Consider the following 114,162-nt stretch of genomic DNA (forward strand, 5'->3'; position numbering starts at 1 on the left):
TTTGATGAACTCGACGGCGGGGTCCTTGCGTCCGGATTGGCCATTCAGCGCCATGGCATGGGAGATGGCGCATGAAATCGCTGCCTTGTCCCGCACGTAGGGAGCTGTCGACCATTTGCCGACGATGCGCGAGGTCTCCGGATTGGACAGGGTGGCGAAGGCGCCCGGCCAATCGAAAGTGGCATAGACCGTGCCGGACGAGAATTCGGTCGAGTTCTCGTTCCATTGATAACCAACGGCATCGGACGGCACGATTTTGTGCTTCTGGATCAGATCGCGGTAGAAGGTGAGCGCCTTGATGCCGGCTTCGGAATTGAATGCCGGCTTGTTCGCCTGGTCGACCCAGTCGCCGCCAGCCTGCCAAAGCAGGTCGCTGAAAGTGCGCTGGGCGGGATCGCCCTGCCCCGGCACGACAAGGCCATAGTGACCGTTGCCGGTGAGTTTCAGGCCGACATCGACGAGTTCTTCCCAGGTCTCGGCCGGCTTCAAGCCTTTCTCCTGGTAGATGTCGCTGCGGTAATACTGAACGCGCGCATCCATGTTGCGCGGAATCGCCGCCAGATTTCCCGTCTTGGGATCGCGCAAATATTTGACCGCGACCGGATAGAAATCCGCCAGTTCGGCGTCGCTGAAATAGCTGTTCAGCGGCGCGAAATGGTTGAAATAGGAATCGATCTGCGCCGTGTGGGTGCTGTAGACGTCGTACTGGCTCGAGCGCGCCGCGCTCAACGTGACCACCTTCGCCGTCAGGGGCGTGAATTCCAGAAGGTCGTAGCGAACCTTGATGCCGGTCTTGGCGGTGAAGTCCTGAACGATCTTCTCCCAGTATTTGGGATAGAGCGGGCCGCCCGTGATCAGCAATGCGGTGATCTCTTTGGCGTCTGCCCTGGCAACCCACGGCGCGGCAAGCGAGCCGGCCGTCACTGCCGCGCTCGCGGCCAGGAATTTGCGTCTCGATAAGTTTCCGGACATCACAATCTCCTCCTTGGTTTGACTGGTCGGTCCATCCAGGGACGGCCGACGACTTTCAGCCTCGGCAGCCAGCGGCGTGCTCCTCCCGCCGCTAGGCTGCGTGGATTGGTCCCGAACGACGCTTGCAACGTCCGGGCGATCGGCACTTGCGCTCCAACACGCCTCGCTCGGTTGCGCAGGCGTATCGATCGTGATCTCGGACGGCGGCGACAGAGAATGGCGGCTCGACACCGCCTCGATCCCTTTCCGCAGGCCGTGTTATAGGCTAGTGAGCGTTTTTATGAGATAAGTTGACTGCATATCTAGCTATCAGCCTATAAGCTTATCAGACAAGTGGATGTTAGTGATGGATACCGTCGAGGTCAAGCTTCAAACTTTGCCCAAGCAAGTGGCGGGCGTGCTTGCGCGTCGCATCGCCAGCGGCGGTGTCGCGGGCGGGCAGGGACCGTCGGAACAGCAGATCCTCCAGGAATTCGGGGTCTCGCGTGCGGTCGCGCGAGAGGCGCTGAAGATCCTGGCGTCGCTCGATATGATCGAGATCGCTCAAGGGCGGCGCGTGGTGCTGCGCCCAGCCGAGGAATGGGACTATCTCAGCCCATTGCTCATCGACTGGCTGCCGCCCGAGCAGATGCGCGAGATCCTGGCCGAAGCGCATGCGACGCGGATAATCATCGAACCGGCCATCGCCGCCATCGCGGCCAAGCATATGACCAAGGAAAAGCTCGAGCGTCTTGGCACCTTGCTGGCGGCGATGTCGGCAAGCGAGGACAATCCGGACGCCTATCTGAAGCTCGACCTCGATTTCCACATGGAGATTTGCCGGGCGGCGCAGAACAGGATTCTCGACCGTTTCATGTATTCGTCCCGGTGGTGGCAGATGGCGAGCAGGCGCATCAGCAATCAGATGCCCCATGCGCTTCCCTCCGCAACTGAAATGCACCGGGCGATCTACGAGGCGCTCGTGGCGCGCGACGAAAAGCGGGCCGAGGAAGCGATGCGCCGGCACCTCAAGAAGACCACCGCGGTCGGCCTGCCTCGCTGAAGAAGCGGCGCAGCCAGCATTTGCGCTGGCTGCGCCGCAGCGTGCCGGGAGGACACGTGAGCAATCCCGCAGAAGTGAGCTAGGCCCTCTTCGCTTGTTGTTCCTGGCGCTGGCGTGCGCGGAAACCGAACATGTCGCCCTTGTCCTTGATTTCCGCCCAGACGGGCGCGGTGATCCTGTCGATCGCGGCGATGTCCGCATCGGAAATCGTCCAGCCGGCGCTCTCGACGTTCTCCTCCAGCTCCTTGACGGTGCGAGCGCCGACCAGCGGCGAGCTGACGCCTGGTCGGCTGGTGAGCCACTGTATCGCAAGCTGCGGAACCGTCTTGCCGTAGCGTGCCGCGATCGGCTTGAGGAGGTCGACGGCGTTCACAGCCCGCTCATAGGTGCCTGGCTGGAACAGCACCGTCGTGCGCCGCTCATCGCCCTCGACGAATTTAGTGTCCGGTGACAGCGTGCCGGTGAGCAGTCCTTGGGCGAGACCGCTGTAAGGCATGACGCCGATATTGTGCTTGCGGCAATAGGGCAGCGTCTCAGCCTCAACCTCGCGCCATAGCATGTTGTAGGGCGGCTGGAGCACGTCGATGACGCCATGCTGACGGGCGCTGTCCATGTCGGCGACGCTGAAATTCGAGACGCCGACTGCCTTGATGCGCCCTGACGCGCGCAGCCGCTCCATCATCTCCATGGTCGGGCCGATCGGAAAATCCGAGTTCGGCCAGTGGACGAAATAGACGTCGACATAGTCCGTCCGCATGCGCTTCAACGAACCGTCGAGCGCCGCCTCGATCGCAGCGGGTTCGAGATGATTGGGCGCGACCTTGGTCGCGATGACTGCCTTGTCGCGGCGACCGGCCAGCGCCTCGCCGACGACCTCCTCGGCATGGCCGTGTCCGTAGGCCTCGGCCGTATCGATCAGCGTGGTGCCAAGCTCCAGGGCGCGTCTGATCACCCGGATCGATTCCTTGTCGTCGGCCGCGCCCCAAAAGGCGCCGGACATACCCCAGGTCCCCAGGCCGATCTCCGATACCTTCACCGGCGACGATCCCAGCTGTCGCTGTTGCATTCTTTTCCTCCCGGTTGGCGGCGTGAATGGGTCAAGCCCTGCGTTCATCGAATTTATACGCTTATATACTCGTCTAACAAGTGCCTTTCTGGAGAATCGCGATTCCTGATCGAGGGTCATGAATTCATCAAATAATTCAATGCTAGTGAGCGCCATCAAAGGTCCGCCGCGCAAAACCTTTCAAAGGGGGTTTACGTCTCAATATTCAATCTTGTATGCTTATTAGACAAGTTAGATTCTAGGCGAAATTTTGCGCCCTGCAAGCGCGGCGCCATGACGGGGAGAGGATCCGATGAAGATCGTGGACATCAAGACGGCGGTCGTCGCCTATCACGGCAGGGCAACCCTGATCCGGATCGATACGGACGCCGGCATCTCCGGCTATGGCGAAGCCAATCCCGATGCGGGCGCGGCCGCAATCGTCGGGCTGATCTCGGAGCTGAAGTCGGAGCTGATCGGCGAGGACCCGCGCAATGTCGAATATTGCTGGGACAAGATCCGCCGCGATCACGTGTTTTCCGGCGCGCAGGCCGGCGTCTTTCTCATCGCCCTCACCGGGCTCGAAATGGCGCTATGGGACGTGGCTGCGAAAGCCGCCGGCCAGCCGCTCTACCGCATGTTTGGCGGCAAGTTCCGCGACCGGATAAGGCTCTACGCCGATTGCGGCGACGGCGATGACGAATCGGGATCGCCGCAAGGATGTACGGCCCGCGCCCGCCGCATGGTTGAGGAGGGCTTCACCGCTCTGAAGTTCGACATCGACAATCTGCACCATCCAACAAAATTCGACCGGATGAACCACACCATCAACGGCGCGGAACTCCGCTTCATGGTGGAGCGTGTGGCGGCGGTGCGCGAAGCGGTCGGCCCCGACATCGATCTCTGCATCGACCTGCATGCGCGCTATGACGTGCTCAGCGCCAGCCGCATCGCCGCCGAGATGGAGCGCTTCAATCTTCTGTGGCTTGAAGAGCCGATCCCGGCGGAAAATGTCGAGGCCCTGAAGCAGATCAGAATGCGTACGAAAACGCCGATCTGCGTCGGCGAAAACCTCTACCTGCGCTGGGGCTTCCGCGAGCTGTTCCAGAATTACGGCGCCGACGTCGTCATGCCCGACGTGCCGAAATGCGGCGGCCTGGCGGAAAGCCGCAAGATCGCGAACCTCGCCGAGATGTACTACGTGCCCTTCGCGCCGCATCTGGTGTCGACGCCGCTGGGCACGATGGCGACATGCCATGTCTGCGCCAGCGTGCCGAACTTCCTGGTTCTGGAATGGCACGCGCTCGAGGAGCGGGAAGCATGGGACAGCTATGTCCGCTTGCCGAACGGCGCGAGGTCCATCGTCGAGGACGGGCATATCGCCGTGTCCGACGTGCCCGGCATCGGCATCGAGCTCAACATGGATGGCGTCCATAAACACGCCGTGCCCGGCTTCGGCATTTTTGAATAACGGATCGTCCGGCCTGCAGGCCGGATGCCGTTGTTCGATCGGATGAACCCGTTGTGAGGAAGCCATGGGCAAACGGATCGTTTTCACCGGCGGCAGCGGCAAGATCGGCCGCCACGTCATACCCTATCTGCTGAAACGCGGGCATCAGGTCCTGAACCTCGACCTGACGCCGCTCGATGTGCCGGGTGTCGACACCGTCATCACCGACCTTGCGGACGCCGGCGAAACCTACAATGCGCTGACGCTGCATTTCGGGTTCAGCGAGTATTTCGGCGGCAAGGGCCGCCGCCCGGTCGACGCCGTCGTCCATTTCGCGGCGCTGCCGCGCATATTCCTGCGGCCGGACAACGCCATGTTCGCGGCCAATGTGCAGTCGACCTACAACGTGATCGAGGCCGCCACCAAGCTCGGCGTCCGCAAGATCGTCACGGCTTCCAGCGAAACGGTCTACGGCGTCTGTTTTGCCGAAGGCGAACGCGACTTCTCATCGTTTCCGGTGGATGAGGATTACGACGTCGATCCGACCGACAGTTACGGCCTTTCCAAGCTGCTGGGCGAGAGGATCGCGCGGTCTTTCGCCTCCCGCACGGGAGCCGACATCTATGCGCTGCGGATCGGCGGCGTCGTCGAACCGCATGACTATGCCCGCTTTCCGGAATTCCTGGCCGATCCCTCGAAGCGGCGGCGCGACGCCTGGACCTATATGGACGCGCGCGATCTCGGCCAGATCGTCCACCTGTGCATCGAGAAGGACAGCCTGGGGTTCCAGATATTCAACGCCGTCAACGACAACATCGTGTCTGAATTGCCGACGGCGGAGTTTCTCAAGAAGCATGCGCCCAACATACCGGTCACCCGCGCCATGGACGTATTCGAAGGACCGATCTCGAACCGGAAGTTGCGCGACGTCCTCGGGTTCCGGCAAGAGCATGACTGGCGGACACAGTGAACTGATCGGCGACCTCACAGTCGCCGCAGTCCCCGGCACCCAAAGGCCGGGTTGCCAGGAAGCTCAGTCGAAGAAGCCTGCATCCTCTTCGTTGAGATATTTCCGTGCTGCTTCGGCGTCGATATCGAGGCCCAGCCCCGGCGCTTCCAGCAGATCCACCATGCTGTCCTTCACGATCTGCTTCGGCAGACCGATTACGAGGTCCTCCCACCAAGGGTCGGAGGCGCTGGGATATTCGAAGGCGATATAGTTCGCGGGCAAGGTGGCGCAGACATTGATCAGCGCGCCGAGGCCGAGCAGGCCGTTGGCGGTGCCGTGCGGCGCCATCAGGATCGAGTGCATATAGGCGTGCTCGGCGACCCATTTGAGCTCGGCAATGCCGCCTATGTCGGCCGGATCGGGGCCGATGACGCGCACGGCCTGGGTCTCGATCAGTTCCTTGAAATTGTGCCGCAGGTAGATCTGCTCGCCGGTATGGATCGGCGTCGAGGTTGAGGTGGTCAGCTCCCGATAGGCCTGGGGATTGACCCACGGCACATAATCGCCGGTCAGCATGTCCTCGAGCCACATCAGATTGTACTTCTCGACCGCCCTGGCGAACCTGATCGCATCGGGCAGCATCCAGCCCGGCCCGCAGTCGAGCGCCAGGCTCACCTTGTCGCCCAGCACTTCCTTCATCGCGATCACGCAGTCGAGCATGTGATTGAAACCGCGCTCGCTGATCACGCCCTGATCCATCGCGCCGTGATAGCCAGCCTTCTTCTGCGTCACGCCGTAGTGGAAACCCTCGACGCTGTCCTTCATGTTGGAGTGGAACGAGATGCCCTGCTTGACCATGAAGAAGTTCTGCGGCTGCTCCATCATCCATTTGACGTCGGCCGCGTAGTCCTCCGGCCGGTCGCCCGTACGCTTGCGGCGGATCGAGCCGTTATAGACGCRCACCTTGTCGCGCACCTTGCCGCCGAGCAGCTTGTAGACCGGCACACCCGCGGCCTTGCCGGCGATGTCCCACAGCGCGTGCTCGATGGCGCTGACCGCCGCGCCATAGGGCTTGAATGAGCCGCGCTGGCGGATCTTCAGCATCACCCGCTCGACGTCGGTCGGATCCTCGCCGATCAGCGCCTCGCGGAAATGCAGCACGAAGGGCTTGAGGTAGGTCTTGGTGAACTCGACCTCGCCAAGGCCATAGAGACCCTCGTCGGTGACGACGCGGACGATGGGGTGCTTGCCGATGACGGCGCAGCGCAGGTCGGTGATCTTCATGGCGCAGTCCTACTTCACAGACGAGAAAGCTGTCGGCGTGAGCAGCTGGCTGCTGATATTGGCAACGATCTGCCCGTCGCGCTCAGACTCGTCCTTGGCCCTGTGCCATACCGGATCGGTGACGAAAGCCGTCCATTTCGCCTCACGCTCGGCCAGCGATTCCCAGGCGAGGAAATAGGTGAGGCGATTGCTGTTCTCGCCGATCGCGGTGGTGAAAAACCCGGCCTGGCGGATGCCATGCCTCTCCCAGATGGCCAGCGTCTGTTCGGAAAAGCGCTTGAGCAAAGCCGGCAGCCTGCCCGGCAGGCAGTCATAGATACGCAGTTCGTAGATCATGGTTTCGTCCGTTTCTTTCTTCGCCTCTCCCTTGGGAGAGGTCGACGCGAATGGTCGGTCGGTGGCCCTGTGAGCCTGGGGGAATGAGGGCAAGGGGGCTGGGCTAACTCCAGGTCCGGTCCCAGCTATATTCATTGTCCCAATGCCCGGTGGATTGCCATATCCCCGTGACACCAGGCTGCAGATGCTGGCTGATCACCTCGTCGACCACATCGTCGATCCCCAGGCCCGGCTTGTCCGGAACGGTGATGAAGCCGTCCTCCACAAGCGGCTTGGGGAGGCCGGTGACGATGTCGTCCCACCAGTCGACATCGGCGGAATGGTATTCGAGCGCCATGAAGTTCTCGGTCGCGGTCGCGACATGCGCCGCGGCCATCGCGGCGATCGGGCTTTCGGCCATGTGGATGGCCATGGCGACGCCGTGGTCCTGCGCCATGTCGCCGATCTTCTTGGTCTCGAGGATGCCGCCGCTGGTGAGCAGGTCCGGATGGATGATGGAGACGCCGCCGCTCGCAAGCAAAGGCTCGAAGCCTTCCTTCAGGTAGATGTCCTCGCCGGTGCAGATCGGCACCGAGGTCGCCTGCTGCAGCTGCCGGTATTGCTCGGTGTATTGCCAGGGAATGACGTCCTCGAGCCATGCGGGGACATATTTCTCGATGCGGCGCGACAGGCGGATGCCGTCCTGCAGCGAGATGTGGCCGACATGGTCGATGGCCAAGGGGATCTCGTAGCCGATGACCTCGCGAACCTCGTGAATATACTGCTCGAGCAGGTCGATGCCCTTTTCCGTAAAATGCAGGCCCGTGAATGGGTGTTGCACGTTCTGCGCGTCATAGGCGAGATTGCGGGCCTTGCGTTCCTCGATCGTGCCGCCGCGGCCGCGCGGATTGGCGTGAAACCCTTCGAGCGCGCCGGCGGGCGCTGTCACAGCGCCCGGAATGTGGGCGATCTGCATCAAGCCCAGGTCCATCTTGAGGAAGGTGAAGCCGCGCTCCATGCGCGCCTTGAGGCGCTTGCCGGTCTCGGTGCCGCTCGGCTTCTCGGCATCCGTATCGCAATAGACGCGCACCTGGTCGCGAAACTTGCCGCCGAGCATCTGGTAGATCGGCACGCCATAGGCCTTGCCGGCGAGGTCCCAGAGCGCGATCTCGACCGCCGATACGCCGCCGCCCTGCCGCCCATGGCCGCCGAACTGCTTGATGCGTCGGAACAGGCGGTCGACATCGCAGGGGTTTTCGCCGAGCAGCCGGCTCTTCAGCATCAGCGCATAGGTGGCGCTGGCGCCGTCGCGCACCTCGCCAAGCCCGACAATCCCCTGGTTGGTGTAGATCTTCAGCAGCGCCGAGGTGAATGGCGCGCCGACGATCTCGGCCACCCGCATGTCGGTGATGCGCAGGTCGGACGGCTTGGAATTCGTGTTGACCTTATTGAGGGCCGCGTCGGCTCCATCCGTTTTTGGCATGGCCTATCCTCGTTCTGCTTGGCGGGGTTTGTCACCCGCATGCTGGGCCGGGTTGCTAGGCCAGCTCGATCTCGTGGGCCTGCAGGTAGTCGCGGTTCATCTCGACACCGAGACCCGGCTTCGTCGTCAGCCTGAGGTGGCCGTTCGAAACGTCGAGCGGCTTGTCGATGAGGTGGTCGTACTTGCCCAGGTTCCACTCCGAGGTCTCGAGCTTGTAGAAGTTGGGAACCGTCATCATCACCTGCGCTCCCGCGACCACGTTGATCGGTCCGGCGGCGTCATGCGGCGACACGGGGACGTAGTAGGCTTCGCACAGAGCGGAAATCTTCTTGAGCTCGGTGATGCCGCCGGTCCAGGTGACGTCGGGCATGATGTAGTCGGCGAGCTTGCCCTCGAGCACCGGCACGAAATCCCATTTCGTATGGCCGCGCTCGCCCCAGGAGATGGCGGCGCTGACCTTCTCGCGCACTTGCTTGAGGGCGTTGAGGCTCTCGGGCGGGCACGGCTCCTCGAACCAGTCGATCTGGCCGGCCTCCTCGAGGCTGCGGCAGAGACGAATGGCGGTCGGAACATCGAAGCGCCCATGCGCGTCGATGAGGATGTCGACATCGGGGCCCGCCGTCTCGCGGATGAGAGCGGTGAGCTCGGCGGCTTCGCGCTCGTCCTTGCGGGTCATGCTACCGTCGAGATAGCCGTCCCGCCTTTCGCGGGCCACGCCATCGACGCTGGGGCCCTGGTGGGGGAACGGATCGAATTTGAGCCCGGTGTGGCCGGACTCCACGATGTCGCGAATTTCGCGGACCACCGCCTCCTTGCTGGTGAATTTGGCCTGGTTGGGATGGGTGTATAGTGCGATTTCATCGCGCACCGGTCCGCCCAGCAGCTCGTAGATCGGCTTGCCGAGAACTTTGCCGCGGATATCCCAGAGCGCGATGTCGATGGCGCTCACACATTCCACGGCGGCGCCGCGGCTGCCCATGTAGGTGAAGCTGCGGAAGACCTTGTGCCATAGATGCTCGATGCGCGCCGGATCCTCGCCTGTCACGGCGGCGCCGATCTGCCGCAGGATCGTGCAGAGCGCGCGGTTGGCGAGCTTTGTCGTGGTGGTGATCTCGCCCCAGCCACTCACTCCCTCGTCGGTCGTCACTTCGACGAACAGGTACTCTCCCCAGTAGGAAGCGTCGGACTTGATCAGCCATGGCCGAATGCTCGTGATTTTCATCTGAACTATCCTCTCTGAAATGGCCAGGCTCACGACGTTGCGGATCCGCTACCCTGCCCGGGCAGCGCTGCGCGCGCGCATGTGTTCGAGAACATGCCGGCCGGAGCCCTCGACATGGCGAGCAATGAGTTCGGCCGCCTTGTCGGCTTCTCCCGATTTTACCAACGCGATGAGCTCGCGATGCTCGCGGATGATCGCGGCGCGACGGGCAAGCGTGAAATTGAAACGGCGGCTCACGGCCCGCAGCACTTCGCGGTGCTTCCACCAGAGCTCGGCTGCGTGGCGGTTGTAGTGCCGCTGGTACATCACGGTGTGGAAGGCGGTATCCAGTTCGCTGTGCCTGAACGTGTCGGCGAAGTTGTTCTCTTCGATCAGGCCCTGGAGCCGTTCGAGTTCGGCGATGTCCTCCTCGGTCGCCATCCCGACAAACCACCGCGTCAGGGCGGGCTCGATGAGAACGCCGATCTCGTAGATATCGCGGACAAAATCCTGATCTATAGGCCGGACGCGCGCGCCCCGGTTKGGAATGAAGGTGACGAAGCCCTCGCCGCGCAACAGCTGCAGCGCCTCGCGCACGGGATTGGTCGATGTGCCGTGGCGGCGGGCGAGATCGGTGACCACGAGCCGCTCGTTGGCAGCCAGCCGTCCCTCGATGATGTCTTCCCGTATCTGCTCGTAAAGCGAGGCGCCCTCGCTTGATGCCCCGAGAGCGTCAATCCCCTCGGGTGGCTCTGCTTTGAAATCGCTCGTTTCCGCCAAGGCCAGTCCCCCTTAGTCCAATACACGATCCGATCGATATCATGCACATCTTCGACAAACAATGTACGATTTGTTGCGTTGACAGCTATTCTGCGATCTGAAAACGTATGAAGTGATCGAAGGGATACATTAGGGCGGAGAAATATCCCCGGGATCGAACGACCAAGGACCGCTTGCCTCGACGCAGAGCGGCATGGGAGAAGCTGGAGGAGACCTATGAGGAGGATCACACGCGGCGGTGCCGTTCTGCGCGGCGCTGTTTCCACTGCTTTGACGATATCGCTGATGTCCGCTTCGGCACTGGCGGCGCCGCCGGTCGACCTGAGCAAGTGGTCGCCCGAATATGTGCGCTCGATTGCCGGCACGCAGGATTTTGACACGGCCGGCGATTGYGCCAAGGTCACGCCGCTCGACTACAAGGGGCGACTGACATTCTGGTATCAGGGCGTGTTCGAGGGCGACCCCGACCTGCTGCGCCAATACTACAAGGATTTCTTCGCAACCTTCCGCAAGACCTACCCGAACATTCAGCTCGAGGAACAGGCCCTCACCTACAACGACCTGCTCGACAAGTTCCGCACCGCGCTCCTTGGCAATGCCGCGCCGATGGCGGTCCGCCTGCAGATCCTGGGTGGTACCGAATTCGCGTCGAAGGGCTATCTGCAGCCGCTCAAGCCCGAGGACGTCGGCTATTCGACCGAGGATTTCTGGCCCGGCGCCATGAAGGCGGTGACCTGGGACGGCGTGACCTACGGCATTCCAACCAACAACGAGACGATGGCTTTCATCTGGAATGCCGATATCTTCAAGCGCGCGGGTCTCGATCCGGACAAGCCTCCGGCAACCTGGGACGACGTCGTCAAATATTCGAAGCAGATCCACGACAAGCTCGGCATTGCCGGCTACGGCCTCGTTGCGCGCAAGAATGCCGGCAACACGCCGTACCGCTTCATGCCGCAGCTATGGGCCTACGGCGGYGGCGTCTTCGACGAAGCGGCAGCGAACCCGACCTACAAGGACATCGAGCTCAACAGCCCGCAGAGCAAGGCGGCGCTGCAAGCTTCCTACGACATGTATGTCCGCGACAAATCGGTGCCGGTTTCGGCGCTCACCAACCAGCAGGCCGACAACCAGCCCCTGTTCCTCGCCGGCCAGCTCGGCATGATGATCTCGCATCCGTCCGACTACAACGTCATGCTCGACCTGCAGAAGAAGGCGACGGGCACCGACAAGGAGAAGGCCCAGACCGTCATCGACAATATGCGTTACGGCCTCATTCCGACCGGTCCCGACGGCAAGCGCGCCGTGGTGTTCGGCGGTTCGAACATCCACATCCTGAAGCCTGAATATGTCGAGGGCGGCAAGGTGGATGAGCCGGCGGCAAAGGCCATCATCTGCATGTGGACCAGCCCTGAATGGTCGTTGAAGATGGCCTATGCCGGCTCGAACCCGGGCAACCTCAACGGCTTCAAGACCAAATGGATGAAGGAGCGTCTGGACAGCATCAAGTTCCTCGATGTCACGACGTCGATGCTGCCCTACGGCATCCCCTTCCCGGCGCTGCCGCAGTCGCCTGAGATCATGAACATCATCGTCCCGGATATGCTGCAGAATGCCCTGACCGGAGCGATGACCGTCGACCAGGCGGCGGACGACGCGGCCAAGAAGGTGAAGGACCTGATGGGCGGCGGACTCTAGAGCATGACGCCGAAAAGCGTGAAGCGGTTTTCCGACGACATCATGCTCTGCTTCTTTGACTTGGAAGTCTGACCTGCGATCTCACCGGCTGCGCCGACAACACAGCCGGTTCGTTCCGATGAACAAGGGCACGCCAAAGTGACGATCGTGAGCGGCAAGGCCGAGGCTCGCAGACCATTGCAATCCGGCAGGTCCGATGTGCTCCGCAAGATGTGGGAGCATCGCRCCGACTATGCCTATGTGCTTCCGGCGATTGCCGTGATGCTCGTCGTCATAGCCTATCCGATCTACTACACGATCGAATTGTCGTTCTTCAACACGCCGCCCGGCCTGCAACTGCGTGACAAGATCTTCGTCGGTTTCAACAATTATACGGCCATCCTGACCAGCGGGGTGTTCTGGCAAGTCACCTTCAACACCCTGATCTGGACAGCCGCATCCACTTTCTTTTCCTTCGTCCTGGGGTTTGCCGCCGCGCTGGCGTTGCACCGCGACTTCATCGGTCGCGGCGTCCTGCGCGCCATCCTCATCATTCCCTGGGTCATCAGCGCCGTCGCTGCCTCCTATATCTGGAAGTGGATCTACCATTCGGATTTCGGCATCATCGGCGCGGTGCTGGTCGAGCTCGGATGGGCCGAGCGGCCACCCAATTTCATCGACAGCGTCTCAACGGTGCTGCCCTCGCTTATCGTCGTCAACATCTGGCGCGAGTTCCCTTTCGCCATGATCATGATGACGGCCGGTCTGCAGACGGTTCCCGAACAGTTGCTACGCGCGGCGAAAGTCGATGGGGCGAATGCCTGGCAGCGCTTCTGGCACGTCACCTTCCCGCATTTGCGCAATGTCTCGACGGTGACGATCCTGCTGCTCGCAGTCGCCAACTTCAACTCCTTCATCATCCCCTGGATCATGACCGGCGGCGGTCCGTCCAACGCTTCGCATATCTGGATCACCCACATCTATGAACTCGCCTTCGGCCGGCAGCGCTGGGGGGTGGCGGCGGCCTACTCCGTGCTCCTGTTCCTCATCCTGATGACGCTTGGCTATTTCTATGTCCGCGCGTTGAGCAGCAATGAGCGGAAGGAGGGGAACGCATGAGCACCATTGCCGAGACGGCCTCTCGAGACCAGATCCGTCGCCGCCAGCGTGTCGATGGGTGGCGATGGGCGGGGCGCCTCTTCCTCGTGTTCATGCTGCTCTACACGGCCCTGCCCATGGTCTGGATGCTGAGCACCTCGATCAAGTCCGGATTCGCGGCGATGCAATTCCCGCCGCAATTATGGCCCGACCAGCCTACCCTTGCCAGCTACCAGAAGCTGCTCGATCCGCAGAACAGCGTCGGCCAGGATTTCCTCCGCTTCTTCTGGAACAGTCTCATCGTCTCGACCGCCACGACCATCCTTTCAGTGATCGTGGCGGTTCCCGCGGCCTACGCGTTCTCACGCTTCACCTTCCCGGGTCGAAACTTCCTGTTCTTCGCCGTCCTGCTGCGCAACATGTTCCCGGCGGTGATCTTCCTGGTGCCGCTCTTCATCCTGATGCGGGCGATCGGACTGGTGAACACGCATGGCTCGCTTGTCCTCACCTACCTCACCTTCGGCCTGCCGCYGGCCATCTGGCTCTTGAAAGGCTTCTACGACAACATCCCGGTGCAGCTCGAACAGGCGGCGCGCATCGACGGCGCAACGCGGTTCCAGGCGTTCATGCTGATCGTGATGCCGCTCTCGACGCCGGGCATCATCGCCACCGCGATCTATTCCTTCATCGGCGCCTGGAACGAGTACATCTACGCCTACACCTTCCTCTCCAAGAACGAGCAGCTGACGCTGCCTGTGGGCATCCAGCGCTTCTTCTCAGAGAACACGACGGACTTTCCTGGCCTGATGGCGGCCAGCTTCATGATGAGCGTGCCCGTCGTGGTGCTGTTCCTCCTCCTGCAACGATACTTCGTGCGCGCCCTGACCGAGGGCGCGGTCAAGCACTAAGGAGCTGCCCGCATGGCCCACGTGGTCCTCAAAGATCTCGTCAAGACCTATGGCGGCTTCAAAGCCGTCAACGAGGTTTCGCTGACGGTCAATGACGGCGAGTTCGTCGCGCTCGTCGGTCCTTCGGGCTGCGGTAAGACGACCACGCTCAATCTCGTTGCGGGCCTGACATCGGTCACGTCCGGCGACATCGTCATCGGCGACCGGGTGGTCAACGACCTCGACCCCAAGGACCGGGACATCGCCATGGTGTTCCAGAACTACGCGCTCTATCCGCAGAAGTCGGTCTACATGAACCTCGCCTTCCCGCTGCAGATGCGCAAGCTGCCCCGGGACGAGATCGACAAGAAGGTCAGGGAAGCGGCGCGCGTGCTCGACATGACGCAGCTGCTCGAGCGCAAGCCGCGCGAGCTTTCGGGCGGACAACAGCAGCGCGTGGCCCTCGGTCGCGCTCTCGTTCGCGACCCGGCGGTGTTCCTGATGGACGAACCGCTCTCCAATCTGGACGCAAAGCTGCGCGTGCAGATGCGGTCCGAGATCAAGCGGTTCCATCAGGACCTGAAGGCGACCATCATCTATGTGACGCACGACCAGCTGGAGGCCGTCACCATGGCGGACAGGATGGCGGTGATGAATGGCGGCTACCTTCAGCAATACGATTCGCCCGCGCAGGTCTTCGCCCATCCCGTGAACATGTTCGTCGCAAGCTTCGTGGGCAGCCCGGCGATGAGCCTCATTCCGCTGGAGGCATCCACCGCAAACGGCGATGCCGTTCTGATCAGCGCGGAGGGCTGGTCCCTCGCGCTGTCGCAAGCCAACGCGCGCAAGATCCAGGGAGCGACCACCAGGAAGATCGTGCTCGGCGCACGCCATTCGACGATCAAGCTGCACAAGAGCGCGGTCGCCGGCGCCATTCCGGCCAAGGCCTATACGGTGGAGCCGACCGGAGACGTCACCTTCGTGCAGGCCTTCCTCTCCGGCGCCATCGTCAACATCAGCGTGCCGCCCAACATCGCCGTGGCGCCTGACGAACAGATCTGGCTCGAGTTCGACCAGGAGCGCATGCACCTGTTCGACGGCGAAACGGAAATGGCCCTCAGGGCCAACTGACGCGGGCAACAGGCGTGGAACGTGGGCTTGGATGAGATGAGGATCACCGCGGTCAAGCCCTATCCGGCGTGGGTGGGAACGCGCAACCAGATGCTGGTCAAGGTCGAGACCGACCAGGGCATCTCCGGCTGGGGCGAGAGCGGCTTGAGCGGTCGCGAGAAGGCCGTGGCCGGCGCGATCGAGCATTATCGCGAGTTTCTCGTCGGCCGCGAAGCCATGCAGATCGGACGGATCTGGCAGGAACTTTATCGCAGCCAGTATTTCGAAGGCGGGCGCGTTCTGCAGGCGGCGATCTCCGCCATCGACATTGCCCTTCACGACATCAAGGGCAAGGCGCTGGGCGTGCCGGTCTATGAGCTTCTGGGCGGCAAGCAGCGCGACCGCATCCCGACCTTCGCCTCGACCGGAGACGAGGCCGAAGGCGACGTCGCCATCGAACGCGCCCGCGAACTGCGCGCGCAAGGTTGGCAGGCGATCCGCTTCTTCCCCGCCGGGCAAAGCAGCAAGGACATTTTCGAGCCGCGCGAGTCGATCGGCGCCACCGCTGCCATGCTGAACAAGGCGCGCGAAGCGCTGGGCGACGACGTGGTGCTCGGCATCGACTACCATCATCGGCTGTCGGTGGCCGAGGCGGCGAGCTTCTGCAACAAGCTTGGCCGCGGCGTGCTCGATTTCCTCGAGGAACCGATCCGCGACGAGACGCCGGAGGCCTACGAATCCCTGCGCAGGATGACCGACATCCCCTTCGCCATCGGCGAGGAATTCGCCAGCAAGTGGCAGTTCCTGCCCTATATCGAGCGCGGCATCCACCAGTTCAACCGGCTCGATGTCTGCAATGTCGGCGGGCTCACCGAGGCGATGAAGGTCGCCGGCTGGAGCGAGGCGCATTATGTCGACCTGATGCCGCACAATCCGCTTGGCCCGGTGTGCACCGCCGCGACCGTGCATCTCGGCGCCGCGGTGCCCAACTTCGCCTGGCTCGAAACCAGGGTGCCGGAAAGGAAGCTGGGCTTCGACAATTCCGAGTTCTTTCCCGTGCAACCGCGGCTGGACGGCACCCATTATCCGGTCAGCGATCTGCCGGGACTGGGCGTCGAGGTCAACGAGGCGGCGATCAAGGCGCAGAGTTTCCGTTTCTGGGAGGCGCCTCACCTCACGCGCCGCGACGGTTCCGTCACCAACTGGTAGTTCAATTCCAACCGGAGTCCGACAATGACGCATACTCCTGACATCACGCGGCCGCCCAAGGATCTGATCGACGCCCTGAAGGAGATCGGCRCCGCGACGGTCGCCGGCACGCTCGGCCACATGGGCTTCCGCAAGCCGCACATGGTCGGCCCGGTGGCGCAGAACCACGGCAAGTCRATCGTCGGGCCGGCGCTGACGCTGCAATTCCTGCCGCAGCGGCCGGACCTGTTCGACGAGGGAGAATATACCGATCCGGAAACGCAACTGCACCGGCACGTGCTCTATCACGCGCAGGAGGGCGACGTGGTGGTGGTCGACGCGCGCGGCGACATGAGTTCCGGCGTCTTCGGCGATATGATGTCCACCTATTTCAAGGGCAGAGGCGGCGCGGGCATCGTCATCGACGGATGCATGCGCGACCGGCCCAATGTCGAAAAGCTCGACCTGCCGCTATGGCTGCGCGGCTGGACGCCCAACTATCATGTGCAGACCAGCATCTATCCCAATGCGGTCAACGTCCCGATCGCCTGCGGCGGCGTCACCGTGATCCCCGGCGACATCATCGTCGCCGACGACGACGGCGCGGTGGTGGTTCCCGTCTCGATGGCGGCCATGGTGATCGAGGAGGCCCGGAAGCATCATGACTGGGAAGAGTTTTCCCGGGAGAAGCTCATGCAGGGCGCACCCCTGCAGCGCTATTATCCGCTGCACGACGATGCTCGTGGCGAGTATGAGGCGTGGCGCAACGCAAGGCGTTAACCGCCTGACGAAAGTCGCGATTTGTGTACTTGGAGCGGCACGAACTCACCCGCTCCAAGTACCTCCTGCGCACCAAACCTAGCCGTGCCGGATTTCCGTGCCGAGCACTTTCAGGCATTCCCGGATGAAGGCCGCAAGCGCGGTCCAGCCCTTGGCCGAAACCATCGTGCCGTCGACATAGGCCTCGGTCGGCGACAGGTCGATATAGGTGCCGCCGGCGAGCGTCACCTCCGGCTCGCAGGCCCCCAACGCCCCGACCTTCTTGCCGCGCACGACGCCGTCGWCCGCGACCAGGATCTGCACGCCGTGGCAGATGGTGAAGATCGGCTTCTTCGTTTCATGGAAGTGCCGCACCATCGCCTGAACGCGCTTGTCGGTGCGGATATATTCCGGCCCGCGGCCGCCGGCGCAATAGACCGCGTCGTACTGGTCGAGCTGCTTCTCCGCATCGGAAAAGGTCTTGTTGATCAACGCATAATGGCCGAGCTTCTCGGTATAGGTCTGGTCGCCCTCGAAGTCGTGCAATGACGTCTTGATCACATCGCCGGCCTTCTTGTCGGGGCAGACCACATGAACCGTGTGGCCGACGGCCTCCATGGCCTGTTGATAGACGAAGATTTCATATTCCTCGGTGAACTCACCGGTCAGCATCAGGATTTTCTTGGCTGGCATGATTTGTCCTCTTTGATTGGGGGCGGCGAGGCGCGAACACGCCTCGCCCATGATTGTGGATGGCGGCTCTCAGAACGGAGAATCCGGGAAGTAATATTCCTTGGCGTTGGCCTGGGTGATCAGCGGCGCGTCGAGCTTGACGTGGCCGCGAACCGGAGCCTGGCCGATCAAATTGGCCACAGTCATGTAGATGGCCGTCTTGATCATCGAAGGCGGATAAGGCGTTTCGACCGGGGTGACGGAATCGCCGTCGATCACCTTCTTGACGATGTCCTTCATGCCGTTGCCGCCGAGCGCCAGCTTGATATCGGTGCGGCCCGACTGCTTGACCGCCTCCAGCACGCCGAGAAGCATGTCGTCGTCATTGGCCCAGACCGCATCGATATGCGGATATTTGGCGAGATAGTCCTGCATCAGCTTGAACGCCTCGTCGCTGTTCCAATGGGCGTATTGGATGTCGAGCACCTTGATGCCGGTGCCCTTGATCGTGTCCTGGAAGCCCTTGATGCGCTCGTCATCGATGACCGTCGGGATTCCGCGCAGCACGACGATGTCCCCTTTGCCGCCGAGCTTGTCGATCATGAACTTGGCCGTGTTGGCGCCGACCGCGATGTTGTCGCCGGCAAGGTAGAGGTCCTGGATAGAGGCGTCGGTCAGGCCGCGATCGACAACCGTGATGAAGGTGCCCATGTCCTTGATGGCCTTGACCGGCTGGGTCAGCTCTTCGGAGGTGTAGGGCAGGATGACCAGGGCATCGAGCTTGCGGCTTGCGGAAAGGTCCTCCAGCGCGCTGACCTGATCGGCAGCGGAGGGCGAGGTTTTCACCACCACCTCGACGTCCGGGAAGGCGGCGTTGATCTCTTTCGCGGCCGCCTGCGCATGATAGACGACACCCGCCGTCCAGCCATGGTCCGCCGCCGGGATTGACACGGCGACCACCTTCTTGTCGGCCGCCAGCGCCTGGCCGGCGACCATCAGGGCGCCGACAGCGGCTGCCGCAACCCATTTTCTACTAAACATAACAACCTCCCAGAGATGTGGACCAATCGAACACAGGCACCCGCCCGGTCCCGAGACGGGTTATTTGGAGAAGCGCTGCACGAGCATGGCGATGATGATGATGACGCCCTGAACCGCGGCGACGAGGTATTCGGAGACGAAGTCTGACAGCACCATCAGGTTGGCGATCAGCTCGAGGATCACCGCACCGGCAATCGTCCCCCAGATCCGCCCCTTGCCGCCGCGAAGCGCGGTTCCGCCGATGACGACCGCAGTGATGACCTGCAGCTCCCAAAGCTGCCCCGTCGTGGGCGTGGCGGCGCCAAGCCGCGGCACGTAGCAGATGGCCGCAACGGCGACGCATACCCCTTGGATGACATAGGCGACGGTGCGCGTCTTGATCACCGAAATGCCGGAGTAGCGAGCCACGTCCTCGTTTGCGCCCACGGCGGCGCACTTGCGGCCGTATTTGGTCTTGTAGAGAACGAAGGCGCCGAGCACCGCGACGATTGCGGAAATCAGGATGGGGATTGGAATCCCGCCCAGAGTTCCGAAATAAACTGGCCGGTATGCCTCGCGCAGCGACCTGTCGATCGGGATGGTGCCGCCATTGGTCATGTAGGTGATCAGCGCCCGGAAGATGCCCATCGTGCCGAGCGTGGCGATGAACGGCTCTATCTTGCCCACGGTGACGATGACGCCATTTGCCAGGCCGCAAAGCAGCCCCGTCACGACCGCGATCGCCATACCCGCCGGAATGGCCCAGAGGCCGAGGCTTGGCGCCATCATGTTCATGAACATGATGGTGATGCCGGCAATGAAGGCAACCATCGAGCCCACGGACAAGTCCAGGCCGCCCGACGAGATCACGAACGTGGCCCCGACCGCGATAATGGCGACATAGGCGCTGCGCGTGATCACGTTGCTGAGGTTTGTCGCGGAGAGGAAGTCGGGATTGACCAGGAAGCCCAGCGCAAGCAGCGCCGCAAGAGCAAGGAACGGCCCTGCATCAGCCCAAGAGAACTGGTACCGCCGCTCGTGTCGCGCCGGCACGGACTGGGTAAGCGCTGTCACTTTATTCCTCCCTGGGGGACGTGCGCTCGCTCGCTGGTCGCGAGCAGCGCTATCTGGCTCTCGGTCATCGTTTCGCCCGAGACTTCGCCGCTGATCCTGCCCTCTCGCATGACGATGATGCGGTCGCAGATACCCACCAGTTCCTGCATTTCCGAGGATATTACGATGCAGGCTTTGCCCTGTCTGACGAGGTCCTGGATGAAGCCGTAGATCTGCGCCTTGTTGGCGATGTCGATGCCACGGGTCGGCTCGTCGATGATGACGACGGACGGGTCGGTCAGAAGAACCTTGGCGAGCAGAAGCTTCTGCTGGTTGCCACCGGAGAGTTGTCCGGCGCGCGCGCCGAGGCTCTTCAGCCGGATGTCGTAGGTGGAGACCGCCTGCCCCAGGGCCTCGGCCTCGCGGGCCCGTTTCACGACGAGGCCGGGATGGAAGCTGGCGAGTGCCGACAGGGTGAGGTTCGGGCCAAGCCGCTCCTGCAGCAGCAGTCCCTTGCCCTTGCGATCCTCGGTCAGATAGGCGATGCCGGCGTCCAACGCTTCGCGCTGGGAGCGTATTCGTATCGGAGCGCCGTTGAGCTCCACCGTGGCGGTTCCGGGTCGAAGTCCCAGGATCCCTTCGAACAGCTCCGTCCGTCCGGCGCCGATCATCCCGGCGAAGCCCAGAATCTCCCCTTTGTGCGCGCTGAAGGACACATCCCGGACAAATCCCGGAACCATCGCATTCAGCACGCTCAGCATTGGCTGATTTGTCCGCGTCGCCTGCTTTTGAGGGTAAAGGGCGGCAAGCTCGCGCCCCACCATGAGCCGCGCCATGTCGATCTGGCTCAGCGTGTGGCCCGGATAGGTGCCGACCATCTTGCCATCGCGCAGCACGGTCACCTTGTCGGCGAGCCGCTGCACCTCGTCGAGCCGGTGGCTGATGTAAAGGACGGCGATGCCCCGCGCCTTGAGCTCGAAGATGATGGCGAGCAGGCGCTCGACCTCGCCGCCCGTCAGCACGGCTGTCGGCTCGTCGAAGATGACCACACGATGCTCGTCGAGCAGCGCGCGGGCTATCTGCACCATCTGGCGATCGGCCAGCGAAATGTCGCGCACGAGAGCCGTCGCCGGGACCTCGCAGCCCAGCTCGGCGAGCTTTGCCGCAGCGAGCCGGCGCATTCGGGCATCGTCGACCATGCCGCCCTTGGTGAGCTCACGGCCGAGAAAAAGGTTGTCGGTGACGGTCAGCGCTTCCGCCAGCAGGATCTCCTGATGAACCAGCGCAATGCCGGCAGCTTGAGCCTGGTCCGGCCTGGTGAAGCGCACCCGCTGTCCGGCCATGGACAACGCGCCTTGCGTCGGCTCGATGTAGCCGGAAAGCAGCCGCATGAACGTCGACTTGCCGGCCCCGTTCTCGCCGATGACCGCATGGATCTCGCCGGGCAGGATATCGAGCGTGACGTCCGACAACACGGTGACGGTGCCGTACTGCTTGGACACGCCTTCGGCGCGCAGAACAGGTGCGACCGGCAGCGCGTCGCTTGGCGCGGCAAAGCGATCTGTGTCGATGCGGGCGGCGATGGACATGGGACGCGTCACTCGAAGGCAGGCAGGAGCCGGTCCCGCGAATTCTCGATGTGAACGCGCATCGCGTCCGCTGCGCCGCTCGCGTCGCCGGCGGCGAATGCGGCGAGGATCGCCTCGTGCTCATCCAAGGCTTCTTCAGTGACCCGCGAGTGGTACATCAGGCGGAAGATATGGAAGTGGGTATGCTGATGGTTCAGCGTCTCGCGAATGAGCTCGTTCTGCGCGAGCTCCATGATCTTGTCGTGAAAGATCGCGTCCTGCCGCGCGAAGTTGGAATAGCGCAGGCGCTCGTCCTTCCCCACCCGCCGGGCCATGACGCCCGCCGCTTCCTGCAAGACCGCGAGGCGCTCTTCATCCAGTGCCGCCGTAGCCTTGGCGGCGGCAGCGGGCTCCAACAGAAGGCGAAGCTCATAAAGCTCATCGAACCGGCGTCGCGTGATTTGCGGGGCCGCGCGATAGCCGATCAAATGGGTCTTCACGACCAAGCCCTCGCCTTCCAGCCGCCCGAGCGCTTCGCGGATAGGCGTGTGCGAGACGTCGAATTCCCTGACAAGATTATCGACGGTAATGCGTGATCCCGGCGGAATCTTCAGCGACATCAATTGCGCGAAGATTGCTTCGTAGACATCGCCCGCCAAGCTGTTGGCGCGCTGGATGCGGCCGCTCGAGCGGGCTTCGGTTTCAACCGTCAGGTCGGGATTTTCCATCGGTTACCTCTTGACAGGAGCAAGCCCTAACATGATGCTCCGGCCAATTCAATAGGATATCCTATACGATTTTATAGAGGATACGAACGGATGGGCTAGAAACCCTGTCGCCCGCATTCAACGACGCGGGCACCAAAGCCGACAAAGCACCGGCCTCCGAACTGAAGACGGCCCACCGATGAACACGACACTTTTCCATCAGTCTCTTTCGAAAGATCTCAGTCCATGACCCTTTTTGCAGCCGCGCGCCTGCCGCGCGAAATTCTCTTCGGCAAAGGTCAGCGCCATGCGCTGCCCGCCATTGCCGGCCGATATGGCCGGCGCGCGTCCATCTGCACCGACGAACGGCTCGCCGGCACGCCTGAGTTCATCGAGATGCTCGATGGGCTGAAGGCTGCCGGGATCGACACGCTCGTCTATGATCGCACCTTGCCGGACGTGCCGCGCGACAGCGTCGGCGCGTGCATCGCCGAGACGAAGGGATTCAGGCCGGACATGGTGATCGGCGTTGGCGGCGGCAGTTGCCTCGATATGGCCAAATGCGCCGGGCTGCTCATCAGCCATGGCGGCAAGCTCCAGGATTACTATGGCGAGTTCAGGGTGCCGGGCCCTACCCTTCCCCTTATCGCGGTGCCGACCACGGCCGGCACCGGCTCCGAAGTCACTCCCGTAGCGGTGATCTCGGATCCGGAGCGGACGCTCAAGGTCGGCATCTCCAGCCCGCATCTCATCGCCGCGGTTGCGCTCTGCGACCCGGACCTGACAGCGAGTTGTCCCCCATCACTGACCGCCATCGCCGGCGCCGACGCGCTGACCCATGYGATCGAAGCTTTCACCGCCGCAAAACGCGGTGCGGATGCCGATCTGCCGCAACGCCATGTTTTCGTCGGCAAGAGCGCGCTGACCGATCATTTCGCCCTTCTGGCGATCAGGCTCCTGGGCCGCAGCCTCGAAGCAGCATATCGCGACGGGTCGAACGAGGACGCACGCGCGGATGTCATGATGGGAGCGTTGGCCGCCGGCTGCGCCTTCGGCACAGCGGGAACGGCGGCCGCGCATGCCGTGCAGTATCCGGTCGGCGCGCTCACCCACACGCCGCATGGTCTGGGCGTCGCGACGATGCTTCCCTATGTGATGCGCTACAATCTGCCCGCGGCAACCTCCGAGATCGCGGAAATCGGCATTGCGCTTGGCCTGCCGCGCCATGACCGCGATGCCGATCAGCTGGCCGATGCCACGATCGCGGAAGTCGCGCGACTGTTCAACGCCATCGGCATCACGCGAACGCTGGCTGACCTCGGTCTTCCCGAAGACAAGATCGACTGGACCGCTGAACAGGCGCTCGGCATCGACCGGCTGATCAAGAACAATCCCCGCTCCTTCGACCTGCCCGCGATGCAGCGCCTGGTCAGGGCTGCTCATAGCGGCGACATGTCGGTCGCGACGATGTGAGGAAGGAGCCCGATTCCAGTGAACGTTTCCCACCTAACAGTCGATCAGGATTCCGACATGTCCGAATACATCCCGTTCTCGCAAGGCCTTTACATCGGCGGGAAGTGGCGACCCTCCTCCGACGGCCGCGTCATCGAAGTGGTCGACCCATCGACGGAGGCTGTGATCGCCGCGGTTCCGGACGCGACGCTCGCAGACGCCGCGGCGGCGGTGGAGGCGGCCGCAGCGGCAGCATCGGGCTGGCGTGAAACACCGCCACGCAAGCGATCGGAGATCCTGAGGCGCTGCTTCGAGCTGATGAGCGAACGTGCCGAGACCTTGGCCGCGTTGATTTCGCTGGAGAACGGCAAGGCCCTGCGCGACGCGCGCGGCGAAGTCGCCTACGCGGCCGAGTTCTTCCGTTGGAACGCGGAGGAAGCGGTTCGCATCAGCGGCGAGTTCGGCCTTGCCCCGTCGGGCACGAACCGGATCGTGGTCGACTACCAGCCCATCGGCATTTGCGTTCTGATAACGCCGTGGAATTTCCCGGCGGCGATGGCCACGCGCAAGATCGCGCCGGCGCTTGCCGCGGGGTGCACCGTCATTCTGAAGCCGGCCAGCGAAACGCCGCTGACAGCCTATGCGCTTGCCGCCCTCTATGAGGAAGCCGGCGTGCCGCCCGGCGTCGTCAACGTCATCACCACCTCGAACCCGGGGCCGGTAACAGCAGCCATGCTGGCCGATCCGCGAGTGCGGAAGTTGTCCTTCACCGGCTCGACCGGCGTTGGTCGCACGCTTCTCGCCGAGGCGGCGAAACACGTCATTTCCTGCTCGATGGAACTTGGCGGCAACGCGCCGTTCATCGTGCTCGACGATGCCCATCTTGAGGCGGCGCTCGACGGCGCGATGATCGCCAAGATGCGCAACGCCGGCGAAGCCTGCACGGCGGCGAACAGGCTCTACGCGCAGGCAGGCATTCATGATGCGTTCGTCGAAGGCCTGCGCAAGCGCATGGCGGCGCTGACCGTCGGCCCGGGCACTGACACGGAGACCGAATGCGGGCCGATGATTACCAGAAAGGCTGTGGACAAGATCGACCGGCTGGTTCAGGACGCGGTTGCCCGTGGCGCGAAGATCCTGTGCGGCGGCACGATCGCTGAAGGCAGGGGATTTTTCTACCCGCCAACGGTGTTGAGCGACGTGCCGGCCGACGCTGCCATGGCTCACGAGGAGATATTCGGCCCCGTGGCACCGGTGAGCCGCTTCGAAGAAGAGGCCGAGGTCATCGCAAAGGCGAACGATACCGAGTATGGCCTTGCCGCCTATATCTACACCCGCGACCTCGCGAAGGGCATGCGCATGGCATCGAAGATCGAGTCCGGCATGATTGCGCTCAACCGCGGTCTGATGTCCGACCCTGCCGCGCCGTTCGGCGGGGTCAAGCAGAGCGGGCTCGGGCGCGAGGGCGGCCAGAAGCACGGCATAGCCGAGTTCATGGAAGCGAAATACATCGCCGTGACGATCTGATGAGTGAGTTGGCAAAAGATCCATTCCGCACCCGCGACCACGTCCCCGAGTTCGACGACATAGTGGACGAGATCCGCCGCAGAAGCGCGGAGACGAGGGCGAAAATCCCGATGGTCGCCGATGTGGCTTATGGAGCCGACCGCAGCGAAACCCTTGACTTGTTTTTCCCGGAAGGCGGACGCGATCGGCTGCCGGTGCATATCTTCATTCACGGCGGTTACTGGCGCATGTTCTCGAAAAGCGACTATTCCTATGTCGCCGAGACTGTAACCAACGCAGGGGCGATTGCGGTCCTGCTGGGCTACGCGCTGATGCCGGCGGTGAGGATGGCAACTATCGTCGACCAAGTTCGCCGCGCCAGGCGATGGGTTGATGAACACATCGCGAGCCACGGCGGCGACCCCGGCAAGTTGACCGTTAGCGGCCATTCGGCCGGCGCGCATCTCGCGACGATGCTCTTCGACGACGACAGCCGGCCATCGGGCATCAAAGGCGCGCTCCTGTTGGGCGGTATTTACGATTTGAAGCCGTTACAGACTTCGTTTCTCGCCAATGAGATCGCGATTACCGACGAAGAGGTTAGGCGATACTCACCAATCAATCATCGCTTCGATCCCTCTGTGCTGGTCGAGGTCGCGGTCGGGGCCGACGAAACTCTGCCATTCCATCACGGGGCCGCGACCTTCACAGATAGTCTAAAACAGCAAGGACTAAGCGCTTCCCAAACCAACCTTGTTGCGGCCAATCACATGAGCAGCATCCGAGACATTGGCTTGGCCGGAACCCAGGCGGCGGCGCTGCTGACCAAGACTGTGGGGCGCGGGCGAGGTCTGGACCAACCACTGTAGCGCGGCCATACATCGAGCCTTCGCCTTCGATCTCGACGAAGATCCGCCATTTGTCGGCGGATCGGTTCAGCTGGCACGTCGGAAACATCGTGTGGCGATGCCAGCGCTTTCCGGAAGAGACGGCCGCGGCGATCTCGTCGAGCAGCACGCGGGCGGCGGCCGCGAGATCGCCGGCCGACGTTCCTTTGTCCGAAAACGCATCAGCTCCGGGAGCTCCGCGCAGCAGGGCCAACAGTTCCTTGTTCAAGGTCGATGGTACCGTTGGCTGGGATCGCAAGGCGGCCATCTAAACTGCAACCTTGTGCTGGGGTTGGGTGGCGCTGGACGGCTGTGTGGGGGTGCGGTTCACCACAGCGTGGCGCTTGTCCTACCGGGCAGCAGTCGTCCGGCTCCGTCCCCCTGCCTTGGCCCTCGATCCGAGCAAATTGACTCGAAGCTGACTTTTTTTGGGTGTATCGTCTTAAGGTCGTCCCGTTCCGAACAGAGGCTGGAATGTTAGGGCACGGTGTAGCGGAACCCGCAGAGGTCGCAATCCTTTCCAAGGCTGTGAGCGATTACTGCACAAAGCATAAGATCGCGCGCTCGGACGAGCGCGAACAGATAGCTGTCAAGGTGATGAACCTTTTCAGGCGCGGCATGATCGACCCTGATCAGATATCGATAGAGCTTGAAAGGGTGGGTCGGGATAAACCTGGCCTTGCTGGGTAGTCCGGCCCTCAAATCCTGTGTCACCATGATAAGCGGGCCGGCTACTCATCATCCTGCACTGCCAAGATGGCGCGCGCTTAGGCAGCTTTCGTTTGCGATGCCTTTTCCAGCAGTCGCTCCAAAATGCTTGTGGTGCAACTCCTGGGTGCGTTCGAGCAGGTCCAGAAAATCGCACACTAGCTCGGTCGAAATGTGAAGAAGCTGCAACTCAATGATGCGCCGTCGTCGCTCGGCAATGTGCCGCTCGCCCAGTCGGACGCGTTGCCACACCGTTTGAATGTCGTCCACAAGCGCCATCATCCTAACGGTGTGGCGGGCTAAAGCGTTCCCCTAGTCCTTGGCCTCTTGGTCGTCTCTTGGCGGAGGGAGGGCCGAAGATGGCCTCTTTGTAGTGGAGGCTTGGCCAGCGGTCGTCCGGATTTGTCCGCTAGCCGGACCGGAATTTCCGGCTTGCGGATCGTAATGACCGCCGGCGCGTTCATCCGCAGGGCTGGTACAACCACCCGTTTCATCGACCAGCGCGAGAAAGCCGGATGCTCATCCAACCGATCGACTATTTCCTCGTTGCCTGGTTTGTGCTGGCGGCGGGTTCGACGCTCTATGTCGGCTTCGACCAGTACCGCAACAATCCCGAGCCGGTGGTGATGAAATGGGGCTTCATCCTGGTGACGCTCTATATGGGGCCGCTCGGCCTGCTGCTTTATGTACTCGGCGACAAGGAACCGCGCCCTGGCCAGCACGAGGCCTTCACCAGCCCGCTCTGGAAGCAGGGCGTCGGCTCGACCATCCACTGCGTCGCGGGCGATGCGACCGGGATCATCCTTGCCGCGGTCGTCACCGCCACGCTCGGCCTGCCGATGTGGCTCGACCTCATCGTTGAATACCTCGCCGGCTTTGCCTTCGGCCTGTTCATCTTCCAATCGCTGTTCATGAAATCGATGATGGGCGGCAGCTATTGGGAGAATGTGAAGAAGAGCTTCCTGCCCGAGTTCATCTCCATGAACTTCATGATGGCCGGCATGGCGCCGGTCATGAGCTTCCTGATGATGGGCCGCGACATGCGCGCCATGGAGCCCAGCGAGCTTCTGTTCTGGGGCGTGATGTCGCTCGGCGTCATCGCCGGCTTCGTGCTAGCCTATCCCGCCAATGTCTGGCTGGTCGCGCGCGGCCTCAAGCATGGGCTGATGACCGAGCGCCTGCAGCCGGCAGGAGCGAGCGAGCACGGCCATCGCCGGCAGGGCCATGGACCGCCGGGCGAACAGCGCGCTGCCGGCCATCACATGCGCTCGGACGCGACCTCAGCGCAAATCGTGGCGCTCGGCGCGGTGTCGGCGCTGGCCTTGGCGCTCGGCATGGTGGCGCCTGCGAACTGGCTGAACCTCAGCCTCTCGGCCCGCGATGTCGGCGGCGTGATCATGCCGCAAGGCATGATCATGGACCGTGACACGCCGGCCGACGCCATGCGCGACATGGCGGCGGCCGATCCGCGCCTCGTAACCGCATCCTATGGCCTTTCGGCCAGGGGGGACCAAGACCTGCCGTTCCGGATGGAGAACGGCGTGAAGGTGTTCGAGCTGAGGCCGTCGGTGGTTCGCTGGCAGATCCTGCCGGACGTAGCGGTCGATGCCTATGCCTATAACGGCCAGATTCCGGGCCCGCGCATCCATATCCGTCAGGGCGACCGGGTGCGCATCAACGTCACCAATGGACTGCCGGAGGCAACGACGGTGCATTGGCATGGCCTGATCCTACCCAACCAGATGGACGGTCCGGCCGAGATAACCCAGGCGCCGATCGAGCCGGGACAGACCTATTCCTACGAGTTCACCGCCACCCAGCACGGTACTTACTTCTATCATCCGCACGCCAAGCCCGACCGCACCCAGGCACTCGGCCTCTATGGCGCGCTGATCATCGATCCGGCCAACCCGGCCGACGAGGTCGCCGCCGACCACGACTATGTCATCGAGTTGCAGGAATGGCTGGCGCGCGAAGGCCTGACCTATCCATCGATGCCGATGGACGGCGGCATGCCGAACTTCTTCACCATCAACGGCAGGGCCTATCCGTCGACCGACACGATCCGTATGAAGGTCGGCGAAACGCTAAAAGTCCGCTTCATCGGCACCAACAACGGCTTCATACACCCGATGCACATCCATGGCGGCCCGTTCGAAGTGGTCGCGCGCGACGGCGAGACGATTCCCGCCGCCGCACGCTTCCAGGCCGATACGATCAATGTCGGGCCGGGCCAGCGATATGATGTCGTCTGGACGGCGAGGCGTCCCGGCAAATGGCTGATCCACTGTCACATCCCGCATCACACCACGAACAACAATGCCGAGGAGAAGGGCGGCGGCGGGCTGATGATGGTTATCGATGTGAGCTGATGCGGGACCGGGAGTTGTGCTGCTGCAAGCTAACCGTTCCTCAGATCTTCGAGATAGCGGGTGCAGAGTTCCTTTGACGGTGATCGCTTCGCGATCGAACTTGCGTTCCTGGGCAGGGTTGCCGCCTCGTGCGACCTGGCCAAGCAGAACCTTAGCCTCGCGCCTCAGGAGTCCAGACGCCGTGCAGCCCGATCGTGTAGCGATGCGACCGGCCTGCGGCACGGTATTGCACGACGTAGCTTTTCTTCCCCGAAGCGAAGACGCGCAACCCGAAACCGGGCAACTCCTCGTCCCAAATGACGTAGTCCGCGGAACGAATTTCAGTGGTATCAACGGTTCGTTTGGTCAGCTTCGCCATGCTCGAACGCCCCCTTGAAAGATTCCGCGCGTAAGCACGGCAGGGCAAGGTTTCGGCCGCCCTGTCGTAGCGTCGACGCTTATCGAATTCAAATTTGTTTTGTGATTTCAGCGATATAGCGCGAAGTCGGATAGAAATGGATAGTTTCGGCGGAAGCCATTATCCATTCTCCGAAGGCAGAGGTCGTGAGCTCGAATCTCGCCGGGTGCGCTAAATCTTCGATTGTTGCCAGGCACGCGCCGAAGATTGCCGCCGACTCGCGATGGGGGCCGGATCTTGTCCTGAGGCTACCCGGGAACCGGCACCTTCCCTGGCCGTTATTTGAGGAACTCCGAAGTCAATCGCGTGGCCAAGATGACGTACGGCCGCCTGGCAAAGTAGCCGCAGTGCTCCGCCACTCCACCGAGTAAGCTCTGAAACTCGTGCTGGACGAATTGTTTTCACGCTCATGACGAAACACATCAAAACGCCGCATCTCAATCTCACTTATGAAGAGGCGGGTAATCCTCAGGGGGACCCGATCGTTTTGGTCCATGGCTGGCCGGACGATGTGCGCTGCTGGGATAAGGTCGTGCCCGAGCTTGCCAAGCTCAATTGTCGAATTCTCGCCCCTTACTCGCGCGGCTCCACCCCAACGACCTTCCGATCGGAGCAGACTCTGAGAAGCGGCGCTATAGCAGCGCTGGGCCAGGACTTGGCGGATTTCATCGATGCTCTCGATCTGCGCGACGTTTTCGTGGTGGGCTATGATTGGGGTGCGCGAGCCGGCTACGTCGTCGGCGCGCTGTTTTCCGAGCGCGTGCGGGCGCTCCTCGCGATGTCCGCTGGCTACGCCACTTCAAAGCCCGTCCGCGACATGTCCTACGATCTGGCGAAGGCCTATTGGTACGAATGGCTGGTGGCGACCAAGCAGGGTCGCGAGGCGATAGACAAGGATAGGCGGCGCCTCTGCCGCTATCTCTGGCAGACATGGTCGCCCGGCTGGACATTTGACGACGCGGAGTTTGAGGCCACGGCCTCATCCTGGGAGAATGGCGACTGGGCGCCGATCAGCATTCACGCCTATCTGCAGCGCTGGGGTGAGGCCGCAGGCGCGCCAGAGCATGAGGAACTCGAAAAGCGACTGCTCGAAAATCCACCCATCCGAGTTCCCACCGTTATGTTGCAAGGCGCCGACGACGCCGACAATTTTCCGGAGACCTCCGAGGGAAAAGAGCGATTCTTTCTTAGCTCGTATGAGAGGCGCGTCCTGCCGGGCGTCGGGCATTTCATTCCGCGGGAGGCACCCGATGAGGTCTTGGCTGCCATTCGACAATTGTTGACGGGCACGGCGGCAAGCGATGTCGGGTGAGGCTGAGGTAACCGCATTCGGCTTGCAGCAGACGGGGCGGCTGACGGGCCTGGAGAAGGGGTTGCCTGGCCCTGGTTACGACGGGCCTGACCTTTCATCCGTTGCACGAGCCAATTGGAATCTGCTGCGCGGCGACCTTCCGCTTCCCGTATGCACTCTCGGCCAGAAAGCACTTGAGCATAACAGCAAGCGGATGCTTCGCTTTCTCCAAGCCTTTGCCCCCAACATCGTTCTTTGCCCTCACGGCAAGACAACGATGAGCCCCCAATTGTTCCAGCGGCAGCTTGCCGACGGCTGCTGGGGTATCAGTCTTGCGACCTTTCATCAGGTCCGCGCCGCACGGCGCCGTGGCTTCGAGCGCATCTTTTACGCGAACGAACTCGTCGGGCCTCAGGAGATCGCCTTTGTTCTCCAAGAGCTCGGCCGGGATCCTGCTTTCGATTTCTATTGTCTCGTCGACTCGATCGACGGCGTCGAGCGGCTGCGCAGGAGCGCGGAGGAAATCTCACCCCGCCGACCGCTGCAGGTCCTTGTGGAAGGGGGATTTCCCGGCGGCCGCTGCGGCGTTCGAACAGTGGAGGCAGCCTTGGATGTCGCGCGTGCGGCGCATGCGAGTTCTCCTCACCTATGGCTCGTCGGGCTGGAGGGATACGAGGGTGTGCTGCAAACGAAACCCAAGGACGAACGGCAAACGGCCGTACCCTCCTTCCTTGATGCCCTCGTCGAAATGATCCAGGCCTGTGACTCGGAAGGCCTCTTCAACGCCTGCGATCAGATCATGCTCAGCGCGGGCGGCAGTTCTTTTTACGATCTGGTTGCCGACGTGCCGCGCCATCTGGAACTCAGCAAGCGACTACAGGTCGTGGTCCGGAGCGGGTGCTATCTAACACATGATTCAGGACTGTATGCACGGCTGTTCGAGGATCTGAAGCAACGCAGCGACATGGCACGAATGAGCGACCTCTCCTTCGAACCGGCATTGGAGATTTGGTGTCACGTCCTTTCAACTCCCGAACTGGATCGAATTGTCTTGGGTGCGGGTCAGCGGGACTTCGGCCATGACGCCGGACCGCCGGTGATCCTGAAGACCGCACAAGAAGGAGTTTGCTCCCGGCTTCTCGATGCAGGCGCCTACTAGATTGCGATGATCAACGATCAGCATACGACCGTTAAGGTGCCGGTCGGCCACGGGTTGAAAGTCGGCGACATGGTTGCGCTGAGCCCATCACATCCGTGCACGACCTTCGACAAATGGCGCCTGATCTACGAGGTTGACGAAAACTACAACGTCGTCGGAGCGGTCGAGACATTCTTTTGAAACTGCGCTGCCTGCACTCGTTACCTTTCGTGATCGCAGGCCGGGTCGACCCGGAAAGGGCGACCATTTCGATCCCGGTGAAAAAACCGACTAGGAGAAAAGCCATGGATTGGCAGATGCCTGAGCAGTTCGACTTCGAAGGCAACGCGATCGCGTGGGGCGTCATTGGCGAAGGTCCGCCTGCGGTGGTCATGCATGGCTCGCCCTTCTCTTCGATCGAGTGGCGGCGGATCGCACCATGGCTCGCGCGTCATCGGCGGGTCTTCTACTACGACATGCTCGGCTATGGGCGCTCGGCTAAGCCCGAGGCCGATGTTCTACATGGCGCCCAGAACCGATTGTTCGCGACCCTTGTGAAGCATTGGGGCGCCGAGCGGTCGGACATCGTGGCGCATGACTTCGGTGGCTCGGTGGCGCTGCGCGCTCACCTGCTTGACGGCATCAATTACCGCAGCCTCGTATTGATCGACCCAGTCGCGATCAGCCCGCAAGGTTCAGCCCTGGTGCAGGCGGCGAGGGCGCATCGAGATGTGTTCACCCGACTGCCTGCCTATGTGCACGAAGCCATACTGCGCGCGTATGTCGGTGCGGCTGTCAAGCGCAGGTTGGATGAGGGGGAAATGCGGCTCTATCTCGATCCCTGGCTCGGCGATGGGGGGCAAAAGGCATTCTGGCGCCAGATCACTCAAATGGATGACAAATATAGCGAAGAGGTCGAATGGCGCTATAGCGAGATCCGCTGCCCTGTGACGATCCTGTGGGGTGCTGAAGACGAGTTCATCCCGTTGAAGGACGGGCAGGAACTCGCAAGGCGCATTCCAAGCGCGTCATTCACGGTCATCCCCAATGCGAAGCACCTCGTTCAGGAAGATGCACCCGAAGCAATCGTTGCCGCGGTGCTCGATATCTGGCGCCGGCAGGAGTCAGCAACATGATTTCCAGGTGTCATCGGCGTGAAGGTGCCGCTCCGGAAAAATCCGTTCAAGCGTTCAAGCGCGAGCCCAAGGCGACGAGGATCGAGGCCGCGACGGCGGAGCTATCAGGCATGGCGTCGCTTTAGCGCAAGGCTTGGGGACGTTTGACGGCAAGGCGGAACAACTGCGTCTCGCTGCAGTTTTCCCTCTGCTTCCTCTTTTGGACGACCGCCATGCAACCTGCCGTTACCGATCACGTCGAGATCAAGAAATACAATCATCCGACCGGCGGATGGGGCTCGCTTAAATCGCTGATCCGCAAAGCTCGGGATCAAGGTCTGCTGCTATCCGACATATGGAGCACGTTGCTCAAGCAGAACAAGGCGGACGGCTATATGTGCGTCTCCTGCTCATGGGCGAAGCCGGCCGAGCCGCGGCCTTTCGAGTTCTGCGAGAACGGCGCAAAGGCAACCATGTGGGAGCAGACCAGCAGACGCTGCGAGCCGTCCTTCTTTGCCGCCCATACGCTAACCGAACTCCTGGACTGGCCGGATCACGATCTTGAGAAACAAGGACGCCTGACGGAGCCGATGCGCTATAACCGCGCCACCGACAAATACGAGCCTGTAGCCTGGCCGGACGCGTTCGGCGACATAGGCGCTCAGCTCAGGCACCTCGACCCGAAGTCCGTGGTTTTCTACACGTCCGGACGCGCCTCGCTCGAGGCCTCGTTCATGTATCAGCTCTTCGCTCGCATCTACGGCTCTTCGAACCTGCCCGATTCCTCGAACATGTGTCACGAGTCGACGTCTGTTGGCCTGCCGGAATCGATCGGCTCTCCCGTCGGCACGGTGCAATTGGAGGACTTCGCCAAATCCGACATGATGTTCTTCTTTGGCCACAATACCGGTGTCACCGCGCCACGCCTGTTGCATCCCATTGAGGACGCTCGCCAGCGCGGTGTTCCGGTGATCACCTTCAATCCACTGCGGGAGCGCGGCCTGGTGAGGTTCAAGAACCCGCAGAACCCAGTCGAGATGCTGTCGCCCGGTCCGGGGACGAAGATGTCGAGCGACTTCTTCCAGATCCGGGCTGGCGGGGATATTGCGGCCATGACCGGAATAGCCAAGGCGGTGATGGCGCTCGACGACGCGGCCCGGGAACGTGGCGCAAAACGTATCCTCGATACCGCTTTCATCGAGGAGCACACATCCGGCTTTGCCGAGTTCGAAGCCTATCTGCGCGCGACCGATTGGGAAGACATCGTTCGACGTTCCGGCATCTCGCGAGCCGATCTCGAACATGTCGCTGAAATATACAGTTCGGCCAATGCGGTTGTCGGCAATTACGGCATGGGTCTCACCCAGCATCGCCACGGCACAGAGAACGTGCAGATGCTATGCAATCTGCTGCTCATGCGCGGCAATATCGGCAAGCCCGGAGCCGGCATATCGCCGTTGCGCGGACACTCCAACGTCCAGGGACAGCGCACGGTCGGCATTTCCGAAAAGCCGGAGCTCGTTCCGCTCGATAAATTCCGCGACTTCTACGGCTTCGAGCCGCCGCGGGACAAAGGGCTCGATACCGTCGAGACGTGCGAAGGCGTGATCGACGGGCGGGTTCACGGTTTCGTCGGACTCGGCGGTAATTTCGTGCGGGCCGTGCCAGAAACCGGACTGGTCGAGAAGGCCTGGCGGAACCTGGACCTGCACGTCGAGATCGCGACCAAGCTCAACCACAGCCATCTGATCGCCGGGAAAGTCACATATCTGCTGCCATGCCTGTCGCGGCTGGAGAAGGACGTTCAGGCCAGCGGACCGCAATGGGTCTCGATGGAAGATTCGACCGCCTGCATCCATGGCTCCTTCGGGTCCCGGCCAAAACCGAGCGAGCACCTCATGTCGGAGCCGAGCATTGTCGCCGAACTCGCCAAGGCGACTGTCGCCGGCAAGAGCTCGATCCCTTGGGACGACTGGGTCGCGGACTATTCCCGCATCCGCGATGAGATCGAGCGCTGCTTCCCGGCGCATTTCAAGGACTTCAACAAGCGCTTTCTCACGCCCGGCGGGTTCCATCGCGACATCAAGGCATCGAAGCGCGTCTGGCAGACGCCGAACAAGAAGGCGAATTTCAAGTTGCCCACCACGCTGGAAACCGATCCGGACATCGATGTTTCCGGCAGGGATGTGCTGACCCTGATCACCGTGCGGTCCAACGACCAGTTCAACACGACGGTCTATGGTTATCGCGACAGGCTGCGCGGCATCCTGGGAACGCGAATGGTGCTGCTGATGAACGACGAGGACATCCGCCGCATGGGTCTTAGCGCGGGGCAGGAAGTCGCTCTCGAGGCGCATGCCGATGACGGCGTCGAACGGCGGGTTGAAGGTCTGCGGGTTACACCCTACTCCATCCCAAGCGGCAATTGCGCCGGCTATTATCCCGAACTCAACCCTTTAATACCTCTCTGGCATCGGGCTCACAAAGCACACGTGCCGGCGGCGAAGTCGGTGCCGGTGAGGATCGTCGCGTAACGTTCAGGTCCAGGCAGAGAGAACCGTCTCCATCTCGACGGTCTCGACCTGTTGCGCGAAGGGCTGGTGATAGACAGGCATCAGTGCGTCGTGCGTGGGTCGGAAGAGCTGCAAAGCGCGGTCGGCTCGACACTTCGGTTCCCGGATCGTGCTGATGTAACGTCCAGCCATGCACCCCGTTCCGTCGGCCGGAATCGTCGTTCGAACCGGTTCGCTACCGCCCTGCCACTCACAGGTGCTCTGCAAGTTCCCTGGCCAGCTGTCTTCGCTCTCGGGATGAGACTATTTGATGTGTCTCCACGGTCGCGGATCGCAAGCATGCCCGGCCGCGGTGCTGGACGATCTCAAACCGGCGTGACGCTCCAATCAAAGTATCCTCCGAACCGTACATTCCAATGATCGTAATTTCGAACTGGTGGATGTTCCGGCTCAAGTCCGCGTCGCCGATGGTCTGGTTGACGTCGCCGGTCCTTTCATGGAGCGCGTAGCCCAGAATGCCGGAGAAGCTTCCCATATCGATGATTTTTCCGGCGCCAAGCGGGCCCTGTCGCGTCATGTATTTCCAGCCAGACGGTCGCTTGGAATTCTTGAGATCTTCGGCGTCTGAGATGAATATACGATGGCGGCCGAGCGGCGTTCCCAGATCGACGATGACGCTTTGAATAAAGACTGCGCCTTCGCTCATGTTGGTTACGAAGCATCGCGCCGATAGCTCCCGCCCCTCGCCCCAGTTAATCAAGAGCTTGGGCGTTCTTCGTCGCCGGTGACTTCGCCAGAAAACGTGCAGATAGACGGACCAGATCACGAGCATGCCTATGCTGGCAAACGCGGAGATCAGGCTCGCCTTGCTCGCTAGCCATCCAAATGTCTCGAACATTTGAGGTCGAATAGTGCGCCGCCATCTTTGTTCCATGCGGCGGCTCGGCCGACGCCGGCGCCGTCGCTTCCTCCCTACAGCCGATGCCCGAAATCGAGCGGCTGCCATTGGAACAAAGCCGTGAAACGGTTGTTCGGCTCCAGTCCATCGAGAGAGGAGCTTGAATCATGAAAGCGCGGACACTTCTTGCACCGCTGGCTTGGGCGATCGTGTCGCTGGCTCTTCCGGCAGCTGCCGCCGAGAACGCGCAAACCTTTGTCAACAAGGCCGCTGCCGGCGGGATGTTCGAGGTGGATTCGAGCAAGCTTGCGCAGGAAAGAGCGAAGGAGCAGCAGGTCAAGGATTTTGCGGGAAAGATGATTGCCGATCACAGCGCGGCGAATGAAAAGCTGAAAAAGCTCGCCGCCGAGCAGAAGTTGCAAGTGCCGGCTCAACTCGATGCCACGCAAAAAAGCGACATTGAAAAGCTGCAGAACACCACGACAGGATTTGACCAGCCTTACGTCGAGATGCAGCGCAGCGCGCATGCCGATGCAGTCAATCTGTTCCAGTCCTATGCCAAGGAGGGCGACAATCCCAGCCTAAAGGCGTTCGCCGCTGAGACCCTGCCGACACTGAAGATGCATCAGGACATGATCGACAAGATCGCGGCGGCGAACGCAGGCATGCCGGCGGTCAAGTCGGCATCGACACCCAAACCGCCCGCACCGGTTCCGGGCGCCAACAGCTTCACCGAGTCTCAGGCAAAAAACCGCATCCAAGACGCCGGTTATAGCGACATCTCGTCGCTCGCCAAGGACGGCCAGGGGATCTGGCGCGGTCAGGCGAAGAAGGATGGCGAGAGCATCTCCGTCGCGCTCGACTATCAGGGCAACGTCTTTGCCGGTCAGCAGTAATCATCACAGGAGCAAAAAATGCAAACGATCACCGCGCTGTTCGACGACTATGACGATGCCGCCGATGCCGTTGGCGAACTCGAGTCCATGGGTGTGCCGACATCCGATCTCAGCATCGTCGCAAGCAACGCCGATGGCCGGCATTCCCCCGCGGCCGAAGATGCAGCCAGTGGAGCTGGCATCGGCGCTGTCGTGGGCGGCGCCGGTGGCTTGGCAACTGGTCTCGGCGCCATGGCAATACCCGGCGTCGGTCCGGTCGTGGCGGCTGGCTGGCTCGCGGCGACTGCCGCGGGCGCGGTCGCCGGCGCGGTCGTCGGTGGAGCGGCCGGCGGCATCATCGGCAGCCTGACGGATGGCGCCGATGTCTCGGAGCGTGATGCCCAGGTCTATGCTGAAGGCCTCCGCCGCGGCGGCACGCTGGTCACCGCTCGCGTCGACGATGAGCTCGCCCCGCAGGCGCAAGCGATCCTTCACGACTCCAGGTCCGTGGATGTCGCCGAACGGCGGAGCGAATACGAAGCTGACGGCTGGACGGGATTTGACCAGGCGGCCAGAGATTACCGTCAGCAGAGCAAATAGGGGTTGGCGTGAAACGAGTGCTGTGGCCCCTGATCCTGACAGTTGTGGTCCTGCTGGCGTGCTACGGGGCGTTCATCTACGTCGAGCGAGGTTGGCCCACGGCCCCGCTCAAGCGAACGCCCGAGCAGAACCAGGGTGGCAACGCACCGCAGGATACGTCCCCGGCGGCCGGCATAAAGAAGAGCCCGCAAGACAGCAACAAAATGCCAGGCAACCAATGAGTGTCAGGCGATCGAGTGCGTTCGCTTGATCGTCTGGTGGCGCGCTCAACCGCGTTCGACGAATTTGTTGAAACGGCTGGGTACGCCTTCCGCGGTTATGTCCTGATGCACGAAGGCAAGTCCGTTGTCGTCCAATATGGTGAAGAACTCTTGCCATTCGATGGGTTCCAGATCGTCTTCCTGGTCACCGAAGTCCACACGCAGCATCGCGCCCTTCGCCGCGGTCCGCGCGACCGCAGGTCTGCCTTGGCGGGCTTCTATCCACGCCCGGATCACCTCGTGGTTTATGGTTTTCAGCGGCTCGCTCATGATGAACCCCTTTCGGCTCTGAATCTCTGTTCCTGCCGCTCTCGTCAGCGGATAAAACTCAATCCATATCCGGCTCACTCGTTCCCGCGTCCCGCCAAAGGCGTTTGCTGCAGGCACCAACGGGCCACGACAAGGCTCAAGCGAGCCTGTCGCGGCTCGAGAGCGCCGATCGCAGCATTGCACCATTAACGGAACCAACTGCTGATCTGCTGGTTCGGGGGCATTCAGCGGAGCCTTCCCATGCCAAATGCAGCGGAAATTCTCGTCGATACTCTGATTGACTGGAACGTCGAGGTCATATTCGGCCTGCCCGGCGACGGCATCAACGGCATCATGGAGGCGCTGCGGAAAAAGCAGGACAGAATTTCATTCGTCCAAGTGCGCCATGAGGAATCCGCTGCATTCATGGCCTGCGCCTACGCCAAATGGACCGGAAAGCTTGGCGTATGCCTTGCCACGTCCGGCCCCGGCGGTGCCCACCTTCTGACCGGGCTCTACGACGCCAAGCTCGATCAGGCTCCCGTGCTCGCAATTACCGGGATGCAGTTCCACGATCTCATCGAGACATTCACGCAGCAGGATGTCGACCTGACCCGTGTCTTCAACGACGTCGCCGTCTACAACGTGCAGGTGTCGGACGCGGCGCATATGGAGAACGTCGCAAGCCTTGCCTGCCGTACCGCGCTCGCTCGCAAGGGCGTCGCCCATCTTTCGATCGCCAGCGACATCCAGGAGCAGCCTTCCGACGCGGCCAAGCGTTCAAAGCGCAACCGTCCGGCGCATACGCCACAAGACATGTTCGTTCCCCATTGCGTCGCCGAGGACGAGGAACTGGACAAGGCGGCAGCCATCCTGAACGGCGCCAAGCGCGTGGCCATTCTGGCGGGCCGCGGCGCTATGGGTGCCGCGGCCGAGCTGGAGGAAACCGCAGGACTGCTGCAGGCACCGGTCATCAAGGCGCTACTAGGTAAAGCGGTACTCCCAGACGACCATCCCTATACTACCGGCGGCATAGGCATCCTGGGGACCTTGCCGTCGCAGGAAGCAATGGAAACCTGCGACGCCGTTCTCATTGTCGGCTCGACATTTCCCTACATCGAATATTATCCGAAGCCGGGGCAGGCGCGCGGCGTTCAGATAGATTGCGACGCGCAGCGTATCGGTTTGCGGTTCCCCGTCGAAGCCGGGCTGGTTGGCGATGCAGCGGAAACGCTTCATGCACTTAACCGCAGGCTGAAGCCGAAGGCCGACGGCGCCTTCCTCGCCGCGGCTCGAACCGCCATGCAGGAGTGGCGAGAGATGATGCGCCAGTCAGAGGATGGCGAAGGGCATCCTCTCAAGCCACAACTGATCGCCCGCGCATTCGGCGAACGGCTTGCCGACAACACGATATTGGCTACCGACTCCGGGCAGAATACGGAACTTGCCGCACGCCATGTCGACCTGCGCGAGGGGCAGGAGTTCGGTGTCTCCGGCGCGCTTGCGTCCATGGCCTGCGGTCTGAGCTATGCGATAGCCGCCGGCATTGCGTTTCCCGGCCGGCCGATCGCTGCAATTGTGGGGGATGGCGGATTTGCCATGCAACTCGGTGAGTTCTCGACAGCCGTGCGCTACGGCATTCCGCTGAAGCTGTTGGTCATCAAGAACAACATGCTGAACCAGATCGCCTGGGAGCAAATGATGTTTCTCGGCAATCCGCAATTCGGCTGCGAATTGCAGCCGATCGATTTTGCCAAAGCGGCCGAGGCGATGGGCGGCAAAGGTTTCAGCATCGAGCGGGCCGACGAGGTCGAGCGCGTTCTCGACCAAGCCTTCGCTGCCGATGGGCCGGTCGTCATCCAGGCGCTCGTCGATGCCTACGAGCCGATGATGCCGCCGAAGATGCCGCCCGATTATGCCAAGAACTTCCGCAAGGCGCTGCCGGATACCCCCGGGCGCGAGCGGATCGAGGAGAACGTCGCGCGGGAGCCGGCCAAGACGATGATGGAGGCCGAGGGATGATGCTGCCGCGAACGCTGGCAACGTTCCGCGAATGGACCGGCGGCATCCTCAGCGCGTTGCCGTGTCACCTGCCTTGTTTCGCCTGGCCTTGGGAGGGACCAGTCGGCCGGAATTGGCTCGCAGGCCTCTGAAAAACTCTTCCACATAAGGCAAGAGTTCGAACAGCAGAATCACGGTCATCACCGTTGCGATGTACCCCACGGGCAGCTGCTGCTCCTTCCAGGCAAGGTCAAACCGAGCCTTCTCTGGCCCAAACCCGAACAGTGCCAGGAACTGGCCCCAGTGCAATGAAACCACGCTGACAAGGCCCATCAGCGGGATCATCTCCAGAAAGCTGTGAACGTGCTGTTCGATGGGAGTTACGGTGCGCGCGGTCGTTGCGTAACGCACGTCCCATATGGCGGTGGCCTCGTGGAGGACGAAGACGATCATCATCACGGCGATGATCAGGGCATTAATCTCCAAGAACATCGCCGCGAGCAAAGGAATGCCTACCTCGACGAACATCAGGAGATGGATCAGCGATTCCTTCGCGCCGGTCGTCGCTTCGATGTGCGTGGCGCGGTGACAGAGCCAATCGGCGAAGCCGGCGATCAACCAGACGGGCAACACGAAGTACATCAGTATCAGCACCATTGGATCGCTCAGCATCGAGCCGTGCCCCAGCTCTGATCTGTCCGTGCTGCTACGTCCTCCATGAAATCCCTCATGCCAACTCACATTCGCGCAAAACACCGCCGGGGCCGAACTTTGCCCCGCAATGGGTGCCGAATGAGCCCAGGTGCCGCCGACGGCTCGCGCTCAGTCAGTGCGTGAAGCGACTTCTCAGCCAGCCAAGTAGACGATTGCCGGTGATGATCCTGCGAACGCGCTGCGCCGCCCAACCTGCCTGCATGGTTGCGCCGGCATGGCAGCTGCAGACGACTTCATGCAACTGCCAATCGGACAGCTCAAAGAAACGTCTGGCCTCTCCGTATGTATCGGATCGCAAGCCCGATGCCCTGAGCAGCGGGTCCTCAAAGGCAACCGTGAGCGGGGAGCCTGCCGCCCGTGCTTCTTCGCGCATCCCTGGATAAAGATATTCGGTGCCGGTGAGAGCAGCGAGACAGCGCAACGGATTGCTGTCGAGCAGTTCTGCCCACCTCTCAATCTTTTCAGTCCGCGTGGCGAGCGGCACCAACGGATTGATATCAGCGACTGCGTGCAATTGGTCGAGCGTTTGGTGTTTCATGACAAGCTCCCGTCCATCCCTCCGTGACCGGTTCGTCATAGCGAGAGGTCGGCGGGCCCGCGCCCGAGGGACCAAAGCGCGGGCCGATCAGTGTTGCCCACCGATCTTCGGCAGACATCCAGCAGCGGAGCCTGCACTGCACTGAACTGACCGCCGTCCCGAATGTTCCGTAGGAAGACCGAATTCCGCGCATTGAGCGGCGCCGTCGCGAGAAGCGGCGGCGTGTCGGACCAAGGACGTGCTCGAAGATTCGACTGAATCTCAGGCTCGAGCTCGACTCTCGATCATTCGATTTGCAAGCTTGATCAGATCCTGGATCGCGGCCGGCTTCGGCAGATACGGCGCGTCGTGAAAGGCGGGCGCCTGAAATTCAGGGTCATAGCCCGAATGGACGATAAAAGGCACATTCAGCGCTTTAAGGCGGCCGGCGGCAATGCCGCGCTGGCCGTCCAGCAGCTGTATATCGATGATGGCCAAATCCGGCCTGTGGTCGGCCAGCCATGTTTCGGCTGCTCGTTCGGAGGCCACGCAGGCGACGTCGAACCCGCTGTCCATCAATCCATTCGCCATGTCCGAAGCGATCAGATACTCGTCCTCCACGACCAGCGCCAAGGGCGCCCTCATATCGGCTTCCTTAACGTTCATTGCTTCTTGCGGCCTAAACAAAAGACTGATCCCTAGTTCCACAGAGACGGAAGGCAAAGGGCTGACCTCGGCGGAGCTGAGGACCGCTGACGCTTGTCTAATTCTTCCGGCGTCGAGCTTTGAGACTTTGCCGGGTGGGAAACCGGAGCACACCCGCTTGCAGCTCTCCGTCGATGTTGCCAATCGGATTAGGACCGGCCTGGATCGGGGCGCCATTCCGGGTTTGGCGGAGCACAACCACTCCAGATCCAGCCGATGCGAGCCGTGTCCTGAGCAGACGGGCAAGCTTTGGATGCAGCCCATCGCCTCTGGCAGCTGCCATCGCGTCTAGCGAGAGGAAGGGAAGCATCGTTTATCCTTTCTTCGGCTATGCAGCTCGGTCCTCATTCCGCCGCCGCCTTTTCACGCCTTGCCTCATCGAAGTCGACCGACGACACGATCTTGCCGCTTCCGTCGCGGACCCGCACGGCCCAGCCCTCCTGCCCGCCTTCGGGCGTGTCGTCCAACAGATCGATGGCCGACCGCAGCGCCTCGCCATGCGCGGCCTCGAGGCTCGCCAGTTCCACCCCCTGGAGTTGGCGCACACTGTTGTTGTCGCGATACTCGAATGTGAACAGACCCTGCGACTTGATCGACGGCCCACCGAGGTCGCGATAGCCGCTCTGCCCGGATACCCGCTCCGTGTTGCCGAAGGCCGCACACTGGGCCATCATCTCTTTGGCGCAGCCGACGAGAGCGGCCTTATCAAGCGTCAGTCGCGGATCCGATGTCGCCATTGTGACGGCAATCTTTTCGCCGCCGTCGCCAAGAAACTCGACCACCGTACCTTCCGGTCCGGCATGTATTTCAGTTTCGAGAACCTGCATTGCCGCCTCGTCGTCTTCGCATCGGTGAAGATTAAAGCTGGCCCAATCGGAAAGGTTCCGGGTCCAATCAGGCTCGTCTTCCGCGATGTGGGCGCCCTGCCCAAAATCCGCGCCATGTCATGGCGGCATTCTTCTCCACCTCCGGCAGCCTTATTGGAACAGCAGGGCCGAACAGAAGTTTGGTTGCGAAGGAGCTATCGAATGATCTCGCCGAGCAAGCGGACACCTGCCGAGGATCGCGGTCAAATCCAGGCCGGCAGGACTGAAGACAAGACGCCCGGGTTCGATCCGGCGGCCGCGCCCCTGGAAACGGATGCCGAGGCTGGCGACGCCGCCAATCCGGCGCGGCCTGCGACGCGACATGAAGCGAAATTCACCAACCAGGCGAGTTTCGCCAATGCAATGCGGCGCCCGGAGAATGCGTCCGGTCTTCATCCCGGCAGAAAGGGGCCGGTTTTGGTGATCGCGGCGGCCGTAGTCCTCGCGGCCGCCGCGATCCTGCTTGCCGCGCTGCTCGGGTAACTCCTTTGCCGTCGTCTCCTCAAACGACGTGGCGCCACGGCTGAAATATCCGTCTTGCATTCAACAGCTCAGAGGGTGATTTTTGATGCCAACATTGAAAAAGCTCCTTCGCCGTCTGTGGCGGCGGAAAATCCAACCGACGGCGGATCCCTCTCCGGTCGATGCGATCGTGCGGCTGCTGCGCGAAGCAAAGGACCAGAAGCTGCACGGCGGCAAAGAGTAGAAATATCGATCGTTTCGCGTCCTGCCGTTCGGAACAACGGCGGACAAGCTGGATGTCCCTCCAACCGTTTCTGAAACAACGCATGGTGACCGCGCGAAAGATCGACAAGGACAGGCACGAACGGACATCGGCCGCGGCGCGCGCGTTGATGGAAGCGGAGCGACTGACGCGCCAGGCGAAGACCGCTCGGCTGCGCGAGCAGCGTCTGGCCGCGACGCCGGCGACAAAGACGCCCTCTCCTGCCGAACCGCCTCCTCGCGCGACCGGACCCAAGCCACCGCCAATGAAGAAACGGAAAATGACGGATATCAGCTAACGCCTGGCTCCGCTCGGTGCTGCTGCACCCTGGCAAGGCTGCCACCAGGCGGACCAAGATTCCGACCACCAGTACGATCGGCAAGATCGCTGCCAAGCCCCTGGGCACAAAGAGGCGTTCCAGCAGGCTGACTGCGGGCTGCAGGAGCAACTTGAGAAAGACGGCGAGAACGAGCGGAAGCACGATGGCGCCCGCGGCGAAGAAGGCGGCAAGGATTGCCAGGACGAAAAGACCGCCTGTGAAGAATGTCACCGCGCGCAATCGTGCTGCTTGCCGGCTCTCAACGGTTTGCAAGATGGGCTCGGCCGTTTCCACAGGAGCCGGCGATGATCGTTCGAACTCGGAGCGTCCGTTCTGCATTGAAGTCATTGCCTGCGTACTGAACCCGGGGAAGGACTCAGATGTTCCCTGCGCAACAGAGAACGACGAGCTTCAGGCGGGCGCTTGGCATTACGCCGGACCAGGCATGCGCACGGCGGACTGAAATGATCGAGAGTTACGAAACGGAAACTCTCAGTCCCCGGCCGCTGGATCTCCAGGCCCGGTCTCGATCTCATCAAATATGTGTTCGTGGATGATGCCCAGGATTTGCAGCCTCACCGCCTCACGCGCCTCCGGCTGAATGAACGGCATAAGGAGGCCGACTGTCTCCACGACCCGCCGTGGCAGATCCGCGCTTGGGTCGGTCAAACGGCTTCCGTGATCGTAGATGTTTTCAGTGAGCTTTTTATCCAGATCCGAAAAAGTGCCCATGCTATCGCTCCGAACCTGACGTCGGAACGGCCGGATCCTGAAAATGGTTCCGCGCCATAGCGGCCGCTCTGGCCAGCGCCTCAAAGTTTCGCAAGGAAATATCAGCGCGCAGTTTGGGGCAACCCACAGGCCTGTGAGGTCGCGCAACCTCGATCGCTCTTAATGCAACGGACATCGATGCCGGCAAGAGCTCAAGTCTTGCGGCCGCGCTCGACGAATTTGTTGAAACGGCTTTCTCCTCCGCTGCCGGCCTTGTCCTGGTGAAGGAAAGCCAGATCGTTCTCGTCGAAGATCCTGAAGAACTCATCCCACTCGATCGGCTCGAGCGCTTCTTCCGGCTCGCCGAAATCGATGCGCAGGATGCCACCCTTGCCTTTGGTGCGGACCACGGCGGGATGGCCATCCCTTTCCTCCACCCATTTACGGATTTCGTCGTGATTGGTGGTCGTCTTCGCCTCGGACATGGCTTTTCCTTTCTCGCAGCGGGACCGACGCGGTCCTAACAGCGCGCAAAGGGCAATGTTCCAACCGATCGGCAGTCCGACCACGGATTGTCACGCGCATTGCGGGAGGAGCTTTGTTGAAGCAGGGAACAAACCTTTTGTCCCGCAGTTCGGGAACCCAACGCCAAATCCGCAAGGAGTTCTCGTGAAACGTGTACTGGTTACGGGGGGCTGCGGTTTCATCGGCCGGCATGTCGCCCAGGAGCTCATAGAACATGGCTATGAAGTGCGTATCCTGGACGTGCTTCTGGATCAGGTCCATGGCAGCGAGGCCATCAGCATCCCGGGTGGCGCCGAGCTGACAAAGGGCGATGTGCGCGACCCGGGAGCAGTGGCAGAAGCCGTTTCGGGTATCGACGCCGTCATCCATCTCGCTGCCGAGGTCGGCGTCGGCCAATCCATGTACGAGATCGCCCGCTACGTCGGCACCAATGATCTCGGCACCGCGACCCTGCTCCAGGCATTGATCAAGCAACCGGTCGAACGGATTGTCGTCGCGTCCTCGATGAGCATCTACGGCGAGGGCCTCTATGAGACACCGGACGGGCGGCGCATTGACGACGCCCGCCGCAAGCCGAGCGATATCAGGAACGGCCAGTGGGACCCGTTGTCTGCTGCGGGCGAAAGCCTGTCGCCGATTCCAACCGACGAGGAGAAGCGGCCTGACCTCGCCTCGATCTATGCGCTGACCAAATATGCGCAGGAGAGGGCGGTGCTGATCTTCGGCCAGGCCTATGATGCGGATGCGGTGGCCTTGCGCCTGTTCAACGTCTTCGGCGCCGGACAGGCGCTCGCCAACCCCTACACGGGCGTGCTCGCCAACTTCGCCTCGCGTCTTGCCAACGGCAAGCGGCCGATGGTCTTTGAGGACGGCAAGCAAAAGCGCGACTTCGTCCATGTGCAGGACGTCGCCCGGGCCTTCCGACTGGCATTGGAGCAACGCCAGGCAGCTGGCCACGCCATCAACATCGGCAGCGGACGGTCCTACACGATCAGCGAGGTCGCCCGCCTGCTCGCCGAGGCAATGGGCGTTCCGAAGCGGCCACCCGAAATTCTCGGCAAGGCGCGCTCCGGCGATATCCGCAACTGCTTCGCCGATATCGGCAAGGCGCGCGAGCTGCTCGGCTTCGAGCCGAGCCGCCGGCTGGAGGATTCGCTTGGCGAATTCGCGGCCTGGGTTCGCAACAGCGTCGCCATCGACCGCGGCGCCGACATGAAGCGCGAGCTTGAAGAGCGAGGGTTGGTGTCATGAGCCAACGGGATCGCAATCCTCGCAAGGCGCCGGTGGTTGTCATCGGCGGCAGTGGCTTCATAGGCTCCAATCTGGCCGACAGTCTGCTGTCGGACGGCGAGCCGGTGCTGGTCATCGACAATTTCAGCCGTTCCGGCGTCGAGCAGAACCTCGAGTGGCTGGCGCAAAAGCACGGCAGCCGGCTCAGCGTGGAAACCGTTGACATACGCGACGGGAGCAGCCTGGCCTCGGCCCTGGCGCCGGCCAAGGCGATCTTCCATCTGGCCGCCCAGACCGCCGTGACCACGAGCCTGGTCGATCCCGCGCAAGACCTCGACATCAATCTCAAAGGCACGTTCAACGTGCTCGAAGCGGCGCGCCGCACGGGCGTCCCGGTAATCTTCGCCAGCACCAATAAGGTCTATGGCAGCTTGCCCCAGATCGCGGTGCGAGAAGCCGACGATCGATACGAGCCGGATGACGAAGCCATCCGCGCCAATGGCGTGGCCGAGACGATCGGCCTCGATTTCTGCACGCCCTATGGCTGTTCGAAGGGCGCTGCGGACCAATATGTCCTCGACTACACCAAGTCCTACGGCCTGCCGACGGCGGTGCTGCGCATGAGCTGCATCTACGGCCCGCGCCAGTTCGGTACCGAGGATCAGGGCTGGGTCGCGCATTTCCTGCTCAGCGCGCTCGACGGCCGACCGATCACGATCTACGGCGACGGCAAGCAGGTGCGCGACATCCTGCATGTGTCCGACGCGGTTGCCGCCTATCGCGGCTTGCTTGGCAGGATCGAAGACCTCAAGGGCCAAGCCTTCAACCTCGGCGGCGGACCGCACAACGCCGTCAGCCTGCGCGCGCTGCTGTCGGAGATCGCCGCCATGACAGGCCGCAACATCACGCTCCGCCACGATCTGCAGCGGACCGGTGACCAACCCTTCTTCGTCGCAGACACCCGCAAGATAGAGGCCGCGTTGGGCTGGCGGGCGCGCGTCCCGTGGCGCGAGGGCGTCTGCGATCTCGCTGAATGGCTGCTGCGGCACCGTCTACAGCCCCGCCCCGAAACCGCGAGGTATGTCGCATGAAGGTCGCACTGGTCAACCCGCACTGGACATACGAGCACAGCATCTATTTCGGATGCCGGCAGCCGCATCTGCCGCTGGAGCTTGGCTACTGCAAAGCGCTGCTGGAAGCCAACCGCCACGAGGTGCTGATGCTGGATGGACAGCTGCAGGACCTCGACAACGCCACACTCGCGGAGCGAGTGGCCGCGTTCGGGGCGAACATGACTGTCGTGACCACGGCGCCGACTTACCTGTTCTGGCGCTGCGCGCCTCCGGAGTTGCGGGTGCCGGCAGAGTTCCTGCAGCATCTCGCCGGACGCGGCGGCCGCACCGTCGCCGTCGGGCCGCACGGCTCGGCAACCCCTGCCCCCACCCTGCGCAAGCTTGGCGCCGACATCGTCGTGCGAGGCGAATGCGAGGAAGTGGTGGCCGAACTCGCTGGGTGCGACGACTGGACCGCCGTCCCCAACACGGCGTGGTTGGACGGCGACGCGCCGGTCAGCAACGGTGGCGTCGCGGTCAGCCGCTTTGTAGACCACCCGGCCCTCCATTGGCCGTCCGATTGGATTGCTGCCCATGCGCATCATCATCATCGGTTCGATACAAACCAGAAGGGCTTCGGCGCGGAAGTGGAGGCATCCAGGGGCTGTCCATATAATTGCAGCTTCTGCGCCAAGATCGATTTTCGCGATGCATACCGGCGCAGGAACCATGACGCCGTCATTGCCGAGATTGACTGCTTGATCGCGCAGGGCGTTGGCTACGTTTATTTCATCGACGAGATTTTCCTGCCGCAGAAGGCGCTGCTCGAGGCGTTGATCAGCCGCGACGTCCAATTCGGTGTCCAGACCCGCATCGATCTTTGGAAACCGGAGCTGCTCGAGTTGCTGGGCGAGGCCGGCTGTGTCTCGWTCGAAGCAGGCCTCGAAAGCCTGACCGTCGAAGGCCGCGAGATGCTGGCCAAGCGCTGCCGGCTGGACACGGAGGAACTGGCCGCGCTGCTGGTCGATGCCCGGCGTCACGTTCCCTTCGTCCAAGCCAATCTGATCGGCGTGGTCGAGGACGACCCGGCGCTGGTGGATTATTGGCGCAAGCATCTTATCGACAACGGCGTCTGGGCCAACGAACCGGTGCCGCTCTACCCCTATCCAAGCTCGCCCAGTTACCGCGAGCTATGGGGCGAGCCCGACGATTTCGCGTGGGAGCGCGCGCATGAGCATTACCTCGCCTCGTTTCGAACATTCAGCGACATCCAGGACCAGCGTCCGCGCGCATTGGCCGAGTTGGAGTCCTCATGCTGCAATCGCTGATCCATCGCCCAAGGCGTATCCTGATGACCACCGACGCCGTCGGCGGGGTTTGGCGCTATTCGCTCGATCTGGCGCGCGAGCTCGTTGCCGGCGGCGACACCGTCATGCTGGCCGGCCTGGGACCCCGGCCTTCGGCGGAACAGGTCCGGGAAGCGCAATCCTTCGCATCGCTCGCGTGGCTTGAAACCCCGCCGGACTGGATGACGCGCGACGAGAGCGCTCTCGATCGGTTTCCCGAAGAAATGCAGGCCATCGCAACAGCCTTCGCCGCGGATCTTGTTCATCTCAACGCACCGGCTCAGGCGGCAAGGATCGATCTGCCCTGCCCTCTCGTGGTGGTCTCGCATTCCTGCGTCGTGACGTGGCTGCATGCTGTACGCGGCCAGGTCGTGGCGGGCGACTGGGCGTGGCAGAAGGATCGCAACCGGGCTGGATTCGACCGCGCCGGGGTAGTCGTCGCACCCAGCCGCAGCCACGCCGCCATGCTTGTGTCCTGCTATGGAGCGATCTCGCGACTGAGCGTCATCCACAACGGCGCCCTGCCTGGCCCACCGGAGTCGCGCCGCGAATCGTTCGCTTTCGCCGCCGCCCGTTGGTGGGACGAGGGCAAGAACGCCAAGGTGCTCGATGCCGCCGCCGCGATCACCGAATGGCCGATTTACGCCGCCGGCCCGCTCGACAGTGGTGATGGACAGCGGACTTGCCTCGATCATTGCGTCACGCTTGGCCCGGTCGGCCACGCCGAGGCGCGGCGGCTGATGGCGCGGGCCAGCATTTTCGTTTCGCCCTCCATCTACGAGCCTTTCGGACTTGCCGCTTTGGAGGCTGCGCTCTCGGGTGCGCCCTTGGTGCTCGCCGACATCGCGACCTATCGCGAGATCTGGGACGGCGCGGCCATGTTCTTCGACATGCACGATCCTCGCGCCCTTGCCCAATGCATCTCCCGCCTCGCCGGCGACGCCGACCTGCGCCGCCAATTCGGCCGGCGCGCCGCCCGGCGCGCGCGTAAACTTTCGCTGCAGGCGCAGGCAGCGGCGATGCGCGAAATCTACGATCGGGCGGCGATGGCCGTCGCGGAGCGCTGACCATGCGGTTCGTGTTCTACACCCATTCCGTCGTTTCCGACTGGAACCATGGCAACGCGCATTTCCAGCGCGGCATCATGCGCGAACTCATCGCGAGAGGACACCACGCATTCGCGCTCGAGCCCGCGGACGGATGGAGCCGATCGAACCTGCTGGTCGAGAAAGGTCCTTTCGCAGTCGAACGTTTCCGGAAGGATTTTCCCGAGCTGATACCGGTGACCTACGACGCATCCTTCGATCATGAGGCCTGGATCGCGGACGCGGATGTGGTGGTCGTCCATGAGTGGACCGATCCGGATCTTGTCGCCCGTATCGGCCGGGCCAAACTCAACGGCGGCAATTTCACGCTGCTGTTCCACGACACGCATCATCGCGCCGTATCGGCCACGCAGTGGATTTCGGCATTGAACCTTGAGCATTATGACGGCGTCTTGCTGTTCGGCCAGGCATTGCGAGAGAGCTATCTGCGCGCCGGATGGGGCAAACGGGCCTTCACCTGGCATGAGGCAGCCGACGATCGGCTGTTCAAGCCGTTCCCCGACGTCGATCCCTTCCTGGATCTGGTGTGGGTCGGCAACTGGGGCGATGACGAGCGTAGCGCCGAAATCCAGGAGTTCCTCGTCGAGCCGGCACGTGAGCTTGGCCTTTCGGGAACCGTCCACGGCGTACGCTATCCGGCACGAGCGCGGGCGGCACTGGCCGACGCTGGCCTCAAATACCAGGGTTGGCTCGCCAATGCCGATGTCCCGAAAACCTTCGCGCAGCATCGTGTGACGGTGCACATTCCGCGCCGGCCTTACCGCGAACACCTGCCCGGCATTCCGACGATCCGCATGTTCGAGGCGTTGGCCTGCGGCATTCCTTTGATCTCGGCACCCTGGCCGGACGTCGAAGGGCTGTTCCGTCCCGGCCAGGATTTCCTCTTTGCCCGCGACGGCGCCGAGATGCGGCAACATCTGTGCGATGTGCTGCACGATGCCGGATTTGCGCAGGCGTTGGCGGCGGCCGGGCTGGAAACCATTCTCGCGCGGCACACGTGCCGGCACCGCGTGGACGAACTGTTCGACATACTCGCCGCGTGCGGCAATCGCGCTGCGGTCGACAGCACGACAGCAAAGGAGGCTGCCGCATGAAGATCGCCTTTTACGGATCCAGCCTGTTGTCATCCTACTGGAACGGCGCCGCCACCTATTATCGGGGGCTRCTGAAAGCGCTTTCCTGGCATGGCTACGACATCGTCTTTTATGAGCCGGATGCCTTCGACCGCCAGAACCATCGCGACATCGACATTCCCGACTGGTGCGACGTCGTCGTCTATGAGGCGACGCCGGATGCGCTGATGCAGGTCGCGTCCCGCGCCGCTGAGGCCGATATCGTCGTCAAGGCGAGCGGTGTCGGCTTCGAAGACGAGGCCCTGTTGCGCGCCGTGCTAGACCACTCCCGCAGCGACGCGCTGACGGTGTTCTGGGACGTCGACGCCCCGGCGACGCTCAGCGAGTTGCGCAACCATCCCGACCATCCTCTCCACGAGGAGCTCAAGAGGATCGCCCTGGTGCTGACCTATGGCGGCGGCGATCCCGTCGTATGGGATTACCGGGCGCTTGGCGCGGCCGAATGCGTGCCGATCTACAACGCGCTCGACCCCGAGACGCATTTCCCCGTCGCCCGCGATCCCCGCTTCGCCTGCGATCTCGCTTTTCTCGGCAACCGCCTGCCGGACCGCGAGGCGCGCGTGGAGGCCTTCTTCCTCAAGCCCGCCAGTGCCCTGGAGGACCAGAAGTTCCTGCTCGGCGGGTCAGGCTGGGGCGACAAGCCAATGCCGGCGAATGTCTCCTGGCTCGGCCATGTCGGCACGCGGGACCACAACGCGTTCAATGTCACGCCGAAAGCGGTGCTGAACATCAGCCGCGACAGCATGGCCAGCAACGGGTTTTCGCCGGCAACGCGGGTGTTTGAAGCAGCCGGCGCCGGCGCATGCATTATCACGGATGCCTGGGCCGGCATCGAGCTGTTCCTGACGCCTGGCGAGGAAATCCTGGTGGCTCGGGACGGCGCCGACGTTGTCGAGATCATGCGCACGCTTACGCCTGGGCGCGCGAAGAGAATCGGCAAGGCGGCGCTTCGACGCGTTCTTGCCGAACATACCTACACATTGAGGGCTGAACTGGTTGACGCCATCTTCAAGGCGCATTTCGAGCGCCGGACCGTGGAGGCCGCGGAATGACGAAGCCGCTCGACATCGTTTTCCTCGGTCTGTCGTTGTCCTCCTCCTGGGGCAACGGCCACGCGACGACCTTTCGGGGGCTGTTGAGAGCGCTCAACAAGCTCGGGCATCGCGTCACATTCCTCGAGCGCGACGTGCCCTGGTATGCGCGTCACCGCGATCTGCGCGACCCCGATTTCTGCGACTTGCGCTATTACGAGACGGTCGGCGAACTCCGCCGCAACCATGAGCGAGACCTTCGGCTTGCCGATGTCGTGGTCATTGGTTCGTTCGTACCTGAAGGCAAAGCGATCATCGACGATCTCGCGTCCTTGTGCACCGGGCAATTCTGCTTCTACGACATCGACACTCCGGTGACGCTGGCAAGGGTCGCGGAAGACAGCTGCGACTACCTCGCGCGTCGGCAGATCCCCTATTTCGACGTCTATTTCTCCTTCACGGGAGGGCCGACCCTTGAACGCCTGAAGCTCGAATTCGGAGCGCGCCGGGCAGAGCCGCTCTATTGTTCGGTTGACCCCGAGCGGCACCATCGGATCGGAAGCAAGATCGAATGGGATCTGGGCTATCTCGGCACCTATAGCACTGACCGGCAGCCGATGTTGGAAGCGCTGCTGGTCGAACCGGCGCGCAGGCTGCCGCAGCGAAAGTTCGTGGTTGCCGGTTCGCAGTACCCCTCCGAGATCGCCTGGCCTTCCAACGTCGAGCGGATCGAGCACCTGCCACCCGCCGATCATGCCGCCTTCTATAGCAAGCAACGTTACACGCTGAACCTGACACGCACTTCGATGATCGCAGCCGGATGGTCTCCCAGCGTGCGGCTTTTCGAAGCCGCAGCGTGCAGAACGCCGATCATCAGCGACCGCTGGCCGGGCCTGGAAAACTTCTTTCCAGCCTCGGCAATCCGGACGGCCGCGAGCGCGGAAGATGTGACGGAAATCCTTCTGGGACAGTCGGACCGCGCCAGGCTGAACATGGCCAGACAGGCTTGTTCGCTGGTCCTCGGCGGACACACCGGGGATGCTCGGGCACGTGAGTTCACGTCAGTGCTCGCGCAGCCACGGGTACGTCCGCTGCTCGCGGTGGACGTCGAAAGTGCAGCATAACAGGCATACAGGAGAACGTAGAGATGCGGCGTTCAAGAATGGTTCGACAGACACGGACGGTGCTTGTCGCCGGCGGTGCGGGTTTCCTTGGTTCGCACCTATGCGAGGCCCTGTTTGCCGAGGGCCATCGAGTGATCTGTGTCGACAACTTTCTCACCGGGCGTGTGGAAAACATAACCCCCCTTGTCGGCCAATCGCAGTTTCGGCTGATCGAGCAGGATATCTGCACTCCGCTCGAGCTCGGTGAGCCGGTCGATCATATTTTTAACCTGGCATGCGCGGCGTCTCCTCCCCGTTACCAAGCCGACCCGGTTCACACGACCCGCACCTGCGTGATCGGAACGCTCAACCTGCTTGAGCTTGCCGTGCGCGACGGCGCGCGATTCCTGCAAGCCTCAACGAGCGAGATCTATGGCGATCCCGAACAGCATCCGCAGCACGAGGATTATTTCGGCCATGTGAACTGCACTGGCCCGCGCGCCTGCTACGACGAAGGCAAGCGCGCGGCAGAGACGCTCTGCTTCGATTATTTGCGGGCCGATATGGTCGATGTGCGTGTCGCTCGCATCTTCAACACTTACGGCCCGCGAATGGACCCTGCCGACGGCCGCATCGTCTCGAATCTGGTCATGCAGGCACTGGAAAGACGACCGCTGACTATATTCGGCGACGGTCGGCAAACGCGATCCTTCTGCTACGTCACCGACCTGGTCGATGGCCTGTTGCGGCTCATGAACGTCGAGCCCAATCCGCGCCTGCCGGTCAATCTTGGCAATCCCGGAGAATTCACCATCCTCGACTTGGCCGGCCTGGTGAGGGAACTGACCGGCACCAGGTCGCCCGTGAAATTCCTGCCTTTGCCACAAGACGATCCTCGCCGGCGACGGCCCGACATAGCTCGCGCGAAAGCGCTTCTCGGTTGGTCACCCAAGGTGCCGCTCAGGCAGGGCCTGCTGCAGACAGTCGTCTACTTCGCCGATCTGGACGACACTGCGTCTGTGCGGTCGGCCGCACCGAATGCCAAGTCGGGGGTGGGCAGATCTGGATCTTTCAGCTCCAACGATGCGGATCCGGCGAGCGTTCTTTTCACCCGAGCGGAACATCMGACCAAGGTTCTGGTTGGGCCTGACAACCAGTTAGGAGAACATAGCCGTGCAGTCGAAGCGATCAGCCAAGGACATCGACCAGATGGTGGCCGCGGAAACCGCCGCCTTCCTGCGACGAGCCTCCATCACGTATCTCGAATGCTGCGTCAGTCTGATGATGACGCATCTCCAACGCGAAGAAGTCGCCAGCATCCTCGAGCAGGAAGCTGACATGCTGCGCAAGCTGGACTGAGACCTGGGCACTGTTCCATTTTTCGCGACTACCGGGCCGGCATTGCGCAAACCAGGAAAGGAGAACCGATATGGGTCTCAGTACAGTCCTCATCATCATTCTTATCTTGGTGCTGATCGGCGCGATCCCGGCTTGGCCGTATTCGTCAGGCTGGGGCTACGGCCCTTCAGGCCTCGTCGGCGTCATACTTGTCATCTTGGTGATCCTGGCTCTCATGGGCAGGATTTGAGGATTGGATAGCCCGGCCAAGCCTGAAATTGCTCTAATTTCGCATGGAACTCGCACTGCCGGCCTTCACGGCGGACGATCCGCTTCCGATCCAAAAGGCCGTCAGGACCAATGCGGCCGCGAGGTAGAGCGCGGAGGCGCCCACCCACATGATCAAGCCGCCAAGCTGCTGGTCTTCGAGGGCCGTGAGGTTCCATTGCGACGCTGCCGAGTTCTTCGGAACGAACACGTCATTTTTTGACAGAGCCAGAATCGCGCCAAGCAGCCCGCAATGCGTGGAGGTGAAGAACAGATAAAACACCGACGCGCCGTAGCCTCTTCGGCGCGCTCGGCCATTGAGCAAAGCCCACCAGAAGAGCAGCGCGCTTGCCAGGAAGCTGAAATGCTGCAGCCAATGCACCGGCTCGCTCGCGAGGGCGGCGTCGAACAGAGCTGGTATGTGCCATGACCAGATCGCGAGGCCATGCAAGATCGTCGCGGACGCTGGKTCGGTCAGGCCGCGCCACGTCATTCGCACAAGGCGCCATCGTGCCCCGCGCGCAAGGTGCCGCCGTATGGCGCGAGGGAACGCCCACAACATGGCGCCGAGCGGTCGCGACAACACAAGCGGAGGCGCCGCGGCGATCATCAACACCTCGTGCTCAATCATGTGCGCCGTAAACAACCGCTCGCCCAATTCGTGTAGCGGAGACACAAGGGCCGCAGCAAGCGCTGCCCAACCTGCCGCAAAGCAGGCCAGTTGCCACCATGCGACGCCGCGCCCCACTCCTGCCTGCCGCCAAAGCCGCACCACGCCACCGATGTAGAGCAACAATGCAAGGCCAAGCGGAATGACGGTCACGCCGGAGACCGGCCAGCCGCCACCAGGCGCTTGATCCGCGCCATGAGCAAAGGCGATGGCCGGCGTCAGCGCCATGCATGCTGCCGAAGCAAGCGCTCCGAGCAATTGCGCCTGGCCGATGCGTAGGACGCCCCGCATCAGAGCCTCGGCAGCCAATAGAGCACCGCGTAAAGCGGCAGCCACGACAACACGACAAAATACCAGTAGAAAGCATTGTCCTCGGCATCGCTGAAGCGTTTGCCCGTCCCATGCTTGGTGAACATCAGCACGGTCAGGACGAGCGTGTCGGCGACGTCCGTCAGCACGTGCACGCCATGCAGGCCGAGCAGAAGCCAGACAAAAGAGCCGTACGCGTTGTCGCTCCAGCGCACCGGCAAGGCCGAGAATTCCATGACACGCAGTCCGACAAGCACCAAACCGACCGCGCTCATGACCAGCAGCAGCACACGGACCGAGCGCAGGCTCTCCCGCATGGCCGCTCGCCTGATCAAGAAGTTCGGCAGCGCGCTGACGACAAGGACGATCGTGAAGAGCGCGGACCAGGCCAAATTCAAGGGAACCGCGTCCTTCGTCCAATGCGTGTTGGTGACGGCCAGGTAGAGATAGCCGCCAATGCCAAGGGCAAAGCCAGTTCCTTCCAGCAGACAAAATGAGAGGGTCCCCCACCAGGGAGTGACACGCGAGCCGAAGGCATAGGTCGGCAAACCGGAGACATCGATGACGCTGCGGACCATCTAAACGTTCTCCTCGATGGTCTTCGGCCAGAACCAGGCGACCAGGACAATGGCGACGACAGGCGAGCCCCAGGTAATCGCCCACGGTGTGTAGATCGAACCGATGAAGGCGACGGCGGTGGCGAACGCCGCCAGAAAGGGCCAGATCGACGGCGCCGGAGATTCCTCGCGAATGTCCGGCCGAGCCTCGGTGATGCTCGTCACCACCAATTCGCGCTCATCGACCTTGAGGCCGCCGACCACCGCCTTGTCGTCGCCCTGATCCCATAGCGGCGAGCGGGATGTGATGTAGGGGATGCGATCGAAATTCTGGGGCTGGGGCGGCGAGCTGGCCGCCCATTCCAGCGTTTCGGCATCCCAGGGATTGTCGCCGGCAAAGGCCCCCGAGCGAGCGCTGACGACCATGTTCCAAAGCATGAGCAGAAAGCTTGCGAAGAACAGCAGCGCACCGGCGCTGGCGAGCAGGTTGAGCCCGCCCCAGCCCATCTCGGCGGGATAGGTGTAGACCCTGCGCGGCATGCCGTGCAGGCCAAGCAGATGCATCGGAAAGAAGGCGGTGTTGAAGCCGATGAAGGCAAGCGCGAACTGCCACTTGCCGACCCGCTCATCCATCAGCCGGCCCGTCACCTTCGGGAACCAGTAGTACACCGCCGCGACAAGCGGAAAGAGAGTGCCGCCAATCAGCACGTAGTGGAAATGAGCGACGACGAAATAGGTGTCGTGCACTTGCGTGTCGATCGGGACCGACGCCAGCATCACGCCCGAGAGGCCGCCGGCGACAAAGATGAAGAAGAAACCGAGCACGAAGATCAGCGGCGTCTTGAGCACCGGCTTGCCGTCCCAGAGCGTCGCGATCCAGCAGAATATCTGGACGCCGTTCGGAATTGCGATAGCCATGCTGGAGGCGGTGAAGAAGGCGGCGCCCACCTCGGGCAGGCCGGTCACGAACATGTGGTGAACCCACAAGCCGAAGGACAGAAAGCCGATTGCGATCAGCGACAGCACCATCGGCAGATAGCCGAAGACCGGCCGCCTGGAGAATGTCGCCACGATCGCCGACACGAAAGCGGTTCCAGGCAGGAAGATGATGTAGACTTCGGGGTGGCCAAAGAACCAGAAAAGGTGCTGCCAAAGCAGCGGATCACCGCCCGCATCGGCATTGAAAAACTGCGTGCCGACCAGCCGATCCATGATCAACATCGACGAGGCGAGCATGACCGCCGGCATAGCGAAAATGATGATGAAGGAATGGACAAGCATCGTCCATACGAAGAGCGGAATGCGGTCAAGCGTCATGCCCGGCGCGCGCTGCTTCAGCACCGTGACGACGATCTCCACCGAGACCGCGAGCGCGGCGACTTCGGTAAAGGTGATCATCTGCGCCCAATAGTCGGGCCCCTTGCCTGGAGTGAAATCCAGGCTTGCGAGYGGGACGTAGGAGAACCAGCCGACGTCCGGGCGAATGCTCAACGCGAAGCCGCCCCACAACATCAGGCCGCCGAACAGGTAGACGTAATAGGAAAAGGCGTTGAGGCGCGGGAATGCGATGTTGCGGGTGCCGACCATGAGCGGCACCAGATAGACGGCGAACGCCTCGCCAACCGGCACGCCGAACAGAAACATCATCGTTGTGCCATGCATGGTGAAAAGCTGATTGTAGAGCTCGGCGTCGACGAGATGGCTGTCCGGCCGCGCGAGTTGCAGCCGCATGATGATCGCCATGATGCCTCCGGCCAACAGGAAGGCGAAGGCCGTCACGGCATATCGGATGCCAATGATCTTGTGATCGACCGTCGAGAGGGCTCCGATCAGACCACGCCCCGTCCCCCAGGTCTTGCTTAGCCTCGCGCGCAGTTCCTCTTCACCCAGATCGGTATCGCGGGTCTCGTGACGTTCTTCGGCCGCCGGGCTCATTGCGAACTCTCCGACGGAGCGGCGGATGGAGGCGACCCCGCGGAAGCAACGCTTTGCCTTGCAAGATGCGCCATCGGCCTTGCCGGTGCGGCCTGATTGGCGCGCCAGCGCTCGAACTCTTCCGGCTCCATTGCCACCACGAAGATCGCCATATGCGCATGCTGCAGACCGCAGAATTCGGCGCACTGGCCGCGATATGTGCCTGGCTTGTCGGCTTCAATACGGAGCTCGTTGCTTTTGCCGGGAATGAGATCGAGTTTGCCGGCGAGGCTTGGTACCCAGAAAGAGTGGATGACATCCGCGGTGGCGAGCTTGATGTCGACCGGGCTGCCGACCGGAATGCGAATCTCGTTCGCCGTCTCGAAGCCGTTATCTCCTTCGTACCGGACCTGCCACCACCACTGGTGCCCTATGACGGAGATCGTCAGCGCCGCGCCTGCCCCGCTCCTGAACACCGCCTTTTGTCCGCCGAAGCTGAGCACGGTCAGGCCTGAGAGAATGATGGTGCTCGACGCCAACATAGCGGCAAAGGCGATCTGCATCGGTGGCCTGACGGCCGGACGGGTTTCAGCAGGCTCGCCGGGACTGCCGCGCCTGTGCACAAGCGCGAGCAGCAGCCCCGCCATGGTGACGAGCCAGATAAAGCCGRGCACTGACGCGAAGGTCCAGAACAGAACAGCCAGAGCGTCGGCCTGTCTGCCATGCGGATCGAGGACCGACTGCGTGCCGGTACAGCCCGAGACGAGCATGCAGCTGTGAGCGCCTAGGAGACCTGGCAACGCCGCCGCTCCCCTTTCGAAGACCTTCAGAAACCGAGCAAACAGGGCATTCGGAACTCTCCAGTTCCGTTCCGTGTTGTTGGGTTGATCCGAGGCCGAGGAAGCCGAGCCGTGAGTCTCAGACGCGATATGAGGATTTTCCGTGAGCCCGGATTTTACCTTGCGACATTCCTCGCCTTCTGCCTGATTGGTGGCGTTCTTCTGTTTTGCGGCATCTATGCGCCATAAGGTCAGCGGATGCCGGGGGTGACCGCCCGCCCCGAAATTCTGCATCTCGTGAGCCTGCCAGAAATCCATTCAGCGTGGTTCACCCGGAGAAGGACGCCTCAGCCGGCTGTCCGCCTTACGCGGCCCGCTGTGCGCATTCRGAACTGGCAGCAAGGGATAAAGTTCCTTGGAGCCGATCTCGACCTGCCCGCCCAGCAGCCCTCCCCGCTTTCGATTCCGCAAGCCGCGCATCCTGGTCATTGAGGACCTGCAGAGCGCTTGGAGAAAAAGGCCGATACCGCCCGTATGTCGTCGTCCGTGAGGCGTTGCGCCGCGGTCGCCATGATATGCCAGAATCGCGTGCCGCCTCGGCTCTCGGATCGGAACAGCTTCAGTTGCCGTTCGAGGTAAGCGGCATGCTGGCCGTCAAGGCGCGGGTAGAGCGGATTTTTGTCGGAGCCGATGTGGCAGCCGGAACAGGCAGGCACGTTCCGCTCCGGAATTCCGTCCTCGGCGATTTGCTGTCCCCTGCCGATCACCTCTGCCGGAACTTGATCGCTGTCCGCTGATACTGACGGCTGCGCCGCAAAATGCCGGGCAAGCGCAGCCAGGTCGGCGGGGTCGACGCCGGTCACCGGCAGAGCCATGAAACCGCTCGTGCGATCGCCTCTGGCATAGGCTTGGAGACTCGCGAACAGATAGGCTTCCTTCTGCCCGGCGAGAGCGGGTACGAGGTCACCCCTGCCCCCGCCGTGCCCTCCGTGACAGCGCGTGCAGTCGGCGAGCGCCGCCGGAGCGGTAGGTTGCGATCCACCTAGGGCAAGGTCCCGAAATCCGTTTGCATCGAGCTTCGGCAGCTCCCGCAGGAAGGCAACCATGGCCCAGACCTCATCATCCCGGTCGCGGGCCGGCCAGGCGGGCATTCCCGTGAAGCGTATTCCATGCTTGACGATGCGAAACAGCTGAGCGTCGGTCCAGTCTCCGACCGTCAAGGCAAGATCCGGCGGCTGCGGAAGCATCCGCATCACCGCCGGTGAGCGGGGCTCACCCGGTTCGCCGTGGCAGATCGCGCAGCCCCGGGCAAAATGTCCGGCTGCCGCCGGAAGGCCCCGGCTGTCGAGCGTTTTCGGGGCATCCACGGCCAACGCATAAGTGCGCACGGCCGAGCGCATGGCGAGCTGGAGGAACCAGGCGGTCACCTTCCAATGACCACTGCTGGCACCGACGTTGAAGAAGCCGACCCACGCTCCAAGCAATATGACGATCGGCAAACCGACAGCGCCGAGGACGACATGCTTCAGGCGGATCATTATCGGCTGGTCTTCGACCTGCTCGAGAGCAGTTCCCGCGTCAGGAGGAATCCTGGACCTCTGTGGCAAAGGGCGCTTTCGAGAACCGGACATCACTGCAGGGCTTTCAAATATCGCGCGATCGCCTGGATATCGGTTTGCGGAAGCATATCGAACGCGGGCATCCTCACGCCCGGCTTGAGCAGATCTGGCCTGGCGATGAACCGCGCGATAGCCTCCTCCGTGTTCGGCAAAACGCCGGCACCGATCGCTGTTCGCGACCCGAGGTGGGAAAGGTCTGGGCCTATCGTTCCATGGGCATTGGTGCCTCTTATGGTGTGGCATGCGCCGCAACCATTGCGCAGGAACAGCGAAAGCCCACCGCCCGGGTCTCGAAGTGCCGCTGAGTTGTCGGGTTGCGGCGCAGTCATAGTTGTCGGCGCGATCGTAAGTCCGAGGGCCGTCGCCCGGGGCTCGCCGAGTTCGTCGGCTGCGGCCCAGCCGATGCTCTTGGCAAAAAAACAAAATGCGCAGCCAACCAGAAGAAACAGGCCGACGTTTGCGGACATGACATCGCTCCGGCGCTTTAACTTGGCAGGATGGGCGAGGTTCCATTCTCGTACGCCAAGGCTTCACTATGCGATAGCAACGCGCTCTCGGAAGCGTTGACCCGCGATCGGCCCAGCAATTTTTCCGAGAGCAAGGAACATTCCTGGCCGATCCTGGTTCGGCGGCGAGGAACTTACCTCCAACAACAGAGGCAGCGGTTTCGTGACATCGAAAAAGGTTCGCATCGGCATCATCGGTGTCGGCAATTGCGCATCCTCCCTTGTGCAAGGCCTCACCTACTACCGCCAGGCAGAAAGCAACGAGCCGATCCCCGGGCTGATGCATGCCGATCTCGGGGGCTATCATGTCGACGACGTCGAAGTTGTCTGTGCCTTCGACATTGCCAAGCACAAGGTAGGCCGCGATGTGGCCGAGGCGATCTACAGCGCGCCCAACAACACCTTCCGCTTTGCCGATGTGGCACCGACCGGCGTGCGCGTGGAACGCGGGCYGACCCTCGACGGCATCGGCAAATATCTGCGCGATCTCCTCGAGGAAGCGGACGAACCGGTCGTCGACGTGACCGCGAGCCTCCGGGAAAGCGGAGCCGAGGTGCTGGTATCCTATCTGCCCGTCGGATCAGAAGCGGCCACCCGCTTCTATGCCGAATGCGCGTTGGCAGCCGGCTGCGCTTTCGTCAACTGCATACCGGTTTTCATTGCTTCGCGGCCGGAATGGCGTCGGCGCTTCGAGGAGCGTGGCCTCCCCCTTGTCGGCGACGACATCAAGAGCCAAGTCGGCGCGACCATCGTTCACCGGCTGCTCGCCAATCTCTTCCGAGACCGCGGAGTGCGCATTGATCGCACCTACCAGCTCAATTTCGGCGGCAACACAGACTTTCTCAACATGTTGGAGCGGGAGCGGCTGGAATCCAAAAAGATATCCAAGACGCAATCGGTCACCAGCCAGATCGATGTTCCGCTCGAACCGGGCAATATCCATGTCGGGCCCAGCGACCATGTACCTTGGCTCACCGACCGCAAATGGGCCTATATCCGCGTCGAAGGCACAACTTTCGGCGGTGTGCCGCTGAATGCCGAGCTGAAGCTGGAGGTGTGGGATTCGCCCAACTCCGCCGGCGTCGTGATCGACGCCGTGCGATGCGCCAAGCTGGCCCTCGATCGTGGCATTGCGGGGGCACTCACCGGGCCCTGCAGCTACTTCATGAAGTCGCCGCCGGAGCAGTTCACCGACGCCGAAGCCCGCCTGCGCACGCTCGCCTTCATCGACGGCAGGGACGAGCCGATGCTCGACGCCGCCGAATGACCACGATCTTCTTTCTTGTCCGGCATGCGAAGCACGATGATGTCGGCCGCTGTCTGCCGGGACGCCTGGATGATGTCGATCTCGGCCGCGCCGGCCAATCGCAGGCGCGGCAACTGGCGGACCGCATGGCGAGTGAGCCGCTTGCCGGGATCTTGAGCAGCCCACGCAGGCGCACCCTGGAAACCGCGAAACCCATTGCTGCCGCCTGCGGCATCGAACGGATCTCGATACGTCAGGAGTTGGACGAGATCGATTTCGGTGCGTGGTCGGGCAAGACGTTCGAAGAGCTGAATGGCGACGCCGCCTGGCGGATGTGGAACGACCAGCGACAGAGCGCACGCACCCCAAACGGCGAGACCATGCAGGACACGCAGCAGCGGATTATCGGCCTGATGGATGCGCTGCGCCAGCAACACCCAAACCGGCACCTTGCGCTGATCAGCCATGCGGACGTCATCAAGGCCGCGGTGTGCAAGGTCCTTGGCCTTCAGCTCGGCGACTGTTTCCGTTTCGACATTGAGCCCGCCTCGATTACGACCATTGTCCATGGCGACTGGGGTTCAAAGCTCATTCGCCTGAACGAAATTKCCTGACGGGAGCTGTCCGATGCGGATGGTGATCTTCGGCCTCACTGTCACCTCCTCCTGGGGAAACGGGCATGCCACGCTCTGGCGCGGGCTGATACGCGCCTTGGCGCCCCTCGGCTGGTCCATCACTTTCTTCGAACGCGACGTGCCCTATTACGCCGGCGCAAGGGATCTCCATCACCTCGATGGCGGCGAACTCGTGCTTTATCCGCGTTGGAACGACATCGCACAGCTCGCGGCTGCCGCGGTCCGGGAAGCTGACGTTGTGATCGTTACCTCCTACTGCCCGGATGCCGTTGAGGCCTCACGCCTTGCGCAAGAGAGCTGCCGCGGGCTCAAGGTGTTCTACGATCTCGACACAGCGGTGACGCTGGCACGCATCGAGCAAGGCGACCAGCCATCCTATTTCGGCTCCGAAGGCCTTCGCGATTTCGACCTGGTGCTGAGCTACACCGGCGGCCCGGCGCTCGATGCGCTCAAGACGACGCTGGGTGCGCGTCTCGTCGTGCCGCTCTACGGACATGTCGACCCCGATCGCCATCGGCCGGCGCAGCCCAGACCGGAGTTCGCTGGCGATCTGTCCTATCTCGGAACCTATGCCGAGGATCGTCAGGCGGGAGTCGAGGCATTGCTGGTGGCGCCGGCTGCGCGGATGCCGGGTTGCCGCTTCATTATCGGCGGCGCGCAATACCCGCAGGATTTTCCGTGGTGCGACAACATCTTCTTTGTCAGGCATCTGCCGCCTGCCGACCATCCGGCCTTCTTCTGCTCCTCACGCCTGACCCTGAACGTCACGCGTGAAGCGATGGCGCGCAAGGGCTGGTGTCCCTCCGGCCGACTGTTCGAAGCGGCAGCCTGCGGCGCCGCTATGATTTCCGATGACTGGCCGGGCATCGACAGCTTCTTCAACCCCGGCAGTGAAATCGTGCTTGCGCATTCCACGGACGACGTGGTCGCCGCGCTCGGTTTGTCGGATGCGGAGCTCGAGGCGCTGCGCCGCAAGGCCCGCGAGCGCGTCCTCGATGAACACACATCGACGCGCCGCGCCGCGGAACTGGACCGTATCCTGAACGAGACCGTTCGGGCGCGAGCAAGCGAAGCTTTGAAGGAAGCCGTCTGATGTTGGGTATCGTGCCGGCCGCCGGGCGGGGCAGCCGCATTCAACCGCTTGGCTTTTCCAAGGAACTGCTGCCGGTAGGCAGTCGAATGGACGGGCAAACCGAACGCCCCTGCGCCGTCAGCGAATATCTGGTGCGCCGGATGGTGCGAAACGGCGTCGACAGGATCTGCTTCATCATCGGCTCGGGCAAGTCGGACATCCTCGAATATTATGCGGCCGGCTATGACAGCGCCGCCGCCATCTTCGTGGCGCAACCTTCTCCAGTCGGCCTCTGCGACGCGATCTTCCGCGCCGCGCCGATCGTTGCGCCCGAAGAGACGGTGCTGATCGGCCTGCCCGACACGATCTGGTTTCCCGAGGACGGCTTCTGCCACCTTCCGGACGACCGGCTGTCCTTCCTGCTGTTCCCTGTCGACCGGCCGGAGCTTTTTGACGCCGTGGCCGTGGATCGGGATGGCCGTGTCGAGCAGATCCAGGTCAAGCAGCGGGATGCTGTCACCAACTGGGTCTGGGGAGCATTCAAGATGCCGGGGCGCATTTTTCACCGGCTCGCTGCGCTCTGGCGCGAGCGGGACGGCTACGACGAGTATTTCGGAACGCTGATCAATGCCTACCTTGCCGCCGGAGGTGAGGCCTGGGGCGTTAAGGCGGGCTCGGCCTATGTCGATGTCGGGACGTTCAACGGCTATCGCACGGCGCTCCGGCTGCTTGAAAACAACGACGCGCCGAAAGACGGCGGCATGCCGATATTGGTGACGTCAAGCCGCTCGCAAACACCTTTCTTGCCGGGCGAAGGAGCCTGATTATGCTGCATTCCGACGCGGAAATACGCCGTCGCATCGACGCGCTGGGCCCTTGGTTCCACAACATGGAACTGGCGGGCGTGCAGACGGCTCCCGACCATTTTCTTGGGAACTATCCGCTGATCAAATGGCAGAAGTTCGCGGATGCGATCCCGGCCGATCTATCGGGCAAGTCCGTGCTCGATATCGGCTGTAATGCCGGTTTCTATTCGATCGAAATGAAGCGGCGGGGCGCCGACCGCGTGCTCGGCATCGATTTCGATCCGGCCTATCTGACACAGGCACGCTTCGCCGCGGAAATTGCGGATTGCGACATCGAGTTCCGCGAGCTCTCGGTCTACGACGTCGGCGCCCTCGGCGAGACCTTCGACATCGTGCTTTTCATGGGAGTGCTCTACCACCTGCGCCATCCGTTGCTGGCGCTGGACCTGATCCGCGAGCACGTCGCGCGCGACCTGATGATTTTCCAGTCGATGCAACGCGGGAGCAGCAAGGTCCTCGCGCTCGAACAGAATTACGATTTCTGGACGCACGACCTCTTCGATCGGCCCGAATTCCCGAAGCTGCATTTCATCGAGCATCGCTATGCGGACGACCCGACCAATTGGTGGATCCCGAACCGCGGCTGCATCGAGGCGATGCTGCGCAGCGCCGGTTTCGAGATACTGATTCACCCGGAGGATGAGGTTTATTTCTGCCGCGCGGCCGGTGAGCCGGCCGGCGAAGGCGCGGTCTATCCAGTGAAAGGACGAAACGATGATTGAAGCCGCCATGATCTGGAACGAGCCCAACAACAAGTCGCATTGGGATCCCGAGCTCGATCCGGACTGGAGCCGCTTCGCCAGCATGGCGATCCTGGCGGGCGATGCCATCGGCCTCGAAAACCCTGCGATCACCCGGATCCTTGGTGGCATTTCGCCGATCGATGCCGGCTTCATGTCGCTGATGAAGGGGTTCGGAGTACTCGATCACGTCGACGCCGTTGGCGTGCATGGCTTCCCGCTCGACTGGAATCTTTGGCAGATCCATGAATGGCCGCAAAAGCTCGGCGAGATCGCCGCGGTCACCGATCTGCCGATCTGGGTCAGCGAAGCCGGCGTGTCGAGTTTCGGCGCCGAGGAGGTCCAGCTCTGGGGCCTGCGCCAGACAGCGGAGTTGCTGCGTGGCAACGCGCCCCGTGTGCAATGGTACAGTCTTTATGACTTGCCTCACGCATGGGGAGCGACGACGCGGCATCGCGAGGTGGAAGGCTCTTCCTACTATCGTCATTTCTACATGGGTCTGCTGCGCGAGGATGGCACGCCCAAGCCGGCACTCGAGGAGTTCCTGCTCCACACTCCGGAGATGGGGCTGGTCCAGTGGTTCCATTTCGAGGACCACCGGCTGGACGACGCGGTTGCCTGGATGAAGCGCCTGGGCGTCACCAATCTGCGCACGGGGCTTTCCTGGGCCGACAGTTTCAGGCCGAACGCGCTCGACTGGTTCGATCGTCAGATGGAAGCGCTCGCCGACTTCGACGTCACCGTCACCTTTTGTTTCACGCCAGAACATCGCGGCCTGCAGCCTCATCACACCAGCCCACCCCAGGTGCCCGAAGAATTCGCCGAATTCTGTGCGAGCATGATCCGCCGCTATGCCCCGGCCGTGCACAACGCCGTCATGCCCGCGCGGCGGGTCTCGGCCGCGTGAGATCATCATGCCGACCGCCGAGCACTCGCCACATGCGCTGACCGAACCCGCCTTTCGGCGAAAACAAGCCATGCCGGCCGGCCACACGACGCAACAGCTGATGTTCGCGCCGTTCTCCGGTTCGATCGGGCGCTGTCGACGGGCGCCGGCAGGCGACTTTCGCGAAATTGAGGGGCTTCGGTTCGATCGGCCATGACGCTCACCGTGCTCAACGTCGCCTACCCGCTTGCGCCAGTCGGCCTCAATGCGGTCGGTGGCGCCGAGCAGGTGTTGTCGGCGCTGGATCGCGCGCTGGTGCGGCAAGGCCATCGTTCCATCGTCGTCGCCTGCAAGGGTTCCAGTGCCGCCGGCACGCTGGTGGAGACGCCCGCCGAAACAGGCGCGCTCGACGAGACGGCAAAGCGCCGCGCCCAGCGCGCGCATCGCGCGGCGATCGCTGCCGCCCGGGCGCGCTGGCCAGTTGATGTGGTCCACCTGCACGGTATCGATTTCGACGCTTATCTGYCCGGCGACGGCCCGACGCTCGTGACACTGCATCTGCCGCTCGCCTGGTATCCGCAAGACGTCCTGAGGCCGGCACGCGAGGACCTGTGGCTGCACGCGGTGTCGGACGCGCAGCAAAAAACAGCGCCGGCAGGATCGAGGCTGATCCCGCCCATTCCAAACGGGATCGACGTCGATGCGTTGAACGACGCCCGGTCGCGTCGCAATTTCGCGCTCGTGCTGAGCCGGATATGCCCGGAAAAGGGCATCCACCTGGCGATCGACGCCGCGAAGCGCGCCGGCGTGCCGCTTGCGATAGGTGGGCAACTCTATCCCTATCAGGCACATGTCCAGTATTTCGCCGACGAAGTGGAGCCTCGTCTTGACAGGCGGTGCCGCTTCCTGGGACCGCTCGGGTTTTGCGCCAAGCGGCGGCTCCTCAACTGCGCCCGCTGCCTGGTTGTTCCGAGCCTTGCCGCGGAAACGAGCTCGCTGGTCGCCATGGAGGCCCTCGCCTGCGGCACGCCCGTTGTGGCCTTCCCGAATGGCGCCCTGCCCCATGTCGTCGAGCACGGCAAGACCGGCTTTCTGGTCAATGACATCGATGAGATGGCGATCGCCATCGACGCCGCGGGCGACCTCGATAACGAAACATGCCGGGCGGAGGCGCGTGACCGGTTTTCGCTCGATCGCATGGTTTCGGCCTATATGGATGCCTATCGGGGGCTGGCCAAGCTTGGCGCTTCGCGCGCGGTATCGGGGGCCGCCCGGTGAGCGGCTTGTGTGCCGATATCATCCGGGACCAGGCTGCGTTCGATGACCTTGAGCCGCATTGGTGGGTACTATGGTTCCGAAGCGCCTCCGCGACGCCTTTCCAGTCACCCGCCTGGCTGTTGCCGTGGTGGCGGACATTCTCGCCCGGTGATCTCTGCGCGATCGCCATATGGAGCGGAAACGATCTCGTCGGCCTGGCGCCTCTCTATCGCGAGACGCGCGTTTCCGGCTCTTTGCTGCTGCCGGTCGGAATCTCGCTGAGCGATTATTTCGATATCCTGTGCGCGCCCAACCAGGAGGCAGCTGTAAGTGCGGCTATCGCCGAGGCCACGCTCTCGCTGGAGTGGTCGCAATGGATCTTGCCGGATCTGCCGGCTGGGGCTGCCTCCCTCCACCTCGGGCTGCCGAACGTCGCGGAGAGCCGATCTCCGAACCATGCCGCTTGCCCGGTGCTCTCGCTTGCCCGCGGTGAGACATTCGCACGCTCGATACCTTCCCGGCGCCGGCGCCAACTGCGCCGCGCCGAAAGAGCTGCGCAACGGCGAGGACGGGTAGCCGTCGAGCGATGCGAGGCCGATCCGAAGACATTCATGGATCAGCTGGTTCGACTGCACAGCGCCCGTTGGGCCGGACAGGGTGTGCTCACCGACATCGCACAGGATTTCCATAGGAGGGCGCTGCCTCGCCTCGCCGCGAACGGACTGGCCAGGTGCTGGTTGATCGAGATCGGCGATACCATCGTTGGCGCGTATTACGGGTTCCATCATCGTGGTCGCGCATATGCCTATCTCGGCGGCTTCGATCCCGCTTATGCGCAGGAGAGCCCCGGCGCGATCCTGATCGGCAAAGCCATTGCCGAAGCCGCTCGAGAGGGGGCACGGGAGTTCGATTTTCTGCGAGGCCGCGAGAATTACAAATACGGCTGGGGGGCAGAAGATCGATGGACGGTGCAAAGAGTCTGGACCCGGAACGCGTCGCCATGACCGCAGCGGAACGAGAGAGGATGACCGCGAGGCATATCCTCGAGAGATGCATGGCAAACGATCTGTCCGCCGAAGTCGCAGTCGCCAGATTGGCGCTCAATCTCCAGCCGGACGTCAAGCCGGCGGAGCTGGCCGATATCGCGCTGGACATGCGCTCATACGCCCCGCGTCGGAGAGGCTGGCTCGAAGAGGTGGCCATGCTGCTTTCCCGCAAGGCGGTTTCCTTTGACGATCTCCGGACAACGGCAGCTTCCGTATGTCATGACCGTCTGGACGACGAAACGCATGAGATGACTGTCAGCAGGCTGGCCAGCGGCTTCGACCGGGCCGCCGCCATTTCTCCGGCTRCCAGCGTCCAACTGTCGTCGCTTGGCGATGAGGAGAAGCTTTCGGCCGCGACGGCCGAGATTGCTTCCTGGCTGGAGCAACAAGGCTTTCTGGGCAGGGGCAAGACAATACTCGACATCGGCTGCGGTATCGGCCGCTTCGAACGCGCGCTCCACCAAAAGGCAAAGCACATTGTGGGCATCGATATCTCTTCGAGGATGCTCGAGATCGCCCGCCAACGCTGCGCCGGCCTCGGCAATGTGGAGTTCCGCCAGACCTCGGGCCTCGATCTTGGTGAGTTCGTCGCCGCCGGTTTTGATGGTGTGCTGGCGGTGGACTGTTTCCCCTATCTGGTGCTCGCCGGCATCGCCGATCGGCACTTCAGCGAAATCGCGCGCCTGTTGCGGCCAGGAGGACTGGCGGCCATTCTCAACTATTCGTACCGGACGTCGCCAGCCGTCGACTCTTTCGATGTCCGCCGTCTTGCCCACGCATGCGCAATGGACGTCCTCGTCGATGCCGATTTGCCTTTCCGACGCTGGGACGGCACCGCGTTTCTTGTTCGCCGTTCCGGCGGAACATAACCGGGAGACCGAAGTTGGGGCGCCGAACCACTCTCGCAGAGCTGACATGCCCAGGAGAAGAAGATGACAACCGGTGGCAAGAAACATATGGGTCGCGGCAGTCAGGGCAAGGGTTCGGGAACCGGAGCGAAGACGGAGCTTCCGAAGGACATGGTCGGCGAAAACGACGTGCTTTCGAACCGGGATAAGAAGCAACACACGAAAGAGCGCGGTCTGGATAGCAATCGCATCAAGTCCGATCAATATCAGGACAACGCGGCAAACCGGGTCCCCAAGGATTGAGGTGGCTTTGGTCTCTTAGGAGTCGGCAAGCCCGCAAAGGGATCTGGTAAAGTTTTCGCTCTGCCCACAGCTTATGCGAAGCCGGAGCCGATGGGCGGCAGGAAGCGCCTTGTAAACTCCGGCGGCCTATGGTCTCAACGTGAAACTAAGGGACCCGTTTGCTGAGAGAATGCCATGACTCGTCGGAGCCAGCGCGATTTCGGCCCCCAGGGGAACCTGAGGGTGGAACAAGAGATTGCGTCGTTGTTGGAAGCCATCGAGCAGGAGAAAATTCCCGATCGGCTGACCGAGCTCGCGATCGAGTTGCAGAATGCCCTGATCCAGAAGCGTCACTGCAAACCGGAGAGCTGATATCCGCCCTTATCGGTGTTGGTCGGCGCCTCGCTCCCAGCTGTCTTCCAGAAGATGGTCCTGTCTTTCGACCAGTGTCTGCGATGAGCTTTCATTCAGGAGTTCCAGAACGTGCACGCGAGCGCGGTTGAGGCGGCTTTTCACCGTTCCAACCGCACAATCGCATATCTCAGCCGTTTCTTCGTAGCTGACCCCCAGCACACCGATCAGCATCAAGACTTCACGCTGATGTTCGGGAAGCTTCTGGATGGCTGCATGAACTTCCTTGCTGCGAAGGGACCAGTCCTGGGTGGCTTCCGAAATCGGTCGGCTGGAGGCGCAATCGAGCAACCCTGGCGCTTCCCTGGCCGCGGCCTTGACGCGCGTGTAGTGCGTGTTGCGCATGATGGTGAAAAGCCAGGACTTCAACCGCGTTCCCGGTTCGAACTTGTCCAAATTGCCGAGCGCTTTGGTCAAGGTCTCCTGAACCAAGTCGTCGGCGTCGTCAGGAACACGGCAAAAGGTACGCGCGAAAGCGCGCAGGGCCGGGATCAGATCGACGACGGAGATTTCCGCCGGTGCACGATCTGGCGCGGCATGACCATTGGGTAACACGGTTCGAACCCCAGCAGAGACATGAGTTTTGATTAGGGACAATGCGTGACAAAGATGATCGTTCCTGTTTTGAAACGAACTTGCTCGGACGCCTCAGCCAGCGCGCCTAAAAGAACCAGCTCGCCACCAAGCCAATCGATGCCGCAAAGATCACCATCGTCGTGATGCCCCCGAGGATATTCGTGCTCCGGCTGTTGACCCGGTCGCCCATGATCCTGCGATCGTTCGTCATCAAAAGAATGAGCAGCAGGAGCGGAGGCGTGGAAAAGCCTTGCACGATGCCAGCCCACACCAAGGCCCGCATCGGATTGAAGCCAAAGAAATTGAGCCCGACTGCGATCAGCGTGAATGCTCCGGTAGCCAGGTAGAAGCCCGGGGCGTCCCGCGGCTTCGCATTCATGCCGTTCTTCCAGCCCATTGTCTGCGCGAGATCGAAGGCCGCACCGGTTGTCATGACGGGAACGGCCAGAAAACCGACTCCGATCACACCGGCGGCGAAGATTATGCCTGCCGCATCGCCGGCAAGCGGCCGCAGCGCGTCAGCTGCCTGGGCCGCCGTTTCGATCTGGGTCTGCCCGGCCTTGTGAAGCGTCGACCCGGTGGAAAGAATGATGAAATACATGATCAGGTTGGAAAAGGTCATGCCGATCAGAATGTCCTTGCGCGACCGGCTCAACTCTTCCTCTGTCGCCCCTTTCCGTTTCTCGAGCGTGTTTCTACCCAGCGCTTTCTCCTCCTCTACCTCCTGGTTGGACTGCCAAGTGTAGAGGTAGGCTGAAAGTGTGGTGCCGATGATCGCGACGAGGATCGACAAATACTCACGGCTGAAGTGAACCTTTGGCAGAAAGGTACCGCTCAGCACCGGCATCAGCTCCGGCCGGGCGAGGACAGCCGAGACGACATAGGCGAGCAGCGCCAATGCCAGCACTCGAAATAGATTCCTGAGAAGATCGTAAGAACCAAAGACCTGAAGAGCAAACATGAACGCCGCAACCAGGGCGACGATGATTGGGATCGGTAACGGCACAAACAGGTTGATCGCCGCCGCCATGGCACCGAGATCCGCAGCAGCTTCGATGGTGTTGCCGATCAGGACACCAACCAGGACAGACCAAAGCAGCCAGCGCGGATAAAAATCAGCGATAACCTGGAAAAGTCCCCGCCCCGATACCTGGCCGAGCTTCGATGAGAGGTACACGACAGTGTACATCATCGGCAGCGTCACGGGCGCAGTCCAAAGCAGGTCCGGCCCGAACCTCGCCCCCGCGCTGGCATAGGTTCCAATTGCCGAGCAGTCGTCGTCGGCCGCACCGGCGATCAAGGCCAGACCGACGGCTCTCCCGATACCTTTGCGCGTTTGCCTGTCTTGCCMTTGATTGGCTTGTTCGGTCATCACTCGCGCTCGGTGCCGTTGGAAAGGATCGGCCGAACATGCGTAAGTGAGTGCCGCCTTTGGGTTTTGGGCCGAACCGCGCAATCAGGTGTTTTGTTCCGCGGCAAGGTCGGCTGATCCGGCTGTCAGGCGTCGCCTCCCGCAAGCTGAATCTGTTGTGGTCATGGACCGGTCGTGACGGCATGGGCAGAGGAAAGCGTCAACCCCTGGTTGGCCCAGGTGCATGCCTTGGCAGCAGCGGCTGAAAAAGTATTGCTGCGGGAGAGAAAGCCGCGAGACGTCAATCCTTGTGCTGGCTGAAACGTGAAACGGCTTCGATGAGCAATCTGGTCTCGACCGGCTTCGACAATCTCGGCGAATTGCGGAACTGATCGGGAAAAACGGTGGCGCTGTCATAACCGGTCAGGAAAACAAACGGCACGTCGCGAGCGGCGAGGTGTTCGGCAAGCGGAAAACTGCGTTCGCCTTGCAGGTTGACGTCGAGCACTGCCCCATCCAACTCGACGCCGTCGATCTGCTCGAGCGCCTGTTTGACGGAGGGCGCGGGACCGACGACATCGCACCCTGCTTCGGTCAACTCGTCCGAAAGATCCAGCGCAACCAGGAAAGCGTCCTCGACGACGAGGATGCGCAGGCCCGATAGTGGAGCGCTTTTGTTCATGCGTGGCTGGACAACGGCTCGAGGCTTACGTCCGGGTTAGGGGAATCTCAAGCAGACACTCCAGGCCGGCAGGCCTGAAGTCCAAAGAAATACTCCCTCCCAACTCGTACTCTAAACTCTGCTGGATGAAAGTGGTTCCAAAATTCCTTCGCGACGGCTCCCGCACGGCCGGGCCCCCCACTTCCTTCCAGTGAATCGACAGCATGCCAGGCTTTGTAACGTCCCAGGAGACTTCGACGCGGCCGGTGTCTGCGGAAAGGGCTCCATATTTGGCGGCGTTGCTGGCAAGCTCGAAGAATACCATGCCCAGTGCGGCCGCCGTTGCCGCATCGAGATGGAATGACGGGCCATGGACAACGAGGTTCTGGCGTTCCGCGCTGTTGTAGGGAGAAAATGTCGCCCTGAGCAGCTGCTCCAGGTCAGCATCGCCCCAATTATGGGAGGACAGCACCTCATGCGTACGGGCCATCGCGTGCAGCCGCTCATGGAACGAGGCAGCGAATTCCCCCATCGAGCCTGACGAACGGATCATACGCCCGGCCAGCGCGGTGATCGTCGCGAGGATGTTCTTCACCCGATGCTGCAGTTCGTGCAGCAATCTTTCCTGCGCGCGCTCGGCTTCCTTGTGGCTGGATATGTCGACCAGCGTCGCTATGGCGCCGCGCACCGTGCCGTTTTCGTCGAACAGGGGGTTGGCCGACATCATGACGTCGATGCCGGAGCCGTCCTCGCGCAGAATTCTCGCTTCATAGGCTGGGATTGCCTTGCCGGTTCGGATCGCCTTGAACAGAGGCTGGTCGTCGGCATCCACTTTGGCCCCGTTGAGCGTCAGCGGCAGGGTAGCAGGGACAGGGATTAGCTTGTCTCCGGTGGCGCGCAGTCCCGCGAGCTCCACCGCGCGCCGATTGGCGCGTATCTCCGCGCCGCCGCCGTCCTCGGCGATGAAGATACCGACCGGCACCAGGTCGAGCAGGGTTTCGAGGCTTTCGACCCGATTGCGCAAATCATGCGAGAGCACGCCGATTCTTTCCTCCGCCCGCGCGATCTGGGTGACGTCGACGAAGGTGACGACCACGCCGGCGATGACGTTATCGACCGTGCGGTAAGGCAGGACGCGCATGATGTAGCGCCTGCCGTTGTCGGTGCCCGCGACCTGCCGCTCAATGGTGCCGAGCCGCTGCAGCACCTGCTCCATGTCAGCCTGCAGCCCGTCGGCGGGAAAACGCGGGCGCACATGCGCGAGAGGCCGGCCGACATCGCTTTCGACCAGCCTGAACAGGTCGCGCGCCGTCGGCGTGAAGCTCTTGATGCAAAGGTCGCGGTCGAGGAACACGGTGGCGATCTGCGTGCTTTCGAGCAGGTTCGCCATATCGTTGTTGGCGCGGCTGAGCTCGTCGACGCGGATGTTGAGCTCGGCATTGACCGTCTGCAGTTCCTCGTTGATCGACTGCAGCTCTTCCTTCGAGGTCTCCAGCTCCTCGTTGGACGATTGCAGCTCCTCGTTGATGGAGGACAACTCCTCGTTGGAGGATTTCAGCTCCTCATTGGAGGATTCGAGCTCCTCCGTCGTGATCTGCAACCGCTCCTTGGTTTCTCTCAACTCCCTTTCGAGCTGGCTGACATTGGCGCTTTCCACATCGTCGGTCGTGTGGACCGGCTCGTCCTCCGATTCCGGCTTGATGCCGCCGACGTCACGGAAGACCAGCATGTAGAGCGGGTCCGACGAGCCGTCGGAGGGCAGTGGCTGCACGGCCAGGCTGATCGTCTGGCGGCCGCCATTGGTGCCGACGGTGATTTTGTTCTGGATCGCCACCTGTCCGGTGCTGGCCGCCTTGTGGAGCGCGGCACGCAGATCCATGCGAAGGCCCCGCCGTGCCATGGAAAAGACGTTGTGGTCGGGGGCGCCCGCGGCGAGCTCGAGATATTTACCGGTGCCGCCCGAACTGTGCATCAATTCGCCGCCGGCGTTGACCACCACATAGGCAGGCGCATAGCGCTCGACGATGACACGCTCCGCCACCTCCTGCAGGGTTCCGTTCGTCGACCGCTGGCGCACATTGGGCGCCGCCTGCCTGGCGGCGGCGGCGAGCGGGAATTCGGGCAGCCGGTGCGGCGTCACCGCCCCGCGCTTCTGGAAAATCCGGCTCGCCTTGTCGACGGTGGAGAAGAGGCGGGCGTGCCGCGTGACGTTCTCCGAAGATCCGAGGAAGAGATAGCCGTTGTTGCGCAGCGCGTAATGGAAGATCGGGACGATCTTTTCCTGCAGTTCCGGTCCCATATAGATCAGGAGGTTGCGGCAGGCGATCAGGTCGAGCTTCGAAAAGGGCGGGTCGCGCAACAGATTGTGCGAGGAGAACAGGCAGATTTCCCGCAATTCGGCGGCGATGCGGTAAGTGCCGTCCTCGCGGGAGAAGAACTCCTTCAGCCGCTTCGGCGTGATGTCGCTGGCGATCGTCGCCGGATACCGGCCGGCGCGAGCCACCTCCAGCGCGCGCTCGTCGATGTCGGTGGCGAATATCTGCAGATTGGGCGAGGCGGCGCCGCGCGGCGCGGCCTCCTTGAGCAGCATGGCGATCGAATAGGCCTCTTCGCCCGTGGCGCAGCCCGGCACCCATACGCGGATCGTCTCGTCGGGCTTGCGGTCCTCGAACAGCCGGGGAATGACAAGTCTCTCTAGGACATCGAAGGCGTGCTCGTCGCGGAAGAAGCTGGTGACGCCGATCAAAAGGTCCTGGAACAGCAGATCGACCTGCTGCGGCTCGTCGCGCAGGCGCTCGTAAAAGGCGGACGGGTCGTCGATCTGCAGCACCTGCATGCGGCGCTGGATGCGCCTAAGGATGGTGTTGTCCTTGTAGCCGCTGAAATCATGGCCGGTTCGCACGCGCAGCAGCGCCGCGATGCGCGAAAGCTGGTCGGCCACATCGCGCTTGCGGCGGTCGCGCTCGCTTTCATTGCGGTTGGCGTGATTGAAATAACCAATCAGCTTTGATGCCATCTCATCGACCGGCATCACCATGTCGACAAGGCCGCTGTGCACGGCGCTGCGCATCATGCCGTCATATTCGGCGCTTTCCTGCGCCAACGTCAGGCCACCACGCTCCTTGATTGCCCTCAGTCCAATCGTGCCGTCGCTGCCGGTTCCGGAAAGAATGATCCCGGCCGCCTGTTCCGACTGCTCCTCGGCCATGGAGGTGAAGAAATCGTCGATCGGCGTCCGCCTGGCGCGCGTCGCAACCATCTTGGCCATATGGAAATGCTGGCCGCGCAGCATCACCGACACACCTGGGGGTGTGACGTAGATCTTGTCGGGCTCGATATCCATGCCCTCGGCCACGGTTTGCGTTTCGATCGCGGTGGAGCGCTGGATGATGCTGGCAAGGACGCTTTCGTGCTCGGCGTCGAGATGTTGAATCACCACATAGGCAAAGCCGCTGTCGGCCGGCACCTGGGGGAAGAATTGCTGCAGTGCCGCGATGCCGCCGGCCGACGCGCCGATGCCTATGATCGGGAAGGGCGCAGCCTCTTTCGCGCCGTCGCGCGAGCTAGCGCTTGCTTTCTTTTTGCTTGCCTTCCTCGCCGTCTGCGCCATTGCCTGCCTGTGCCCGCCTGCTTTCCAGGATGCGCTCGATGACAGCGGCATCCGCTTCGTATTCCCTCGCCCGCTTGCCGAACTCGCTGGCGAGTGTGGCACGGTTCTGCGCCTTTTCCCGCTTGGCCATGCGCCGGGCGAACTCCGCCCGTTGCTGATGCGCCCGCAGCAAGCCCCACAGGATCTCGTCCGCCTCGATCGCCTGCGCCTCCATCACGGCGTCGGCGGTGAAAGCGTGCCCGGTATGGCACCGATAGCGCAACATGTCACCGTCTTCGATCTCCCACAACGGCCCGTGGCATTCCGGGCATGTAAACACCGACAGCTGCCCAAGTCGATCTGCGTCTTTCATCGTCGAATGCTCCTGTGCCGCGATTGCGGCCTCCAGCCTGACCGTCTGTGGGGCCGGCAAGGTCTCGCCGGCCGGCTCAGCCGCCAGCTGCGCCAACAAGCCGCCGAGCTTGGCGGCAGGTTCGCAATGATCGATTTCAACATAACGCAGCGCGCTTTCCACCATGGAAGGTACCAGCGTGTCCTTGGGGTGCTGGACCACCGCGAGACCGCCCACAGACTTGATGGCCCTCAGGCCGGCTGTGCCGTCGGAAAGCGCGCCCGACAGCAGTACGCCGATGACGCTCGCGCCGTAGCTCAGCGCCGCCGAGCGGAACAGCGGGTCTATCGCCGGCCGGGCGAGGTTTTCGCGCGGCCCGCGACGCAGCATCATGTGGTCGTCATGAAGCAGGAGGTGAGCTCCGGGAGGCGCGACATAAATGTTGCCGGTTTCGATTCCTGCGCCGTTCTCGGCCACGGAGGTCTCGAGCGTCGCGATGCGTTGGAGAATTCCCGGCAGATAGCTGACCTGGCCGACATGAATCACTATGAACACGGCCGCGGGCAAATCGGCGGGAAGATCGCTCACTATCTTCTTTAGAGCCTCAACCCCGCCGGCGGAGGCGCCGATGACGATAACGGAGCGGTTGCGCGCGCTGGGTCGCCGCGAGCCTGTCGCCGTTTCGCGAGCAGGTGAAATGCGGTTTCGATCGTCGGCCATGTCACCCTTAGAATTGCCCCCGCCCTGAAACCATAAGTCGTTTAACGGGCGCTCGGTTCCATAGGGCACTCGATCGTGCAGGTCAGGCCGGAAAGTTAGCTCCGTTGTCAAGCACGTGGCGATTGGTCACCTTCGTGTCTTTTCGACATTTTGCTTCACAACCGGCGCGAGATCGGCGCGGCTTCCGCTGCTCACCGAATAAGCACGCGTGATTTCGGCGCCGAACAGAAAAATCTGGGCTGAGTAATAGACCCACAGCAGCACCACCATCAGCGCCCCCGCGGCGCCGTAGGAGGTCGCGATCGAACTGCTGCCGATGTACCAGCCGATCAGCGACTTTCCGATGGTGAACAGAAGCGCGGTGACCAGGGCGCCGACGGCGACGTCTCGCCAGGTGAGGCTGCGGTCCGGCAGGACTTTGTAGATCGCCGCGAAGAGCAAGGCGATCAGCAGGAACGAAACGATCGTGTTGATGGAACTCACGATCAGTTCGCCGAACGGCAGGCGCTGGTTGATCACATCGCTCAATGCCGAGATGGCCGTGCTCGCCGCGAGCGACACCAGGAGCATGAAGCCGAGCGCGGCCACGAGACCAAGGCTTGCCATCCGCGCCCGCACAAGGCTCGAAAGCGACATGTCGCTTGGCTCGACTTTCCAGATCTTGTTCAGCGACTGCTGCATCTCGCCGAAGACGCCGGAGGCCGTTATCAGGAGCGTCACCAGCCCGATGATCGTGGCCACCGTGCCGGACCACCCGCGCGAAGCGGTGGCGATCGTGGCCTTCAAGAGATCGGCGCTCTGCGGACCCATGACGCCCGATATCTCGGCCGAGAGCGCGAGTTGCGCGGCGTCCTTGCCGACAACGATGCCGGCGACCGCCACCACAATCAGAAGGATCGGCGCAAGCGAGGTGGTGGCATAGAAGGCGATCGCCGCGCCATGGCTCAGGGCGTTGTCATCGATGTAGCCGCTTACGCTTTGCTTCAGCAGCGCCCAGGCCTCTTGCGGCCAGCCGGTCTTCGATTTCCTGTCCTGCGCCATGTGTGCTGCCCATCTCCAACGGGCTTTTCCGGGTGGTGCTCAGTAGCCTCCGATGATGGGCAGGATCTCGCCGGTGATATAACTGGAGCATTGCGGCGAGGCCAAAAACACGTAAGCCGGCGCAATCTCTTCCGGCTGGGCCGGCCGCTTCATCGGCGTCTGGGCGCCGAACCGCGAAACGTCCTCGGCCTCCTTCTCCGAGGGGTTGAGCGGCGTCCAAACCGGACCAGGCGCCACTGCGTTCACGCGGATGCCCTTGCTGATGAGATTGCCGGAGAGCGCCCGGGTGAAGGCGTGGATGCCGCCCTTGGTCATCGAATAGTCCACCAGATCCTTCGAACCTTCGATGCCGGTGACGGAACCGGTATTGATGATCGCCGACCCGGGCTTCATATGCGGCACCGCCTCCTGCGCCATGTGGAAGTAGCCATAGAGGTTTGTCTTCAGCGTGGTGTCGAAATGCTGCTCGGTGAGATCGGCGAAGTCGGTCGAATGGATCTGGAAAGCCGCGTTGTTGACGAGCACGTCGATCCTGCCGAAGGCCTTGACGGTCTGCTCGACCAGCTTATGGCAAAAGGTCCGCCTTGAGACGTCTCCGCGAAGCGTGATGCAGCGCCTGCCTTCAGCCTCGACCGCCTGCTTCGTCTCCTTTGCGTCGCGGTCCTCGCTGAGATAGGCGATCGCGACATCCGCCCCTTCCCGCGCGAACAGAACCGCCACGGCGCGGCCGATGCCGGAATCGCCGCCGGTGATCAGGGCCACCTTGCCGTCCAGCTTGCCTGACCCTCGCCAGAACGGCGCGTCGTAAAGCGGCGCCGGTTCGATCGCCCATTCCTCGCCGGGCTTCGGATGATGCTGCTTGGGGAATGGCGGCGCTGGATATTGCCTGGCGCCGGCCTGCATGGCTCGCTGCGATTTGGATTTGCCGTTCGGCTTGGCGCGGTCGGCCGCGTCGACCTTGCGCTGAACGCTCCGCTGCCGGCTCGCCGCGCGATCGGTAGCGGACTTGGTCGGTGAGGCGGATGCCATCGATGTAGCGGATTTTGTCGCTCTGGCGGATTTCGTCGGCATTGCTTTCTCCTTTGATTCTCTCTCGGGACAACGCAGCCGAACAGAAAAGGTTGGCATCGCCACCCAAAGCCCACTTTTTCGGTTGTCCACCGCGCGGCTCGCCCTCGATCCCGCTGTTGGTTGATTGGATGCAACCGGGCAGGCGAGGGGCTGGCGAACTCGTCATGAAATGGAACCGCGGATGATTTAGCCTCTCTTGTCGCGCGAGATACGGAACGACATCGGTGGTTTCGCGTTATGCGCGATGCTTCTCGACGACCACATCAGCATGGCGCAAAGGCATGTTCGGCATGGCGAACTGCACATTGCGCGCCAGCAGGAGCGGATTACCCGATTGAGGAGCAAAAGCCTGCCGACGACGGATGCTCTGACTTTCCTGAGGCTGTTGGAAGACGTTCACGCCCTGCAGCGGCAACACCTTTCGCGACTTCTATCGAAGTCGGCCGCTTCACAAGCAGCGTCCGAGGTTTCGGCTGCCGAGACGCGGCCGGTGCATGCCGCACCCGATTTGATTTCGATTCCCGATCCCATCCTCCGGCTCACGCTGGAGCTTGAGGAGAAGCTCAAAGCCAGAATGAAGTGGCTGACCGCCAAGCCTCCCAAGGGCAAGCTTCACTAGCTTACTCGTCCTGCCGGACTACCTGCCTCGGAATCGGAGAGCTTCTGGCGCACCGACTCGTCGGTCCTGTCGGCCGTGGCTTTGACGACGCCGCCGACCTTGTCGGCCAGCGTCCCCTCGCTTGACGCCTGCCGTCCGGCTTCGTCGCTCGCCGTCTGGTAAGCGTCGGCCGCGACTTGCTTTGCGGCGTCGAGGCCTTCTTTCAAAGTCTCTTCGGCACTGTCCCGAAGCCTCTCGCGATAGGCGCCCAATTGCTCATCCTCGATCTCAGTGTGGGGCAACATGGCGCCGATCGCAGCTCCGATGGCGAGGCCGACGGCAGCCGCGGCGAGAGGCTGGTCCTGAAGCAGGCTATGCGCCGAGCGGGTAGCGCTCGTTGCCATATCGGCCGTAGCTGCCGCCGAACCCGCGAGCGTGTCCGCAGCGCTGCTTGCCATGTTCGACACTGCGCCGGCTGCTTCGCTTGCCATTCCCGAGACGGTTCCGGCCGCTCCGCTGGCTGCTTCGGCAACAGAGCCCGCAACATCCGTGGCCGTCGAACCCATTCCGGCGCCGAATGCTCCATGATCGAGGCTAGGATCGCGCCGCGTCGTACCGTCGGTACCAGCCGAAGCGGCGGAAGTGCCGCTGCCCAACATCAGCCACGCCAAGCCCGCGCCGATTACGGTCAGCGGCAACGGATTGTCCCGCACCTGGACCTTCAGGTTGTGGACCATCTCGGAGCCCGCGCCTCCCCTGAAAAGCCCGGTGAACTCGTCGAAGAGCTGGCCGGGGGTCATCTTGTCGCGAATGGAGTCTGCGGTCRCCACCACCCTTGCGCGCGTGGCTTCCGCCTCGCGTTCGAGCTCGGCTGCGGATTTTTCGGTCATCTCGCTTGTTCCTTGATCACGTTCACGTCACGCTTGAGCTGTTCTTGTGTGCGGTCCGGAGCGAGCTCGGAGGGCGCCATGCTTGCCATGCCGGTCCGCAACAGGATCACGCCCAGCACGGCAACCACCACGCCGACGAGCAGGGCGGACCACCCGGCGCCCAGACCGAGGCGGGCCAGGGCGATGACGAGCGCCTGCAGCAAAACCAGCAGCGCCGCGAGCAAGCATATCGCACCGCCCAGCACCTCGACGGCGCCTGCGCCAGCCTTGGTCGCGTTCTCCGAGATCTCCGCTCTCAGGAGCCTCGCCTCCGTTTGCACGAGCGTGCTCACCTGTTGCGCCAGATCGGCGACCAATGTGCCGAGACTTGGGTTATCCTGAGTGTTCATTTCTTCAGCTCCGCTGCCTTCCCGGGTATGCCGCCGTCGGAGCCCCAATTTGCTGGAGCGGTATCCCGGCGGGCGCTCGTTCCCATGCCGGTTTGTCTGGAATATTCAGGCTTGGCCGTAGACTGCGTCGGACGGCGCGTGCCGGGCGGCGAAGCCTTTATGAAGCGGCCAAGCGCCAATCCCGCCAGAACCGAACCGGCAAGAAGCGTTCCGGGATTCTGGCGGCCAAAGGCCTGGACGTCTTCGAGCACCTGCCCGAATGGCTTCTCCTTCAATGAAGAGGAAAGCCGTTCCAGCCCGCTCGCGGCATCCTGCATGAATTTCGAGGCCGCGCTCTGGTCGCTGTTGGCCAGGTGATCGCTCGCGGCGCGCAGGGCGCCGCCGAAGGCGGACAGGCTCGATCCGATATCGCGCTGCGTCTCCTCGGCCCTTTCGGCGACGGCCTGCCGAGCTTCGGCGGCATAGGCCCCCGTCCTGCGGGCGACGTCATCGCGGGCATCGTGGAACGCTTCGCTGGCGCTTTTGGTTTCTTGCTGGATCCGATTGGAAACTTCGTCCTTCGCCTCGGCGAAGTCGGCGGGCTCGCGGCCCCGATCATTCTCGCGCTGCATGGTGCCTCCTAGTGAAAGCCGAGGAAGGAAAGCACCGCGAGCACAACGACGATCAGACCGATGAGATAAATGACACTGTTCATGGCGCAGCCTCCTCGATGCCGGTCCGAACTTCGCGCCGGGCGCTATGTTCCGCCGCACCAGCAGCTTTTTAGCGAATTATCATTTGCCCTCGGGCCGCGCCTTCAAAGCGGCAAGCTCCTCGTCCGGGCAGAGTAGCCTCGGGCGCTCCGGATCCGAAATATCGAGCTTGTCCCACGGAATGCGATAAAGCCGCTCACGACGCCGCAGCCCGAAGACGTCGAGCAATGCGGTACCGATGGTCGAAGCGGACAGGCGCTCGAATGCGGCAAAGATACCGACATGAAATTCGATGACGACGAGGTCGCCGCCGTCCTGCTCGGCGATGATCTCCTCGATATAGCCAATGCTCCTGCCCTGCTCGGAGAACACGCGCCTGCCGGCAAGGTGATCGAGATGCACGGCCGCCATCCTCAGGCTCCCGGGATTCGGCCGACGACATGTTCGCGCAGCCAGTCCTGCCAGGCGAAGATCCTGGTGCGGCGCACGTCGATGTCGAATTCGATGTCGACGCCGATGTCGCGCACCTTGTTCCACGCGATCCGGTGCGGCCGTGGCTGACGCTTGCCGCTCAGCCTTGCCGCGAGTTTCGCGGTCCATCGTCCGGGCGCCGAGCCAAGCCGTCGCGCCAGCGCAATCGAGCCGAGTTCAACGGCAATGACCCTGGGCGGCTTGCCCGGCCTCAGCTCGGCGACAATGCTATCCACCTTGCCGATCTTGACCTGCTCGCGATCGACGACCTGCTTGTCCAGTATATCGCGCAGCAACTGCATCATGTGCCTCCGAATATCTGCAGCGGAATGGTCACCACCGCCAGCACGAAGCCGAGCGCGATGACGAAAATCACGGCTGCGTTCGAAACCACGCCGTTGCGATGCTTGCCGACATAGCGGTCATCGTTGAGCAGGAAAAGGAACGGCACGACCGTCAGCGGCAGGCTGGCCGCTGTGAGCGCCATCGAGAAGATGGTGACCTTCAACGGATCGAGACCGAGCGCTATCGGAACGGCGGCGAGGAAGAGCGTCAGCGTGTAGACGAGGCTGAAGCCGGGATCGTCGCGCGGCTTCAGATCCTCGCCCCATGTCCACCCGAACCCCTGCGCGACGAGATAGGCCTGCTGCAACGCCACTTCGAGCGCGGCGCCGAAACAGGCGATGGCCAGCGAAGCCACGAAAAGGACGAAGCCCCAAAAGCCGAACATCGGGATCAGCATCAATGGCAGCTGATTGTAATCGTCCACTTCGGTGACGCCATGAGCGCCAAGCACGAGCGCCGCCACGATCAGAACGCCCACCGAGATCGTTCCGCCAAAGCTCATGCCGAGCCCGGCTATCGCCCGATTGGCGCCGAGATAGCTCTTGTCCCACTGATCTTCGATCGCGCCTGAGGAATAGAACATGAAAAGGTAAGGCGATATCGAGGCGCCGAGAATGCTGACGGCCATGAACCAGTATTTTGCCGTATCGTGGTGCGGCAGGCTGGGCACGGCCCCGAGCGCCACTTCTTTCCATTCGGGGCGAAGCATCACGGCCGCGACGACGAAGCAGAGCGTGACCAGGCCGAGCATCGACACGCCTTTCTCGATGAGGCCGAATGTGCCTTTCCACAACAGCAGCCACGCCAGGAAGGCGACCGGCAGCGCCCACCACTGGAAGCTGATTCCCGTGGCAAGTTCGGCAGCGATAGCCACCCCGCCGATCTCGGCGGAAAGCACCAGGAAGTTGACCAGCAAGGTTGCCAGCAGCGGCCAGATGAAAGCATTGAAGCCGAACCGTTCGCGAATGCCGTCGGCGATGGTGTGATGGCTCACCGCAGCGAAGCGGCCGGCCATCTCGACCAGGAAGATGATGCAGATGGTGCCGAGCACGACCGCCCAGATGAGCTGGAAGCCGAACAGCGCTCCGGCCTGCGCCGCGGTCGCCATCGACCCGACCTCCAGGAAGCCGCCGACGCTGGTGACGACACCAAGCGAGATTTCCAGCAGCTTCTTCATCTGTCGGGCGAGAAATATTGTCGATAGCCGTTGGCGAGATCGCCTTGGGCGGCGCGAAGCTCCTGGAGGGCCTGGCCGGCTTGCGCATGCTGTTCGGCCTCGACTGCGTCCTTGGCCCGCTTTGCCGCGTTCGACAGCCGGTTGACGGTCTCTGCTAACGCATCTCGCTTTGCCTTGTCCGACAGGGGCGCCGATTCCACTTGCCGGCCAGCGTCGGCAAGCGTCTCGGCGAAGCTCTGCAAGGCGGAGGATGCGTAGTGCGACGGTGCGGCGCCCGAGAGCCAGGCATCACTCACCAGCACTGCCGCCTGCGCTGTCGATGCCGCAAGCTTCGACTGCTGGTCGACGGTTTCAGATGAGGAGCAGGAGGCAAGCGCCAAGGCCAGCAGGGGCAGGAAGACCCGGCTCGGCCGGGCAATGGTGCGCAACATCTTCCACTCGTTGCAATTGCTTGAAATCGCGAGGATAAGGCCGCAGCCTCAGGAAAGTTCCTCCGTGTTCCGGATTTGCGGCATCGAGGCTGTTTCAACGCTATTGGGACGATTATGGACCGAGATCTTGCCAAGACATTGCCTGAGCGCGCCGGCAGCTGGGCGATCGCGCTCACCGAGCAGAAGAGCGTCACCGGGACGCAGGACGAAGCGGCATTCGGTCCATGGCTGGCGGTGCAACTGCGGGAGGATCCCGCCTTCCGCCGCGCGGATATCTGGACGATCGAGGTCGGGCCTGGAGACGGCCGGCATTGCGTGGCGATGCTGCTTCGCGGGACGGGCCGCTCGACCGTGCTTCTGACCGGTCACTACGACACGGTGGCAACGCGAGACTACGGCGAGTTGGAAGAGCTGGCCACGCGGCCTCAAGCTTTGACGCGCGCCTTGCGCAATTCCCTGATGGACGCCGATACGCCTGCCGCCCGGTTGGCCCGCGCCGACCTGGAGAGCGGCGAGTATCTGGCCGGACGCGGCTTGCTGGACATGAAGGCCGGTCTCGCCGCCGGGCTGGCGGTATGCGCGGATTTCGCCGAAAGCGCCAATGCCGCGGGCAATCTGTTGTTCATCGCGGTGCCGGACGAAGAGAACAATTCGGCCGGTGCCCGCAAGGCCGCCCAAGCGCTGCCCGGCATTTATGAGCAGCACGGCCTCGATCTTGTCGCGGCTATCAATCTTGACGCCATTGCCGATGATGGCGACGGCTCGAAAGGACGCATCATCGCGCTTGGGACAGTCGGCAAGCTGCTTCCGACCGCCTATGTGGTTGGCGTTCCTACCCATAGTGGATTTCCGCTGAACGGCATCAATGCGGCAGCGCTCGCCGCTTCTATCGCCGCCCGCGTCGAATGGGCAACCGAGCTGACGGACCATTGCGGTTCTTCGCCCGGCACCCCGCCCAGTCTGCTCGGCATCCGTGACGGAAAGGCGGGATATGACGTCACGACGCCGGCAACCGCCTTCGCCACCTTCAACGTGCTCAGCTACCGTCGCACACCGGACGAAGTGCTCGACCRCTTCGACCGGCTTTGCGCGGAAGCCGCATCGAACCTTCTGGGCGACCTCAGACGCCGAAGCCAGGCTCCGGACGGCATCGCAAATCTTGCAAGACCCGTCCCGCTCTACCGGTTCGAAGCGCTGGTCGGGCATCTCGACCAGCAGGAGAAGCACAGGCTCGATGCATACTCCGCCTCGATCGCTGACAGCGATCTTCCGCTGCCGGAGAAGTGCCGGCTGATCACACAGCAAGCCTGGGGCTTAAGCCGCCTCACCGGCCCGGCGATCGTCACCGGTTTCGGCTCGATACCCTATCTTCCGACGAACCTTTCCGACGCGCCGGCGGCCATGCGGCTGAAAGCAATTGCCATGCAAATCGCGCGCGAGTCGGCCGAACATTATGGCAGCACCATCGCTTGCGCCGATTATTTCGCCGGAATCTCGGACATGAGCTTTTTCGGCGAGGCTGCCGAGTCCTCGCTCGATATCGTTGCCCGCAACACGCCAGCCTGGAAGGACAGCGTGCGCTGGCCACCCCGACAGGGTCTCGCCAACGTGCCGACGATCAACATCGGCCCGTGGGGTCGGGATTACCATACGCCGCTTGAGCGATTGCACATAAGCTATGCGTTCAACGTGCTGCCTCGCGCCATCCGGGATCTGTGCGCGAGGCTGCTGCAGCCGTCCGGTTCTTGACCGAATGGCTTACGGCACGGCGGGACGCAGGCGTTTCTTGGGGACCGCAGACTTAAATAGGCTTCCCTGAGACCGGGCCGGAAGCGCTGGCAAGAGCGGCTACCTTGTCGATCATCGCCAGGACCGCCTGCGGCTTGCTTTGATGAACCATATGCCCGGCATCCAGGACGATATCCAGCAGCGAGTGGTTTATCTCGGCGTGCAGCCGCAGCGCCTCGGCCCTGGCATCGAACAGCTGATCGCCAGCGCCGGCGATGATCCCGACAGGGATGGCGATCTCGGCATATCGACGATTTGGGAACAGTGCCGACGCCAGCATCAGGAAGGATTCCGCAGAGATGGACCGCAGTTGCGAGGGGCGGCTCGCCAACTCCCTTGTCATTGCCGCGAAAGGCGTCGCGATCGTTGCCGGATGGAAAATCTGCTTCATCGCCCAGCGCCAGTTCAGCCTGACCAGCGAAGGCAGCACGGTGTGACGCAACACCGTCCCGATCAACGGAATCGCCGGCAACGCGGAGATGGCAAGAGCCAGCCTTGGCGGTGGGTAATGATAGCCAGCGACGACGACAACCCCGGCGACGGATCGGGGATGCCGACGGGCCATCTCGAGCGCAACGGTCGCGCCCCAGGAATGGCCGACAACCATGTAGCGCTCGATGCCGAGTTTCGCGGCTGCGGCATGGATGAGATCGGCCTGGGCGCCGGCGGTCCAAGGTCGTCTGCGGGCGGGGCGTGGGCTCAGGCCGAAGCCAGGTCTGTCGAAGGCAAGCACGCGATATTTGGCGGCGGCTTTGTCAAAGATTCCGCTTGTCGCGAAGTCTTCCGCCGAAGCGCCGTTGCCGTGCAAGAGCAGCAACGGTCGCCCACGGCCCGCTTCCAGAAAATGCAGCTTCGCTCCGCGCAAGTGGATGAAGCGCCCGAGCGGGCGTGCAGCCAATGCCCGCCTCGCGAGGCGATGGTTGTAGAGCGCCAGCCCGACCGCTGCGGCCGCAAGCGACAGAAGCAGGTTCCGCCTGGGCTTTACCGTCATGGTTGGAAATCAAGGAGCAGGTGCTGAAGCAGACGACATTTGCGACGGTGGCGGCGCTGCTCGCTGTCAGGCCGACCCTTTCTGAGGCAGCTCCGTCTCTTCCTCGACCTGGTCCCGCAGCGCCTGTCGTCCGGACTTTCGATCCTCGGCCTCAGGCGAGCGCTTTTTTTGCCGCTCCAATTCGTGATCCACCGTCTCGCGCGATCCTTCCGCGGGATCTTGCTCGGGCAATGTCTCTGTTTGCCGCTTCACCTGATCACTGCTCGATTCCGACGCGACAGGATCGCTCTTTCCGGGAGACTTTATCATTGTGTGCTTCTCTGTTCGACCGCATGGCTGCCGTGGATGAATCGGGAGCCCAACCTTTGGCGTCAGTCTTTGTTCCTCCACGGCTGATCATTACCCGAGCCCTCGGCGTCGTCCGATGCCTCATGGTCGGGCTCCGAAGCTTCCAGGGCATCGATAACCGGTGCCAGTGAATTCTCCTCATCGGAATTCGATTCCGTCTCTCCATTTTCCTTGCCGGTCTTATCAAGCGCGCGTTGGATGGCGTCTTCGATGTTGCCGATCTCCTGCTCCCGCACTTCGCGGGTGTAGCCGGCGGCATCGGCATCCTGCTCGAACTGCTGCGCCAACATCGGCACGCTGACCTCGGTGTCGGCGGGCAAATTGCCGACATTCTCCTCCAGCCAGCTGCGCAGGAATTCTTTCGTCGCGTTCATGGAGCTCCTCCTCGCGGCGAAATAAACCGGTCCGTGGCGTCGATGTTCCCGTAAATCCGAAACCGCGAGGAACGAACGGATCGATGGAGGGTTGGGATCTCGAGCATCCGGCGAGACATTCCATGACTTTCCATGACGACAGCGTTTCACACGAGCAGGACCGCTCGACCCCGAGCCGGGACAAGCTCCTGTTCCAGCCCAATATCTCCATCAACGGGCTGATCGATGATGAGACGGTCAGCTTCTTCCTCGGTCGCCTGGAAACTGTCCGCAAAGACGGTCAGGACATGATCATGGAGTTGAACACGAGCGGCGGCGATGCGGACGCCGCGCGCCGCGTCGCGCTGGAGGTTCGGTTGTTCCGCCGGCATTCCGGCCGGAACGCTTTCTGCGTCGGGAAGACGAAAGTCTATTCGGCGGGAGTGACGATCTTCGCGGCCTTCCCGAAGCAGAACCGCTTCCTGACCGAAGACGCCGTTCTTCTCGTGCACGAGCGGCGCATGGAAACGAGCATTGCGCTCAACGGCCCGATGCAATCGTGCATCCAGGTTGTTCGCGAGCAGCTTGCCTTGCTGGAGACATCGCAACGTCTGGAGATGGAAGGCTTCAGGGAACTTGTCGAAGGCAGCTCGCTCAGCGCGGACGAGCTTTACCGACAGGCGACGCAGAATTGCTATATCCACGCCGCCGAAGCGCTCACTCTTGGAATGATAGGTGGTGTGCTGCGTTAGATTAAGACCCGCCGAACCTTTCCATTGCGAACCGGAGATCTCGCGCCTGTTTCGTGCCCGGGAACAAACCGACTTGTCTTCGGTTGGGAAATCAGAACGGAGACAAACAAATGAAAACATTCGCTCTGACGGTCACCGCCGTCATGCTTGCATTGCCGGCGTGGGCCCAATCGACCTCGACCACGGAAAAGACCGGCGTCAATTCGGTTCTGGGCGTTGCGCCGTCGACGCAGGACTTCGTTACCGAAGCAACCACCAGCGATATGTTCGAGATCGAGTCCAGCAAGCTGGCGCTCGAACGGTCTGACGATGCGACGAAGGCCTTCGCCAAGCAGATGGTCGCCGACCACGAGAAGACCACCGCCGACTTGAAGGGCCTTGTGACCAGCGGAAAGGTAAAAGCCACGCTTCCGACGGCCATGACCGACAAGCAGCAGTCGACCCTCAACGATTTGAAGGCGTTGCAGGGCAATGACTTCACCAAGCAGTACCATTCCGATCAGGTCGATGCGCACAAGGACGCGGTCGATCTCTTCAAGCGCTACAGCGAGGGCGGCGATCAGCCCGATCTGAAGGCCTGGGCAGGGGCGACATTGCCGCATCTGCAGCACCATCTGGACATGGCGAACGGACTTAATAAGTGACTCTGCCTGGGATCGAAGAACCGACTCTGCGGGAACCCGCATTGCCCTCAGCCGTTCGCAGGCATGGCAACGTTGCAGCTTCGAGAAGCGCTGACCAAGGTCGGCACGCTGACGTCCCGACCGGCGGCCTTTTTAATTCTCGGCGGCTATACTGTTTCTTGGTTTGTCTTCGAGCGGGAAACGCTTGACTGGCACGGCGTCGCGACGCTGATCACTTGGGCGATGACGCTGCTTATCCAAAGGGCCGAGCATCGTGATACCCAAGCCCTGCAGGCGAAACTCGATGAGCTGATCAAGTCGAACGACAAAGCTCGCAACGAGATCGCCGAAATGGACGACAAGGAGCCGGAAGAAATTGAGGAAATGCGAGACTCGGGCGAACGAAGCTGAGCCTCAACACCCCGCCGCTATATCTCGGCGAGTTCATCAGAGGCTTCCTGGAGACCGTGCGCAGCCGCCCGCTCGAAGGCGTAGATGATGACACCGAAATCGGGCGTGCGCACGACGTCGCATGTGTCGTGCCGGGTGATATCGCAAAGCGGCGCGGGCACGGGAGAAACAGGCCCGTCAAGATAGCCTCGCCGGCGCAGGAATTCTGAGGCCTGCCCGGTCGGCGGCCATCACCGACCGATCGGGATTTTCGCCGGTCTAGGCCACGTCGAGAACGACCTTGCCGCGGATATGGCCTTCTTCCAGAGCACGTTCGGCGTCCGCCGCCTGCCGCAGCGGGAAAACCTTGCCGATCTCCACGCGGACAGCGCCCGCGTCGATCAACTGTCCAATCTCGGCCAGCTGACCGCCGTCCGGCTTCGTCATGTAGTGAGCCCCGCGAGCCTTGCGCTCGTCGGCTTTTTCCTTCGAAGGTTGCTGAAGCGTCGAGACGATGATCCCGCCTTCCTTGAGAACCGACCAGGAGCGTTCCTGGGTGTCGCCGGCAAGATCATAGACAACATCCACATCTCGCACCGTGTCCTCGAACCGCTGGTTTTTGTAGTCGATCGCCTCGTCGGCCCCAAGGCTTCGCACGAAATCGATGTCGTTCCCGGAGCATGTCGCGTAAACCATGGCGCCCTTCGCCTTGGCGAACTGAACCGCAAAATGGCCGACGCCCCCGGCCGCGCCGTGGATCAATATCCGTTGCCCCGAACTCAGACCGCCATTGTCGAAGATTCCCTGCCAGGCGGTCAGCGCCGCAAGCGGGACGGCGGCAGCATGCAGATGGTCGAGGCGTTTCGGCTTGGCTGCGCAGTCCTTGGCCCTGGTTGCCACGAACTCAGCGTAGCCGCCGCGGTCCGGTGTCAGGAGCGCATAAACTTCATCGCCCTGCTTGAAGGCGTTGACGCCTGCCCCGCAACGTTCCACCACGCCCGAGAAATCACGTCCGAGTGTCAGCGGCAGCCGGTCTTCGGCGACATAGCCACCATTGCGAATCTTGTGGTCGACCGGATTGACGCTGGCGGCACGGATGCGAACCAGGATCTCTTCGGGCTTTGGCTCGGGCGTCGGCTCTGTCTCCAGTGTCAACACCTCAGGGCCGCCAAATGCGTGGATACGAACGCTCTGCATTCCGRCACTCCTGTCGCTTCTGGGTGTCCGCCGCCGAATTTGGCGGCCTAACTGCCGATGGGAGAATTGGTTCCGGACGGAGCGCCAAAGCTCGCCTCGTCGAAGACGGCTAGAAACATTGCGCCATGTTGCTCGTTTGAAATGAAGCGAGGAAAGGTGGCGGATGGCAAACCGGGCAGATCGAGGCGATGCAATCAGGACCCGTACCGTTACAGTCTTCGGCGGTACCGGATTCCTGGGACGTGAAAACCCAATCCCCGCCTTCATCATTTCCAGCGCCAGGCGTTCAAAGGTCGACCGGGTGAAGCGGCTTTCTGGCGGGGCCGTGGATCAGCGATCCGTCTGCCGCGAAAATCGAGCCGTGGCAAGAGCAATCCCACGTTCGATCGGCATTGTTCCAGCTCACGGTGCAGCCCTTATGTGTACAGACCGCGGAAACTGCATGCAGCTTGCCGGAGCCATCGCGCCAGGCAGCAATCTTCTGTTTGCCGCTCACAACGACACCGCCTTCTCCAGGGCCGATTTCATCGAAAGTCGCGACAATCGATCGACTGCTCCCGTTGACGTGAAACGTCTTGTCGTAGGGGCGCGCCGGATCGTAGAGCTCCTCCCAGGGACATGGCTGACGCAAAATACGACCCGCGATCAGCTTACCGACGGCCGTTCCGTTGCTGATACCCCAGGCATTGAAGCCGGTTGCAATATGAAAGCTCGGCGACTTGTCAGGATCCGGCTCGCCGGCATAGGGCACGCGATCCGGCGTATCGTAGTCTTCATTGCACCAGCGCCACGCGACATCGCCCACCGGAAGATTGGCGCGCGCCCAGGCTTCCAGTTCCACGAACCTGCCAGCCACGTCCGCTTCCTGACCCGTGTTGAATTTCGGCCCGAGCACCAGAAGCAGCGGCCCTTTGTCGTCGCGGGCTGTCCGGATGGACCGGGTCGGCTCGTCGATGCCGAGGAAAAAGCCATCGAACGGCGTCGGATCGTCAAGTCGGAACGCTATAGCCGTGTGGCTGCGCGGCTGGGTGCGGTTTGCCATCCCGACCGGGCTTTTGATCGTCATATTCGTGGCCACGACAACGTTCTCGGCATCCACGATCCCATTGTCCGTCGAGACGCGCCAGCGGCTTCCTTCATCAATGGACACTACGCGGCTCATTTCAAAAACGCGACCGCCCAACGTCTCCACGGCCCGGGCAAGACCGACTGCGTACTGGATCGGATTGAATTGCGCCTGGTCAGGGAAGCGCAATGCCCCGGCTGTCTCGAAAGGYAACGGTGCGCGCTCGACCACTTCCGCATCCAGGCCTACTTGCCGCGCTGCATTCGCCTCGGCCGTTAATTCTCCGCGCCGCGCGACGTCGGTGGTATAGGCGTRGGCCGGTTTGATCTCGAGCTCGCATTCGATTCGGTGCGCAATCGTCCAGTCGAGAATCTGGTCGACGCCGGCGCGATTCGCGTCTGCATAGCTTTGTGCCGCCGCTGGCCCCATATCACGAATGAGGTTGTCGTAGATCAAACCGTGCTGGGTCGTGATCTTGGCTGTCGAGCGGCCGGTCACCTGGCATCCGACACGCAGCGCCTCGAGAAGGATGACCGAGCGTCCGGCTTCGCACAGCCGCAATGCGGTTGTCAGACCAACGATCCCCGCTCCTATGATGACGATCTCGGCTCGGCTGGAGCCAGCAAGCGACGAATAATAGCGCTGCTTGACAGTCGCCGCCCAGCAGCTGGCATTCTTGCCACCAAGCAATGCGGTTTTGGTCATATCGGCCATTCAGCTCGCCGTGCTCGTTGATGCACGCGATTTTCCTCTGCGTTCGTGGCGACACAGGCGCCCTTGGATCGGCTGCGTATTGAGCTGACAGCCCGGCGCCAATCAGCTCTTTCGCAGCGCCGGCGGAGCCAAACTTCCAGAACTGAAAAGAGTTCCGGCCGAGAACGTAAAATGATCGATGATGGAGAGGGCGTCCTTGTGCAGATGCGGCACTTTCGGCGCTRCTCACAGGAACCCGCTTCGTTTCCGATCCGATTCCCGATTAGCGTTGCCGGAGCAATCGCGGCATGGACAGATATTTCCATCGTTTGCGCCGCGCGCCCCTCGGGAACAAGCCACAGCCGCGCGGGTTCGGTGCATTGCGCAAACGATAGGAGAATTCTGATGAGACAGGATATATCGGCTGGAGCGAAATTCCCGGATTATGTTCTTCCCGACCATACCAAGACACCTCGGCGCTTGTCCGACCTGCAGGGCGACCAGCTCATGATCCTTGTGCTGACGCGAGGCTCATTTTGCCCGAAGGACCGTCAGCATATGCTCGAACTCGTGCGCTTCCATCCGCAGTTCGTCGTCGGCTACACCCAACTTGTCACCATCACGACGGACGACTGGCACACCACGAACAACTATCGCCAGCAGACGGCCGCCTCATGGCCTTTCCTCTATGACGAAGAGCGGATCGTGCAGAAGGATTTGGACATCAAGGAGTATACAGATAGCTCGCACGACGTGATGATCCCGCACACGATCGTGCTTGGCCGAAATCTCCAAGTGTTCAAGATTTACGATGGTTATTACTATTGGGGGCGGCCATCGGTATCGGAATTGCACGCCGAGCTGCGCGAATTAGCGCGACAGACTTATCGCGATTGGGACATCACGGACGCCGAACTGCGGCAGAAATGGAAGAAGGGCGACAAATCAGACTTCTATCCGTACGGAGACAATTCCATCTCCATGGACGAGCTCATGCTGCAGATGGCGGGAGCAGTCGATCAATTTGCGGGCAAGGCTGAGAAACCGTGACCTGAATGCACGGAACTCAAGGTCACGCGCGTGAGCCGCCGCAGTCGCTTGACAGCGACTGATCTCGGACAACGAAGCGGAGTCGCAGCTGTCGTCGGCAGGCCCGATCGGGCAAGTCCATCCCGCGTCATAAACCGCACCTTGCTCGCCGCCCTTTTCAAATAGTTGAAAACAGCCATTCAAGCGAGAAGGCGATGGTACCGTTGGCTGGGCTCGAACCAGCGACCCCCAGATCCACAATCTGGTGCTCTAACCAACTGAGCTACAACGGCACGCGTGCCTGAGCCGGATCGAGGTGAAGCGTCTTTCTCCGTGATCCGCCCCGTCGTTCGGCGATGCGTCCAATACGGGCTATCGGATTCTAATTCAAGGGCCTTGATAAGGCAAAGCACGGGTTTGCTCATCCGCCTTTCGTCAAGGCAAAGAAAAGGCCGGCGGGAGGAGGTGCCGGCCTTTTCCTGTTACGAGCCAGCGGGAGGAGGTGCTGGCTGGTCACCCCGGAGACGGAGGGAGGAGGTTCCATCCCCGGGTATCTGGTTGCTCAACCCATCGCACGACTGCTTGTCTGACGAAATGCGACGTTTTGATGCATCGCAGGGTTGTGCATGAAATCAGGCAGCCTTGGCGTCCTTCATCGCCTTCTCGAAGGCGGCCTTGACCGGCTTGGAGACATCCTCGACCGCCTTGGTGGCAACGGTCTGGAACTCCTTGGCCTGCTCGACGGCCATTTCGACGCGCTTGCGCAGGAACGCGGTCTGCAACTCGACGACTTCCGAAAGGGTCTTGGCGCCGACCAGGGCTTCGAGGTGCGAGAAGTTGGCCTCGGCATTGGCGCGCAGCGCGGCGATGGCCTTCAGCGAAACGTCGCCGGAAACGGTCTTGGCGGTCTCGTAGGTCGACTCCAGAACCTTCTGGGTCTCCTCAGCGCCGGTCTTCAGCTTGGCGTAGGCTTCCTTCGACTGCTCGACGCCCTTTTCGGCGAAGGCGCGGATCTGGTCGGTGGCCTTGGAAGCGTCGAAGCTCGGGAATTCGACGTTTTCGATGGTCTCTGCGGCGGTCTTGGCAGCGGTCTTGGACATTTTCCAACCTTTTTCGGGGTAGCGGCTTTGACAGAAAGCCGTCTCGTTCATGTATGGTGGCAATATAAAGGTTTTTTTGTGCATTGCAACATCTTTGTTGCACCGCACCATAAAAATATTCCCGTACGTCAGCCATTGGGCGTCAGCCATTGGGCCGTTAACCAAGAGCCCAGAGATTTCGACCGATGCAAGCCTAGGCTTGTGGACCTCCGGGCCATGGGCTTTTATTAACAAAGCGTTAACTGAAAACGCCCGCTCCGGAGGGTCGGCCAGCACATGCCGCCTGAAAACTACTCCTTCCTCGACGTCGCAGTGCTCGACGCGGTGCGCCAGCGCTTTGCCGCAGGCGATGCGTTGGCCATTCTGTCGGCCGATCTCGAACAGGTGATCTGGGCGAACGGTCCGGGGGCGTCGGCGTTCGGTTATCCGGATATCGAAGCCATCATCGGCGCCTCGGCGCAGCTGCCGCTGATCGCCCGGCGGCAGATCATGGCGACCAGCGGTTTTCCGGACATCGGCAGCGACCGCGCCATCACGGTGAGGCTGGCTACCGGCATGGTGAGCCGCGCCGTCGGCTTCCTGGCCAGCGCCGTGACGATGCCGGATGGCGAGAAGGCAATCCTGCTCGCGGTACCGGCGACCCAGACCAGCTCGCGCAGCGCCGGCGAAATCGCTGGCCGAGCCATCGGCGGTTTTACGGAGGCCGGGCATTTCATCGCCTTCATCGACGCGCGGGGCGATGTCGAGGCAGCCTCCGACGGTTTCGCGGCGCTCGGCATCGAGCGGCGGACGCTGGCGGCCCTGGTCGCGGATGTGGCAAGCAGCGGCGACCGCGTCGTCAAGCGCCTGGTGCCTGGCGCCGACACCTCCTACCCGGCCGGCCTTGCGCGGCTCACCGACACGCGTCATCTGCTGGTGGTGATCGACGAAGACCAGCTCGACGGTGCGGACAGCGACCAAGAAGATCGATCGACCACCGACCAAGGCGATCGGACCAGCGATCGACAGGCTGCGGCGCCAGAGGCCGTTAGCGCTACCCCGTCAGATGAAAGCCCGGCAGTCGGACCCGAGCCCCGGTCCGCCCCGGACAGCCACGTGCCGGCCGCGGCGGCTGGCGAAGAGGCCGAGCCGACCCCAGAGGCTCTCGACGGCGATACGGGGCCCGGCACCGATAGCCGGACCTTGGCCGACCGACAAACCGCCGCCAACCGTCAGGCCGATGCCGCCGGCTCCAGTCAGCAGCCCGTCGATGCCGGCGCCAGCCAGCACGACCATTGGTACTTCAATGCCGGCAACGAGGATGCCGGACATGCTCAACCGGCAGCGCCGGCGAAGGACATGGAAGGAGCCACCACGGTCGAAGCCCAAGGGCAGGATGCCAGCGGGACCGCGACGTCAGCCCAGCCGACCCCGCCCCGCGACATCGACCGCTCCGCGCCGCCGCTGCGCTTCGTCTGGCGCACCGACGCCGAAGGCAGGTTCAGTGCGCTGTCGCCCGAATTCGCCGATATCGTCGGCCAGCCTGCCGCCGATGTGATCGGCCGTCGCTTCAGGGATGTCGCCGCCACCTTCGGCCTCGACGCCTCGGGCGAGATCGCCGGCCTGCTCGACCGGCGCGATACCTGGTCCGGCCGCTCGGTGCTGTGGCCGGTGGCCGGAACCGGTCTGAAGATCCCCGTCGATCTGGCGGCGCTGCCCGTCTACGGCCGCAGCCGCGCCTTCGAGGGTTTCCGGGGTTTCGGCGTCGCGCGCGCAGCCGACGCCGTGGCCGATCCCGAAGCGCTTGGCATGGCTCTGGTGCCGAATGCCGCCCCGACCGAGGCCACCTCCGGCGGAACCGAACCGTCGGTCGGGCAGCCAGCTGCGGAGCGGACGCCGCCGGAACAGCCAAAGCGCGAAGATCCGTTTCAGGGCGAAGTGCCGGCGCTGACCATCGTGCCGAAACCGGAGCGTCGCTTCGCCGACAAGGTGATAAGGCTGGCCGAGCATCGCCAGCCGACCAACGACAAGCCGCCGGGAAGCGACACGCCGGCAAATCAGCGGAGCCTGTCAGTCCTCGAGCGCAGCGCCTTCCGCGAGATCGGCGAGCGGTTGCGCAAGGACAGTTCTGCCGAGGAACGCGCGCCTGAAGCCGACAAGCAGCCCGACGCGGCCGCCGGTGAGAACACGGCGACGGTGAAAGAACCGACAAACGAAGCGAGGGCCGACGCAGACCAGCCGGTTGCGCCCGACACGACGGAGCACGACGATTCCGCGCGGGAAGCGAGCCCGGCATCCGCGGCGAAAGCCTCTCAGGCCGACGACGCGAAGACCGATGCGGAGACCGCTGAGGCGCAGACCGAGGCTGAGGACCAGGAAGACCTGGCGCGGCTCGACGGCATCGATGACTCCGCCGGGACGGGCGCCCCCCGCCAGACCGGGACCTCGGCCGTCTCCGGCTCGCTGCTCGACTATGCCGATGAGGAGAAATCCGCCGAGGAAATCGAGGGCGCACCGGTTTCCCAGCCCGAGCAGGCAGAGGACGCCCGGCAGGCCGCCGAGCCGCAGCAGCCGGTCGAACAGCCTACGGCGCAGAAGGCCGCGGCCGGGCAGCCTGACCTCGGTGCGACGGCCGACGACGACAGCATGACCGCGGACGATTTCCGCGATGCGCAGGACAATGAAGATTGGGCCGGGTCCGACGCGGACACTGTCGAGGCTGCGGAAGAAGCGCCAGTGTCGGTGCGGCCGCGCCTCGACGTGCCGCCGCTGAAACTGTCGGGTTTCGTACCCTCCGCCTTTTCGACCGGAGAAGAAGCCAAGGCGCCCGATACTTCGATCCTCGCCCGGCTGCCGGTGCCGCTGCTCATCCATTCGGGCGACGTGCTGCATTATGCCAATGACGCCTTCCTCGAACTCACCGGCTACGACGCGCTGGACGACCTCGCGGATGCGGGGGGGCTGGGCGCGCTCTTTGCCGATCCCTATGCCGAGGACACCGCGACTGACGAGAGCGACCACTCGCTGAAGCTCAAGACCCGCAACGGCCAGGAATTCCCGATCGACGCGCTCTTGCGCTCGGTGCCGTGGCGCGGCGGCAAGGCGCTGATGCTGGTGGTGCGGCGCTCCGGCGAGGACGACGCGGCGGCGCATTTCACCGCCGCCAATGACGAACCGGCGCTGCAGCCGGATGTGCCGGAGCTGAAATCGCGCATCGCCGAGATGCGCACCATCATCGACACCGCCACCGACGGCGTCGTGCTTATCGGCCGCGACGGCGACATCCGCTCGATCAGCCGTCCGGCGGAAGCGCTGTTCGGTTTCGACAGCGACGAGGTCGCGGGCAAGCCGTTTGCCTCGCTGTTCGCCATAGAAAGCCAGCGCGCGGCGCGCGACTATCTCGCCGGCCTTTCTGAACCGGGCGTCGCCAGCGTGTTGAACGACGGCCGCGAGGTCATCGGCCGCGAGGCTCAGGGGCGTTTCATCCCGCTGTTCATGACCATCGGCAGGCTGCCCAACGACAGCGGCTTCTGCGCCGTGGTGCGCGACATCACGCAATGGAAGCGGGCCGAGGAAGACCTGACGCAGGCGCGCGCGGTGGCCGAGCGCGCCTCCTCGCAGAAGACGGATTTCCTGGCCCGCATCAGCCACGAGATCCGCACGCCGCTCAACGCCATCATCGGCTTTTCCGAGCTGATGGTGGACGAGAAATTCGGCCCGATCACCAACGACCGCTATCGCGACTACCTGCGCGACATCAACCGGTCAGGCAACCATGTGCTCGACCTCGTCAACGACCTGCTCGACATCTCGAAGATCGAGGCCGGCCAGCAGGAGATGGATTACGAGGCGGTGTCGCTCAACGACACGCTGGCCGAGACGGTGGCGATGATGCAGCCGCAGGCCAATCGCGAACGCGTCATCATCCGCTCCAGCTTCGCCTCGCGGCTGCCGGAGGTGGTGGCGGACCTGCGAAGCGTGCGCCAGATCGCCCTCAACATCCTGTCCAACGCCATCCGCTACACCCAGGCCGGCGGCCAGGTGATCGTCTCGACCGCTTACGAAGCCTCCGGCGACGTCGTCATGCGCGTGCGCGACACCGGCATCGGCATGACCCAGGCCGAGATCGAGCAGGCGCTGAAGCCGTTCAAGCAGATCAATGCGTTGAAGCGCGGACGCGGCGACGGCACCGGCCTCGGCCTGCCGCTCACCAAGGCCATGGTGGAGGCGAACCGCGCCCGTTTCGCCATCACCTCGACGCCTGGCGAAGGAACGCTGGTCGAGGTCGCCTTCCCCTCGACGCGCGTGCTCGCTGAATAAGATTATACGGGGAAGGTCCGGCCAAAGAAAAAGGCGTCCAATTGGACGCCTTGAGAGATGGGATGCTGTCACAACGGGGGCTTGAGCTGAACCTCAGGGGACGAGGAACGGGATTTCTCCCTCAAGTTACACGCGACTATCGGGGTCGTCCCTTAACAAGTCCTTACCGGGCCTCAAAAAAATTTACGAATGTGTACCACCCATGAAATCTAGGTAAATTCGGTGGGCAGATTTTATTTACCATATCAGGCGGTCAGCTAGCCAGTTGCGGCAGGTCGCGGAACAGCTCCAGCGCCTCGGGATTGGCGAGCGCTTCCTTGTTCTTGACCGTGCGGCCGTGGACCACGTCGCGTACCGCGAGCTCGGTGATCTTGCCGGACTTGGTGCGCGGAATGTCGGTGACGGCGACGATCCTGGCCGGCACGTGACGCGGGCTGGCGCCGGTGCGGATCCTGGCGCGGATGCGCTTTTCCAGATCGTCGTCCAGGGTAACGCCTGCCGCCAGCCGCACGAACAGCACGACACGGACATCATTGTCGAAGTCCTGGCCGATGCAGAGCGCCTCGAGGATTTCCGGCATCTGCTCGACCTGGTTGTAGATCTCGGCCGTGCCGATCCGGACCCCGCCCGGATTGAGCGTGGCGTCGGAGCGGCCGTGGATGATCATGCCGCCATGGGCCGTCCATTCGGCGAAGTCGCCATGGCACCAGACATTGTCGAAACGCTCGAAATAGGCGGCGTGGTACTTCTTGCCTTCGGGATCGTTCCAGAAGCCGACCGGCATCGACGGGAAGGCTTTCGTGCACACAAGCTCGCCCTTTTCCTGCCGCACAGGCTTGCCGTCGTCGTCCCAGACGTCGACCGCCAGGCCAAGGCCGGCGCCCTGGATCTCGCCGGTCCAGACCGGCTCGGTCGGCACGCCGAGCACGAAGCAGGAGACGATGTCGGTGCCTCCCGAGATCGAGGCCAGGTGCACGTCCTTCTTGATGCCGTCATAGACGAAGCGGAAATCCTCCGGCGACAGCGGCGAGCCGGTGGAGGAGATGGTGCGCACGCTCGACAGATCGTGGCTCGCGATCGGCTTCAGACCGGCCTTGCGAACCGAATCGATGAATTTGGCCGAGGTGCCGAAATAGGTCATCTTCTCGGCATCGGCGAAATCGAACAGCACATTGCCGTCGGGGTAGAAAGGCGAGCCGTCATAGAGCAGCAGCGTCGCGCCGGAAGCGAGGCCCGAGACCAGCCAATTCCACATCATCCAGCCGCAGGTGGTGAAATAGAACAGACGATCGCCGTCGAGCAGGCCGGCATGCAGCCGATGCTCCTTGACGTGCTGGATCAGCGTGCCGCCCGCCGAATGGACGATGCATTTCGGGATGCCGGTGGTGCCCGAGGAAAACAGGATGTAGAGCGGATGCGCGAAGGGCAGCCGCTCGAAGCTGACGGTCTTCACCGCAAATGGCGAGAGCGCATCTTCGAGCGCGGTTGCCTTGTCGATGGTGGCGGCGACGTCCTGAGAGGTGCCGAGATAGTCGACGATGAGCACCTTGCGCACGCTCTCGAGCTTCTCGGCCACGGCGCGCACCTTGTCGGCCACCTCGATCGCCTTGCCGTTGTACCAATAGCCGTCGGGCGCGATGAAGACGACCGGCTCGATCTGACCGAAGCGGTCGAGCACGCCCTGCTCGCCGAAATCGGGAGAGCATGACGACCAGACAGCGCCGATCGAGCTTGCCGCCAGCATCGCCGCGATCGTCTCGGGCATGTTCGGCATCATGGCGGCGATGCGGTCGCCGGCCTTGACGCCGAGCGACAGCAAGAGCTGCTGCAGCCGCGAGGTCAGCGCGTGGAGCTCGTTCCAGGAGAGCCGGCGCTCGACCTTGTCCTCGCCGCGAAAGACGATAGCCGGGCCGCCGCCGGTCCTCTGCAAAAGATTCTCGGCAAAATTGAGCCTGGCGTCGGGGAAGAAGCTGGCGCCGGGCATCCGCTCGCCGTCGACGAGGCCCCGCTCGCCCTTGTCGCCGACAAGCCCGCAGAAATCCCAGACCAGGCTCCAGAAGGCTTCGCGGTTGTCGATCGACCAGCGATGAAGTTCGGCATAGCCGGAGAAGGAAACCGCGGCTTTTGCTTCCGCGGCCTTCATGAACGCGCTTAGAGGCGCTGCGTCGATGCGCTCTTGCGTCGGGGTCCACAAAGGTGTGTCGGTGGCCATGATCGCTCCTCCCAAAGCGCGTCCCATTCGAGCCAGTTAAGCTCATCGTCGCCTATGCCATCGTCCCAGAAACGGCGCGCGATTGCGGATCGGGATCGAGCAGCCCGCTTATGCATATTGCAGCGCAGCAGAGCAAGATTTTGTTCGGTCGGCCCATGGTCGCCGCCGCGCAAATGCCATCGCAAGGCCATAAAGACTTGAAAAGCGTCGGCGCTCGGTTACACCCGTCGGGCGATTTTGTCGGCAACGAAAGCATACGGGGCGAAATGCCATCATCTCTGATCCGGCGCGGGGTATGGGTGATCGGCGTTGCCGTGCTCATCATCGCGCTCGCGGTCGCGGCGCTGCCGCTGATTGCCTCGACCCGCATCGTGCGCGACCGCATCGCCTGGGAATTGAGCGCCTGGAGCGGCTTCAGGGTGACGATCGACGGCTCGCCGCGCATCGAGGTGTGGCCGAAGTTCCGGGCCATCCTCAGCGACGTGACGCTGTCGCAATGGACGGAGACCGAAACGCCGCCGGTGGTCGAGGCCGACCGCGTGGAAGTCGATCTCTCAGCCATGGCGGCCTTGCAGGGCAACGTCGCCTTCTCGACCGCAAGGCTGGTGCGCCCGACAATCAGAGTCCAGCGCATGGCGAACGGCTTCTATCTGCCGCCGCTTCCGACCGGAGGGCGCATCACGCGCTCGATCGACACCGCGCGCGGCGTGGTCACCGCCAACCCGCAGAAGCCGGATCTCGGCAGATTGCCGTCCGATCCGTTCGGCACCGTGGAATTCCGCGATGGCCGTGTGGTGACTTCGGTTGACGGCAAGGACAGCGAAATCCTGAGCAGCCTGAACGGCCAGGTGAACTGGGAAGCGATGAACAGCGATGCGTCGATGACCGCGACCGGCATCTGGCGCGGCGAAAGCGTGCAGGTCGATTTCTCCTCGACAAAGCCGCTGGTGTTGTTTGCCGGGGGCGCGGCGCCCGTCACCTTCTCCTTCAAAGCGGCGCCCGCGACATTCTCCTTCGACGGAACGGCATCGATGTCGGACAATGCCTATCTGGACGGCCAGGCAAAATTCGCCGCGCCGTCGCTGCGGCGCGTGCTGGAATGGTCGCAGGCCGGCATCGCGCCGGGCGCTGCGATCGGCGCCGTCTCGGTCAGCAGCAAGGTGAACGCCTCGGCGGGACGCGCGAAGTTCGAGAACACCACGGTCACGCTCAACAACAATCCGGGAATGGGAGCGCTGGATTTCTCCTTTGCCGAGGGACGCCCGGTAATTGCCGGCACGCTTGCCTTCGACACGCTGGATCTGAAATCCTTCCTGTCGGCCTTCACGCCTGTCGTGCCCACCGGCGAGGCCGGCCCCGGCGACATCGACACCAGCTTCGCCGACCGCATCAACCTCGACCTCAGGCTGTCGGCGGCGCATGCCATGGCTGGACCGGTGCAGCTTGCCGACGTCGCGGCGACCGCGCAAGTCAAGAACGGCCTTGCCGTCTTCGACATATCCGACGCGTCGGCCTTCAACGGCACCATCCAGAGCAGCCTGCGCTTCGACCGCAAGCCGGAAGGCACGCAGGTCGAGATGCGGCTCCTGGCGTCGGACGTGGATACGGGTGCCTTTGCCACGGCGGCGGGAATGACGCGGCTGGTGCCGGCCGGCACCGGCACGGTATCGGTCATCCTCAAGGGCCCGGGCAAGGCCTGGAATTCCATCTTCGAGAATGCCGACGGATCGTTCTCGGCGACGTTCGGGCCGGGCATGCTCAACGGGCTCGACCTGCCGGCCTTCCTCAAGCGCAACCAGCAAGGCGGCTTCTTCGCGCTCGACGACGTCGCCAACGGTTCGCTGCCGATCGACGGCGCCGAGATCAAGGCAAGCATTTCGAAGGGCGTGGCGCGACTGGACAAGGCCGAGATCAATGCGCAGAAATACAAGATCTGGCTGTCCGGCATCGCCTCCTATGTCGGGCGCGGGCTGGCGCTCTCGGGCGGCGTGGTGCCCAGCGGACAGCCGGCGCAGCAGCCCCAGCAGGCCAACGGTCAGGCGGCCAGCCCACCTGCCCCTCCGCCGAACCAGTCGCTGTTCTTCGTCGGCGGCAACTGGAGCGCGCCGTTCATATCGCCAATCGCTCCCGGCGTTTCAGGCCAGTAAACAGGGGGCGGCGCCCGCCCCCTGTCGCTCAACCGCGCTGCGCGGCCTGCTCGTCGAGCTGGCGCTGGATCTCGCGGCGCTTGTTGGCGATCGAGGCGATGATGACGCCGATCGCCACCACCGCGATCAGGATCGTGCAGGCGGCGTTGATTTCCGGGGTTACACCGAGACGCACCTGGCTGTAGATCTTCATCGGCAGCGTGGTGGCGCCGGGACCCGAGGTGAAGCTCGCGATGACCAGATCGTCCAGCGAAAGCGTGAAAGCCAGCATCCAGCCGGAGATGATCGCCGGCAGGATGACCGGCAAGGTGATCTGGAAGAAGGTCTTCACCGGCGGCGCGCCGAGATCCATCGCCGCCTCCTCCAGCGAGCGGTCGAAGGAGACCAGCCGCGACTGCACCACGACGGCGACGAAGCACATGGTGAAGGTGATGTGGGCGAGCGTCACCGTGAAGAAGCCGCGGTCGAGCCCGACGGCGACGAAGAGCAAAAGCAGCGACAGCCCGGTGATGACCTCCGGCATGACCAGCGGCGCAAACACCATGCCCGAGAACAGCACCCGCCCCCTGAAGCGCGTGTAGCGGGTCAGCGTGATGGCGGCGAGCGTGCCAAGCACGGTCGCGACCGTCGCCGATATGACGCCGACGCGCGCCGTCACCCAGGTCGCGTCCATCAGGCCCTGGTTGTGGAACAGCGACACGTACCATTTGGTCGAGAAGCCGCCCCAGACGGTGACGAGCTTGGATTCGTTGAAGGAAAAGACGATCAGAAGCACGATCGGCAGATAGAGGAAGGCAAAGCCCAGCACGATCGAGGTGATGTTGAAGCGGCTCCAGGTCGAGTTCATCTGCCCTGCTCCTGTGCCTTTGCCTGCGCCTGCTGGAAGAACATGATCGGGATGGTCAGCACCAGGAGCAGGATGACGGCCACAGCCGACGACACCGGCCAATCGCGGTTCGAGAAGAACTCGTTCCAGAGCGTCTTGCCGATCATCAGCGTCTGCGAGCCGCCGAGGAGGTCGGGGATGACGAACTCGCCGACCGCCGGGATGAACACCAGCAGGCAGCCGGCGACGACGCCGGGCAACGACAGCGGGAAGGTGATCTTCCAGAAGGCGCCCGTCGGCGGACAGCCGAGGTCTTGGGCTGCTTCGATCAGCGAATAATCCATCTTCTCCAGCGAGGAATAGAGCGGCAGCACCATGAAGGGCAGGTAGGAATAGACGATGCCGATGAAGATCGCGGTGTAGGTGTTGAGGATCACCAGCGGCTGGCTGATCAGGCCCGTGGCAAGCAGAACCTGATTGAGCAGCCCCTCGGGCTTCAGGATGCCGATCCAGRCGTAGACGCGGATCAGGAACGAGGTCCAGAACGGCAGGATCACCAGCATCAGCAAGGTCGGACGGATCGTGRCCGGCGCGCGCGCCATGCCATAAGCGATCGGATAGCCGACGATCAGCGTGAGTATCGTCGAGATGCCCGCGATGATCAGGCTCGTCACATAGGCGTTGAAATACAGCGCATCCTGGGTGAGCCAGGTGTAGTTGTCGAAGTTGAGCTCGCGGAATCCGGCGAGGAATCCCGCCACACCATCCTTGAAGTCGAGCACCGGCGTATAGGGCGGCATCGAGATCGCCGTCTGCGACAGCGAAATCTTGAACACGATGATGAAGGGGACGAGGAAGAAGAACAGCAGCCAGAGATAGGGGATGATGATGACGAGGCGGCTGACGAAGCCCGCCGCCAGCCTGGCTGGCAGCGTCGCGGTTTCGGTCGGTGGCGCGGCGGTCGCTGCGATATCGGTCATCTCAGCCTCCTACCTTGTCAGCACGACGCCGGCGTCGGGCCGGAACGAGACCCAGGCGCGATCGTTCCAGGTCAGCGGATCCTCGGTGATGCGCGAGGCGTTCAGCGCGCTCGCCCGCACGATCTGCCCGTCGTCGAGCTTGATGTGATAGACGGTCATGTCGCCGAGATAGGCGACGTCGTAGACCTCGCCTTCCAGCGCGTTGACGGCATCGGCCGGCTTTTTCGAGGAAACCTTGATCTTCTCCGGCCGGATCGCGAAGACGATGTCGGAGCCGGCGGCGGCGTGGCCGCCATTGTCGACGACGATCTGCGCCCCGGTCGCGCCGGTGATACGCGTGGTGCTTGCCGTGCGCTCGGCGACCTTGCCCTCGAACATGTTCACGTTGCCGACGAAATGCGCCACGAAACGCGAGGTCGGCGCCTCGTAAATCTCGGCAGGTGTGGCGACCTGCATCACCTCGCCCTTGTCCATGATGGCGATGCGGTCGGCCATGGTCATGGCCTCCTCCTGGTCGTGGGTGACGACGACGAAGGTGAGGCCGAGCTCCTGCTGCAGGTCCATCAGTTCGAACTGGGTTTCCTCGCGCAGCTTCTTGTCCAAAGCGCCGAGCGGTTCGTCGAGCAGCAGGACCTTCGGCCGTTTGGCGACCGAGCGGGCCAGCGCCACGCGCTGGCGCTGACCGCCGGAGAGCTGGTGCGGCTTGCGCTTGGCGAACTGCTCGAGCTTGACGAGCTTCAGCATCTCGGCGACGCGCTTTTCGATATCCGGCGCGGGCATGCCTTCTTGCTTGAGACCGAAGGCGATGTTCTTCTCCACCGTCATATGCGGGAACAGCGCATAGGACTGGAACATCATGTTGACCGGCCGCTTGTAGGGCGGGATGCCGCGCAGGTCCTGCCCGTCGAGCAGGATGCGGCCCGCCGTCGGCTCCTCGAAGCCGGCGAGCATCCTGAGCAGCGTCGACTTTCCGCAGCCGGAAGCGCCGAGCAGCGCGAAGAATTCGCGCTCGAAGATGGTCAGCGACAGATTGTTGACGGCGGTGAAGTCGCCGAACTTCTTGGTGACCTTGTCGAACTGGATATAAGGCTTGGCATTCGGGTCGTTCCATGGCGCGAAATCCCTGCGGATGCTGCCAAGCGATTTCATGATCCCCACTCCGTTACTTTTTTAAATTTCCCAAAAGAAAGCGGCCCCGGCAGTTGGCTGCCGGGGCCGTCTCTCAATGCTTATTGGCCGGTGACGATCTTGGTCCAGGTGCGCGTGATGATGCGCTGTGTCTTGGGATCGTATGGCGCAACCGTATACAGCTTCTTCGTCGTCTCTTCGTCCGGATAGACCGAAGGATCTTCCAGGATCGCCTTGTCGATGAACTGCTGCGAAGCCTTGTTGCCGTTCGCATAGAGCACGTAGTTCGACGATTTGGCGATAACTTCAGGCGTCATCATGTAGTTGATGAATTCGAGCGCGTCGGCGACGTGCGGCGCGTCCGCGGGGATCGCCATCTGGTCGAACCACATCTGGGCGCCTTCCTTCGGCACGGAATAACCGATCTCGACACCCTGCTTGGCCTCCTCGGCGCGGTTGCGCGCCTGGAAGACGTCGCCCGACCAGCCGATCGCCAGGCAGATGTCGCCATTGGCCAAGGCGTTAATGTATTCGGACGAATGGAACTTGCGGATATAGGGCCGCACCTTCAGCAATGCCTCCTCGGCCTTGGAAATATCATCGGGCGAGGTGCTGTTGGGATCGAGGCCGAGATATTTCAGCGCCGCCGGAATGACGTCGGCGGGAGAATCCAGCACATAGACGCCGCAATCCTTCAGCTTGGCCAGCTTTTCCGGATTGAAGAAGACGTCCCAGCTGTCGATCTTGTCGGTGCCGAGCGCGGCCTGTACCTTCTTGACGTTATAGCCGAGGCCGACCGTGCCCCACATATAGTTGACCGAGTATTCGTTGCCCGGATCGTATTTGGCGGTGCGCTCGGAAATGACGTCCCACATGTTGGAAATGTTGGGCAGCTTCGACTTGTCGAGCTTCTGGAACACGCCCGCCTGGATCTGGCGCGCCAGGAAGTTGGCGCTCGGCACGACGACGTCGTAACCGCTGCCGCCGGCAAGCAGCTTCGTCTCCAGGATCTCGTTGGAATCGAAGGTGTCGTAGACGACCTTGATGCCGGTCTTCTTGGTGAAATCGTCGATGATCGAAGAGTCGATATAGTCCGACCAATTGTAGACGTTGACGACGCGGTCCTCCGTGTGGCCGCTTAGTGTGAAAAGCGTCAGAAATGCCGACGTCGCCGAAAGCAAAAGCGCTTTGCGGATCATGGTGTTCTCCTTTGGTGAGTGTTCCCTCGCCGGCTCGTCGCGATATGGCGGGGCGGCGTTGGTTTTAGACTATTGAGCTTTCCGGAGAGCGACAAGCGTGAACTCAACACGCCAGGCCCGATCATGGCATCAAGATTCGAGGCGTCCCGGCCTCCCCGGCGAGGCGCCCGGGTGGCGTCAACGGCATGCACCGTGGCGTATTGAGAGCTATGACGATGCTGTCCGGCCCCGAGCAGGCCGGCGGAGACACTTGGCAAGATACGCCTGTCTTGTTGTTGCCGTAATCGCAGCCTGCCCGCCCGGCAACAGGGTTGTCAATGGGGAACGCTGCCTATCGTCCTAAAGCGCGCCGCGCTGAAACGGATTCAGGCGACGCGCTTTAGGACTTTGTCTTGATGCATGTCGTTGCCCCAGAACCGCTGCGCACTTCTGGGCGACATGCATTGTCTTGATGCATGTCGTTCTCCCAGAACCGCTGCGCACTTCTGAGCGACATGCATTGGTCAATTGGGTGACGGCAGGCCGGTGACGCCGGGACGCGCCGGCCGCGCCTGGCGCTTGAACTCCAGGCCGATATGGATGAGCAGCGCCGTGACCACGACCGCGCCGCCGATGATGGTGCGCACCGACGGCACTTCGGAATGGACGAGCCAGACCCAGATCGGCCCAAGGATCGGCTCGAAGGTGCCGAGCAGCGCCGCGATCGCCGCCGGCACCAGCCGCGCGCCCATGGCGAAAAAGGCGAGGCCGACGCCAAGATTGACGACGCCGAAGGCGAAGAGGAAGCCCATGTCCCGGGCCGAGACCGCGAATGCCGAGGCCTGGGAAGCGGCGAAAGCACCGGCAAGCAATGCCGCAAGGCAGTTGGCCGGCACCATGCGCACATGCGCGAAGCGCCGGGTGATCACGGTCGCGACCGAAAACATCACCGCGATCAGCAGCGCCAGTCCGTCGCCGATCGGCGAGACGGCGCCGCCCAGGGATTCGGAGACCATGATGGCGACGCCGACGATGACGGCTGCAATCGCGATCCAGGTTGCCGGACCGACACGTTCGCGAAACAGGAGCCAGGCAAGCAGAGCCGCAAGCAGCGGCACGCCGGCCTGCATCAGGAGGATGTTGGCGACCGTCGTGTAGGCAAGCGCCACCACAAAGCTGGTCGAGGCGGTGGCGAAGCAGAAGGCGACGCCGAGGCCGGGCAGGCCCATGTGCCGAAAGAGGTTCAAGGTGCCGCGCCAACCGTCGCGCCACAGCATGAATGCGATGAGAAAGGCCACGGCCCAGAGCGAACGCCAGAACACCACGGTCCAGCTGTCGCCGATATGGATGAAACGGGCGATGGTGCCGCCGAAACTCCACATAAGCGCCGACAGGAAGACCAGGAGCATGCCGATCCGCTCCTCGCGCGGCGAGACGGCCGGCAAGGCAGTGGAGGATGGGGCGACGGGGGCCGAGGCGGTATCGGTCATGGCAGATGACTGTCAGCGGGTTGCGTTCGACACGATGCACCAGGAACGACAAAGAACTGCGTCTCAATCGCGTAGCGCAAAGGCGCAAAACCGGCGTGATCCAGCATCCGGCGAAGCTTGGGGCACATCCGCCGGGATCACCCCTGGAAATCGAAGGCGCTGAGGCCCGTCACCATCTCGTCGAGGCCGAGCGGGCGCGTCACCGGCGGCTCGGCGCGCGCCAGGCAGCCGACGCGCTCGCAGAGCCTGCAGGCGGGACCTACCGGCGTGGCGAAGCCTTGCCCGGGCTTGCCGGCGGCTCCAACCGGCAGCGCCGCGCCATAGACGATCTCGTCGCGGAAACCGATATCGCAGCCGAGCAGGAGCGCGGTGCGGCGCGGCCGTTCGGAGAAGGCCCCTTGCGGACCTTCCAGCGTGCGGGCGATGCAAAGGAATTCGGCGCCATCGGGCATTTCCAGCGCCTCGACCAGGATCTGGCCCGGCTGCGAGAAGGCGGCATGGACAGGAAGCTTGGGGCAGCCGCCGCCGAAGCGGCTTTGCGGATAACCCTGACTGCCGGCCTTGCGGAAGCGGTTGCCGGCATTGTCGACTTCCAGCATGAAGAAAGGCACGCCCGACGCACCCTGCCGCTGCAGCATGGTCAGCCGGTTCGCCGCCTGCTCGAAAGAGACGCCGAAACGGGAGCGCAAGACGTCGATGTCGTAGCGTGCGCGAACGGCGGCGGCATGAAAGGCCTGGTAGGGCATCATCAGCGCATGCGCGGCGTAGCGGCCGAGCTCGAAGCGGGCAAGCCGGCGCGCCTCGTCGGTGCCGAGCTTCAGCGCCTGGATCTCGCCCGCGATGGCCACCGACATGCGGATCAGGCTCGCCTCCATGGCGACTTCGCGCAGCTGGTCGAAAGGCGAGAGCCGCTCGGACAGGAACAGACGCTGCGAATGGCGGTCGTAACGGCGGCGCCAGTTGGGCATGGTGGCGACCGGCAACACCTTGACGACGATGCCGTGCTCGCGCCTCAGCCAGGCCTTCAGCGCGCCGGACAGATCGTCGCCGGGCTCGAGGACCGATGTGAAAGCCTCCGCCTCCTCTTCCAGCGAAGCGAAGTGGTTCGGCCGACGCTCGAACACTTCGTGGACTTCGTCGGCGGGCAGGCGCGCGCCGGACAAAGCGGTCGCCCTGCCTTCCCTAGCCAGAAGCTGGTTGAGGTCGGACAGGCGCTCGGCCTGCTCGCGGTAGGCGCGAAAGAGCTTCACCATCGCCGCCGAGGCATTCGGCGCCGTCTCGGCGAGATCGATCAGTTCCTGATCGCCAGGCAACTCGCCGGCAAGGAGCGGATCGCTGAAGGCTTCGCGCAATGCCGCGATCGAACCTTTTGTCTCGCCCTGAAGTTCGTGCGGATCGACCTTGTAGACGGAGGCAAGCTTGAGAATGAGCTGCACCGTCAGCGGCCGCTGGTTGCGCTCGATCAGGTTGAGATAGGAGGGCGAGATGCCCAACCCTTCGGCCATCGCCGTCTGGGTCAGGCCCCTGGCGTTGCGCAGCCGGCGCAGCCGCGGCCCGGCGAAGATCTTCTGGTCGGCCATCCCTGCCATCCTTGACAAGAATTTACATGAACRTCAAGTCCGGCGCTTGCTTCGCCGTTTTTACAATCGTGACAAATTTACAGAGTTGACTTGTCAATGACAACACAGCTTTTCCTTTATTTTCCGAGGAATCTTGCGGTTTTCCTAGGCACCCTTCGCACCGCAATGTAAATGATGTCATACGCAAACATCGCAGGATATGCCTTTGCGATGCAGCGCCTGGCACAAATTACCAAAGACCCGGAGTGACCCATGACCGATTTTTACAACCTCGTCCCCTCCGCGCCGGAAGGCCGTTTCGACGGCATCGAGCGCCCCTATTCGCCAGAGGATGTGAAGCGGTTGCGGGGCTCCGTGCAAATTCGCCAGACGCTGGCCGAGATGGGCGCGAACCGGCTGTGGAAGCTCATCCACGAGGAGGATTTCGTCAATGCGCTGGGCGCGATGTCGGGCAACCAGGCCATGCAGCAGGTTCGGGCCGGGCTGAAGGCGATCTATCTCTCGGGCTGGCAGGTCGCCGCCGACGCCAACACCGCCTCGGCGATGTATCCGGACCAGTCGCTCTACCCGGCCAACGCGGCGCCGGAACTCGTCAAGCGCATCAACCGCACCTTGCAGCGCGCCGACCAGATCGAGACGTCCGAAGGCAACGGACTGTCGGTCGAGACCTGGTTCGCGCCGATCGTGGCTGACGCCGAAGCCGGCTTCGGCGGCCCGCTCAACGCCTTCGAGATCATGAAGGCCTTCATCGAGGCGGGCGCCGCCGGCGTCCACTACGAGGACCAGCTGGCGTCGGAGAAGAAGTGCGGGCATCTCGGCGGCAAGGTGCTGATCCCGACGGCGGCGCATATCCGCAACCTCAACGCGGCGCGCCTCGCGGCCGACGTGATGGGCACGCCGACGCTGGTCGTGGCGCGCACGGACGCCGAGGCGGCGAAGCTCTTGACCTCCGATATCGACGAGCGCGACCGGCCTTTTGTCGACTACGACGCCGGCCGCACGGTCGAGGGCTTCTACAATGTGCGTAACGGCATCGAGCCCTGCATCGCGCGCGCCGTCGCCTATGCGCCGCATGCCGACCTGATCTGGTGCGAGACCTCGAAGCCGGATCTGGCGCAGGCCAGGAAGTTCGCCGAAGGCGTGCACAAGCACCATCCGGGCAAGCTGCTCGCCTATAACTGCTCGCCGTCCTTCAACTGGAAGAAGAATCTCGACGACGCGACGATCGCGAAGTTCCAGAAGGAGCTCGGCGCGATGGGCTACAAGTTCCAGTTCATCACGCTGGCCGGCTTCCACCAGCTGAACTTCGGCATGTTCGAGCTGGCGCGCGGCTACAAGGACCGGCAGATGGCGGCCTATTCGGAGCTGCAGGAAGCCGAGTTCGCGGCGGAAGCCAACGGCTACACCGCGACCAAGCACCAGCGCGAGGTCGGCACCGGCTATTTCGACGCCGTGTCGATGGCGATCACCGGCGGCCAGTCTTCGACCACCGCCATGCACGAATCGACCGAGCACGCCCAGTTCAGGCCGGCGGCCGAGTAACGGATAACAACCAGAGGAAACGCCCGCAGGGCATTTGCATCGAGGAGAAGACCAATGGCATCGATAAGCCGCGTCAAGGAAAGGGCAGAAGAACAATCGAGCGCAATGAGCGTCGACCAGCAGGCGACGATCCGCATGCTCGCCAACGATCTGCACAGGCTCAACCAGTCGGTCATGAAGGCAGTCGAGGCCGGCGTCTCGGTGGAGCTGGTGCGTTCGGCCAGGCACCATGGCGGCGACGGCAACTGGGGAGACCTTTTGATCCCGGTGATCGTTACCCAGCAGAGTCACACCTGACGTAACGTCAACAGTTTCGGCGATGGTCTCCCGCGCGCTATACGTTCGGAAGACTATCGCATTTTTTCGGTTTGCCTTCACTGTCTGGGGGTACGACTTGCACTGAATCTCGGAAATTCTTGCTATATTTTCGAGCTCGACCGTTTCAGCTTGACACCGGCCGCGATCTCACCCAATTGTGCCTCAGGTTTCAACCCTGCATTGAACCAGAGTGCCTCCCGCCGATGTGTCCCGCTGACCGTGACGACCACTCCGAAAGACACCCGAAACCGGCAGCCCGGAAGGGGACGATCGCGGCTGACTTTTCCAAAGTGCTCGTCGTCGGAAAATCGTCGATCAACCGGGTCGTGGTGTCGAAAATCGTCGAGAAATCGGGACTGAAGCCGATTTCGGAACCGCCCGAGGCCGCAGAGAAGACGCTGGCCGGGCAACTGCCCGGCACCGTCATCCTGGATGGCGGCCCGGACAACAAGGATTGCGACCCGCTGATGTCGGCCATCGACGCGCTGCGGCGCGCCTCCGGCAAGCCGCTGCCCGCCGTGATCCTGCTTTCAACCAGGAATGGCACGCCGGAGAGCCTTGGCCTGTCGAGCGTGGTCGATGCCGTGGTCGCCAAGCCGATCACGCCCGAGAGGCTGCAACCCGTGGTCGATCGCCTGGTCGGGCGCGGCTAGGGAATTCGGGACAGGCCTCCCGGAGCGCCGAAGCGGCACTCCGGCGTTTGCTCTCGGGAGGCTGGGTCAGTCCAGCTCGCCGCGTTCCTTCATTCCCTGCGCGACTTGTCGGAAGAATTCGAGGACCGCCGGGTCGAACGACAGGGGCTCAGACCTGGCCTGCGCCTCGGCGACCGCTTTGCTATACGCGTTGCGTATAATCTCTTGCTCGGCCTGGGGGGTCGAACGCCTGATGTCGGCGGTACGGGATCGCATACGCCGAACGAACTCTTT

At 62.6% G+C, this 114,162-nt stretch carries 108 protein-coding genes, 1 tRNA gene and 3 pseudogenes (2 of these 112 running past the window's edge); 54 read left to right on the forward strand and 58 right to left on the reverse strand.

The features are described from left to right. A protein-coding gene (locus LCM4577_RS07270; protein ID WP_071070461.1) for an ABC transporter substrate-binding protein crosses the window boundary here: on the reverse strand, positions 1-972 show its 5' portion. It extends 309 nt beyond the left edge of the window; 972 of the gene's 1,281 nt are visible here — the first part of the coding sequence; it begins with the start codon at positions 970-972; the stop codon falls past the left edge of the window. A gap of 346 nt (positions 973-1,318) precedes the next feature. On the opposite strand from LCM4577_RS07270, the gene LCM4577_RS07275 reads away from it, so the two are divergent. Then, the gene (locus tag LCM4577_RS07275; RefSeq protein WP_244508237.1) at positions 1,319-2,014 is read left to right on the forward strand and encodes a FadR/GntR family transcriptional regulator; all 696 of its coding nucleotides are present in this window, start codon (positions 1,319-1,321) and stop codon (positions 2,012-2,014) included. Between the two features lie 79 nt (positions 2,015-2,093). On the opposite strand, the gene LCM4577_RS07280 is transcribed toward LCM4577_RS07275, so the two are convergent. Further along, the gene (locus LCM4577_RS07280) at positions 2,094-3,080 is read right to left on the reverse strand and encodes an aldo/keto reductase (RefSeq protein ID WP_071070462.1); all 987 of its coding nucleotides are present in this window, start codon (positions 3,078-3,080) and stop codon (positions 2,094-2,096) included. Between the two features lie 292 nt (positions 3,081-3,372). Between LCM4577_RS07280 and LCM4577_RS07285 the strand changes: the two genes are divergently transcribed. Further along, positions 3,373-4,530 carry a mandelate racemase/muconate lactonizing enzyme family protein gene (locus tag LCM4577_RS07285; RefSeq protein WP_071070463.1) on the forward strand — a complete coding sequence of 386 codons (1,158 nt, stop codon included), beginning with the start codon at positions 3,373-3,375 and terminating at the stop codon, positions 4,528-4,530. Between the two features lie 64 nt (positions 4,531-4,594). Next, positions 4,595-5,479 carry an NAD(P)-dependent oxidoreductase gene (locus tag LCM4577_RS07290; RefSeq protein ID WP_071070464.1) on the forward strand — a complete coding sequence of 295 codons (885 nt, stop codon included), beginning with the start codon at positions 4,595-4,597 and terminating at the stop codon, positions 5,477-5,479. A gap of 63 nt (positions 5,480-5,542) precedes the next feature. Here the strand turns inward: LCM4577_RS07290 and LCM4577_RS07295 are convergent, their stop codons facing one another. The 5 genes from LCM4577_RS07295 to LCM4577_RS07315 all read right to left on the reverse strand — a co-directional run bounded on the left by LCM4577_RS07295 (position 5,543) and on the right by LCM4577_RS07315 (position 10,521). Next, positions 5,543-6,742 carry a mandelate racemase/muconate lactonizing enzyme family protein gene (locus tag LCM4577_RS07295; RefSeq protein ID WP_071070465.1) on the reverse strand — a complete coding sequence of 400 codons (1,200 nt, stop codon included), beginning with the start codon at positions 6,740-6,742 and terminating at the stop codon, positions 5,543-5,545. Positions 6,743-6,751: 9 nt separating this feature from the next. Continuing rightward, a complete protein-coding gene (locus tag LCM4577_RS07300; RefSeq protein WP_040990771.1) occupies positions 6,752-7,078 on the reverse strand; it encodes an NIPSNAP family protein in 327 nt (108 codons plus the stop codon). A gap of 103 nt (positions 7,079-7,181) precedes the next feature. Continuing rightward, entirely contained in the window at positions 7,182-8,540 is a 1,359-nt protein-coding gene (locus LCM4577_RS07305) for a mandelate racemase/muconate lactonizing enzyme family protein (RefSeq protein WP_071070466.1), read from the reverse strand. Between the two features lie 55 nt (positions 8,541-8,595). After that, a complete protein-coding gene (locus tag LCM4577_RS07310; protein ID WP_071070467.1) occupies positions 8,596-9,762 on the reverse strand; it encodes a mandelate racemase/muconate lactonizing enzyme family protein in 1,167 nt (388 codons plus the stop codon). Positions 9,763-9,810: 48 nt separating this feature from the next. After that, positions 9,811-10,521 (reverse strand): GntR family transcriptional regulator, encoded by a 711-nt coding sequence (locus tag LCM4577_RS07315; protein ID WP_040990502.1) that lies wholly within the window; start codon positions 10,519-10,521, stop codon positions 9,811-9,813. A 216-nt stretch (positions 10,522-10,737) separates the two neighbouring features. Here LCM4577_RS07315 and LCM4577_RS07320 point away from each other — a divergent pair, with 216 nt between their 5' ends. The 6 genes from LCM4577_RS07320 (at position 10,738) to LCM4577_RS07345 (ending at position 17,261) form a co-directional block, all read left to right on the forward strand. Further along, a complete protein-coding gene (locus LCM4577_RS07320; RefSeq protein ID WP_071070468.1) occupies positions 10,738-12,219 on the forward strand; it encodes a sugar ABC transporter substrate-binding protein in 1,482 nt (493 codons plus the stop codon). Between the two features lie 138 nt (positions 12,220-12,357). Next, complete coding sequence (locus tag LCM4577_RS07325; protein ID WP_071070469.1) at positions 12,358-13,317, forward strand: carbohydrate ABC transporter permease; 960 nt, start codon at positions 12,358-12,360, stop codon at positions 13,315-13,317. Beyond that, a complete protein-coding gene (locus LCM4577_RS07330; protein WP_071070470.1) occupies positions 13,314-14,204 on the forward strand; it encodes a carbohydrate ABC transporter permease in 891 nt (296 codons plus the stop codon). Before LCM4577_RS07325 ends, LCM4577_RS07330 begins: the two co-directional genes overlap by 4 nt. 12 nt (positions 14,205-14,216) lie before the next feature. Then, positions 14,217-15,314, forward strand: coding sequence for an ABC transporter ATP-binding protein (locus LCM4577_RS07335; protein WP_071070471.1), 1,098 nt, complete (start codon positions 14,217-14,219; stop codon positions 15,312-15,314). 36 nt (positions 15,315-15,350) lie between these two features. Further along, entirely contained in the window at positions 15,351-16,502 is a 1,152-nt protein-coding gene (locus tag LCM4577_RS07340; protein WP_071032571.1) for a mandelate racemase/muconate lactonizing enzyme family protein, read from the forward strand. A gap of 24 nt (positions 16,503-16,526) precedes the next feature. Further along, complete coding sequence (locus LCM4577_RS07345) at positions 16,527-17,261, forward strand: ribonuclease activity regulator RraA (protein WP_071070472.1); 735 nt, start codon at positions 16,527-16,529, stop codon at positions 17,259-17,261. A 78-nt stretch (positions 17,262-17,339) separates the two neighbouring features. On the opposite strand, the gene LCM4577_RS07350 is transcribed toward LCM4577_RS07345, so the two are convergent. The 5 genes from LCM4577_RS07350 to LCM4577_RS07370 form a co-directional block, all read right to left on the reverse strand. Continuing rightward, on the reverse strand, positions 17,340-17,933 hold the full coding sequence (locus LCM4577_RS07350; RefSeq protein ID WP_071070473.1) for a DJ-1/PfpI family protein: 594 nt from the start codon (positions 17,931-17,933) through the stop codon (positions 17,340-17,342). 69 nt (positions 17,934-18,002) lie between these two features. After that, positions 18,003-18,953, reverse strand: a complete 951-nt coding sequence (locus LCM4577_RS07355) for a substrate-binding domain-containing protein (protein WP_040990494.1) — start codon at positions 18,951-18,953, stop codon at positions 18,003-18,005. Between the two features lie 60 nt (positions 18,954-19,013). Beyond that, positions 19,014-20,006 (reverse strand): ABC transporter permease, encoded by a 993-nt coding sequence (locus tag LCM4577_RS07360; RefSeq protein ID WP_071070474.1) that lies wholly within the window; start codon positions 20,004-20,006, stop codon positions 19,014-19,016. Next, positions 20,003-21,574 (reverse strand): sugar ABC transporter ATP-binding protein, encoded by a 1,572-nt coding sequence (locus LCM4577_RS07365; RefSeq protein ID WP_071032567.1) that lies wholly within the window; start codon positions 21,572-21,574, stop codon positions 20,003-20,005. The genes LCM4577_RS07360 and LCM4577_RS07365 overlap by 4 nt, the downstream gene beginning before the upstream one ends. An 8-nt stretch (positions 21,575-21,582) precedes the next feature. Beyond that, on the reverse strand, positions 21,583-22,281 hold the full coding sequence (locus LCM4577_RS07370) for a GntR family transcriptional regulator (RefSeq protein WP_052468760.1): 699 nt from the start codon (positions 22,279-22,281) through the stop codon (positions 21,583-21,585). 225 nt (positions 22,282-22,506) lie between these two features. Between LCM4577_RS07370 and LCM4577_RS07375 the strand changes: the two genes are divergently transcribed. The 3 genes from LCM4577_RS07375 to LCM4577_RS07385 are packed head-to-tail and all read left to right on the forward strand — an operon-like array spanning position 22,507 to position 26,087. Next, positions 22,507-23,733 carry an iron-containing alcohol dehydrogenase gene (locus LCM4577_RS07375; protein WP_071070475.1) on the forward strand — a complete coding sequence of 409 codons (1,227 nt, stop codon included), beginning with the start codon at positions 22,507-22,509 and terminating at the stop codon, positions 23,731-23,733. A 57-nt stretch (positions 23,734-23,790) separates the two neighbouring features. Further along, the gene (locus tag LCM4577_RS07380) at positions 23,791-25,239 is read left to right on the forward strand and encodes an NAD-dependent succinate-semialdehyde dehydrogenase (protein ID WP_071070476.1); all 1,449 of its coding nucleotides are present in this window, start codon (positions 23,791-23,793) and stop codon (positions 25,237-25,239) included. Next, positions 25,239-26,087 (forward strand): alpha/beta hydrolase, encoded by an 849-nt coding sequence (locus tag LCM4577_RS07385; protein WP_071070477.1) that lies wholly within the window; start codon positions 25,239-25,241, stop codon positions 26,085-26,087. The genes LCM4577_RS07380 and LCM4577_RS07385 overlap by 1 nt, the downstream gene beginning before the upstream one ends. A gap of 756 nt (positions 26,088-26,843) precedes the next feature. Here the strand turns inward: LCM4577_RS07385 and LCM4577_RS07390 are convergent. Next, the gene (locus LCM4577_RS07390; RefSeq protein ID WP_131803250.1) at positions 26,844-27,083 is read right to left on the reverse strand and encodes a hypothetical protein; all 240 of its coding nucleotides are present in this window, start codon (positions 27,081-27,083) and stop codon (positions 26,844-26,846) included. Between the two features lie 245 nt (positions 27,084-27,328). Here LCM4577_RS07390 and LCM4577_RS07395 point away from each other — a divergent pair, with 245 nt between their 5' ends. After that, positions 27,329-29,185, forward strand: coding sequence for a DUF4396 domain-containing protein (locus LCM4577_RS07395; RefSeq protein ID WP_071070480.1), 1,857 nt, complete (start codon positions 27,329-27,331; stop codon positions 29,183-29,185). Between the two features lie 32 nt (positions 29,186-29,217). Here the strand turns inward: LCM4577_RS07395 and LCM4577_RS07400 are convergent. Then, positions 29,218-29,543 (reverse strand): annotated as a pseudogene (locus LCM4577_RS07400) (Arm DNA-binding domain-containing protein); the annotation flags it as partial. A 448-nt stretch (positions 29,544-29,991) separates the two neighbouring features. Here LCM4577_RS07400 and LCM4577_RS07405 point away from each other — a divergent pair. The 5 genes from LCM4577_RS07405 (at position 29,992) to LCM4577_RS07425 (ending at position 35,660) form a co-directional block, all read left to right on the forward strand. Then, complete coding sequence (locus LCM4577_RS07405) at positions 29,992-30,894, forward strand: alpha/beta fold hydrolase (protein ID WP_071070483.1); 903 nt, start codon at positions 29,992-29,994, stop codon at positions 30,892-30,894. Next, positions 30,884-32,032, forward strand: a complete 1,149-nt coding sequence (locus LCM4577_RS07410) for an alanine racemase (protein WP_083354651.1) — start codon at positions 30,884-30,886, stop codon at positions 32,030-32,032. Before LCM4577_RS07405 ends, LCM4577_RS07410 begins: the two co-directional genes overlap by 11 nt. Before the next feature lie 6 nt (positions 32,033-32,038). Continuing rightward, positions 32,039-32,212 (forward strand): hypothetical protein, encoded by a 174-nt coding sequence (locus LCM4577_RS07415; RefSeq protein ID WP_083354652.1) that lies wholly within the window; start codon positions 32,039-32,041, stop codon positions 32,210-32,212. Further along, on the forward strand, positions 32,209-33,147 hold the full coding sequence (locus LCM4577_RS07420) for an alpha/beta fold hydrolase (protein ID WP_244508238.1): 939 nt from the start codon (positions 32,209-32,211) through the stop codon (positions 33,145-33,147). Before LCM4577_RS07415 ends, LCM4577_RS07420 begins: the two co-directional genes overlap by 4 nt. 212 nt (positions 33,148-33,359) lie before the next feature. Then, positions 33,360-35,660 (forward strand): FdhF/YdeP family oxidoreductase, encoded by a 2,301-nt coding sequence (locus tag LCM4577_RS07425; protein ID WP_071070484.1) that lies wholly within the window; start codon positions 33,360-33,362, stop codon positions 35,658-35,660. 3 nt (positions 35,661-35,663) lie between these two features. Here the strand turns inward: LCM4577_RS07425 and LCM4577_RS07430 are convergent. Further along, positions 35,664-35,779: pseudogene (locus LCM4577_RS07430) on the reverse strand (cysteine hydrolase); the annotation flags it as partial. Between the two features lie 110 nt (positions 35,780-35,889). Beyond that, positions 35,890-36,537: a hypothetical protein gene (locus tag LCM4577_RS07435; RefSeq protein ID WP_071032554.1), complete on the reverse strand. Its 648-nt coding sequence runs from the start codon at positions 36,535-36,537 to the stop codon at positions 35,890-35,892. A gap of 167 nt (positions 36,538-36,704) precedes the next feature. Here LCM4577_RS07435 and LCM4577_RS07440 point away from each other — a divergent pair, with 167 nt between their 5' ends. Then, positions 36,705-37,433, forward strand: coding sequence for a DUF4142 domain-containing protein (locus LCM4577_RS07440; protein WP_071032553.1), 729 nt, complete (start codon positions 36,705-36,707; stop codon positions 37,431-37,433). A gap of 18 nt (positions 37,434-37,451) precedes the next feature. Next, complete coding sequence (locus LCM4577_RS07445; protein ID WP_040990482.1) at positions 37,452-38,012, forward strand: hypothetical protein; 561 nt, start codon at positions 37,452-37,454, stop codon at positions 38,010-38,012. Between the two features lie 266 nt (positions 38,013-38,278). Here LCM4577_RS07445 and LCM4577_RS07450 read toward each other — a convergent pair whose 3' ends face one another. Continuing rightward, complete coding sequence (locus tag LCM4577_RS07450; protein ID WP_040990480.1) at positions 38,279-38,542, reverse strand: hypothetical protein; 264 nt, start codon at positions 38,540-38,542, stop codon at positions 38,279-38,281. A gap of 240 nt (positions 38,543-38,782) precedes the next feature. Here LCM4577_RS07450 and LCM4577_RS07455 point away from each other — a divergent pair, with 240 nt between their 5' ends. Next, positions 38,783-40,543 (forward strand): thiamine pyrophosphate-dependent enzyme, encoded by a 1,761-nt coding sequence (locus tag LCM4577_RS07455; RefSeq protein ID WP_071070486.1) that lies wholly within the window; start codon positions 38,783-38,785, stop codon positions 40,541-40,543. A 48-nt stretch (positions 40,544-40,591) separates the two neighbouring features. Here LCM4577_RS07455 and LCM4577_RS07460 read toward each other — a convergent pair whose 3' ends face one another. The 4 genes from LCM4577_RS07460 to LCM4577_RS07475 form a co-directional block, all read right to left on the reverse strand. Next, the gene (locus LCM4577_RS07460) at positions 40,592-41,194 is read right to left on the reverse strand and encodes a diguanylate cyclase (RefSeq protein ID WP_071070488.1); all 603 of its coding nucleotides are present in this window, start codon (positions 41,192-41,194) and stop codon (positions 40,592-40,594) included. A gap of 154 nt (positions 41,195-41,348) precedes the next feature. Further along, a complete protein-coding gene (locus LCM4577_RS07465; protein WP_071033130.1) occupies positions 41,349-41,774 on the reverse strand; it encodes a hypothetical protein in 426 nt (141 codons plus the stop codon). Positions 41,775-42,035: 261 nt separating this feature from the next. After that, positions 42,036-42,386, reverse strand: a complete 351-nt coding sequence (locus tag LCM4577_RS07470) for a response regulator (RefSeq protein WP_157900450.1) — start codon at positions 42,384-42,386, stop codon at positions 42,036-42,038. Positions 42,387-42,802: 416 nt separating this feature from the next. Then, complete coding sequence (locus LCM4577_RS07475) at positions 42,803-43,285, reverse strand: DUF6894 family protein (RefSeq protein WP_040990475.1); 483 nt, start codon at positions 43,283-43,285, stop codon at positions 42,803-42,805. Here LCM4577_RS07475 and LCM4577_RS07480 point away from each other — a divergent pair. Beyond that, positions 43,259-43,807, forward strand: a complete 549-nt coding sequence (locus tag LCM4577_RS07480; RefSeq protein ID WP_320411855.1) for a hypothetical protein — start codon at positions 43,259-43,261, stop codon at positions 43,805-43,807. The two genes, LCM4577_RS07475 and LCM4577_RS07480, sit on opposite strands and share 27 nt — an antisense overlap. A gap of 68 nt (positions 43,808-43,875) precedes the next feature. Here LCM4577_RS07480 and LCM4577_RS07485 read toward each other — a convergent pair whose 3' ends face one another. From LCM4577_RS07485 to LCM4577_RS07495, 3 genes are all read right to left on the reverse strand, one after another. Further along, positions 43,876-44,706: an AI-2E family transporter gene (locus LCM4577_RS07485; protein ID WP_198541023.1), complete on the reverse strand. Its 831-nt coding sequence runs from the start codon at positions 44,704-44,706 to the stop codon at positions 43,876-43,878. A gap of 153 nt (positions 44,707-44,859) precedes the next feature. Continuing rightward, positions 44,860-45,099 (reverse strand): hypothetical protein, encoded by a 240-nt coding sequence (locus tag LCM4577_RS07490; RefSeq protein WP_040990472.1) that lies wholly within the window; start codon positions 45,097-45,099, stop codon positions 44,860-44,862. A 191-nt stretch (positions 45,100-45,290) separates the two neighbouring features. Continuing rightward, entirely contained in the window at positions 45,291-45,563 is a 273-nt protein-coding gene (locus tag LCM4577_RS07495) for a hypothetical protein (RefSeq protein WP_041004172.1), read from the reverse strand. A gap of 184 nt (positions 45,564-45,747) precedes the next feature. On the opposite strand from LCM4577_RS07495, the gene LCM4577_RS07500 reads away from it, so the two are divergent. The 9 genes and pseudogenes from LCM4577_RS07500 to LCM4577_RS07540 all read left to right on the forward strand — a co-directional run bounded on the left by LCM4577_RS07500 (position 45,748) and on the right by LCM4577_RS07540 (position 55,192). Continuing rightward, positions 45,748-46,854 (forward strand): NAD(P)-dependent oxidoreductase, encoded by a 1,107-nt coding sequence (locus LCM4577_RS07500; protein WP_071070489.1) that lies wholly within the window; start codon positions 45,748-45,750, stop codon positions 46,852-46,854. Further along, positions 46,851-47,924: an NAD-dependent epimerase/dehydratase family protein gene (locus tag LCM4577_RS07505; protein WP_071070490.1), complete on the forward strand. Its 1,074-nt coding sequence runs from the start codon at positions 46,851-46,853 to the stop codon at positions 47,922-47,924. Before LCM4577_RS07500 ends, LCM4577_RS07505 begins: the two co-directional genes overlap by 4 nt. After that, positions 47,921-49,213, forward strand: a complete 1,293-nt coding sequence (locus LCM4577_RS07510) for a TIGR04295 family B12-binding domain-containing radical SAM protein (protein ID WP_071070492.1) — start codon at positions 47,921-47,923, stop codon at positions 49,211-49,213. Before LCM4577_RS07505 ends, LCM4577_RS07510 begins: the two co-directional genes overlap by 4 nt. Beyond that, positions 49,198-50,298: a glycosyltransferase family 4 protein gene (locus tag LCM4577_RS07515; protein ID WP_071070494.1), complete on the forward strand. Its 1,101-nt coding sequence runs from the start codon at positions 49,198-49,200 to the stop codon at positions 50,296-50,298. Before LCM4577_RS07510 ends, LCM4577_RS07515 begins: the two co-directional genes overlap by 16 nt. Before the next feature lie 2 nt (positions 50,299-50,300). Next, a complete protein-coding gene (locus LCM4577_RS07520) occupies positions 50,301-51,431 on the forward strand; it encodes a glycosyltransferase (RefSeq protein ID WP_071070496.1) in 1,131 nt (376 codons plus the stop codon). Further along, the gene (locus LCM4577_RS07525; protein WP_071070499.1) at positions 51,428-52,522 is read left to right on the forward strand and encodes a glycosyltransferase; all 1,095 of its coding nucleotides are present in this window, start codon (positions 51,428-51,430) and stop codon (positions 52,520-52,522) included. Before LCM4577_RS07520 ends, LCM4577_RS07525 begins: the two co-directional genes overlap by 4 nt. Next, complete coding sequence (locus LCM4577_RS07530; RefSeq protein ID WP_041004160.1) at positions 52,519-53,625, forward strand: glycosyltransferase; 1,107 nt, start codon at positions 52,519-52,521, stop codon at positions 53,623-53,625. Before LCM4577_RS07525 ends, LCM4577_RS07530 begins: the two co-directional genes overlap by 4 nt. Positions 53,626-53,648: 23 nt before the next feature. Further along, positions 53,649-54,668: pseudogene (locus LCM4577_RS07535) on the forward strand (UDP-glucuronic acid decarboxylase family protein); the annotation flags it as partial. 365 nt (positions 54,669-55,033) lie between these two features. Beyond that, positions 55,034-55,192, forward strand: a complete 159-nt coding sequence (locus LCM4577_RS07540; RefSeq protein WP_041010234.1) for a DUF3309 domain-containing protein — start codon at positions 55,034-55,036, stop codon at positions 55,190-55,192. Positions 55,193-55,225: 33 nt separating this feature from the next. Here LCM4577_RS07540 and LCM4577_RS07545 read toward each other — a convergent pair whose 3' ends face one another. The 6 genes from LCM4577_RS07545 to LCM4577_RS07570 form a co-directional block, all read right to left on the reverse strand. Next, positions 55,226-56,107 (reverse strand): cytochrome c oxidase assembly protein, encoded by an 882-nt coding sequence (locus tag LCM4577_RS07545; RefSeq protein ID WP_244508239.1) that lies wholly within the window; start codon positions 56,105-56,107, stop codon positions 55,226-55,228. Between the two features lie 62 nt (positions 56,108-56,169). Then, entirely contained in the window at positions 56,170-56,766 is a 597-nt protein-coding gene (locus tag LCM4577_RS07550; RefSeq protein WP_071032539.1) for a cytochrome c oxidase subunit 3, read from the reverse strand. After that, positions 56,767-58,680: a cytochrome c oxidase subunit I gene (gene ctaD / locus LCM4577_RS07555; RefSeq protein WP_071070502.1), complete on the reverse strand. Its 1,914-nt coding sequence runs from the start codon at positions 58,678-58,680 to the stop codon at positions 56,767-56,769. Continuing rightward, the gene (coxB, locus tag LCM4577_RS07560) at positions 58,677-59,756 is read right to left on the reverse strand and encodes a cytochrome c oxidase subunit II (protein ID WP_083354655.1); all 1,080 of its coding nucleotides are present in this window, start codon (positions 59,754-59,756) and stop codon (positions 58,677-58,679) included. The genes ctaD and coxB overlap by 4 nt, the downstream gene beginning before the upstream one ends. A gap of 167 nt (positions 59,757-59,923) precedes the next feature. Continuing rightward, positions 59,924-60,976 carry a c-type cytochrome gene (locus LCM4577_RS07565; protein WP_040990754.1) on the reverse strand — a complete coding sequence of 351 codons (1,053 nt, stop codon included), beginning with the start codon at positions 60,974-60,976 and terminating at the stop codon, positions 59,924-59,926. 92 nt (positions 60,977-61,068) lie between these two features. Beyond that, the gene (locus LCM4577_RS07570; protein ID WP_071032536.1) at positions 61,069-61,524 is read right to left on the reverse strand and encodes a cytochrome c family protein; all 456 of its coding nucleotides are present in this window, start codon (positions 61,522-61,524) and stop codon (positions 61,069-61,071) included. A 202-nt stretch (positions 61,525-61,726) separates the two neighbouring features. Here LCM4577_RS07570 and LCM4577_RS07575 point away from each other — a divergent pair, with 202 nt between their 5' ends. The 12 genes from LCM4577_RS07575 to LCM4577_RS07630 all read left to right on the forward strand — a co-directional run bounded on the left by LCM4577_RS07575 (position 61,727) and on the right by LCM4577_RS07630 (position 70,813). Further along, positions 61,727-62,830 carry an inositol-3-phosphate synthase gene (locus tag LCM4577_RS07575; protein WP_071070506.1) on the forward strand — a complete coding sequence of 368 codons (1,104 nt, stop codon included), beginning with the start codon at positions 61,727-61,729 and terminating at the stop codon, positions 62,828-62,830. After that, complete coding sequence (locus LCM4577_RS07580) at positions 62,827-63,423, forward strand: histidine phosphatase family protein (protein WP_071070508.1); 597 nt, start codon at positions 62,827-62,829, stop codon at positions 63,421-63,423. The genes LCM4577_RS07575 and LCM4577_RS07580 overlap by 4 nt, the downstream gene beginning before the upstream one ends. Before the next feature lie 13 nt (positions 63,424-63,436). After that, positions 63,437-64,537: a glycosyltransferase gene (locus tag LCM4577_RS07585; RefSeq protein WP_071070510.1), complete on the forward strand. Its 1,101-nt coding sequence runs from the start codon at positions 63,437-63,439 to the stop codon at positions 64,535-64,537. Next, positions 64,537-65,340, forward strand: a complete 804-nt coding sequence (locus LCM4577_RS07590) for a nucleotidyltransferase family protein (RefSeq protein ID WP_071032532.1) — start codon at positions 64,537-64,539, stop codon at positions 65,338-65,340. The genes LCM4577_RS07585 and LCM4577_RS07590 overlap by 1 nt, the downstream gene beginning before the upstream one ends. A gap of 2 nt (positions 65,341-65,342) precedes the next feature. After that, positions 65,343-66,104, forward strand: coding sequence for a TIGR04290 family methyltransferase (locus tag LCM4577_RS07595; protein WP_071070512.1), 762 nt, complete (start codon positions 65,343-65,345; stop codon positions 66,102-66,104). Next, positions 66,097-67,029, forward strand: a complete 933-nt coding sequence (locus LCM4577_RS07600) for a beta-xylosidase (protein ID WP_071032530.1) — start codon at positions 66,097-66,099, stop codon at positions 67,027-67,029. The genes LCM4577_RS07595 and LCM4577_RS07600 overlap by 8 nt, the downstream gene beginning before the upstream one ends. 7 nt (positions 67,030-67,036) lie before the next feature. Then, complete coding sequence (locus LCM4577_RS07605; RefSeq protein WP_131803248.1) at positions 67,037-67,225, forward strand: hypothetical protein; 189 nt, start codon at positions 67,037-67,039, stop codon at positions 67,223-67,225. Beyond that, on the forward strand, positions 67,222-68,286 hold the full coding sequence (locus LCM4577_RS07610; protein ID WP_071070514.1) for a glycosyltransferase: 1,065 nt from the start codon (positions 67,222-67,224) through the stop codon (positions 68,284-68,286). Before LCM4577_RS07605 ends, LCM4577_RS07610 begins: the two co-directional genes overlap by 4 nt. Further along, positions 68,283-69,269 (forward strand): GNAT family N-acetyltransferase, encoded by a 987-nt coding sequence (locus LCM4577_RS07615; protein WP_071070516.1) that lies wholly within the window; start codon positions 68,283-68,285, stop codon positions 69,267-69,269. The genes LCM4577_RS07610 and LCM4577_RS07615 overlap by 4 nt, the downstream gene beginning before the upstream one ends. Before the next feature lie 50 nt (positions 69,270-69,319). Further along, positions 69,320-70,180, forward strand: a complete 861-nt coding sequence (locus LCM4577_RS07620) for a bifunctional 2-polyprenyl-6-hydroxyphenol methylase/3-demethylubiquinol 3-O-methyltransferase UbiG (RefSeq protein ID WP_244508240.1) — start codon at positions 69,320-69,322, stop codon at positions 70,178-70,180. Between the two features lie 63 nt (positions 70,181-70,243). Continuing rightward, positions 70,244-70,462 (forward strand): hypothetical protein, encoded by a 219-nt coding sequence (locus LCM4577_RS07625; RefSeq protein WP_040990444.1) that lies wholly within the window; start codon positions 70,244-70,246, stop codon positions 70,460-70,462. A gap of 174 nt (positions 70,463-70,636) precedes the next feature. Then, a complete protein-coding gene (locus LCM4577_RS07630) occupies positions 70,637-70,813 on the forward strand; it encodes a hypothetical protein (protein WP_198540247.1) in 177 nt (58 codons plus the stop codon). A 9-nt stretch (positions 70,814-70,822) separates the two neighbouring features. On the opposite strand, the gene LCM4577_RS07635 is transcribed toward LCM4577_RS07630, so the two are convergent. From LCM4577_RS07635 to LCM4577_RS07665, 7 genes are all read right to left on the reverse strand, one after another. Continuing rightward, the gene (locus tag LCM4577_RS07635) at positions 70,823-71,407 is read right to left on the reverse strand and encodes a sigma-70 family RNA polymerase sigma factor (protein ID WP_071070518.1); all 585 of its coding nucleotides are present in this window, start codon (positions 71,405-71,407) and stop codon (positions 70,823-70,825) included. 106 nt (positions 71,408-71,513) lie between these two features. Then, a complete protein-coding gene (locus tag LCM4577_RS07640; RefSeq protein WP_071070520.1) occupies positions 71,514-72,800 on the reverse strand; it encodes an Nramp family divalent metal transporter in 1,287 nt (428 codons plus the stop codon). Positions 72,801-73,080: 280 nt separating this feature from the next. Beyond that, on the reverse strand, positions 73,081-73,461 hold the full coding sequence (locus tag LCM4577_RS07645) for a response regulator (RefSeq protein ID WP_041004134.1): 381 nt from the start codon (positions 73,459-73,461) through the stop codon (positions 73,081-73,083). Positions 73,462-73,486: 25 nt separating this feature from the next. After that, positions 73,487-77,050: a CheR family methyltransferase gene (locus tag LCM4577_RS07650; protein ID WP_198541024.1), complete on the reverse strand. Its 3,564-nt coding sequence runs from the start codon at positions 77,048-77,050 to the stop codon at positions 73,487-73,489. Further along, positions 77,004-78,101 carry a chemotaxis protein CheB gene (locus tag LCM4577_RS07655; RefSeq protein WP_071070522.1) on the reverse strand — a complete coding sequence of 366 codons (1,098 nt, stop codon included), beginning with the start codon at positions 78,099-78,101 and terminating at the stop codon, positions 77,004-77,006. The genes LCM4577_RS07650 and LCM4577_RS07655 overlap by 47 nt, the downstream gene beginning before the upstream one ends. 126 nt (positions 78,102-78,227) lie before the next feature. Continuing rightward, complete coding sequence (locus LCM4577_RS07660) at positions 78,228-79,142, reverse strand: YihY/virulence factor BrkB family protein (protein WP_071070524.1); 915 nt, start codon at positions 79,140-79,142, stop codon at positions 78,228-78,230. A gap of 39 nt (positions 79,143-79,181) precedes the next feature. Then, entirely contained in the window at positions 79,182-80,171 is a 990-nt protein-coding gene (locus LCM4577_RS07665; protein WP_071070526.1) for an SDR family oxidoreductase, read from the reverse strand. Between the two features lie 286 nt (positions 80,172-80,457). Here LCM4577_RS07665 and LCM4577_RS07670 point away from each other — a divergent pair, with 286 nt between their 5' ends. Continuing rightward, positions 80,458-80,832, forward strand: coding sequence for a hypothetical protein (locus tag LCM4577_RS07670; protein ID WP_131803429.1), 375 nt, complete (start codon positions 80,458-80,460; stop codon positions 80,830-80,832). Here LCM4577_RS07670 and LCM4577_RS07675 read toward each other — a convergent pair. The 7 genes from LCM4577_RS07675 to LCM4577_RS07705 are packed head-to-tail and all read right to left on the reverse strand — an operon-like array spanning position 80,829 to position 85,206. Beyond that, positions 80,829-81,701, reverse strand: coding sequence for a DUF3618 domain-containing protein (locus LCM4577_RS07675; RefSeq protein WP_071070528.1), 873 nt, complete (start codon positions 81,699-81,701; stop codon positions 80,829-80,831). The two genes, LCM4577_RS07670 and LCM4577_RS07675, sit on opposite strands and share 4 nt — an antisense overlap. Continuing rightward, on the reverse strand, positions 81,698-82,090 hold the full coding sequence (locus tag LCM4577_RS07680; RefSeq protein WP_041004125.1) for a phage holin family protein: 393 nt from the start codon (positions 82,088-82,090) through the stop codon (positions 81,698-81,700). Before LCM4577_RS07680 ends, LCM4577_RS07675 begins: the two co-directional genes overlap by 4 nt. After that, positions 82,087-82,842, reverse strand: a complete 756-nt coding sequence (locus LCM4577_RS07685) for a hypothetical protein (protein ID WP_244508241.1) — start codon at positions 82,840-82,842, stop codon at positions 82,087-82,089. Before LCM4577_RS07685 ends, LCM4577_RS07680 begins: the two co-directional genes overlap by 4 nt. A gap of 21 nt (positions 82,843-82,863) precedes the next feature. After that, positions 82,864-83,193, reverse strand: a complete 330-nt coding sequence (locus LCM4577_RS07690; protein ID WP_071032521.1) for a PRC-barrel domain-containing protein — start codon at positions 83,191-83,193, stop codon at positions 82,864-82,866. 2 nt (positions 83,194-83,195) lie between these two features. After that, positions 83,196-83,558, reverse strand: coding sequence for a hypothetical protein (locus LCM4577_RS07695; RefSeq protein WP_371410030.1), 363 nt, complete (start codon positions 83,556-83,558; stop codon positions 83,196-83,198). Beyond that, complete coding sequence (locus LCM4577_RS07700) at positions 83,555-84,775, reverse strand: NRAMP family divalent metal transporter (RefSeq protein WP_071070530.1); 1,221 nt, start codon at positions 84,773-84,775, stop codon at positions 83,555-83,557. The genes LCM4577_RS07695 and LCM4577_RS07700 overlap by 4 nt, the downstream gene beginning before the upstream one ends. Further along, positions 84,772-85,206 (reverse strand): hypothetical protein, encoded by a 435-nt coding sequence (locus LCM4577_RS07705; RefSeq protein WP_071070532.1) that lies wholly within the window; start codon positions 85,204-85,206, stop codon positions 84,772-84,774. Before LCM4577_RS07705 ends, LCM4577_RS07700 begins: the two co-directional genes overlap by 4 nt. Positions 85,207-85,320: 114 nt before the next feature. On the opposite strand from LCM4577_RS07705, the gene LCM4577_RS07710 reads away from it, so the two are divergent. Then, positions 85,321-86,955 (forward strand): M20/M25/M40 family metallo-hydrolase, encoded by a 1,635-nt coding sequence (locus LCM4577_RS07710; protein WP_071070534.1) that lies wholly within the window; start codon positions 85,321-85,323, stop codon positions 86,953-86,955. A gap of 52 nt (positions 86,956-87,007) precedes the next feature. On the opposite strand, the gene LCM4577_RS07715 is transcribed toward LCM4577_RS07710, so the two are convergent. Further along, positions 87,008-87,985, reverse strand: a complete 978-nt coding sequence (locus tag LCM4577_RS07715; RefSeq protein WP_071070535.1) for an alpha/beta fold hydrolase — start codon at positions 87,983-87,985, stop codon at positions 87,008-87,010. 371 nt (positions 87,986-88,356) lie between these two features. After that, entirely contained in the window at positions 88,357-88,707 is a 351-nt protein-coding gene (locus LCM4577_RS07720; protein ID WP_071032515.1) for a DUF768 domain-containing protein, read from the reverse strand. Positions 88,708-88,829: 122 nt separating this feature from the next. Here LCM4577_RS07720 and LCM4577_RS07725 point away from each other — a divergent pair, with 122 nt between their 5' ends. From LCM4577_RS07725 to LCM4577_RS07735, 3 genes are all read left to right on the forward strand, one after another. Continuing rightward, a complete protein-coding gene (locus tag LCM4577_RS07725) occupies positions 88,830-89,438 on the forward strand; it encodes an ATP-dependent Clp protease proteolytic subunit (protein ID WP_071033125.1) in 609 nt (202 codons plus the stop codon). A gap of 110 nt (positions 89,439-89,548) precedes the next feature. Further along, positions 89,549-90,082: a DUF4142 domain-containing protein gene (locus LCM4577_RS07730; protein ID WP_071032514.1), complete on the forward strand. Its 534-nt coding sequence runs from the start codon at positions 89,549-89,551 to the stop codon at positions 90,080-90,082. Positions 90,083-90,145: 63 nt separating this feature from the next. Next, a complete protein-coding gene (locus LCM4577_RS07735; protein WP_040988197.1) occupies positions 90,146-90,472 on the forward strand; it encodes a low affinity iron permease family protein in 327 nt (108 codons plus the stop codon). A 258-nt stretch (positions 90,473-90,730) separates the two neighbouring features. Here LCM4577_RS07735 and LCM4577_RS07740 read toward each other — a convergent pair whose 3' ends face one another. Both LCM4577_RS07740 and LCM4577_RS07745 read right to left on the reverse strand, forming a co-directional pair. Beyond that, complete coding sequence (locus LCM4577_RS07740) at positions 90,731-91,648, reverse strand: NADP-dependent oxidoreductase (protein ID WP_071070537.1); 918 nt, start codon at positions 91,646-91,648, stop codon at positions 90,731-90,733. A 286-nt stretch (positions 91,649-91,934) separates the two neighbouring features. After that, entirely contained in the window at positions 91,935-93,428 is a 1,494-nt protein-coding gene (locus LCM4577_RS07745) for an FAD-dependent oxidoreductase (RefSeq protein ID WP_198541026.1), read from the reverse strand. A 384-nt stretch (positions 93,429-93,812) separates the two neighbouring features. Between LCM4577_RS07745 and LCM4577_RS07750 the strand changes: the two genes are divergently transcribed. Then, a complete protein-coding gene (locus LCM4577_RS07750; protein ID WP_071070539.1) occupies positions 93,813-94,457 on the forward strand; it encodes a redoxin domain-containing protein in 645 nt (214 codons plus the stop codon). Positions 94,458-94,652: 195 nt separating this feature from the next. Here LCM4577_RS07750 and LCM4577_RS07755 read toward each other — a convergent pair. Both LCM4577_RS07755 and LCM4577_RS07760 read right to left on the reverse strand, forming a co-directional pair. Beyond that, positions 94,653-94,729 (reverse strand) — tRNA-His (locus tag LCM4577_RS07755). 339 nt (positions 94,730-95,068) lie between these two features. After that, a complete protein-coding gene (locus tag LCM4577_RS07760) occupies positions 95,069-95,536 on the reverse strand; it encodes a phasin (RefSeq protein WP_040988190.1) in 468 nt (155 codons plus the stop codon). A gap of 276 nt (positions 95,537-95,812) precedes the next feature. Here LCM4577_RS07760 and LCM4577_RS07765 point away from each other — a divergent pair, with 276 nt between their 5' ends. Next, positions 95,813-99,835, forward strand: coding sequence for a PAS domain S-box protein (locus LCM4577_RS07765; RefSeq protein ID WP_071070541.1), 4,023 nt, complete (start codon positions 95,813-95,815; stop codon positions 99,833-99,835). A 253-nt stretch (positions 99,836-100,088) separates the two neighbouring features. Here the strand turns inward: LCM4577_RS07765 and LCM4577_RS07770 are convergent, their stop codons facing one another. Next, on the reverse strand, positions 100,089-102,047 hold the full coding sequence (locus LCM4577_RS07770) for an acetoacetate--CoA ligase (RefSeq protein ID WP_071070543.1): 1,959 nt from the start codon (positions 102,045-102,047) through the stop codon (positions 100,089-100,091). A gap of 266 nt (positions 102,048-102,313) precedes the next feature. Between LCM4577_RS07770 and LCM4577_RS07775 the strand changes: the two genes are divergently transcribed. After that, on the forward strand, positions 102,314-104,194 hold the full coding sequence (locus LCM4577_RS07775; RefSeq protein WP_040988209.1) for an AsmA-like C-terminal region-containing protein: 1,881 nt from the start codon (positions 102,314-102,316) through the stop codon (positions 104,192-104,194). Between the two features lie 28 nt (positions 104,195-104,222). On the opposite strand, the gene LCM4577_RS07780 is transcribed toward LCM4577_RS07775, so the two are convergent. The 6 genes from LCM4577_RS07780 to LCM4577_RS07805 all read right to left on the reverse strand — a co-directional run bounded on the left by LCM4577_RS07780 (position 104,223) and on the right by LCM4577_RS07805 (position 111,376). Beyond that, complete coding sequence (locus LCM4577_RS07780) at positions 104,223-105,041, reverse strand: ABC transporter permease (protein ID WP_041008830.1); 819 nt, start codon at positions 105,039-105,041, stop codon at positions 104,223-104,225. Continuing rightward, positions 105,038-106,000 (reverse strand): ABC transporter permease subunit, encoded by a 963-nt coding sequence (locus tag LCM4577_RS07785; RefSeq protein WP_071070545.1) that lies wholly within the window; start codon positions 105,998-106,000, stop codon positions 105,038-105,040. Before LCM4577_RS07785 ends, LCM4577_RS07780 begins: the two co-directional genes overlap by 4 nt. Positions 106,001-106,009: 9 nt before the next feature. After that, positions 106,010-107,149: an ABC transporter ATP-binding protein gene (locus LCM4577_RS07790; protein WP_041007979.1), complete on the reverse strand. Its 1,140-nt coding sequence runs from the start codon at positions 107,147-107,149 to the stop codon at positions 106,010-106,012. An 80-nt stretch (positions 107,150-107,229) separates the two neighbouring features. After that, a complete protein-coding gene (locus LCM4577_RS07795) occupies positions 107,230-108,327 on the reverse strand; it encodes a polyamine ABC transporter substrate-binding protein (protein WP_071070547.1) in 1,098 nt (365 codons plus the stop codon). A gap of 503 nt (positions 108,328-108,830) precedes the next feature. Further along, positions 108,831-109,796 (reverse strand): DMT family transporter, encoded by a 966-nt coding sequence (locus LCM4577_RS07800; protein ID WP_041007975.1) that lies wholly within the window; start codon positions 109,794-109,796, stop codon positions 108,831-108,833. A gap of 137 nt (positions 109,797-109,933) precedes the next feature. Next, positions 109,934-111,376: a short-chain fatty acyl-CoA regulator family protein gene (locus tag LCM4577_RS07805; protein WP_040988174.1), complete on the reverse strand. Its 1,443-nt coding sequence runs from the start codon at positions 111,374-111,376 to the stop codon at positions 109,934-109,936. Positions 111,377-111,628: 252 nt separating this feature from the next. Here LCM4577_RS07805 and aceA point away from each other — a divergent pair, with 252 nt between their 5' ends. The 3 genes from aceA to LCM4577_RS07820 all read left to right on the forward strand — a co-directional run bounded on the left by aceA (position 111,629) and on the right by LCM4577_RS07820 (position 113,889). Next, positions 111,629-112,918: an isocitrate lyase gene (gene aceA, locus LCM4577_RS07810; RefSeq protein ID WP_041008818.1), complete on the forward strand. Its 1,290-nt coding sequence runs from the start codon at positions 111,629-111,631 to the stop codon at positions 112,916-112,918. Positions 112,919-112,972: 54 nt separating this feature from the next. Then, a complete protein-coding gene (locus LCM4577_RS07815) occupies positions 112,973-113,215 on the forward strand; it encodes a hypothetical protein (RefSeq protein WP_027168360.1) in 243 nt (80 codons plus the stop codon). A gap of 224 nt (positions 113,216-113,439) precedes the next feature. Then, positions 113,440-113,889: a response regulator gene (locus tag LCM4577_RS07820; RefSeq protein WP_040988168.1), complete on the forward strand. Its 450-nt coding sequence runs from the start codon at positions 113,440-113,442 to the stop codon at positions 113,887-113,889. Positions 113,890-113,955: 66 nt separating this feature from the next. Here LCM4577_RS07820 and LCM4577_RS07825 read toward each other — a convergent pair whose 3' ends face one another. Next, positions 113,956-114,162, reverse strand: partial view of a MerR family transcriptional regulator gene (locus tag LCM4577_RS07825; protein WP_071070549.1) — the final stretch only. Its footprint extends 597 nt past the window's final position; the window shows 207 of its 804 coding nt (coding positions 598-804); its start codon lies off the right edge, out of view — the gene reads right to left on this strand; it ends in the stop codon at positions 113,956-113,958.

The sequence above is a fragment of the Mesorhizobium sp. LCM 4577 genome (assembly GCF_001854795.2).
GTDB classification, from domain to species: Bacteria; Pseudomonadota; Alphaproteobacteria; order Rhizobiales; family Rhizobiaceae; genus Mesorhizobium; species Mesorhizobium plurifarium.

Bases quoted from the DNA above. Each gene is read 5' to 3' on its own strand.
- LCM4577_RS07275 (WP_244508237.1), top strand. From the start codon at position 1,319: ATGGATACCGTCGAGGTCAAGCTTCAAACTTTGCCCAAGCAAGTGGCG.
- LCM4577_RS07280 (WP_071070462.1), bottom strand. From the start codon at position 3,080: ATGCAACAGCGACAGCTGGGATCGTCGCCGGTGAAGGTATCGGAGATC.
- LCM4577_RS07285 (WP_071070463.1), top strand. From the start codon at position 3,373: ATGAAGATCGTGGACATCAAGACGGCGGTCGTCGCCTATCACGGCAGG.
- LCM4577_RS07290 (WP_071070464.1), top strand. From the start codon at position 4,595: ATGGGCAAACGGATCGTTTTCACCGGCGGCAGCGGCAAGATCGGCCGC.
- LCM4577_RS07300 (WP_040990771.1), bottom strand. From the start codon at position 7,078: ATGATCTACGAACTGCGTATCTATGACTGCCTGCCGGGCAGGCTGCCG.
- LCM4577_RS07305 (WP_071070466.1), bottom strand. From the start codon at position 8,540: ATGCCAAAAACGGATGGAGCCGACGCGGCCCTCAATAAGGTCAACACG.
- LCM4577_RS07310 (WP_071070467.1), bottom strand. From the start codon at position 9,762: ATGAAAATCACGAGCATTCGGCCATGGCTGATCAAGTCCGACGCTTCC.
- LCM4577_RS07335 (WP_071070471.1), top strand. From the start codon at position 14,217: ATGGCCCACGTGGTCCTCAAAGATCTCGTCAAGACCTATGGCGGCTTC.
- LCM4577_RS07340 (WP_071032571.1), top strand. From the start codon at position 15,351: ATGAGGATCACCGCGGTCAAGCCCTATCCGGCGTGGGTGGGAACGCGC.
- LCM4577_RS07355 (WP_040990494.1), bottom strand. From the start codon at position 18,953: ATGTTTAGTAGAAAATGGGTTGCGGCAGCCGCTGTCGGCGCCCTGATG.
- LCM4577_RS07365 (WP_071032567.1), bottom strand. From the start codon at position 21,574: ATGTCCATCGCCGCCCGCATCGACACAGATCGCTTTGCCGCGCCAAGC.
- LCM4577_RS07370 (WP_052468760.1), bottom strand. From the start codon at position 22,281: ATGGAAAATCCCGACCTGACGGTTGAAACCGAAGCCCGCTCGAGCGGC.
- LCM4577_RS07380 (WP_071070476.1), top strand. From the start codon at position 23,791: ATGTCCGAATACATCCCGTTCTCGCAAGGCCTTTACATCGGCGGGAAG.
- LCM4577_RS07385 (WP_071070477.1), top strand. From the start codon at position 25,239: ATGAGTGAGTTGGCAAAAGATCCATTCCGCACCCGCGACCACGTCCCC.
- LCM4577_RS07395 (WP_071070480.1), top strand. From the start codon at position 27,329: ATGCTCATCCAACCGATCGACTATTTCCTCGTTGCCTGGTTTGTGCTG.
- LCM4577_RS07405 (WP_071070483.1), top strand. From the start codon at position 29,992: ATGACGAAACACATCAAAACGCCGCATCTCAATCTCACTTATGAAGAG.
- LCM4577_RS07410 (WP_083354651.1), top strand. From the start codon at position 30,884: ATGTCGGGTGAGGCTGAGGTAACCGCATTCGGCTTGCAGCAGACGGGG.
- LCM4577_RS07415 (WP_083354652.1), top strand. From the start codon at position 32,039: ATGATCAACGATCAGCATACGACCGTTAAGGTGCCGGTCGGCCACGGG.
- LCM4577_RS07425 (WP_071070484.1), top strand. From the start codon at position 33,360: ATGCAACCTGCCGTTACCGATCACGTCGAGATCAAGAAATACAATCAT.
- LCM4577_RS07435 (WP_071032554.1), bottom strand. From the start codon at position 36,537: ATGTTCGAGACATTTGGATGGCTAGCGAGCAAGGCGAGCCTGATCTCC.
- LCM4577_RS07440 (WP_071032553.1), top strand. From the start codon at position 36,705: ATGAAAGCGCGGACACTTCTTGCACCGCTGGCTTGGGCGATCGTGTCG.
- LCM4577_RS07445 (WP_040990482.1), top strand. From the start codon at position 37,452: ATGCAAACGATCACCGCGCTGTTCGACGACTATGACGATGCCGCCGAT.
- LCM4577_RS07450 (WP_040990480.1), bottom strand. From the start codon at position 38,542: ATGAGCGAGCCGCTGAAAACCATAAACCACGAGGTGATCCGGGCGTGG.
- LCM4577_RS07455 (WP_071070486.1), top strand. From the start codon at position 38,783: ATGCCAAATGCAGCGGAAATTCTCGTCGATACTCTGATTGACTGGAAC.
- LCM4577_RS07460 (WP_071070488.1), bottom strand. From the start codon at position 41,194: ATGCTGAGCGATCCAATGGTGCTGATACTGATGTACTTCGTGTTGCCC.
- LCM4577_RS07465 (WP_071033130.1), bottom strand. From the start codon at position 41,774: ATGAAACACCAAACGCTCGACCAATTGCACGCAGTCGCTGATATCAAT.
- LCM4577_RS07480 (WP_320411855.1), top strand. From the start codon at position 43,259: ATGTATTTCAGTTTCGAGAACCTGCATTGCCGCCTCGTCGTCTTCGCA.
- LCM4577_RS07475 (WP_040990475.1), bottom strand. From the start codon at position 43,285: ATGCAGGTTCTCGAAACTGAAATACATGCCGGACCGGAAGGTACGGTG.
- LCM4577_RS07485 (WP_198541023.1), bottom strand. From the start codon at position 44,706: ATGCAGAACGGACGCTCCGAGTTCGAACGATCATCGCCGGCTCCTGTG.
- LCM4577_RS07490 (WP_040990472.1), bottom strand. From the start codon at position 45,099: ATGGGCACTTTTTCGGATCTGGATAAAAAGCTCACTGAAAACATCTAC.
- LCM4577_RS07495 (WP_041004172.1), bottom strand. From the start codon at position 45,563: ATGTCCGAGGCGAAGACGACCACCAATCACGACGAAATCCGTAAATGG.
- LCM4577_RS07505 (WP_071070490.1), top strand. From the start codon at position 46,851: ATGAGCCAACGGGATCGCAATCCTCGCAAGGCGCCGGTGGTTGTCATC.
- LCM4577_RS07515 (WP_071070494.1), top strand. From the start codon at position 49,198: ATGCTGCAATCGCTGATCCATCGCCCAAGGCGTATCCTGATGACCACC.
- LCM4577_RS07520 (WP_071070496.1), top strand. From the start codon at position 50,301: ATGCGGTTCGTGTTCTACACCCATTCCGTCGTTTCCGACTGGAACCAT.
- LCM4577_RS07530 (WP_041004160.1), top strand. From the start codon at position 52,519: ATGACGAAGCCGCTCGACATCGTTTTCCTCGGTCTGTCGTTGTCCTCC.
- LCM4577_RS07540 (WP_041010234.1), top strand. From the start codon at position 55,034: ATGGGTCTCAGTACAGTCCTCATCATCATTCTTATCTTGGTGCTGATC.
- LCM4577_RS07550 (WP_071032539.1), bottom strand. From the start codon at position 56,766: ATGGTCCGCAGCGTCATCGATGTCTCCGGTTTGCCGACCTATGCCTTC.
- LCM4577_RS07565 (WP_040990754.1), bottom strand. From the start codon at position 60,976: ATGATCCGCCTGAAGCATGTCGTCCTCGGCGCTGTCGGTTTGCCGATC.
- LCM4577_RS07570 (WP_071032536.1), bottom strand. From the start codon at position 61,524: ATGTCCGCAAACGTCGGCCTGTTTCTTCTGGTTGGCTGCGCATTTTGT.
- LCM4577_RS07585 (WP_071070510.1), top strand. From the start codon at position 63,437: ATGCGGATGGTGATCTTCGGCCTCACTGTCACCTCCTCCTGGGGAAAC.
- LCM4577_RS07590 (WP_071032532.1), top strand. From the start codon at position 64,537: ATGTTGGGTATCGTGCCGGCCGCCGGGCGGGGCAGCCGCATTCAACCG.
- LCM4577_RS07595 (WP_071070512.1), top strand. From the start codon at position 65,343: ATGCTGCATTCCGACGCGGAAATACGCCGTCGCATCGACGCGCTGGGC.
- LCM4577_RS07600 (WP_071032530.1), top strand. From the start codon at position 66,097: ATGATTGAAGCCGCCATGATCTGGAACGAGCCCAACAACAAGTCGCAT.
- LCM4577_RS07605 (WP_131803248.1), top strand. From the start codon at position 67,037: ATGCCGACCGCCGAGCACTCGCCACATGCGCTGACCGAACCCGCCTTT.
- LCM4577_RS07625 (WP_040990444.1), top strand. From the start codon at position 70,244: ATGACAACCGGTGGCAAGAAACATATGGGTCGCGGCAGTCAGGGCAAG.
- LCM4577_RS07630 (WP_198540247.1), top strand. From the start codon at position 70,637: ATGACTCGTCGGAGCCAGCGCGATTTCGGCCCCCAGGGGAACCTGAGG.
- LCM4577_RS07645 (WP_041004134.1), bottom strand. From the start codon at position 73,461: ATGAACAAAAGCGCTCCACTATCGGGCCTGCGCATCCTCGTCGTCGAG.
- LCM4577_RS07650 (WP_198541024.1), bottom strand. From the start codon at position 77,050: ATGGCGCAGACGGCGAGGAAGGCAAGCAAAAAGAAAGCAAGCGCTAGC.
- LCM4577_RS07655 (WP_071070522.1), bottom strand. From the start codon at position 78,101: ATGGCCGACGATCGAAACCGCATTTCACCTGCTCGCGAAACGGCGACA.
- LCM4577_RS07660 (WP_071070524.1), bottom strand. From the start codon at position 79,142: ATGGCGCAGGACAGGAAATCGAAGACCGGCTGGCCGCAAGAGGCCTGG.
- LCM4577_RS07665 (WP_071070526.1), bottom strand. From the start codon at position 80,171: ATGGCATCCGCCTCACCGACCAAGTCCGCTACCGATCGCGCGGCGAGC.
- LCM4577_RS07670 (WP_131803429.1), top strand. From the start codon at position 80,458: ATGCTTCTCGACGACCACATCAGCATGGCGCAAAGGCATGTTCGGCAT.
- LCM4577_RS07680 (WP_041004125.1), bottom strand. From the start codon at position 82,090: ATGAACACTCAGGATAACCCAAGTCTCGGCACATTGGTCGCCGATCTG.
- LCM4577_RS07690 (WP_071032521.1), bottom strand. From the start codon at position 83,193: ATGGCGGCCGTGCATCTCGATCACCTTGCCGGCAGGCGCGTGTTCTCC.
- LCM4577_RS07695 (WP_371410030.1), bottom strand. From the start codon at position 83,558: ATGATGCAGTTGCTGCGCGATATACTGGACAAGCAGGTCGTCGATCGC.
- LCM4577_RS07700 (WP_071070530.1), bottom strand. From the start codon at position 84,775: ATGAAGAAGCTGCTGGAAATCTCGCTTGGTGTCGTCACCAGCGTCGGC.
- LCM4577_RS07705 (WP_071070532.1), bottom strand. From the start codon at position 85,206: ATGTTGCGCACCATTGCCCGGCCGAGCCGGGTCTTCCTGCCCCTGCTG.
- LCM4577_RS07715 (WP_071070535.1), bottom strand. From the start codon at position 87,985: ATGACGGTAAAGCCCAGGCGGAACCTGCTTCTGTCGCTTGCGGCCGCA.
- LCM4577_RS07720 (WP_071032515.1), bottom strand. From the start codon at position 88,707: ATGAACGCGACGAAAGAATTCCTGCGCAGCTGGCTGGAGGAGAATGTC.
- LCM4577_RS07725 (WP_071033125.1), top strand. From the start codon at position 88,830: ATGACTTTCCATGACGACAGCGTTTCACACGAGCAGGACCGCTCGACC.
- LCM4577_RS07730 (WP_071032514.1), top strand. From the start codon at position 89,549: ATGAAAACATTCGCTCTGACGGTCACCGCCGTCATGCTTGCATTGCCG.
- LCM4577_RS07735 (WP_040988197.1), top strand. From the start codon at position 90,146: ATGGCAACGTTGCAGCTTCGAGAAGCGCTGACCAAGGTCGGCACGCTG.
- LCM4577_RS07740 (WP_071070537.1), bottom strand. From the start codon at position 91,648: ATGCAGAGCGTTCGTATCCACGCATTTGGCGGCCCTGAGGTGTTGACA.
- LCM4577_RS07750 (WP_071070539.1), top strand. From the start codon at position 93,813: ATGAGACAGGATATATCGGCTGGAGCGAAATTCCCGGATTATGTTCTT.
- LCM4577_RS07760 (WP_040988190.1), bottom strand. From the start codon at position 95,536: ATGTCCAAGACCGCTGCCAAGACCGCCGCAGAGACCATCGAAAACGTC.
- LCM4577_RS07765 (WP_071070541.1), top strand. From the start codon at position 95,813: ATGCCGCCTGAAAACTACTCCTTCCTCGACGTCGCAGTGCTCGACGCG.
- LCM4577_RS07770 (WP_071070543.1), bottom strand. From the start codon at position 102,047: ATGGCCACCGACACACCTTTGTGGACCCCGACGCAAGAGCGCATCGAC.
- LCM4577_RS07775 (WP_040988209.1), top strand. From the start codon at position 102,314: ATGCCATCATCTCTGATCCGGCGCGGGGTATGGGTGATCGGCGTTGCC.
- LCM4577_RS07780 (WP_041008830.1), bottom strand. From the start codon at position 105,041: ATGAACTCGACCTGGAGCCGCTTCAACATCACCTCGATCGTGCTGGGC.
- LCM4577_RS07790 (WP_041007979.1), bottom strand. From the start codon at position 107,149: ATGAAATCGCTTGGCAGCATCCGCAGGGATTTCGCGCCATGGAACGAC.
- LCM4577_RS07795 (WP_071070547.1), bottom strand. From the start codon at position 108,327: ATGATCCGCAAAGCGCTTTTGCTTTCGGCGACGTCGGCATTTCTGACG.
- LCM4577_RS07800 (WP_041007975.1), bottom strand. From the start codon at position 109,796: ATGACCGATACCGCCTCGGCCCCCGTCGCCCCATCCTCCACTGCCTTG.
- LCM4577_RS07805 (WP_040988174.1), bottom strand. From the start codon at position 111,376: ATGGCCGACCAGAAGATCTTCGCCGGGCCGCGGCTGCGCCGGCTGCGC.
- aceA (WP_041008818.1), top strand. From the start codon at position 111,629: ATGACCGATTTTTACAACCTCGTCCCCTCCGCGCCGGAAGGCCGTTTC.
- LCM4577_RS07815 (WP_027168360.1), top strand. From the start codon at position 112,973: ATGGCATCGATAAGCCGCGTCAAGGAAAGGGCAGAAGAACAATCGAGC.
- LCM4577_RS07820 (WP_040988168.1), top strand. From the start codon at position 113,440: ATGTGTCCCGCTGACCGTGACGACCACTCCGAAAGACACCCGAAACCG.